General features: G+C 71.5%; 73 protein-coding genes, 1 tRNA gene, 1 rRNA gene and 1 pseudogene. 16 read left to right on the top strand and 60 right to left on the bottom strand.

Annotated elements, in window-relative coordinates:
- Together map and ppgK are read left to right on the top strand one after the other, a co-directional pair.
- Positions 1-818 (top strand): type I methionyl aminopeptidase (gene map, locus ACSGDB_RS00380; RefSeq protein WP_434991907.1); only part of this gene is annotated, 818 nt, incomplete at its 5' end.
- An 87-nt stretch (positions 819-905) separates the two neighbouring features.
- On the top strand, positions 906-1,718 hold the full coding sequence (gene ppgK, locus ACSGDB_RS00375) for a polyphosphate--glucose phosphotransferase (RefSeq protein WP_434991905.1): 813 nt from the start codon (positions 906-908) through the stop codon (positions 1,716-1,718).
- Positions 1,719-1,849: 131 nt separating this feature from the next.
- Here ppgK and nrdR read toward each other — a convergent pair whose 3' ends face one another.
- From nrdR to ACSGDB_RS00360, 3 genes are all read right to left on the bottom strand, one after another.
- On the bottom strand, positions 1,850-2,350 hold the full coding sequence (nrdR, locus tag ACSGDB_RS00370; RefSeq protein ID WP_434991903.1) for a transcriptional regulator NrdR: 501 nt from the start codon (positions 2,348-2,350) through the stop codon (positions 1,850-1,852).
- Positions 2,351-2,469: 119 nt separating this feature from the next.
- Complete coding sequence (hisD, locus tag ACSGDB_RS00365) at positions 2,470-3,834, bottom strand: histidinol dehydrogenase (RefSeq protein WP_434991902.1); 1,365 nt, start codon at positions 3,832-3,834, stop codon at positions 2,470-2,472.
- A gap of 72 nt (positions 3,835-3,906) precedes the next feature.
- A complete protein-coding gene (locus tag ACSGDB_RS00360; protein WP_434991901.1) occupies positions 3,907-4,434 on the bottom strand; it encodes a hypothetical protein in 528 nt (175 codons plus the stop codon).
- 85 nt (positions 4,435-4,519) lie between these two features.
- On the opposite strand from ACSGDB_RS00360, the gene ACSGDB_RS00355 reads away from it, so the two are divergent.
- The gene (locus ACSGDB_RS00355) at positions 4,520-5,047 is read left to right on the top strand and encodes a flavin reductase family protein (protein ID WP_434991900.1); all 528 of its coding nucleotides are present in this window, start codon (positions 4,520-4,522) and stop codon (positions 5,045-5,047) included.
- Positions 5,048-5,101: 54 nt separating this feature from the next.
- On the opposite strand, the gene dnaE is transcribed toward ACSGDB_RS00355, so the two are convergent.
- The 23 genes from dnaE to dinB all read right to left on the bottom strand — a co-directional run bounded on the left by dnaE (position 5,102) and on the right by dinB (position 32,223).
- Entirely contained in the window at positions 5,102-8,641 is a 3,540-nt protein-coding gene (dnaE, locus tag ACSGDB_RS00350; RefSeq protein WP_434991899.1) for a DNA polymerase III subunit alpha, read from the bottom strand.
- Positions 8,642-8,711: 70 nt separating this feature from the next.
- Positions 8,712-9,647 (bottom strand): RluA family pseudouridine synthase, encoded by a 936-nt coding sequence (locus ACSGDB_RS00345; RefSeq protein WP_434991898.1) that lies wholly within the window; start codon positions 9,645-9,647, stop codon positions 8,712-8,714.
- Positions 9,644-10,156, bottom strand: a complete 513-nt coding sequence (lspA, locus tag ACSGDB_RS00340) for a signal peptidase II (RefSeq protein WP_434991913.1) — start codon at positions 10,154-10,156, stop codon at positions 9,644-9,646. The genes ACSGDB_RS00345 and lspA overlap by 4 nt, the downstream gene beginning before the upstream one ends.
- 307 nt (positions 10,157-10,463) lie before the next feature.
- Entirely contained in the window at positions 10,464-11,108 is a 645-nt protein-coding gene (locus ACSGDB_RS00335) for a DivIVA domain-containing protein (protein WP_434991897.1), read from the bottom strand.
- Between the two features lie 146 nt (positions 11,109-11,254).
- Entirely contained in the window at positions 11,255-11,545 is a 291-nt protein-coding gene (locus ACSGDB_RS00330; RefSeq protein WP_434991896.1) for a YggT family protein, read from the bottom strand.
- Between the two features lie 57 nt (positions 11,546-11,602).
- Positions 11,603-12,124: a cell division protein SepF gene (locus ACSGDB_RS00325; protein WP_434991894.1), complete on the bottom strand. Its 522-nt coding sequence runs from the start codon at positions 12,122-12,124 to the stop codon at positions 11,603-11,605.
- A gap of 94 nt (positions 12,125-12,218) precedes the next feature.
- Positions 12,219-12,983, bottom strand: coding sequence for a YggS family pyridoxal phosphate-dependent enzyme (locus ACSGDB_RS00320; protein WP_434991911.1), 765 nt, complete (start codon positions 12,981-12,983; stop codon positions 12,219-12,221).
- Positions 12,980-13,729, bottom strand: coding sequence for a polyphenol oxidase family protein (locus ACSGDB_RS00315; protein ID WP_434991893.1), 750 nt, complete (start codon positions 13,727-13,729; stop codon positions 12,980-12,982). Before ACSGDB_RS00315 ends, ACSGDB_RS00320 begins: the two co-directional genes overlap by 4 nt.
- A 3-nt stretch (positions 13,730-13,732) precedes the next feature.
- Entirely contained in the window at positions 13,733-14,929 is a 1,197-nt protein-coding gene (ftsZ, locus tag ACSGDB_RS00310) for a cell division protein FtsZ (protein WP_434991892.1), read from the bottom strand.
- Between the two features lie 223 nt (positions 14,930-15,152).
- The gene (locus tag ACSGDB_RS00305) at positions 15,153-16,022 is read right to left on the bottom strand and encodes a cell division protein FtsQ/DivIB (RefSeq protein ID WP_434991891.1); all 870 of its coding nucleotides are present in this window, start codon (positions 16,020-16,022) and stop codon (positions 15,153-15,155) included.
- On the bottom strand, positions 16,019-17,524 hold the full coding sequence (murC, locus tag ACSGDB_RS00300) for a UDP-N-acetylmuramate--L-alanine ligase (RefSeq protein ID WP_434991890.1): 1,506 nt from the start codon (positions 17,522-17,524) through the stop codon (positions 16,019-16,021). Before murC ends, ACSGDB_RS00305 begins: the two co-directional genes overlap by 4 nt.
- Positions 17,521-18,642 (bottom strand): undecaprenyldiphospho-muramoylpentapeptide beta-N-acetylglucosaminyltransferase, encoded by a 1,122-nt coding sequence (gene murG, locus ACSGDB_RS00295; protein ID WP_434991889.1) that lies wholly within the window; start codon positions 18,640-18,642, stop codon positions 17,521-17,523. The genes murC and murG overlap by 4 nt, the downstream gene beginning before the upstream one ends.
- 25 nt (positions 18,643-18,667) lie before the next feature.
- Positions 18,668-20,053, bottom strand: a complete 1,386-nt coding sequence (gene ftsW / locus ACSGDB_RS00290) for a putative lipid II flippase FtsW (protein ID WP_434991888.1) — start codon at positions 20,051-20,053, stop codon at positions 18,668-18,670.
- Entirely contained in the window at positions 20,053-21,630 is a 1,578-nt protein-coding gene (gene murD / locus ACSGDB_RS00285; RefSeq protein ID WP_434991887.1) for a UDP-N-acetylmuramoyl-L-alanine--D-glutamate ligase, read from the bottom strand. Before murD ends, ftsW begins: the two co-directional genes overlap by 1 nt.
- Positions 21,627-22,727, bottom strand: a complete 1,101-nt coding sequence (gene mraY, locus ACSGDB_RS00280; RefSeq protein ID WP_434991885.1) for a phospho-N-acetylmuramoyl-pentapeptide-transferase — start codon at positions 22,725-22,727, stop codon at positions 21,627-21,629. Before mraY ends, murD begins: the two co-directional genes overlap by 4 nt.
- The gene (locus tag ACSGDB_RS00275; protein WP_434991884.1) at positions 22,724-24,265 is read right to left on the bottom strand and encodes a UDP-N-acetylmuramoyl-tripeptide--D-alanyl-D-alanine ligase; all 1,542 of its coding nucleotides are present in this window, start codon (positions 24,263-24,265) and stop codon (positions 22,724-22,726) included. The genes mraY and ACSGDB_RS00275 overlap by 4 nt, the downstream gene beginning before the upstream one ends.
- 6 nt (positions 24,266-24,271) lie before the next feature.
- Positions 24,272-25,870 (bottom strand): UDP-N-acetylmuramoyl-L-alanyl-D-glutamate--2,6-diaminopimelate ligase, encoded by a 1,599-nt coding sequence (locus ACSGDB_RS00270; protein ID WP_434991910.1) that lies wholly within the window; start codon positions 25,868-25,870, stop codon positions 24,272-24,274.
- A 57-nt stretch (positions 25,871-25,927) separates the two neighbouring features.
- On the bottom strand, positions 25,928-27,715 hold the full coding sequence (locus tag ACSGDB_RS00265; protein ID WP_434991882.1) for a peptidoglycan D,D-transpeptidase FtsI family protein: 1,788 nt from the start codon (positions 27,713-27,715) through the stop codon (positions 25,928-25,930).
- A gap of 53 nt (positions 27,716-27,768) precedes the next feature.
- Positions 27,769-28,353 carry a hypothetical protein gene (locus tag ACSGDB_RS00260; protein ID WP_434991881.1) on the bottom strand — a complete coding sequence of 195 codons (585 nt, stop codon included), beginning with the start codon at positions 28,351-28,353 and terminating at the stop codon, positions 27,769-27,771.
- The gene (gene rsmH / locus ACSGDB_RS00255; RefSeq protein WP_434991879.1) at positions 28,350-29,351 is read right to left on the bottom strand and encodes a 16S rRNA (cytosine(1402)-N(4))-methyltransferase RsmH; all 1,002 of its coding nucleotides are present in this window, start codon (positions 29,349-29,351) and stop codon (positions 28,350-28,352) included. The genes ACSGDB_RS00260 and rsmH overlap by 4 nt, the downstream gene beginning before the upstream one ends.
- A 208-nt stretch (positions 29,352-29,559) precedes the next feature.
- Positions 29,560-29,991, bottom strand: a complete 432-nt coding sequence (gene mraZ, locus ACSGDB_RS00250; RefSeq protein ID WP_434991878.1) for a division/cell wall cluster transcriptional repressor MraZ — start codon at positions 29,989-29,991, stop codon at positions 29,560-29,562.
- 259 nt (positions 29,992-30,250) lie between these two features.
- Positions 30,251-30,628: a DUF3040 domain-containing protein gene (locus tag ACSGDB_RS00245; protein WP_434991877.1), complete on the bottom strand. Its 378-nt coding sequence runs from the start codon at positions 30,626-30,628 to the stop codon at positions 30,251-30,253.
- Between the two features lie 230 nt (positions 30,629-30,858).
- The gene (gene dinB, locus ACSGDB_RS00240; protein WP_434991876.1) at positions 30,859-32,223 is read right to left on the bottom strand and encodes a DNA polymerase IV; all 1,365 of its coding nucleotides are present in this window, start codon (positions 32,221-32,223) and stop codon (positions 30,859-30,861) included.
- A gap of 139 nt (positions 32,224-32,362) precedes the next feature.
- Between dinB and ACSGDB_RS00235 the strand changes: the two genes are divergently transcribed.
- Complete coding sequence (locus ACSGDB_RS00235) at positions 32,363-33,496, top strand: polyprenyl synthetase family protein (protein WP_434991875.1); 1,134 nt, start codon at positions 32,363-32,365, stop codon at positions 33,494-33,496.
- 57 nt (positions 33,497-33,553) lie between these two features.
- On the opposite strand, the gene ACSGDB_RS00230 is transcribed toward ACSGDB_RS00235, so the two are convergent.
- Positions 33,554-33,907, bottom strand: coding sequence for an Rv2175c family DNA-binding protein (locus tag ACSGDB_RS00230; protein WP_434991874.1), 354 nt, complete (start codon positions 33,905-33,907; stop codon positions 33,554-33,556).
- Positions 33,908-34,570: 663 nt separating this feature from the next.
- Here ACSGDB_RS00230 and ACSGDB_RS00225 point away from each other — a divergent pair.
- Both ACSGDB_RS00225 and pknB read left to right on the top strand, forming a co-directional pair.
- Positions 34,571-35,804 (top strand): annotated as a pseudogene (locus ACSGDB_RS00225) (LysM peptidoglycan-binding domain-containing protein).
- A gap of 79 nt (positions 35,805-35,883) precedes the next feature.
- Positions 35,884-38,052: a Stk1 family PASTA domain-containing Ser/Thr kinase gene (gene pknB / locus ACSGDB_RS00220; protein ID WP_434991873.1), complete on the top strand. Its 2,169-nt coding sequence runs from the start codon at positions 35,884-35,886 to the stop codon at positions 38,050-38,052.
- A 79-nt stretch (positions 38,053-38,131) separates the two neighbouring features.
- Here pknB and ACSGDB_RS00215 read toward each other — a convergent pair whose 3' ends face one another.
- Positions 38,132-39,514 (bottom strand): class II 3-deoxy-7-phosphoheptulonate synthase, encoded by a 1,383-nt coding sequence (locus ACSGDB_RS00215; protein WP_434991872.1) that lies wholly within the window; start codon positions 39,512-39,514, stop codon positions 38,132-38,134.
- Between the two features lie 139 nt (positions 39,515-39,653).
- The gene (locus ACSGDB_RS00210) at positions 39,654-40,520 is read right to left on the bottom strand and encodes a lysophospholipid acyltransferase family protein (protein WP_434991870.1); all 867 of its coding nucleotides are present in this window, start codon (positions 40,518-40,520) and stop codon (positions 39,654-39,656) included.
- Between the two features lie 257 nt (positions 40,521-40,777).
- Here ACSGDB_RS00210 and ACSGDB_RS00205 point away from each other — a divergent pair, with 257 nt between their 5' ends.
- A complete protein-coding gene (locus tag ACSGDB_RS00205) occupies positions 40,778-41,311 on the top strand; it encodes a hypothetical protein (RefSeq protein WP_434991869.1) in 534 nt (177 codons plus the stop codon).
- A 22-nt stretch (positions 41,312-41,333) separates the two neighbouring features.
- On the opposite strand, the gene ACSGDB_RS00200 is transcribed toward ACSGDB_RS00205, so the two are convergent.
- Positions 41,334-42,338, bottom strand: a complete 1,005-nt coding sequence (locus ACSGDB_RS00200; protein ID WP_434991909.1) for an ROK family glucokinase — start codon at positions 42,336-42,338, stop codon at positions 41,334-41,336.
- Positions 42,339-42,549: 211 nt separating this feature from the next.
- Here ACSGDB_RS00200 and ACSGDB_RS00195 point away from each other — a divergent pair, with 211 nt between their 5' ends.
- The gene (locus ACSGDB_RS00195; protein WP_434991867.1) at positions 42,550-44,358 is read left to right on the top strand and encodes an AMP-dependent synthetase/ligase; all 1,809 of its coding nucleotides are present in this window, start codon (positions 42,550-42,552) and stop codon (positions 44,356-44,358) included.
- Between the two features lie 61 nt (positions 44,359-44,419).
- Here the strand turns inward: ACSGDB_RS00195 and ACSGDB_RS00190 are convergent, their stop codons facing one another.
- Complete coding sequence (locus ACSGDB_RS00190) at positions 44,420-45,823, bottom strand: mycothione reductase (RefSeq protein ID WP_434991865.1); 1,404 nt, start codon at positions 45,821-45,823, stop codon at positions 44,420-44,422.
- A gap of 42 nt (positions 45,824-45,865) precedes the next feature.
- A complete protein-coding gene (locus tag ACSGDB_RS00185; RefSeq protein ID WP_434991863.1) occupies positions 45,866-49,300 on the bottom strand; it encodes a pyruvate carboxylase in 3,435 nt (1,144 codons plus the stop codon).
- Between the two features lie 205 nt (positions 49,301-49,505).
- Here ACSGDB_RS00185 and ACSGDB_RS00180 point away from each other — a divergent pair, with 205 nt between their 5' ends.
- Entirely contained in the window at positions 49,506-50,330 is an 825-nt protein-coding gene (locus ACSGDB_RS00180; RefSeq protein ID WP_434991862.1) for a ParA family protein, read from the top strand.
- A gap of 55 nt (positions 50,331-50,385) precedes the next feature.
- On the opposite strand, the gene ACSGDB_RS00175 is transcribed toward ACSGDB_RS00180, so the two are convergent.
- From ACSGDB_RS00175 to gcvH, 5 genes are all read right to left on the bottom strand, one after another.
- Positions 50,386-50,973 (bottom strand): MerR family transcriptional regulator, encoded by a 588-nt coding sequence (locus tag ACSGDB_RS00175; RefSeq protein WP_434991860.1) that lies wholly within the window; start codon positions 50,971-50,973, stop codon positions 50,386-50,388.
- Between the two features lie 222 nt (positions 50,974-51,195).
- Positions 51,196-51,699 (bottom strand): bifunctional nuclease family protein, encoded by a 504-nt coding sequence (locus tag ACSGDB_RS00170; RefSeq protein ID WP_434991859.1) that lies wholly within the window; start codon positions 51,697-51,699, stop codon positions 51,196-51,198.
- Between the two features lie 10 nt (positions 51,700-51,709).
- On the bottom strand, positions 51,710-52,459 hold the full coding sequence (ftsR, locus tag ACSGDB_RS00165; RefSeq protein ID WP_434991858.1) for a transcriptional regulator FtsR: 750 nt from the start codon (positions 52,457-52,459) through the stop codon (positions 51,710-51,712).
- Positions 52,460-52,467: 8 nt separating this feature from the next.
- On the bottom strand, positions 52,468-52,959 hold the full coding sequence (locus ACSGDB_RS00160) for an FHA domain-containing protein (RefSeq protein WP_434991857.1): 492 nt from the start codon (positions 52,957-52,959) through the stop codon (positions 52,468-52,470).
- A 74-nt stretch (positions 52,960-53,033) separates the two neighbouring features.
- Entirely contained in the window at positions 53,034-53,420 is a 387-nt protein-coding gene (gene gcvH / locus ACSGDB_RS00155; RefSeq protein ID WP_434991855.1) for a glycine cleavage system protein GcvH, read from the bottom strand.
- Between the two features lie 197 nt (positions 53,421-53,617).
- Here gcvH and ACSGDB_RS00150 point away from each other — a divergent pair, with 197 nt between their 5' ends.
- Positions 53,618-54,148: a flavodoxin domain-containing protein gene (locus tag ACSGDB_RS00150; RefSeq protein ID WP_434991853.1), complete on the top strand. Its 531-nt coding sequence runs from the start codon at positions 53,618-53,620 to the stop codon at positions 54,146-54,148.
- A gap of 36 nt (positions 54,149-54,184) precedes the next feature.
- On the opposite strand, the gene ACSGDB_RS00145 is transcribed toward ACSGDB_RS00150, so the two are convergent.
- The 11 genes from ACSGDB_RS00145 to ACSGDB_RS00095 form a co-directional block, all read right to left on the bottom strand.
- Positions 54,185-55,456, bottom strand: coding sequence for a wax ester/triacylglycerol synthase domain-containing protein (locus ACSGDB_RS00145; RefSeq protein WP_434991851.1), 1,272 nt, complete (start codon positions 55,454-55,456; stop codon positions 54,185-54,187).
- Entirely contained in the window at positions 55,453-56,442 is a 990-nt protein-coding gene (locus tag ACSGDB_RS00140; protein WP_434991849.1) for a hypothetical protein, read from the bottom strand. Before ACSGDB_RS00140 ends, ACSGDB_RS00145 begins: the two co-directional genes overlap by 4 nt.
- Before the next feature lie 122 nt (positions 56,443-56,564).
- Positions 56,565-56,641, bottom strand: a tRNA-Pro gene (locus tag ACSGDB_RS00135).
- Positions 56,642-56,718: 77 nt separating this feature from the next.
- Entirely contained in the window at positions 56,719-58,275 is a 1,557-nt protein-coding gene (gene der, locus ACSGDB_RS00130) for a ribosome biogenesis GTPase Der (RefSeq protein ID WP_434991848.1), read from the bottom strand.
- 95 nt (positions 58,276-58,370) lie between these two features.
- Positions 58,371-59,060, bottom strand: coding sequence for a (d)CMP kinase (cmk, locus tag ACSGDB_RS00125; protein ID WP_434991908.1), 690 nt, complete (start codon positions 59,058-59,060; stop codon positions 58,371-58,373).
- Positions 59,061-59,122: 62 nt separating this feature from the next.
- Complete coding sequence (locus ACSGDB_RS00120; RefSeq protein ID WP_434991847.1) at positions 59,123-60,247, bottom strand: prephenate dehydrogenase; 1,125 nt, start codon at positions 60,245-60,247, stop codon at positions 59,123-59,125.
- Positions 60,248-60,250: 3 nt separating this feature from the next.
- Positions 60,251-61,537 carry a pseudouridine synthase gene (locus tag ACSGDB_RS00115; protein WP_434991845.1) on the bottom strand — a complete coding sequence of 429 codons (1,287 nt, stop codon included), beginning with the start codon at positions 61,535-61,537 and terminating at the stop codon, positions 60,251-60,253.
- Between the two features lie 27 nt (positions 61,538-61,564).
- Positions 61,565-62,200: an SMC-Scp complex subunit ScpB gene (scpB, locus tag ACSGDB_RS00110; protein WP_434991843.1), complete on the bottom strand. Its 636-nt coding sequence runs from the start codon at positions 62,198-62,200 to the stop codon at positions 61,565-61,567.
- Positions 62,197-63,045 (bottom strand): segregation and condensation protein A, encoded by an 849-nt coding sequence (locus ACSGDB_RS00105; protein WP_434991841.1) that lies wholly within the window; start codon positions 63,043-63,045, stop codon positions 62,197-62,199. Before ACSGDB_RS00105 ends, scpB begins: the two co-directional genes overlap by 4 nt.
- A gap of 45 nt (positions 63,046-63,090) precedes the next feature.
- Entirely contained in the window at positions 63,091-63,978 is an 888-nt protein-coding gene (locus ACSGDB_RS00100) for a ParA family protein (protein WP_434991840.1), read from the bottom strand.
- A gap of 296 nt (positions 63,979-64,274) precedes the next feature.
- On the bottom strand, positions 64,275-65,693 hold the full coding sequence (locus tag ACSGDB_RS00095; RefSeq protein WP_434991838.1) for a cation:dicarboxylate symporter family transporter: 1,419 nt from the start codon (positions 65,691-65,693) through the stop codon (positions 64,275-64,277).
- Between the two features lie 200 nt (positions 65,694-65,893).
- Here ACSGDB_RS00095 and ACSGDB_RS00090 point away from each other — a divergent pair, with 200 nt between their 5' ends.
- Together ACSGDB_RS00090 and ACSGDB_RS00085 are read left to right on the top strand one after the other, a co-directional pair.
- On the top strand, positions 65,894-67,543 hold the full coding sequence (locus ACSGDB_RS00090; RefSeq protein WP_434991837.1) for an ATP-binding protein: 1,650 nt from the start codon (positions 65,894-65,896) through the stop codon (positions 67,541-67,543).
- On the top strand, positions 67,540-68,262 hold the full coding sequence (locus ACSGDB_RS00085) for a response regulator (RefSeq protein WP_434991835.1): 723 nt from the start codon (positions 67,540-67,542) through the stop codon (positions 68,260-68,262). The genes ACSGDB_RS00090 and ACSGDB_RS00085 overlap by 4 nt, the downstream gene beginning before the upstream one ends.
- 4 nt (positions 68,263-68,266) lie before the next feature.
- Here the strand turns inward: ACSGDB_RS00085 and ACSGDB_RS00080 are convergent, their stop codons facing one another.
- A complete protein-coding gene (locus tag ACSGDB_RS00080; protein ID WP_434991833.1) occupies positions 68,267-70,222 on the bottom strand; it encodes an AMP-binding protein in 1,956 nt (651 codons plus the stop codon).
- A 203-nt stretch (positions 70,223-70,425) separates the two neighbouring features.
- On the opposite strand from ACSGDB_RS00080, the gene ACSGDB_RS00075 reads away from it, so the two are divergent.
- From ACSGDB_RS00075 to ACSGDB_RS00060, 4 genes are read left to right on the top strand one after another with little or no spacing between them, the layout of a single operon-like run.
- Positions 70,426-71,070, top strand: a complete 645-nt coding sequence (locus tag ACSGDB_RS00075) for a GntR family transcriptional regulator (RefSeq protein WP_434991832.1) — start codon at positions 70,426-70,428, stop codon at positions 71,068-71,070.
- Positions 71,071-71,099: 29 nt separating this feature from the next.
- A complete protein-coding gene (locus ACSGDB_RS00070; RefSeq protein WP_434991830.1) occupies positions 71,100-72,620 on the top strand; it encodes an MmgE/PrpD family protein in 1,521 nt (506 codons plus the stop codon).
- Positions 72,621-72,629: 9 nt separating this feature from the next.
- Positions 72,630-73,586 (top strand): methylisocitrate lyase, encoded by a 957-nt coding sequence (gene prpB / locus ACSGDB_RS00065; protein ID WP_434991828.1) that lies wholly within the window; start codon positions 72,630-72,632, stop codon positions 73,584-73,586.
- On the top strand, positions 73,583-74,725 hold the full coding sequence (locus ACSGDB_RS00060; protein ID WP_434991827.1) for a bifunctional 2-methylcitrate synthase/citrate synthase: 1,143 nt from the start codon (positions 73,583-73,585) through the stop codon (positions 74,723-74,725). Before prpB ends, ACSGDB_RS00060 begins: the two co-directional genes overlap by 4 nt.
- A gap of 25 nt (positions 74,726-74,750) precedes the next feature.
- Here ACSGDB_RS00060 and ACSGDB_RS00055 read toward each other — a convergent pair whose 3' ends face one another.
- The 11 genes from ACSGDB_RS00055 to rrf all read right to left on the bottom strand — a co-directional run.
- Positions 74,751-75,311 (bottom strand): 8-oxo-dGTP diphosphatase, encoded by a 561-nt coding sequence (locus ACSGDB_RS00055; RefSeq protein WP_434991825.1) that lies wholly within the window; start codon positions 75,309-75,311, stop codon positions 74,751-74,753.
- A complete protein-coding gene (gene xerD / locus ACSGDB_RS00050) occupies positions 75,304-76,266 on the bottom strand; it encodes a site-specific tyrosine recombinase XerD (RefSeq protein ID WP_434991823.1) in 963 nt (320 codons plus the stop codon). Before xerD ends, ACSGDB_RS00055 begins: the two co-directional genes overlap by 8 nt.
- 5 nt (positions 76,267-76,271) lie before the next feature.
- Positions 76,272-76,958 carry an NUDIX domain-containing protein gene (locus ACSGDB_RS00045; RefSeq protein ID WP_434991821.1) on the bottom strand — a complete coding sequence of 229 codons (687 nt, stop codon included), beginning with the start codon at positions 76,956-76,958 and terminating at the stop codon, positions 76,272-76,274.
- Position 76,959: 1 nt separating this feature from the next.
- Positions 76,960-78,660, bottom strand: coding sequence for a CTP synthase (locus tag ACSGDB_RS00040; RefSeq protein ID WP_434991820.1), 1,701 nt, complete (start codon positions 78,658-78,660; stop codon positions 76,960-76,962).
- A complete protein-coding gene (gene recN, locus ACSGDB_RS00035; protein ID WP_434991819.1) occupies positions 78,657-80,384 on the bottom strand; it encodes a DNA repair protein RecN in 1,728 nt (575 codons plus the stop codon). Before recN ends, ACSGDB_RS00040 begins: the two co-directional genes overlap by 4 nt.
- Positions 80,381-81,307, bottom strand: coding sequence for an NAD kinase (locus tag ACSGDB_RS00030; RefSeq protein WP_434991817.1), 927 nt, complete (start codon positions 81,305-81,307; stop codon positions 80,381-80,383). Before ACSGDB_RS00030 ends, recN begins: the two co-directional genes overlap by 4 nt.
- Positions 81,300-82,148, bottom strand: a complete 849-nt coding sequence (locus ACSGDB_RS00025) for a TlyA family RNA methyltransferase (RefSeq protein WP_434991816.1) — start codon at positions 82,146-82,148, stop codon at positions 81,300-81,302. The genes ACSGDB_RS00030 and ACSGDB_RS00025 overlap by 8 nt, the downstream gene beginning before the upstream one ends.
- The gene (locus tag ACSGDB_RS00020; RefSeq protein WP_434991815.1) at positions 82,135-82,350 is read right to left on the bottom strand and encodes a hypothetical protein; all 216 of its coding nucleotides are present in this window, start codon (positions 82,348-82,350) and stop codon (positions 82,135-82,137) included. Before ACSGDB_RS00020 ends, ACSGDB_RS00025 begins: the two co-directional genes overlap by 14 nt.
- A gap of 48 nt (positions 82,351-82,398) precedes the next feature.
- On the bottom strand, positions 82,399-83,385 hold the full coding sequence (locus ACSGDB_RS00015; protein WP_434991814.1) for an HAD-IIA family hydrolase: 987 nt from the start codon (positions 83,383-83,385) through the stop codon (positions 82,399-82,401).
- The gene (locus ACSGDB_RS00010; protein WP_434991813.1) at positions 83,378-84,679 is read right to left on the bottom strand and encodes a hypothetical protein; all 1,302 of its coding nucleotides are present in this window, start codon (positions 84,677-84,679) and stop codon (positions 83,378-83,380) included. The genes ACSGDB_RS00015 and ACSGDB_RS00010 overlap by 8 nt, the downstream gene beginning before the upstream one ends.
- A gap of 1,137 nt (positions 84,680-85,816) precedes the next feature.
- A 5S ribosomal RNA gene (gene rrf, locus ACSGDB_RS00005) occupies positions 85,817-85,918 on the bottom strand; the annotation flags it as partial.

Genomic DNA, 85,918 nt, shown 5'->3' with positions numbered 1-85,918 from the left:
AGCGCCCCGTGCCCCGGGAGATCCCCCGCCCGGAGTACGTGGGCCGCAAGGCGCCCGCCCCGTTCACGGGTTCGGAGGTGAAGACCCCGGAGACGATCGAGAAGATCCGCGTGGCCGGCAGGATCGCGGCGCAGGCCATCGTCGAGGTCGGCAACCACGCCAGACCCGGCGTGACCACCGACCACCTGGACAGGATCGGCCACGAGTTCCTGCTCGACCACGGCGCCTACCCCTCGACCCTCGGCTACCGGGGCTTCCCCAAATCGCTGTGCTCGTCGCTCAACGAGGTCATCTGTCACGGCATCCCGGACTCCACGGTGATCGAGGACGGCGACATCCTGAACATCGACATCACCGCCTACAAGGACGGCGTCCACGGCGACACGAACCACACCTTCTGCATCGGCGACGTCGACGAGGAATCCCGCCTGCTGGTCGAGCGCACCGAGGAGTCCCTCAACCGTGCCATCCGCGCCGTCGCCCCGGGCCGGGAGATCAACGTCATCGGCCGCACCATCGAGTCCTACGCGAAGCGCTTCGGTTATGGTGTTGTCCGTGACTTCACCGGGCACGGCGTGGGCGAGGCCTTCCACACCGGGCTGATCATCCCGCACTACGACGCCGCCCCGGCGTACAACCGCGTGATCGAGCCGGGCATGGTGTTCACGATCGAACCGATGCTCACGCTCGGGACCATCGACTGGACCATGTGGGCGGATGACTGGACCGTCGTGACGAAGGACCGGAAGAGGACGGCGCAGTTCGAGCACACCCTGCTCGTCACCGACCGCGGCGCCGAGGTCCTGACCCTCCCGTAGCACCGCCCCCGCAGCCCACCCGGTGCGCTGCACCACGACCATGTCCGGCCGACGCCGGACGACGCCCCCACCCGTCAAGAGAGAATCATGGCCAAGGACACCGACAAGAAGAAATCGAAGAAGCTCCCCGCCACGGTCATCGGCGTGGACATCGGCGGCACGGGCATCAAGGGCGGCATCGTCGACCTCGAGAAGGGCGTGATCGTCGGCGAACGGTTCCGGGTCCCGACCCCGAAGCCGTCGACGCCCCGGGCCGTCGCGGAAGTGGTCGCCCAGATCGTTACGGAGCTCTCCTCGCGGCCCGAAGGCCCCGGCCCGGACGTCCCGGTCGGTGTCACCTTCCCCGCCATCATCCAGCACGGCATCGCCCGGTCCGCGGCCAACGTGGACAAGAGCTGGGTCGACACCGACGTCGACGGCCTGTTCAGCGAGGTCCTCGGCCGGGAGGTGCACGTGATCAACGACGCCGACGCCGCCGGTCTCGCCGAGGTCCGCTACGGCGCCGGCAAGGGCAGGAGGGGCACGGTCCTCGTGATCACCCTCGGCACGGGCATCGGTTCGGCGTTCATCTTCGACGGCAAGCTCGTGCCGAACGCGGAGCTCGGCCACCTCGAGATCGACGGCCACGACGCGGAGACGAAGGCGTCCGCCGTCGCCCGCGAGCGGGACGGCATCGACTGGGACGAGTACGCCGTCCGCCTCCAGCGCTACTTCTCGCACGTCGAGTTCCTCTTCTCCCCCGAGCTGTTCATCGTGGGCGGGGGGATCTCGAAGCGGAGCAGCGAGTACCTGCCGTCGCTGGAGCTGCGCACCCCGATCATCCCGGCGCAGCTGAAGAACCACGCCGGGATCGTGGGCGGGGCGCTGCAGGCCGCCCTGCTCTCCGGCACGAAGGACTGACGCCGGGACGGCCCCCGACACGCAGAAGCCCGGTACGGATCCGATCCGTACCGGGCTTCTGCCATCCGGGGATGGAACCGGTGGTGGCGTCGGCTTCCCCTCCGCAGCCACCACCGGGGTCTGGTCGGACGCTAGTGCGCCGTCAGGGGCCGCTGCAGTCCGTCGGGGACGCGCCGGCCGTTGTCCTCGTTCTGCCGGCGCAGGGTCCCGATGGCCTCCTCGAAGTCCTCGAGGGACTCGAAGCCCTGGTACACGCTGGCGAACCGCAGGTAGGCGATCTGGTCGAGCTTCCGGAGCGGTCCGAGGATCGCGAGTCCCACCTCGTGCGCGTCGATCTCGGCGACGCCGCTGGCGCGGACGTTCTCCTCGACCTCCTGGGCGAGCAGGGCGAGATCGTCCTCGGTGACCGGGCGGCCCTGGCAGGCCTTGCGGACACCGTTGATGATCTTGGACCGGCTGAACGGTTCGCCGGCTCCGGACCGCTTGATCACGCTGAGGCTGGTCGTCTCCACGGTGCTGAAGCGGCGGCCGCACTCCGGGCACTGCCGACGGCGACGGATCGCGGAGCCGTCATCGGCGAGGCGGCTGTCGACGACGCGGGAATCGGCGTTGCGGCAGTACGGACAGTACATGGGTCCCCTCCCGCTCCGTGGGCCGTTCCAACAACGCGCCGGGACCAGTTTAGGACTACATGTAGTGAAACAACAACACTGTAATTACCAGATGTAGTGGCGGCGCGGTTGCAGGCGGGTCAGGACGCGCCGGCCCCGAAGCGGGCCGCGACGGCCTCCCCGTGCGCGGGGAGGTTCTCCGCCTCCGCCAGGGAGAGGATCGAGGATGCGACCTCGTGCAGCGCGTCGCGGTCGTAGTGCACGAGCTGGACGGCGCGCAGGAACGTGGTCACGTTGAGGCCGGAGGCGAACGTCGCCGTGCCGCTGGTGGGCAGGACGTGGTTGGAACCCGCGCAGTAGTCCCCGAGGCTGACCGGGCTGTAGGCGCCGACGAAGACGGCACCCGCGTTGCGGATGCGTCCCGCCACCGCCGCCGCGTCGGCGGTCTGGATCTCGAGGTGCTCCGCGGCGTAGGCGTCGCACACGGCGATCCCGTGCTCGACGTCGTCGACCAGGATCACGCCGGACTGCGGACCGGACAGGGCGGTCCGCACCCGGTCCGCGTGCCGTGTCCTCGCGGCGCGGGCACCGAGGGCGTCGACGACGGCGGCCGCGAGCTCCTCCGAGTCCGTCACGAGGACGGACGCCGCCTGCGGATCGTGTTCCGCCTGGCTCACGAGGTCCGCGGCGACGAGGTCGGGGTCGGCCGTCGCGTCCGCGAGGACGGCGATCTCGGTGGTGCCGGCCTCCGAGTCGATGCCCACCTGACCGCGGAGCAGGCGCTTGGCCGTGGCCACGAAGACGTTGCCGGGTCCCGTGACGACGTCGACGGGATCGATGTCCCGGCCGGCCCCGGTGTCGTCCCGGACCCCGAAGGCGAGGGCCGCGACGGCCTGGGCCCCGCCCATCGCGTACACCTCGGTGACGCCGAGCATGGCGGCGGCGGCGAGGATCACGGGGTGCGGCCAGCCGCCGAACTCCTTCTGCGGCGGCGAGGTGAGGGCGATCGACCGGACGCCGGCGGCCTGGGCGGGCACCACGTTCATGACCACGGAGGACGGGTAGACGGCGAGTCCGCCGGGCACATAGAGGCCCACGCGGTCCACGGGGATCCACTTGTGCGTCAGGTGCGCCCCGGGCGCCACCTGCACCTCGACGTCGTCCGGCACCTGCGCGTCGGCGAAGAGGCGCGCACGGCGGATGGCCTCCTCGAGTGCCGCCCGGACGCCGTCGTCCAGGTGCGCGAGGGCGTCCTCGATGACCGCGGCCGGCACCCGCGGGTGCTCCTGCTCGACGCCGTCGAAGCGCAGGGCGAGCTCGCGGAGCGTGTCGAGGCCCCGGTCACGGACGTCGTCGATGATGGCCTGCACGGCGGCCTCCGAGGACCGGGCGTCCGCGGCGGCGCGCGGCATCTCGTTCTTCAGGTCACCCGGTGTCAGGGTGCGGCCCCGCAGGTCGATGGTGCGGAAGCCGACGGTCGGGGAGGTGCTGGACGGGAGATTCACCCTGAGAGTCTATCGGGAGCGCCGACGGCGGGGTCACCGCGCCGGAGGAGGGTGCGGGCGGGGGCTCCGGTGTCAGGTCCGCCGGCGGGCGAGGCCGATGAGGGCGGTGGCGAAGACGATGACGGCGGCGGCGGCCGGCCAGATCGCCAGCGCGCCGTAGGAGTGCAGCAGGAAGTCGGATCCGGGCAGGCCGTCGCGCCCGTGTGGTCCGAGGAGGAGGGCGAGGCCCTCACCGACGCCGAGGGCGAGGAGTGACCCGAGGGCGGACCCTCCAATGGCGGCGAGGACGCGCGCCGTCGGGGCGGGCAGGGCGAGCCTGAGGGCCACCACGGTGCCGACGGCGATCCCGGCGGCAAGCCCGAGGCCGGCGAAGGTGAGATCGCGGAGCAGCCACTGGTCGGCGGAGGTCGGATCACCGAACAGGCGTCCCGTCGGGGCGAGCAGCCACCAGGCGGCGCCGAGCACGGCGCCGAGGAGGATCGTGGACCCGAGCCACCAGAAGACGCCCGCGGGCGGCACCGACCGCCGGTCCTCGGCCTCGGCGTAGACGGGAGGCGGATAGGTGGCCGATCCGGTGGCCGGTTGCTTGCTGGCGCGCATGACTTCTACATTAACAAACCCGTCCGCGTCCGGGACGCGCACCTAGGGTTGGGAGTCCAACGCCGTCGAACCCCGGAGGAACCACGTGAGCAACCCAGGCATCGCAGCGCACGCCACACCGCCCCCCGGCGGCCTCGCGGAGCCGTTCCGCGAGGTCTTCCGTCGCCACGCGGCCGGCGTCTGCATCCTCACCGCCATGTACGACGGCGTCCCCTACGGCTTCACGGCGACCTCCGTGGCGTCGCTGTCCGCCGACCCGCCGCGCTTCTCGTTCAACATGGCGCGGTCCTCGTCCTCCTGGCCGGCGGTCGCGAACACGAACTTCGTGGGCGTCCACATGCTCAGCACGGAGAACGAGGGCCTGGCGAACCGCTTCGCGCGGACGAAGGACCGGTTCACGGGCGACCACTGGGAGCCGGGACCGGAGGGCGTCCCGATCCTCCGGGACGTCGCCGGCTGGCTCGTGGGGCGCATCAGCATGCGCCTGTCCTTCGAGAACAACGCGGTGGTGGTCGCGGAGGTGGTCTCCGGGAGCATCGGCCCCGACGGCGCCCCCCTGCTCTACCACGGCGGCAGCTACGGGACGCCGACGGCCACCGACTACGTCATCTGACGTCCCGGTCCGGCGGAACGGGGCCCGACCCCGGACGGCGCGGGGCGCGCCCGGTCAGGCGTCGAGGCAGGCGGGCCCGAGTAGCACCTTGAGGTCGCCGAAGAGCCCCGGCGTCGGGTTGACGCGCAGGTCCACGCCCAGCTTCATGACCTCGACCTTGCGTGACCCGTTGAGCCGGATCAGCACCTCGCTGGTCCCGGGGTGCGTCCGCAGCACGTCGCCGAGCGCCGTGACGGCGGTCTCGGTCGCCTTGTGCTGCAGCATGGAGATCACCACCGGCCCCGAATGCCCCTCACTGAGGTCCGGCACGGTCAGTTCCTGCGCGTTGAGCATCACGGCGCCGTCGTCACGGCGTTGCAGGCGGCCGCGCACGACGACGATCAGGTCCTCCGCGAGGACCCCCGAGATCGGCCCGTACACCTGCCCGAAGAACATGACCTCCATGGACCCGGCCAGGTCCTCGACCTCCGCCCGGGCGTAGGCGTTGCCGCTGTTCTTGGCGATCCGGCGCTGGAGCGAGGTGATCATGCCCGCGATGGTGACGATCGCCCCGTCCGCGGGTCCCTCCTCGCTGATGATCGAGGGGATCGAGGAATCGGCGTGCTGGCTGAGGATGCCCTCCAGCCCCTGGAGGGGGTGGTCGGAGACGTACAGGCCGAGCATGTCCCGTTCGAAGGACAGCTTGTCCTTCTTGTCCCACTCGGGCAGGTCCGGCACCTCGACGGACAGGCCGCCCACGGCGCCCCCGGCGTCGTCGAACGCACTGAAGAGGTCGAACTGGTTCGCCGCCTCGTTGCGCTTGAGTACGATCACGGAGTCCACGGCCTCCTCGTGGATCATCGCGAGGGCCCGCCGGGGATGCCGGAGGGAGTCGAAGGCACCGGCCTTGATCAGCGATTCGATGGTGCGCTTGTTGCACACGACGGCGGGCACCTTCTGCAGGAAGTCGCTGAACGAGGTGAAGGCGCCCTTCTCCTCACGGGCCCCCACCATCGCACCGACGACGTTCGCGCCGACGTTGCGGATGGCGCCCATGCCGAAGCGGATGTCCTTGCCGACCGGGGTGAAGTTCACGCTCGACTCGTTGACGTCCGGCGGCAGGACCGTGATGCCCATGCGGCGGCACTCGTTGAGGTAGATCGCCAGCTTGTCCTTGTCGTCGCCGACGCTGGTGAGCAGGGCCGCCATGTACTCGGCGGGATAGTGGGCCTTGAGGTACGCCGTCCAGTAGGACACGAGACCGTACGCGGCGGTGTGCGCCTTGTTGAAGGCGTAGTCGGAGAACGATTCGAGGACGATCCACAGCTTGTCCATCGCGGCCTGCGAGTAGCCGTTGGCCTTCATGCCCGCGAAGAAGTCGGCCTGCTGCTTGTCCAGCTCGGACTTCTTCTTCTTGCCCATGGCGCGGCGGAGCATGTCCGCCTGGCCGAGCGTGAAGTTCGCCAGCTTCTGGGCGGCGCTCATCACCTGCTCCTGGTACACGATGAGGCCGTACGTGCCGCCGAGGATCTCCTCGAGCGGCCCTTCGAGCTCGGGGTGGATCGGCTCGATGTCCTGCAGGCCGTTCTTCCGCAGGGCGTAGTTCGTGTGCGAGTTCACGCCCATCGGGCCGGGCCGGTACAGCGCCAGGACGGCGGAGATGTCCTCGAAGTTGTCAGGGCGCATGAGCTTCAGCAGCGACCGCATGGGTCCGCCGTCGAGCTGGAACACGCCGAGGGTGTCGCCGCGGGCCAGGAGTTCGTAGGACTCCTTGTCGTCGAGCTCGAGGTCCTCGAGGACGAGGTCGGTGTCCTTGTTGGCCTTGATGTTCTCGACGGCGTCCGTGATGATCGTCAGGTTCCTCAGGCCGAGGAAGTCCATCTTGATCAGCCCGAGCCCCTCGCACGTGGGGTAGTCGAACTGCGTGATGATCTGGCCGTCCTGCTCCCGGCGCATGATCGGGATGATGTCGATCAGGGGATCGGAGGACATGATGACGCCGGCGGCGTGCACGCCCCACTGGCGCTTCAGCCCCTCGAGGCCCAGGGCCGTCTCGAACACCTTCTCGGAGTCGGCGTCGGTCTTCAGGAGTTCGCGCAGCTCCTCCGCCTCGGAGTAGCGCTTGGCGTTCTTGTTGTGCACGTCGGCGAGGGCGAGGCCCTTGCCCATCACGTCCGGCGGCATGGCCTTGGTGAGCCGCTCCCCCGTGGAGAACGGGTAGCCCATCACGCGGGAGGAGTCCTTGAGCGCCTGCTTGGCCTTGATGGTGCCGTAGGTGACGATCATGGCCACGCGCTCGTCGCCGTACTTCTCGGTCACGTACCGGATGACCTCGGCGCGGCGCCGGTCATCGAAGTCGACGTCGAAGTCGGGCATGGAGACGCGTTCGGGGTTGAGGAAGCGCTCGAAGATCAGGCCGTGCTTAAGGGGGTCGAGGTCGGTGATGCGCATCGCGTACGCCACCATCGACCCGGCGCCCGAGCCGCGGCCCGGCCCGACCCTGATCCCGTTGTTCTTCGCCCAGTTGATGAAGTCGGCGACGACGAGGAAGTAGCCGGGGAAGCCCATCTGCGTGATGACGCCGACCTCGAACTCCGCCTGCTTGCGGACGTCGTCCGGGATCCCGGCGGGGTACCGGTACTGCAGGCCGGTCTCGACCTCCTTGACGAACCAGGACTGCTCGTTCTCGCCCTCCGGCACGGGGAACCGGGGCATGTAGTTGGCCTTGGTGTTGAACTCGACGTCGCAGCGCTCGGCGATGAGCAGCGTGTTGTCGCAGGCCTCGGGATAGTCGCGGAAGATCGCACGCATCTCGGCGGGCGACTTCAGGTAGAACTCGTCGGCGTCGAACTTGAAGCGCTTGGGGTCCGCGAGCGTTGATCCGGACTGGACGCACAGCAGGGCCGAGTGGGCCTTGGAGTCCTCGGCGTGGGTGTAGTGCAGGTCGTTGGTGGCCACGAGCGGGAGGCCGAGCTCGTGCGCCAGCTTGATGAGGTCGGCCTTGACGTTCCGCTCGATGTCGAGCCCGTGGTCCATCAGCTCGCAGAAGTAGTTCTCCGCCCCGAAGATGTCGCGGAAGTCGGACGCCGCCTGCTTGGCCTCGTTGTACAGGCCGAGCCGGAGTTTCGTCTGGACCTCGCCGGACGGGCAGCCGGTCGTCCCGATCAGGCCCTTCCCGTAGGTCTGGAGGAGGTCCCGGTCCATGCGGGGCTTGTAGAGGTAGCCCTCGAGGGAGGCGAGGGAGGACATGCGGAAGAGGTTGTGCATGCCCTCGGTCGTCTCGGACCACAGGGTCATGTGGGTGTAGGCGCCCGCGCCGGAGACGTCGTCGCGTCCGCCGCCGCCCCACTGCACGCGGGTGCGGTCGTTCCGTGCGGTCCCCGGCGTGAGGTAGGCCTCGACGCCGATGATGGGCTTGATGCCCGCGCTCGTGGCCTTGCTCCAGAAGTCGAAGGCGCCGAACACGAACCCGTGGTCCGTCGTGGCGAGGGCCTTCATGCCGAGTTCCTCGGTGTGGCTGAAGAGGTCCGTCAGCCGGGCGGCGCCGTCGAGCATCGAGTACTCGGTGTGGTTGTGGAGATGGACGAACGAATCTGTCGATGCAGGAGTAGCCACCCCACGAGTCTAGTGCTCCCCCGCCCCGCGACGGACGCCGGGGCGTGTCGCCCGGGGTCCGCCCGGCGTGTCAGACCAGGCCGTCGGACAGGGCCGTCAGGGCGTAGGCCAGATCCACCGGGTACGGGCTGGTGGCGGTGACCGGCTCGCCCGTGCGCGGGTGGGCGAAGCCCAGGCGGTGGGCGTGGAGCCACTGCCGGGTCAGGCCGAGCTCGGCGGCCAGGCGCGGGTCCGCGCCGTAGGTGAGGTCACCCGCGCAGGGATGCCGGAGGGCGGAGAAATGGACGCGGATCTGGTGGGTCCGGCCGGTCTCGAGGTGCACCTCCACGAGGCTCGCCCGCCCGAAGGCCTCGAGCACCTCGTAGTGCGTCACGGAGTCCCGGCCGCCCTCCATGACCGCGAACCGCCATTCGTGGTGCGGGTGACGGCCGATCGGCGCGTCGATGGTGCCCTTGAGCGGCTCCGGCAGTCCCTGGACGACGGCGTGGTACACCTTGTCCACGGTGCGCTCCTTGAAGGCACGCTTCAGGGCCGTGTAGGCGGGTTCGGTCTTGGCGACCACCATTGCACCCGAGGTCCCGACATCGAGCCGGTGCACGATCCCGACGCGTTCCGGCGCTCCCGACGTCGAGATGCGGTACCCGGCCGCCGCGAGGGCGCCCACGACCGTCGGTCCCACCCAGCCCGGCGACGGGTGGGCGGCGACGCCCACGGGTTTGTCGACCACGACGAAGTCCTCGTCGTCGAGCAGGATCCCCATGCCGTCGACCGCCTCCGGGATGACACGGTGCCTGTCCTCGGGGTCCGGCAGGTCGACGTCGATGCTGTCGCCGGCGTGGACGCGGTCCGACTTGCCCAGCGGCGCACCTCCGCGCAGCACCCGCCCGTCCGCGCACCACTGGGCGACGGCGGAGCGGGAGGCGTCCAGCAGGCGCGCGAGCGCGGCGTCCGCCCGGTTGCCGGCCTCCGCTGCCGGTACGACCAGCTCCCGGCGGTCCCCCGTCATGACCGTCCCGATCCGTCGCCGGTTCCGTCGGGTGGGACTGCCGGCCCGTCGTCCGTGCGGCGACCGTCCAGTCCGATGCCCCGCAGGGTCAGGATGCAGATGAGCACCACGCCGCTGACCACCGCCGAATCGGCGATGTTGAAGATGGCGAAGTTCGGGAGGGCGATGAAGTCCACCACGTGGCCCTGGCCGAACGAGGGTTCCCGCAGGAGGCGGTCCGTCAGGTTGCCCAGGGCTCCCCCGAGGACGAGGCCGAGGGCCACGGACCACCCGAGGGAGGCCACCTTCCTCACCTGCAGGACGAGGGCCGTGGACACCACGACCATGATGATCGTGAAGACCCAGGTGTAGTCGGTCCCGATCGAGAACGCGGCCCCCGGGTTGCGGAAGAAGCGCCAGCTGAGCAGGGGCGGGAGGACCGGCGTGATCTGCCCCTCGGTCATCGTGGAGACGACCCACCACTTGGTGAGCTGGTCGGCCACGTAGGCGATCAGCGCACACGCGATCATCAGGAGCCCGTAGCGCGCCGGGACGCGGCGCCCTGCTCCAGTCCCGGCTCCCGTCCCGCCGCCCGGGCCGGTGTCCGCTGCCGCCGACGGGTCGCCGTCGGGATCGGGGGTGGTGTCGGCGGGCTGCTGCTCGTTCACGGTCCATCCAAGAGGTTCGGTGCTGCGTGGGTGTGTCACCAGGATCCCGGGGGGCCCGCACGGGCCCCGCGAACGGTCCTGACGCCGGAAGGGCCGGCTCCCGGGAGCGTGCCCCCGGCCACCGGCCCTTCCACTGCTGCCCCGACGCGGGTCGGGGCGGGCCGCCTCGCTAGGAGGCGGACTCGGTCGCGAGGGAGTCGCGGGCATCGAGGTCGCGGAGCTGACCCTCGATGTAGGCCTTGAGGCGTGCACGGTAGTCGCGCTCGAAACCGCGGAGCTGCTCGACCTTGCGCTCGAGCACCGTCTTCTGCTCCTCGAGGTCCCCGAGGGTCTTCCGGCTCTTCTCCTCGGCTTCGTCGACGAGGCCCGTGGCCTCGAGCTGTGCCTCGGCGATGATCTTGTCGCGCTGCTCCACGCCCGCGTTCACGTACTCGTCGTGCAGGCGCTGCGCCATGGCGAGGACGCCCGCAGCCGATTCGGCCGAGGTGACGGGGGCCGCGGAGGCCGGGGTGTCAGGGATCGCCGCGGGGCTGGCCTCGTCGTCGGCCTGGACCGCCGGGGCGGCCGCCGTCTCGTCGGTCGCGGGCTCGGTGTGCGTGCTCGCGGCGACGGGCGCGGGGATGGCCGTGGCCTGGGCGGCGTCCGAGGGGCCGTCCCCGAGCCGGCGGCGCAGTTCCTCGTTCTCGGAGTTCAGGCGGCGGAGCTCGACGACGATCTCGTCGAGGAAGTCGTCGACCTCGTCCTGGTCGTAGCCCTCGCGGAACTTCGTCGGCTGGAACCTCTTGTTGACAACGTCTTCTGGCGTCAGAGCCATGGGGTCACCTCATACTGATAGAAGCCGGCCCGCCGGCTGGCGGTTCTGGCTGCGGTACCGGATTGCGGACGTGGGCCGCGGGGCTCACGTCGGATTGAGCATCAGCGTATATCTTCCCCGGTGTCATTGCCGAACATGCACGGGCGCTAGCGCGCGAGACCCGCCGACACGGACATGAGGATCAGCACGACGACGAACAGCACCAGGAAGGCGAGATCGAGCTGGACCGAGCCCAGGCGGAGGGGCGGGATGAAGCGGCGCAGGGCCTTGATGGGGGGATCCGTCACCGAGTAGATGCCCGATGCCAGCACCAGCGCGGACTTCTGGGGGCGCCAGTCGCGGGCGAAACCCTGAACGGCGTCATAGATGATGCGCAGGATCAGGGCGAGCTGGAAGAGCATCAGTACCAGGTAGATCAGGGCGAATACCAGACTCACAGAGCAGTTTCAGTCCTTCGGGCCTCGGAGGGTCGTGCGCGACCGGGGGGCCGCAGCTCAGCTCTGGTTGAAGAAGCTGGTCTGTCCTTCGCTTGCCTTCAGGTCCTCGCCGAGAACTTCAATATACGACGGCGAGAGCAGGAACACCTTATTCGTGACCCTTTCGATGCTGCCGTGCAGACCGAAGACGAGGCCCGCCGAGAAGTCCACCAGGCGCTTGGCGTCGGCCTCACCCATGTCGGTGACGTTCATGATCACGGGGATGCCGTCGCGGAAGCTCTCGCCGATGAGCTTCGCGTCGTTGTAGGAGCGGGGGTGGATCGTGGTGATCTGGCGCAGGGCGGCGGCGTCCTCACGGGACGAGGGTGCGCGCTTGATGGGCGTGACCGGCGCCCGGTATTCCTCGGCCGGGGCCACGCGCACTGCGGCCGGTGCCGGCTCGAGGTGACGCTCGTCGCGATCGTAATCCACCGTGTAGTCCTCGTTCCTGCTCTGCGCGCTTTTCGCTTCGGGCTCGTAGTGCTCGTCACCGTCGGCGAGCCCAAGGTAGATCATCGTCTTGCGCAGTGCGCCGGCCATGGTGACTCCTGTTCTGAGAGTGGATCGGTGGGTCCGCGGCCGTTGCACGGGCCACCGACCCGGTGCCCGTCGTACCGCCGTTCCAGCGTCGACGCTACCCCACGGCGGGACGCGGACCGAGAACATCGGACCCGATCCTGAGGTGTGTCGCTCCGGCGGCGACGGCCTCCTCCAGGTCTCCGCTCATTCCCGCGGAGATGGCGGCGGCGGCGGGGTCGACGGCGCGCACTGCGGCGGAGACGTGCAGGAGCCGTTCGAACGCTTCGGCCGGGGAGGCGCCGAGCGGTGCCACGGCCATCACTCCCGCGAGCCTCAGGCCCTCCGTGGCGGCGCAGGCCTCGGCGAGGGCCGGCACGTCTGCGGGAAGCGCCCCTCCCCTGCCCGACCGCGCCTGCGCGGGGTCGGCCCCCGCATCGAGGGTGACCTGGAGGAAGCAGCGAAGGTCCTCCCGTGGGCCCAGCCCCGCCCCGGCCCGGCGCTCCTGCTCCACCCCGACGGCCTTGCCGAGGGCCGTGACGAGCGGGAGGCGGTCGACGGAGTGCACACTGTGGGCGTAGCGGACCACCGACCGCGCCTTGTTCGTCTGCAGTTGCCCGATGAAGTGCCAGTTCAGCCCGAGATCCTGGAGGTCGGCGGCCTTCGCGGCGGCCTCCTGGTCGCGGTTCTCGCCGACGTCGGTGACACCGAGCCCGGCGAGGGTCCGCACGTCGGAGGCGGGGAAGTACTTGGTGACGACGATCAGCTCCGGTTCGCCGCGTCCGGCCGTCCCCGCGGCGGAGGAGATGCGCGCCCGGACGGCCCGCAGGCGGCCCTCGAGCTCGCGGGCACGGGCGGGATCGGGCTGCCCGCCCGCCGTCACGTCCGCCACACGAGGCCCGCGATACGCCCCGCTCCCGGCTCCCGCCGGTGGGAGTACAGCGTCGGGTTCTCGACCGTGCAGCAGGGACCGGCGCCGTCCAGGGGCTCGACCCTGGCGCCGGCACGTGCGAGCTGCACCCGCACGGCAGCCGGCAGGTCGAGTGCCGGCGTACCGCCACGCGTGCGTGACGCGGCCTCGGGAAGCACCTGCGCCATGGCCCGCATCATGTCCTCGGGGACCTCGTAGCAGGATCCGCACACGGACGGGCCGATCCAGGCCGCGAGGTCCAGGGCACCATGGCTGCGGAGCGTCCGGACCGCGCGCTCGACGATCCCGTTGCCGACGCCGGCCCGCCCGGCATGCACCACGGCCGTGGCGCCCGTCCCGCCGTCCGCCACGGAGGCGTCCGCGAGGACGATCGGGACGCAGTCGGCGACGAGGACCGCGAGCGGCTCGCTGCCGTCCGGCGACACGGCGCCGTCGGCGTCGGGGGCGCCCTGCGTCGCCCGGTCGAGAACGGCCACACGGTCCGAGTGGGTCTGGTTCAGGAAGCGCAGGGCGCCGGCAGGCACGCCCATCGCGCTCTCGAGCCGGCGGCGGTTGCCGTGGACGGCGTCGGGCTCGTCGCCCACATGGAGGGCGAGGTTGCCCGCACCCACGGCCGTGAACGCCACCCTGAGGTCCGGGCCCACCTCCGCGTTCCAGTGGAACGCGGAGGTCGGCGCGGCTGCGTCGTCCGTGCCCACCGACTACTTGAGGAAGTCGGGCACGTCGAGGTCGTCGGAGCGACCGGCCGACAGGTCGGGCTCGACGATCGCCGGGAGGTCGACGTCGAAGCCGGAGTCCGCCGGGACGGCCTGCACGCTCTGGGCGCGCTGCTGCGACCAGGCGCCGAGGCCCGCGGTCGCCGCACCGGCCGTGCGCTGCTGGTCGCCGCCCACGCGGGGGGCGACGGCGGGCCGCGCCGCGGGGGCCGCCGCGACGGGCTGCGAGGTGGCGTCCACCTGGTCGAACCCGGCCGCGATGACCGTCACCCGGGCCTCGTCGCCGAGGGCGTCGTCGATGACGGCGCCGAAGATGATGTTCGCCTCGGGGTGCGCGACCTCCTGCACGAGGCGCGCGGCCTCGTTGATCTCGAAGAGGCCGAGGTCGGAGCCGCCCTGGATGGACAGCAGGACGCCGTGGGCGCCGTCGATGGAGGCCTCGAGCAGCGGCGACGCGATGGCGAGTTCGGCCGCCTTGACGGCACGGTCCTCGCCGCGTGCTGAACCGATGCCCATGAGCGCGGACCCCGCGCCCTGCATCACGGACTTCACGTCGGCGAAGTCGAGGTTGATCAGGCCCGGCGTGGTGATGAGGTCGGTGATGCCTTGGACACCGGAGAGCAGGACCTGGTCCGCGGAGCGGAACGCGTCGAGCATCGAGACGTTGCGGTCGCTGATGGACAGCAGGCGGTCGTTCGGGATCACGATGAGCGTGTCGACCTCCTCGCGGAGCGTGTCGATGCCGCTCTCCGCCTGGTTCGACCGGCGGCGTCCCTCGAAGGTGAACGGGCGCGTGACCACGCCGATCGTGAGGGCGCCGAGGGACCGGGCGATCCGGGCGACGACGGGCGCGCCGCCGGTGCCGGTTCCGCCACCCTCGCCGGCGGTGACGAAGACCATGTCCGCCCCCCGCAGGACTTCCTCGATCTCCTCGGAGTGGTCCTCGGCGGCGCGCCGGCCGACCTCGGGATCCGCTCCGGCACCGAGGCCGCGCGTGAGCTCGCGCCCGACGTCGAGCTTCACGTCGGCGTCGCTCATGAGCAGGGCCTGGGCGTCGGTGTTGATGGCAATGAACTCCACGCCACGGAGTCCGACCTCGATCATCCGGTTGACGGCGTTCACGCCGCCGCCGCCGATGCCGACGACCTTGATGACGGCCAAGTAATTCTGAGGTGCTGCCACGTCCTGTGTCCCTTGTTCGAATCTGTGTGCTGTACAGGGGTCCGCCGGTGCTCCGGCGTCGACCTTCACCCGAGACAACGTTAACGTTCAGGTTGAGGGTTAACGTTATGTCAAGTAACTTCTATGTCCGACGCTAGGTGCATACGCATCCGGTTGCAAAGACCGGGCGCCGCGTGTCGGCGTGTCGGCTCCCGATCCCCCGTGTCGCGGCGGCTCGGAGGCCTCACCGCGTCACCGGCCGGTCCGGGGTGCTGACGTCGAACACCTTGACGGGCGGGTCCGTCGCCGGGAGCGACAGCATGGCCTCGAGCACCCGTGCCTTCTCCGCACTGCGTTCGGCGCTGCCCCAGAAGATGCGCTGCGCACCCGTCAGGGAGAGCTGGATGGAATCGACGCTCGACGCCGACGCGCTGTTGAGGCGCGAGAGGATGCCGGCCGGCAGCTCGACCAGCACCGCGGTGATGGAGGAGAACACCTCCGAGTTGACCGCGTTGGCGCCGCCGTCGATCAGGGGCAGTTTGACGTCACCCCGCTCGGCGACGCTCGTGAGCTGCCTGCCCTCGGCATCGACGAGCGCGAAGCCGGTGCCGGTCTGCAGGACGGCCACGGGCACGCGCTCCTCCACCGTCACGACGAGCGTCGACGGCGGCTGCGCGGCGATCCGGACGTCCTCCACGGGTGCCTTGTCGGCGAGCAGGTCCGCGACCTGCTCGCGTGAGATCCGGGTGAGCGGGGTCCCGGCCAGCGGCTCGAGCGCCGACTCGACCTCCGCCGTCGTCACCAGCGTGTTGCCCTGCACGGAGACCGTGCGCAGGGCGAGGGCCGGCGAGAAGATCACGTACGCCACGAGGCCCCCCAGGACGAGCGTGACGGCGAGGACGGCGAGCAGCGTGTTCCTCAGCCGGTGCGAGCGCTGCGGGGCGGGGAAATCCAGGACGGTCCCGGAACCGCCGCCCTCCGGCCGTCCCCCGAGCGTGGCGGTGCTGCCGCGCGCCCGGGTGCTGCCCGTGCCGCCCGTCGTGCTCCCCGCGACCGGGGCACGGGTACCCCTCGCGCCGAGCGCCCGCGTCGCGGGGGGCTTCCTCGGCGTCATCCGGCGGTTCCCGGTGCCGTGCCCGTGGCCCGGTCCGTCAGCAGGCCGACGAGCCGGGTGCCGTACTGCGTGACGTCGCCGGCGCCGATGGTGAGGACGATGTCGCCGGGCCGGGCGCCGCCGATCACTGCTCGCAGGGCCTCGTCCGGGTCGGGGACGTACGCCGCGCCGGGACCGCGCATGAGGTCGGTGATCGTCCAGCCTCCGACGTCGTCGACCGGGTCCTCCCGCGCGGCGTAGACGGGCAGGACCACGGCGGTGTCGGCGAGGGACAGCGCGTCGGCGAACCCGGCGGCGAACTCGCGCGTCCGGGAGAAGAGGTGCGGCTGGAACAGGACGTGCACGCGGTGCTCCCCCGCCACGGTGCGTGCCGCGGTGAGGGCCGCCTGCACCTCCGTGGGGTGGTGCGCGTAGTCGTCGAAGACCCGCACCCCGTCGCCCTCGCCCCGCGCCTCGAACCGGCGTGCGGCGCCCGAGAAGAGGGACAGGCCCGTGGCGGCGACGGCCGGGTCCACCCCGAGTTCCAGTGCGACCGCGAACGCGGCCGCGGCGTTCAGGATGTTGTGGCGCCCCGGCACGCTCAGCTGCAGTTCCTGCTCGGCGTCCAGGCCGTCGACGGCGAAGGACAGGACGCTGTTCGTGGTGCTGCCCACCGCCCGCGTGTCGCTGATGCGGAGGTCGGCCGTGGCGGCGTACCCGTAGGTCCGCACGCGGCGGGACGGGGGGACGGCCGCGGCGAGTGCGGCGGCGCCCGGATCGTCGGCGCAGGCGACCAGCAGGCCGTCCTCGGGCAGCCGGTCGGCGAACTGCCGGAACGCGGCGTGCACGGCCTCGGCGGTGCCGTAGTGGTCCAGGTGGTCCGCTTCCGCGTTCGTCACCACGCTGATGCGGGGCGCATAGTTCAGGAAGGAGCCGTCGGACTCGTCGGCCTCGGCGACGAAGACGTCCCCGCCGGTCCACTCGGCGTTGACGCCGAGGGCGGCCACGTCCCCCCCGATCGCGAACGAGGGTTCGAGCCCCGCCTGCCGCAGCAGGACCGTGATCATGGCCGTCGTCGTCGTCTTGCCGTGGGTCCCGGCGACCGCGACGGCGGTGCGGCCGCTCATCGCCGCGGCGAGTGCCTCCGAGCGGTGCAGCACGGGCAGGCCACGGCGCCGGGCCTCGGCGAGTTCCGGATTGGTCTCGCGGATCGCGGAGGAGACGACGACGGTGCCGTGCGCGGGGACCGCGGCGGCGCCGTGGCCCACGTGGACGTCGGCGCCGAGCGCGGCGAGGGCCCGGAGGGTCCTGGACTCCGCCGCGTCGGAGCCGGAGACCCGCAGGCCGCGGCCGAGGAGGACGCGGGCGACGGCGGACATGCCGGCGCCCCCCACGCCGATGAAGTGGACCGGTTCCGCCAGGACCGCGCCGGCGGGCCCGCTGCTCCCGGTGATGCCGCTGCTGGGAATGCCCGTACCTTCCGTCGTGCCGTCGTCGGTCGTCCTGCCGTGGTCGGTGCTCATCGGTTCCCCTCCGCGACGGTCAGGACGAGCTCCGCCATCCGCCGGTCCGCGTCCCGCACGCCCTGCGCGTAGGACGCCTCCGACATCGCGGCGAGCCGCGGTGCGTCGGCGACCAGCGGCAGGACGTTCTGCAGGATCCACTCGGGGGTGAAGGCGGCGTCGTCGACGACGATCGCCCCGCCGCAGTCCACGAGCCCCGCCGCGTTGAGCCGCTGCTCGCCGTTGCCGTGGGCCAGCGGGACGAGGACGGCGGGCAGCCCCACCGCGCCGACCTCGCTGACGGTGGCTGCGCCCGCGCGGGCGACCAGGAGGTCGGCCGCGGCGTACACGCGCTCCATCCCGTCGACGAACTCGACCTGGTGGTACCCGGGCGTCGCCAGCAGCGTGCCGTCGTCGCCGCGGGCCTGCTTGCCCCGGCCGGTGATGTGCAGGACCTGGATGCCGGCAGCGGTCAGCCCGGGCGCCGCGGCGGCCACGGAGCGGTTCAGGCTCGCGGCGCCGGAGGAGCCCCCCGTGACGATGAGCGTGGGCCGGTCCGGGTCGAGCCCGAGGGAGGAACGGGCTTCCGCGCTGTCGTGCGCGCGGTCGAGGTCGGCGATGCTGCGGCGCATCGGCATGCCCACCAGCACGGCGTCGGTGAGGCCCGTGCCGTCGAACGCGACGGCCACGCGTGCCGCGATCCGGGCGCCCACCCGGTTCGCCATCCCGGGCCGGGCGTTGGCCTCGTGGATCACGACGGGGACGCGGCGGGTCCACGCGGCGAGGTACACCGGCGTCGAGACGTACCCGCCCACCCCGACGACGACGTCGGCCCCGGCGTCCGCCACGATCGCCCGCGCCTGGCGGACGGCCCGGAGGAGGCGCACCGGGAGCTTGAGGAGGTCCGTCGAGGGCCGCCGGGGCATCGGCACCCGGTCGATGGTGCGCAGCTCGAGACCCGCGGCCGGGACGAGGCGGGTCTCCATGCCCGCTTCGGTTCCCACCGCCGTGATACGCGCAGCCGGCACCCGGTCGGTGATGGCCCCCGCGATGGCGAGCAGCGGGCTGATGTGGCCGGCCGTGCCGCCGCCGGCGAGGACGACGGACACCGCGCGATCGTCGGTGGTGGGATGTGTCATGGGGGTAGGGAGCCTCTTCCGGAGGTCAGGACGCGGGCCGGTCCGGCGCCGCGACGGCGGATTGCGGGGTCTTCCGCGCGAAGGAGAGCAGGACGCCGACGGCGGCGAGCGTGAAGGTCAGCGCGGACCCGCCGTAGGAGATGAAGGGCAGCGGCACGCCGATGACGGGCAGCAGCCCGGTGACCATGCCGATGTTGACGAACGCCTGGCCGATGAGCCAGACGAGGATGGAGCCCATGAGGATCCGCACGAACGGATCGGTGTAGCGCATCGCGACGCGGATGGTCGCGACGGCGAGGATGCCGAAGAGCAGCACCACCACGAAGGTGCCGATCAGCCCGAACTCCTCGCCGATGATGGCGAAGATGAAGTCGTTGTGGGCCTCGGGGATCCAGTTCCACTTCTGCCGGCTCTGGCCGATCCCGACCCCGAACCAGCCGCCGGAGGCCATGGCGAACAGCCCGTTGTCGGACTGCATGCACAGGTCCGTGCCGTCGTCGCAGTTCAGCCGGAGCCAGGCGGCGATGCGCCCCCCGCGGTTCGAGCTGGTCGCGACCATCAGGAGGGACCCGGCGACGGCCGCGGCCCCCACCAGGGTGAACATCTTGAGGGGCGCGCCGGCGAAGAAGAGCGCCGCGGCGGCGATCATCATGAGCACGAGCCCGGTCCCGAGGTCCCCGCCGATCAGGACGAGGCCGATGGGCAGGCCGCCCAGCGGCAGCGCAGGGACCAGGGCGTGCTTCCAGTCACGGATCAGCGCTTTCTTGCGCTCGAGCACGACCGCGAACCACAGTGCCAGCGCCAGTTTCGCCGGTTCGGACGGCTGGAGCGTCTGCGAGCCGATGCGGATCCAGTTCTTGTTGCCGTTGATCTCGACGCCGATGACCAGCACGAGGACGAGGAGCACGATCGCGATGCCCAGGCTCGGCCAGGCGAGCGCCCGGTAGGCGCGGGGTCCGAGCCGGGAGAGCACCAGCATCAGGATCAGTCCGGCGCCGGCCCAGACGGCCTGCTTGAGGAAGAGGTCGAAGGTGTCCTTGCCCTCGGAGATGGCCTCGACGGAGGACGCCGAGAGCACCATCATGAGGCCGATGGCGGTGAGCGCGAGGGCTGCCCCGAGGATCAGGTAGTAGCTGGATCCCGACGGCGAGTGGTCCGAGCCCTCGAGGACCTTCCAGCCGCGCCGCAGGCGGGAGCGCAGGCCCCGGGCAGGCTCGTCGGTCGACGCCCCTGCCGATGGACTCGGTGTGACGGTGGTGGCACCGTTCCGCACCGTCCGCCCGCGCGTCGCGGAACGGCTCGACGGCGGCGAGGAGACCGTGCCGACGGCACCGGCCGTCCGGCCTGCTCCCGGCGTCCGGGCGGGACGGACGGAGGGCTTGCGCCCTCCTGAACGGGTTGGCGTGGCCATCACGACTCCTTCGCGGTTGTCCCCTGTCCGCCGCGGGCGTGGACGGCCGCCATGAAGGCCGCCCCCCGGTGCGCGTAGGAGGAGAACTGGTCCATCGACGCGGCGGCGGGCGCCATCAGCACCGTGTCGCCGTCCTGGGCGAGTCGCGCTGCTTCCGCGACCGCCCACTGCATCAGGGCGTCTCCGGTGACCGGGTCGGATGACCCGGCGTCGCGCCCCCGTCCAGTGTGCGCGGTCGGCGGGAGGGACACCGGAACATCGGGTGCGTGTCGGGCGAGCGCACCCTGGAGGGGTGAGGGGTCCTCGCCGAGCAGGACGACGGCGCGGAGCCGCCCGGCGTGGTCCCGTACGAGGTCCTCGTAGGAGACGCCCTTGGACAGTCCCCCGGCGATCCAGACCACGGAGGAGAAGGAGGCGAGCGACGCGGAGGCCGCATGGGGGTTGGTGGCCTTCGAATCGTTGATCCAGAGCACGCCGTCCTCGTTCGCGACCACCTGGATCCGGTGGTCGCCCGGTTGGAAGGCACGGATGCCGTCGCGCACCGCGGTTGCGGGGACGCCGGCGGCCCGGACGAGCGCGGCCGCGGCCAGGGCGTTGGCGACGAGATGACGGGGCACGACCTCGCCGAGTTCGCTGACGGAGGCCAGTTCCGCGGCCGAGTCCTTGCGCTGCTCGATGAAGGCGCGGTCGACGAGCAGGTCCTCGACGACGCCCATCATGCTGATCGACGGCATGCCGGTCGTGAACCCCACGGCCCGGCAGCCCTCCATCACCTCGGCGTCCTCGACCATGGTCTCCGTCTCGCGCTGCTCCACGTTGTAGATGCAGGCGATCTTCGTGCGCTCGTAGACCGACGCCTTGGCCGCGAGGTAGGCCTCGTAGCTGCCGTGCCAGTCGACGTGGTCCTCGGCGATGTTCAGGCACACGCTCGCCAGGGGTTCGATCGAATGCGCCCAGTGCAGCTGGAAGCTGGACAGTTCGACGGCGAGGACGTCGTAGCCCTGCGGGTCGCGGATGACGTCGAGGATGGGGGTCCCCACGTTGCCGGCGGCGATCGCGCGCTTGCCGGCCGCGATGAGCATGGATTCGGTCAGGCCGACCGTGGTCGTCTTCCCGTTGGTCCCGGTGATCGTGAGCCACTCGGCGGTGGGGCGGCCCTCGCGGATGCGGACGCGCCAGGCGAGCTCGACGTCGCCCCAGATGGGGATGCCGGCGGACGCCGCCTCGGCGAGCAGGGGCTGGGTGGGCGGCCACCCGGGTGAGGTCACCACGAGGTCGGGCTGCTCGCCGTCGACGAGGGGCAGGGTGGTGGCGTGGCCTGCTCCGAGCAGGACGTCGCGGGCGCCGACGATCCGGAGGGTGTCGGCCTTCGCCTCGTTGGCGGGCGTCCGGCCCGCATCGACGACGACGACCACGGCGCCGAGCTCGATGAGGGTGTCGGCCGCGGAGAAGCCGGAGGCCCCGAGGCCGGCGACGACGACGCGCAGCCCTGCCCAGTCGGCGTCCCACGAGGTGAGGTGCGCCAGGCGTGGGGTCTCCCACGTGGTGGGGGTCGTGCCCCCCGGGGATCCGCTCATCCGACGACCCATTCCGCGTAGAAGATGCCGAGTCCCGCCGCGACGAAGAGGCCCGCCAGGATCCAGAACCGGACCACCACGGTGACCTCCTGCCAGCCCTTGAGCTCGAAGTGGTGCTGGAGGGGCGCCATCTTGAAGACGCGCTTGCCGCCCGAGAGTTTGAAGTAGCCGACCTGGATGATGACGGACAGCGTGATGAGGACGAACAGGCCGGCGAGGATCACCAGGAGCAGTTCGGTGCGGGAGAGGATCGCGAAGCCGGCGATGGCGCCGCCGATCGCGAGGGATCCGGTGTCGCCCATGAAGATCTTCGCGGGTGAGGTGTTCCACCACAGGAAGCCGACGAGCGCTCCGCACATCGCCGCAGCGATCAGGGCGAGGTCCAGGGGGTCGCGGACCTCGTAGCAGACGCTGCCCGCACCCGCCGATCCGCAGCTCTGGTTGCTCTGCCAGATGCCGATGAGCATGTAGGCGCCGAAGACGAGGATCGAGGCGCCCGCGGCGAGCCCGTCCAGGCCGTCCGCGAGGTTCACGCCGTTGCTGGCTCCGGTGATGATGAGCAGGGACCAGATGACGAAGAGGATCGCGCCGACGACCGAGCCCGCGAACGCGAGGTCGATCGGGGTGTCGCGGATGAACGAGATCGCGGTGGAGGCCGGTGTCCGCCCCTGCTCGTTGGGGAACATCAGGGCCATGATGCCGAAGGCGACGCCGACGCCGGTCTGGCCGACGATCTTCGCCGGGGCCGACAGGCCGAGGCTGCGCTGCTTGGAGATCTTGATGTAGTCGTCGGCGAAGCCCACGAGTCCCATGCCTGCGGCGAGGAAGAGCAGCAGGAGCCCCGACGCGGTCGGCCCGGAGGCCGGGGCGCCGATCGCCATCATGAGGAGGTGCGTGAGGAAGTAGGCCAGCAGCACGGACCCGACGATGACGGCGCCGCCCATGGTCGGCGTCCCGCGCTTCGTGTGGTGCGCGGTCGGTCCGTCGTCGCGGATGAACTGGCCGTAACTCTTCTTCACGAGGAGCCTGATGAACAGGGGCGTTCCGACGAAGGCGAAGACCAGGGCCATGGCCGAGCCGATGAGGATTGCGATCACGACGGGGAGGCCTTTCCGGAAGCGTCAGGGGCGCTGGCCGCGTCGGGCTCGGCTGCTGGGGGGACGGGACGGGAGTGCGGGCCGGGGTTCCGGCTGGAGTCCGCGCCGGGCTGCTGCGCGATCCTGTCCCCGAGGAACCGGAGGCCGGCCCCGTTCGAGGACTTGAACAGGACGATGTCCCCCGGCTCGAGTTCCGCGGCCAGCAGCCGCTCCGCCGCCTCGACGTCGTCGACGTGCACGGCTTCGCTGCCCCAGGATCCCTCGAGGACGGCTCCGTTGAAGAGCGCCCGGGTATTCGGGCCCACGCAGACGAGCTTCGAGATGTTGAGCCGGACCACCACGCGCCCAAGGAGGTCGTGCTCCTCGATGGTGCTCTCCCCCAGTTCGAGCATCTCGCCCAGCACGGCCCACGTCCGGCGTCGGCCGCGGCCGAGTTCGGCGAGGGTCCGCAGGGCGGCGCGCATCGACTCCGGGTTGGCGTTGTAGGCGTCGTTGATGACGGTCACGCCGTCGGCGCGCTCGGTGCGCTCCATGCGCCAGCGGCTCGCGGCGGCCAGGCTGCGCAGGCCCTCCGCGATCCGCGCAGGCGGGCACCCGACCTCGAAGGCCACGGTCGCCGCGGCCAGCAGGTTCGTCGTGTGGTGCAGCCCGAGGAGCGGGGACACGATCTCGTGCTCGCCGCCGTCCGGGAAGGTGAGGGTGAACGAGGGGTTGCCGCCGGGCGTCGTCGTGCTGTTCCTCGCCCGCACCACGCTGCCCCCGGCCGCGAAGTCGTCCGAGGAGGTGAAGAAGGCGGTGCGTGCCCCGGTCCGGGACCGCATGGCGAGGACACGCTCGTCGTCGGCGTTGATGACGGCGGTGCCCGTCGCGGCGAGGGCCTCGAAGAGCTCCCCCTTGGCCCGGGCTATGTTCTCCACGCCGCCGAATTCGCCGGCGTGGGCGGAACCGACGCCCAGGACCACACCGACGTCGGGCTGGACCAGCGAGGCGAGGTAGGCGATGTGCCCGGGCTTGGTGGCGCCCATCTCGATCACGAGGTAGCGCGTCTCCCAGGTCGCCTGGAAGACCGTCAGCGGCACGCCGACCTCGCCGTTGTAGGATCCGCGCGGCGCGACCGTGGGGCCCGCCTCGGCGAGGATGCCCGCGAGGAGGTCCTTGGTGGTGGTCTTCCCGGCGGAGCCGGTGATGCCGATGACCGTCACGTCGCCGGCGGCGCGCAGGCGGCGGACCGTCTCCGCGGCGAGCTCGCCCATCGCGAGGACGGCATCGGGGACGACGACGGAGGGGTAGGGCACGTCGTCCGGTCCTGCCACCTCCCGCTCGGCCAGCGCGAGGACGGCGCCGCGCGCGAAGGCCGATCCGATGTGCAGGTGCCCGTCGGATGCCTCGCCGGGCTTGGCCACGAAGAGCGACCCGGGGAGGCTCTCGCGGGAGTCGGTGGCTGCGGAGGTGACGGTGACGGCGGGGCCCGCGGGATCCATCCCGACCAGTCGTCCGCCCGTGAGTGCCGCGATCTCGGCTGCGCTGAATTCAATCATGTCGGTTCAGGACTCTATCCCGGGGCGGGAAAGGACAGAGAATCCATGCCTTGTCAACGCGAACCGCAGTTCCTCCCGATCGTCGAGCGACAGGTTGACGCCCTTGACCTCCTGCCACACCTCGTGGCCGCGGCCCGCGACGATGATGGTGTCGGACGGACGGGCCAGTGCCACGGCCCGCTCGATCGCATCGGCCCGGGGGAAGACCTCCAGCACCTCGCACGCGAGCCCCTCCGCACGGACCGCCGCTTCGGCTCCCGCCCGGACGGCCTGCCGGATGGCCGCGTCGTCCTCGTCGTGCGGGTCGTCGTCGGTGACGACGAGGATGTCGGACAGGCGCGCTCCGACGGCCCCCATGACGGGTCGCTTGGATTCGTCGCGCTGCCCGGTGGCGCCGAACACGGAGATGACCCGGCCGCCGGGGCGACGGACGGAGGCGAGGGTCCGTTCGAGCGCGTCCGGGTTGTGCGCGAAGTCGACGATCGCCGCAGGCTCCTCGCCGACGAGCTGCATGCGTCCGGGCACCTCGGTGGTGAACGGGTCGTGGCCGTCCAGGGCGCGCTGGACGGTCTCGACGGCGACACCCGAGGCGAGGACCATGACCGTGGCCAGGGCGGCGTTGGAGACGTTGAACGTCCCGGGGAGGCCGGTGCGGACCAGCAGCCGCTCCCCCGTGCGGCCCTCGAGGGTGAAGGCGTGGCCGAGGCCGCTGGGCCGGACGTCGGTGACCGTCCAGTCGGCCGTCGGCTCGCCGTCGCGGTGCTCGGTGCGGAGCGAGAGGACGGGCACGCCTGCCGTCCGGGCGAGGTGGGTCCCCCAGTCGTCGTCGACCAGGACGACGGCGCGCCGGCACCGTTCCGGCGTGAAGAGCGTCGCCTTCACGGCGAAGTAGTCCTCCATGGTCCCGTGCAGGTCGAGGTGGTCCTGGGTGAGGTTGGTGAACCCGGCGACGTCGAACCGGACGCCGTCGACCCGCCCGAACTCGAGGGCGTGCGAGGAGACCTCCATGGAGGCCGCGTCGAGTCCCCGTTCCCGCATCAGGGCGAGCAGCGAGTGGACCTGCGGCGACTCGGGCGTGGTGAGCTCGCTCGGGATGGCGTCCTCGCCGGCGCGGATCTCGATCGTGCCGATGAGCCCCGTGGTGCGGCCCAGCGCACCGAGGAGCGCGTTGAGGAAGTACGTGGACGTCGTCTTGCCGTTGGTCCCCGTGATGCCGAACAGGGTCGGCGCATCGCCGGGGGCGTCCGGCTGGCTGTCGAAGATCACGCGCGCGAGCGGTCCGACGGCCCGGCGGGGGTCGGGGACGACGACGACGGGCGGCGCGTCGACGCCGTCCGCCGCCGCGGCACGGGCGACGATCGCGGCGCCTGCCGCGTCCGTCAGGACCGCCACCGCCCCGGCACGCACGGCCTGCCCGGCGAAGTCCGCGCCGTGGCGCGTGGCCCCGGGGACGGCCGCGTAGACGTCCCCGGGGAGCACCGAGCGCGAATCGAGGGTGAGCCCGGTGACCACGGGCAGGTCAGGTGATCCTGCCGTCCCGGCCAGGGGCCCGATCGCGCCCAGGGCCGCGGACAGCGCGACCGGGTGCGGGGCGCGCGGCCGCATCAGGGAGGCGCCGCCTCCCCGCGAGTTGTTCGATTGCACGGTGCTCCGGCCTCCGGGTCAGTACTTGACCGGGTAGATGTCCGGCTTCTTCGTGGACGCCGGCACGTTGTTGGAATTGAGGGCCTGCTGCATCACCTTCTGGAACGACAGCCCCGGGATGAGATAGTACAGGTCGCCCTGCGGCCGCTGGAGCGTCACGACGACCACGTACTCGGGGTCCTCGATCGGCGCGATCCCGGCGTAGGACAGGGTGTACCCATCGTAGCCGCCAGACGCGCCCGGGGCCTCGGCGGTGCCCGTCTTCGCTCCTACACGGTACTGCTCCAGCTCGCCGGATTTGCCCGATCCCTCCTCGGTCACGGTCTCGAGCATCTTCCGCATCTTCGCCGCGGTCTCCGGGGACACCACCTTCGTGCCGTCCGCCTCGGGCACCACGTGCTCGGTGCCGTCCGGGTCGATGTAGGCGTCGATCAGCCGCGGCTGCAGCCGTACGCCGTCGTTGGCGATGGTCTGGAACACCATGGCGGTGTGCAGGGCGGTCTGGGTGAGGCCCTGGCCGAACAGGACGGTGTACTGCTGGCGGTCGTCCCACTTCTCGGGGGTGGTCAGCAGGCCCTGGTTCTCCTCGTTGAGGCCCGTCCCGAGCGGCTCGCCGATGCCGAACTTCTTCAGCCAGTCGTACCGCTCCTGCCGGGTGAGCTGCTCGCCCACCTGGACGGTCCCGGTGTTCATCGACTTCGCCAGGATGCCCGCCGCGGTGCGCTTCTCGGTCTCGTGCTCGAAGGCGTCCTTGAACGTCTGCCCGTCGATCGTGTAGCGGTTCTCGAGGGTGAACCTCGAGGTCGGCTCGATGAGCCCCTGCTCGATCGCGCCGGCCATCGTGATGACCTTGGTGGTGGAGCCCGGCTCGAAGGAGGCACTGACGGAGTTCGGGCTGCGCTGCTCCGCCGGCGTCGCGGTCGGGTCGTTGGGATCGGGCGTCGTGGATTCGGCCATGGCGCGGATCGCCCCGGTGTCCGTCTCGACGACGACGATGTTGCCCCACTCGGCGTCGTACTCCTCGACCTGCGAGGCGATGGTCTGCTGCGCGAACCACTGCAGGTCCTGATCGATGGTGAGCCGGACGTCCCGGCCGTCCATCGCGGGAACGTCCTCGTTCGTCGCGTAGGGGATGCGGATGCCGTCCCCGCCGATCTCGAAGGTCCTGCTGCCCGCGGTGCCCTCGAGCTCGTCGTTGAGCGAGTACTCGAGCCCTTCCTGCGGAGCGCCGTTCTCGGACACGAAGCCGATCACCGATCCGGCGACGGGCCCCGCCGGATAGGTCCGCACGCTCGTCTTGTCGGCGTAGACGCCCGGGATCTTGACGGCGAGGGCCCGGTTCTTGACCTCCGGTGTCAGGGATTTGAGGATGTAGTTGAAGCTCTTGTCACCGAGGACGGACCCCCGCAGCGTCTCCGCGTCCACGCCGATGACGGCGGACAGCTCCGAGAGCGCCTGGTCCATGGGGATCACCTCCCACTCCTCCAGGTCCTCGCTGTAGCGGCGGAACTCCTCGAGGGCGCTCAGGCGCTGGTCGACCACCAGGTCGAAGCGCTCGACGCTGCGGGCGAAGTACTTGCCGTTCATGTCCACGATCGAACCCCGGACGGGCTGCACGGCGGTGGTCGTGAGGCGCTTGGACAGGCCCGCCTGCGCCATGCCGTTCAGATCGAGGGCCTGCAGCTGGAAGAGGCGCACGCCGAGGACCATCAGGAGCACGAGGACGAACGCGAGCCCCACGCGGAGCCGCCTGGAGCCCAGGGCCAGACGCATACTGTCGGGGCTGCCGGGGCGTGCAGGGGTCACAGGAAATCCTTGTCGATCAGTACGTCTGGTGCGAGGTGCCGGAGCCGTTCGTGCTACTGCCCGGAGTCGAGCTGCTCGGGACCGGGGATCGTCCCCGACGCGGAGTCCTCGCCGGCCCCGGACGCGGCCGGACCCGTGCCGAGGTTCGGCGCGGCGATGAGGACCTCGGGCTCGGGGCCCTTCGTCGCCGGTTCCGGCGTGCCGGTCACCTTCATCGAATCTAGCTCAATGGTCCCGAAGGTCGGGGAGGACACCATGCCGAGTTTCGTCGCGGCTGCCGCGAGGTTCTGGGGCGCCTCCTTGGACTCGATGGCCAGCACGAGTGCCTCGTTCTCCTGGTGGAGGGCCGTCTGCTGGTTCCGGAGCTGCACCAGTTCGTACTGGGTACCGGAGACGGAGATGTTGAGCATGAGCACCGCAGCGAGCGCGGCGGCGAGCAGGACCAGGCTGAAGACGGCGAAGGGCACCTTGCGCCGGGCAGGACGCGCCGGGACGACGGACAGCGGCGTCCGGGCCCTCGTGGTGCCGGGGCCTTCGGTGACCGGTGCGGTCAGCCGGCCCGGGGCCAGCGCGAGGGCGCTGTTCCCGGAGAAGGCTGCAGCGCCGTGTCGCTTCTCCACGGTCAGTGCCTGGCTCATGTGGTCTTCCTGTCGATGGGTCCGGCTTTGATTCGTTCTACGGCCCGCAGCTTGGCGGATGCCGCACGCGGGTTCTCCTCGATCTCCGCCGCGGTGGGCGCTTCGGTGCCGCGCGTCAGCGATCGGAGGTAGGGCTTGTGTTCCTCGAGTTCCACCGGGAACCCGACGGGAGCGGAGGACTTCGTTCCGGCTGCGAAGGCGCTCTTCACGATGCGGTCCTCGAGGGAGTGGTAGGACATGGCGACGACGCGGCCGCCGACCAGGGTGGAGGCGATCGCCGCCGGGACCGCCCGTTCGAGGACCGTCAGTTCCTCGTTCACCTCGATCCGCAGCGCCTGGAACGTCCGCTTGGCCGGGTGGCCGCCGGTGCGGGCCGCCGCGGCGGGGACGACGCCGCGGATGACGTCCACGAGCTGGGAGGTGGTCCGGAACGGGCCGGCCTCCCTCGCGCGCACGATCGCCGAGGCGATCCGCCCGGCGAACTTCTCCTCGCCCCAGGTGCGGATGATGCGCAGGAGCTCGTCCTCACGGTAGGTGTTGACCACCTCGGCGGCCGTGATGCCCCGGCTCGTGTCCATGCGCATGTCGAGGGGCGCGTCGTAGGAGTAGGCGAACCCCCTGTCGCGCTCGTCGAGCTGGAGGGAGGAGACGCCGAGGTCGAAGAGGACGCCGTCCACGCCGTCGATGCCGAGGTCCTCGAGCACCTCGGGCAGTTCGTCGTACACGGCGTGCACCAGGTCCGTGCGGGACGCGTAGGGGGCGAGCCGTTCGCCGGCCAGGCCGAGCGCCTCGGTGTCGCGGTCGATGCCGACGAGGTGCACGGAGGGGAAGCGCTCGAGCATCGTCTCGGAGTGGCCCCCCATACCGAGGGTGGCGTCGACGACCACGGCGCGCCGGCCGGCGGCTTCCGCTGCGGCGACGGAGGGGGCGATGAGCGAGACGCAGCGGTCGCGGAGGACGGGGACGTGGCGCTCCCCCGTCGGCCGGTCACCCGTCATGCGTCCTCCCCCTCGTGCAGTTCGTCTTCGTCTCGGTGTCACTGCAGGCAGGGAGGAGGTCGGCCTTCTTGGATCAGACCCCCATCCGGCCGGAGGGTCGCCGCCTGGCTTCGGGGAAGTGAAGCCAGGAGACATACCGGATCCGGCGGCTGGAGATCTCATCCAAGGGACGTTCCCACCTGCGCCGTCGTGCTGGTCCTGCTGTTGTTCAGATGATGCCCGGGAAGGCATCCTCGTCGGTCTCGGAGAACGCCGTCTCCTTCTCCGTGAGGTAGGAGTCCCAGGCGTCCGACGCCCAGATCTCCGCACGGCTGCCCGCTCCGATGACCGCGAGGTCACGGTCGAGCCCCGCGTAGGCCCGCAGCGCGGGCGGGATGGTGATCCTGCCCTGCTTGTCGGGCACCTCGTCCGAGGCCCCCGACAGGAAGATGCGGTTGTAGTCCCTCGCCTGGCGTGACGAGAGCGGAGCCGTCCGCATCTGTTCGTGAACCCTTTCGAACTCACCCATGCTGAAGACGTAGATGCATCGCTCCTGGCCCCTCGTGAGGACCAGGCCCTCGCTCAGCTCCTCACGGAACTTCGCTGGAAGGATGAGCCTGCCTTTCTCGTCGAGGCGGGGATTGTGGGTTCCGAGGAACATCCCTGACCGCCTGTTCTGAGTCCGCCAAGCCCGGCGTGGTGCCGTTCTGCTCTTATGTTCCCCACTTTACTCCACAACTCTCCCCGATCAACGTATTGAGGGCGCGCCGCGCCCCTTTCGGTGGGCGCGTGTCGCCGACCGCGCGGCGGCACGCCGCGGAATGGCGCCGCCGACGCCTGCGGGGAGCGAAGTGGAGTGCTTAAACGACGAAGGACCCGCCGGGGCGGGTCCTTCGTCGATGGAGCTTCGGTCGCGGCCTCTAGGTCTGGTCGCGCTTCCGTTCGTCCCACTTGTCCTCGAGGCTGGACATGAAGCTGCTCTTGCCCCCGGTCGGCGCCTTGGAGGGCTTGCCGAGGGGCCGACCGGCGTCGACCTGCTTCGATTTCGAGGTGGCGAAGTAGACGCCGGCTCCCATGATCAGGAAGCCGAGGACACCGACGAGGATGATCTGCCAGACGATCCCCGCCAGAAGCACGAGGATGCCCGCGATCGTGATGAGGGAACCGATGACGAGGCGTCGGGTCGACATCGACTTGCGACTGTCCGAGGCCATCGAGTGCGCGAACTTGGGATCGTCGGCGTGCAACTGCTGTTCAAGCTGATCAAGCAACCTCTGCTCGTGTTCCGAGAGTGCCATGACCGCCTCCTTGATATGGGTACCAACGTTCCTCCACCCAACCAACGCTCCTGACGCCGACCCGGTTCCCGAAGGAGGGGCCCGGGACCGCAGGTTCCGGCTGGTGGATTTGTGTCACGACCGGCAGTTGGACTACCGAGTTAAAGACTAGTGTGCTAGCGCGTGGGAGCAAAGTCACGATGCGGTACTGGGAGCCACCTCTTCCGGATGATAGGGGCCCCTGGATGCGCTCAACGGCGCGGATCCCGCTCGTTCCGCCGCTGATCCCGTGGCGGCGCTCCCGGGGACCCGTCCTGCGGTGGCCGGCGACCTCCCCGGACCGTCCGCGGAGCGCCCGGTCCGTTCTCGATCGCGTCCGCGGGCCCGTCCTCCGGGCTGCTCCGCGACGCCGGCGGACGCGCCCTGGAGAGGAGCCCGGCGGGCAGAACGCCCGCCTCCCCGAACTTCCGGTTCACGTCGTCGAGGGCGCGTTCGGCGAGCCTCCAGTTGTCGTCCTGCCGGTCGATCGTCAGCTGCGTGGAGCCGTCGCCGCCGGTCTCGAGCGATTCGGCCCGGAGTCCGATGAGCCGTACCGCCATGGGCCTGTCCCCCAGCCCGGCGAGCAGCGCCGTCGCCGCGCGGTAGAGGGCGTTCGCGTTGTCCACCGGCTCGTCGAGCTTCCTCGATCGCGTGAGCGTCGAGAAATCCTCGTAGCGGACCTTGAGCGCGACCGATCCGGCGCGATGGCCGGAGGCCCTCAGCCTCGTCGCCGTGCGGTGGGCGAGCCGCAGCAGCTCCCGGCGGAGGACGTCGGAGTCCTCGACGTCCGAGGAGAACGTCTCCTCCGCGCCGATGCTCTTCTCCGGTCGCGAGACCACGACGCGCCTCGGGTCGCGGCCCCAGGCGAGGGAGTGCACGTGTTCGCCGGAAGCGCCCAGCAATCGTCGGAGGGTGGCCACGGGGGTGTGCGCGACGTCCTCCACGGTCCGGATGCCGATGCGGGCCAGGATCTCCTGGGTCTTTGCGCCCACGCCCCAGAGGGCGGAGACGGGGAGCGTGTGGAGGTAGGCGACCGTCCGGTCCCCCGGGATGAGCAGGAGCCCGTCCGGCTTGGCCCTGGTGGACGCGATCTTCGCGACGAACTTCGTCGTCGCCGCCCCGACGCTCGCGGTGATGCCCAGCGTCGCGTGGATCTCGGCGCGGATCTGCTCGCCGATCTCCCGCGGGCCGCCCAGCCGGCGGAGGGCGCCGGCGACGTCGAGGAAGGCCTCGTCCACGCTCAGCTGCTCGACGTCCGGCGTGACCGACCGGAAGATCGCCATGATCTGCCCGGAGACCTCCGAGTACCGCCGGTGGTGCGGCGGGAGGATGACCGCGGCGGGGCACTGCCGCATGGCGACGGCCATCGGCATCGCGGACCGCACACCGAACCGGCGGGCCTCGTAGGAGGCGGACAGGACCACGGACCGTCCGGACGGGGAGCCCACGACCACGGGCACCCCGCGGAGGTGCGGATGGTCGAGCAGCTCCACGGAGACGTAGAAGGCATCCATGTCGATGTGCAGGATGTGGCACTCCGCATACTCGACAGGCCCCTGCCCCGCGTCCTTTGGCACGCTCTCATGGTACGCACCGGCACCGACACCGCGCGGGCCGCGCGTCGCGCTCCCCGCCCGGCCCGCCACGCCCGGGAGGACCCGCCGGGGCGCCCGTTAGAGTGGAGGCACCACCGAAAGACGACTGCACGGGAGATTCATGCTGTCCGCACCTGCCACCCCCGACCAGGGCGGCCCAGCTCCCGCCACGATCCTCAGGGAGCAGGAACAGTTCAGGTCCTCCCTCACGCGGACCATCGAGGACTTCCTCGCCGAGCAGCGCACCGTCCTCGCCTCCATCTCCGGCGAGGCGCTCCCGCTCATCTCGAGCATCGCCACCCTGACGAGCGGAGGCAAGCGGATGCGGGCGCTGCTGTGCTACTGGGGCTGGCGGGCGGCGGGCGGGTCGCCGCTGGCGTCCGAACCCGTGACGGCGGGCACGGCCCTCGAATTCTTCCAGGCCGCCGCCCTCATCCACGACGACATCATCGACCGGTCCGACACCCGGCGCGGGCGCCCGAGCGTCCATCGCCAGTTCACGGCCCGGCATGCCGATGCGGGGTGGCATCTCGACCCGGAGCGGTTCGGGGTCTCCTCCGCCATCCTCGCGGGCGACCTCTGCCTCGCCTTCAGCGAGGAGCTCTTCACCGCTTCCTGCTCCGCAACCCCGGCGGATGCCGGTTCCACGGCGCGGACGATCTTCAACCGCATGCGCACCGAGGTGATGGCGGGCCAGTACCTGGACCTGCTGGAAGAAGCCGTCGGGCCGGACCAGACCCCGGCGGTGGCCGAGGAGCGCGCCCTCAACATCCTCCGCTTCAAGTCCGCGAAGTACTCGATGGAGCGGCCCCTCATGCTCGGCGGAGCACTGGCCGGCGCGGACGACGCGCTGCTCGCCGGCTACTCGGCATTCTCACTCCCGCTGGGCGAGGCGTTCCAGCTGCGCGACGACGTCCTGGGCGTCTTCGGCGACCCGTCGGTGACGGGCAAGCCCGCCGGGGACGACCTGCGGGAGGGCAAGCGGACCTTCCTGATCGCGCGAGCCCTCAAAGCCAGCTCCGGGACCGGTCGGGCCCGCATCAACGCGATGCTCGGCGACACGTCCCTCGACGCCGATGGCGTGGATGCCCTGCGCGCGCTGATCGTGGACAGCGGGGCGCTGGCACACACCGAGCAGCTCATCGGGCAGAAGTCCGAGGAGGCCTTCTCGGCGCTCGGGGACCTCGAGGTGGACCCCGTCTCGCTGCACGCCCTTCGACTGCTCGCCGAGGCTGCGGTGACACGGACCGCCTGAGCGTTCCGCGCTCCGAGGCGCACCTGCTCCGGGCAGTCCGGGGCTAAAGGGCCGTTCCTACCAGGCGGCAGCCTGTGCGCGACGGCGGATCTCCGTCTTCCGGCCCTCGCGCAGGGCGTCGATGGGCCGCCCCGGCAGGGAATCGTCCTCGGTGTACAGCCACCGGATGATGTCCTCGTCGCCGTAGCCGCTGTCGGACAGGACCACCACGGTGCCCTTGAGGCTCTCGAGGACGCCCCCGTCGACCAGGAAGTCCGCCGGCACGCTGCGGATCCTGCGCTCTCCGATCCGCACGCTCACGAGCGACCGCTCGCTGACGAGCGAGTGCACGCGCGTGATGGGCAGCCCCAGCGCGTCGGCGACCTCGGGGAGATTGAGCCAGGCCGGAACGAGTTGTTCGAGTTCAGTCACCGTCCAAGGGTGCCACGCTCCGGCACCCAACTCCACTCGGCGGCCCTCCTGCAAGGACTCCTCAGGAAGTCCCGAAAGGGACACGCCGATCTTGACGATTCCCTGCATTTTCAGGCCCTTGTGCTACCTGACCCATCGTGTAGATTCACTTGAGTCACATGGATCACACTGATAACAGCTGAAACATCAGCATCACCAGCACGTGCATGCTTCCGGACAGGAAGAGTTTCCCGGGGGCATGCGTCCGCGCGGTCACATCCGCCAACAGACGAGGAACGAAACATGACTGCCCAGCGATCGAACGCACCGCTGAACGGCGCGCGCAGGAAGGCCGGCGGCGAGAGCCGGCGCGGCCTGAACGTCGCCGTGACCACCGCCGCCCTGCCCGCGGTGATCTTCTCCTCCGTGGCCCTCGCCCAGCCGGCGACGGCGGCTCCCGCCGCGCAGGTGCCGGTCACCCGGCCCCTCGGAGCGACACCGGCAGCCCTCCCCTCCCGGGCCGTCGTGCCCGCAGCCCTCGTCGCCGTGCAGGTCCCGGCCCAGAAGACGGTCGTCGTCGCGCAGACGGTCCCGACCACCTACACCGTGAAGCCCGGCGACACCATCGGCGCGATCGCGAAGCGGTACGGACTGTCGACCGCCACCGTCCTGACACGCAACGGCATGACCGCGCGCACCATCATCTACCCCGGACAGAAGATCACACTGACCGGAGGCTCCACCCGCGCCGCGAAGCCCGCCACCGCACCGGCAGCCCCCGCAGCAGGGTCGACCTACGTCGTCCGGCCCGGCGACACCCTGGGCGCCATCGCCTCCCGCAACGGCGTGAGCCTGCAGAGCGTGCTCACGGCCAACCGGCTCTCGATGAACTCGATCATCTACCCCGGCCAGAAGCTGACCCTCGGCGGCAAGGCGCCCGTCGCCGCTCCCGCTCCCGCGCCGAAGGCGCCCGCACCGGCTCCGGCACCCTCGGGCGGTACCTACGTGGTGAAGTCCGGCGACACACTCGGCGCCATCGCCTCCCGCAACGGCATCGGCCTCGACGCGCTGCTGAGCGCGAACCGCCTCTCCAGGTCCTCGATCATCTACCCCGGACAGAAGCTCAAGCTCACCGGCTCGGTCACACCGCAGGCGACGCCTCCGAAGGCGCCCGCCCCGGCGCCAGTGCCCGGCGGACTCGTCCCCTCGACGTTCGCCGGCCTTCACGGTGTAGGACCCGGCCCCCACCGCCGGGTCCTACACCGTGAAGGCCGGCGACACGCTCGGCGCCATCGCCTCCCGCAACGGGGTGGGCCTCTCCGCGCTGCTCACCGCCAACCGCATGAGCACGAGCACCGTGATCTACCCGGGACAGAAGCTCACCATCCCGGCCCGGGGCGCGGCGCCCGCACCCGCGCCAGTGCCCGGCGGACTCGTCCCCTCGACGTTCCTCGGCTTCAAGTACCCGGACAGCGTGGTCGCGGACGCGAATGCGAACAAGGCCCTCCTCAACGCGCTCCCCGCGCCGTCGCCGGCCGAGATGAAGAAGATCGTCGCCGACACCGCGCGTTCCATGGGCGTCGACCCGAGCCTCGCCCTGGCCTTCGCCTTCCAGGAGTCGAGCTTCAACCAGCGTGCGGTCTCCCCGGCGAACGCCATCGGCACCATGCAGGTCATCCCGTCGTCCGGCGAATGGGCGAGCAACCTCGTGGGACGCAAGCTCAACCTGCTGGACCCGTACGACAACGCCACCGCCGGCGTCGCGATCATCCGCTCGCTCGTGCGCACCAGCCCGTCCCTGGACATCGCGATCGCCTCCTACTACCAGGGCCAGTACTCGGTGCAGACCCGCGGCATGTTCGCGGACACCAAGCAGTACGTCGCATCGATCAAGGCACACCAGAAGAACTTCCGGTAGGTCTCCCCGCGGGGTGGAGGAAGGGGGTGGGACCGCGTGGTCCCACCCCCTTCCCAGTGCCCCCGTCTACTATCTAAGGGTGCACCAGCAGCGGAAGGACCCCCTCGAGGGGGCAACTGTCGACGGGCGCTACCTCGTCCACTCGCGGCTGGCCCGCGGCGGCATGTCCACCGTCTACCTCGCCACGGACCGGCGGCTGGACCGGCGCGTGGCGCTCAAGGTCCTGTACCCGCACCTGGCCGACGAGCCCGGCTTCGTCGATCGCTTCGAGCAGGAGGCGAAGTCCGCGGCGAGGCTGGCCCACCCGCACGTCGTGGGTGTCCTCGACCAGGGCGTGGACGACGTCGACGGGCAGGACGTCGCCTACCTCGTCATGGAGTACGTCCAGGGCAGGACCCTGCGCGAGGTCCTGCGCGACCACGGCCGGCTCACGCCCCGCCATGCGCTCGACCTGCTGGACGCGGTGGTCGAGGGCCTGGCAGCAGCCCACGACGCCGGGCTGATCCATCGTGACGTGAAGCCGGAGAACGTGCTCCTCTCCGACACGGGCCAGGTGAAGATCGCGGACTTCGGCCTCGCCCGCGCCGTCTCGGCGAGCACGGGCACCGCGACCCTCGTGGGTACCGTCGCCTATCTCTCCCCCGAGCTCGTCCTCGGCCGGCCCGCGGAGGCACAGAGCGACATCTACTCGACGGGCGTCATGCTCTTCGAACTGCTCACCGGTCAGCAGCCCTTCACGGGCGGGACGCCCATCCAGGTGGCCGTCCAGCACGCGCAGGCGGACGTCCCCCCGCCCTCGGCCCTCCTCCCCGGCCTGGCCGCGGACATCGACGAGCTGGTGCAGTGGTGCACCTCCCGGGATCCCGAGGACCGCCCGGTGGACGGGGCTGCGCTGCTCGGGGAACTCCGGCACATCCGCCGGACGCTCACCGACGACGAACTGGACTTCGCGCCCGCCGGCGCACCCGCCGTCGTCCCGGAGCAGGACCAGCTCACCGTCGCGGCTGTCCCGCGGCTCACGGACGACGACGCGCGAACCGAGGCGCTGGCCCGACCTCCGGGGCCGGCCGGTACGCGCACCGAGGGTCTCCACGGCAGGACGGAGGTCCTGCCGGGCGCGGCGCACGACGACCACCGCACCAGCGTCATCAGCAGGGACCGCAACGCCACCCGGGTGATCGGGGCGATCCCCGCCGTCCCGCCGGCATCGGCCGCCCGCGCGCCGTCCGGGCCCCCGGGCAGTGCCGGCAGCACGGCCGCCGCGCCGGGCAATCCGGGCGGTGCGCCCCGCCGTCCGTCGAAGCGTCAGCAGGCACGCGACGCGCAGCGCCCGCAGAAGACCCTGCGCGGGACGACGGGGCGTCGTTCCGTCCGCGTGCTCGTGGCGCTGCTGGTCCTCCTGGCCGGGCTGGTCGCGGGGCTGGGCTGGGTCTTCGGGGCGGGGCCTGCCGGCGTGGTCACCCTGCCCGACGTGGCGAACGTCCCGCTCGGGGAGGCGCGTGCCGCCCTCGAGGACCAGGGGCTCGTCTCCGTGTCGACGGAGGAGGCCTTCGACGAGGACGTCCTCGCGGGGCTGGTGATCGGTACGGACCCCGCCGCGAACACCGAGGTCCGCCGCTTCGAGCGCGTGGACCTCCTCGTCTCGCGGGGGCCCGAGCTGTTCGCCGTCCCCGACGTCGGCGGCCGGTCACAGGACGAGGCGGCCGCGGAACTCGACGCCGCAGGACTCTCCGTGGGCGCGCTGCAGGAGGAGTACAGCGAGAGCGTCCCGGCCGGCGCGGTCCTGCGGCAGGACCCGGAGCAGGGCGCCGAGCGCCGGCGCGGGTCGGCGGTGGATCTCGTGGTGTCCCTCGGCCCCGCACCGATCGCCGTCCCCGACGTCGTCGGGCTCCCGGAGCAGGACGCCGTGGACGCGCTCGAGGAGGCCGGCCTCGTGCCGGTCGTGGGCGGCACCCGCGAGTACAGCCTCACGGTGCCGTCCGGAGCCGTCGTGGGCCAGAGCCCCTCCGGCACCAGCGTGCAGCGCGGCACGGATGTCGCACTGACGCTCTCCCGCGGGCCGCGCCTGGTGCAGGTGCCTAACGTCTTCTCCCTGACCGAACAGCGAGCCGTCGAGGTCCTCGAGGCTGCGGGCTTCACGGTGCAGGTCGACTACACCTTCGGCAGCGCGGTCCTCGGACTCGTCGCGGGGCAGAGCCCGTCGGGCGAGCAGCCCGAGGGGACCGTCATCCGCATCACGGTCACCTGAGACCCGGACACGGACCCGGACGCGCCGAAGGCGGCCACCGGAGTGGCCGCCTTCGGGGATCTGCCCGGTCGTGCGGGGATCAGCTCTTCGAGAGCGCCCCCGCCACGAGGAAGGCCATCTCGAGCGACTGCATGTGATTCAGGCGCGGATCGCACACCGACTCGTAGCGCTCCAGGAAGGCGTCCTGGTCGATCGGGTCCGCCCCGCCCAGGCACTCGGCGACGTCGTCGCCGGTCATCTCGACGTGCAGGCCGCCGGGGAAGGTGCCCAGGGAGTTGTGCACCTCGAAGAACCCGCGCACCTCGTCGATGACGTCGTCGAAGTTGCGGGTCTTGTAGCCGTTGGGCGAGGTCACCGTGTTGCCGTGCATCGGGTCCGTCACCCAGAGGACCTGCGCACCGGAGCCCGTGACCCGTTCCACGAGCTTCGGCAGCTTCTCACGGATGTTGCCGGCGCCCATGCGGGTGATGAACGTGAGCCGGCCCGGTTCCCGGTTCGGGTCGAGCTTGTCGATGAGCGCGAGGGCGTCGTCGCCCGACGTCGACGGTCCGAGCTTGACGCCGATCGGGTTGCGCACCCGGGACAGGAAGTCCACGTGCGCGCCGTCGATGTCGCGCGTGCGCTCCCCGATCCACAGGAAGTGCGCGGAGGTGTCGTACGGCAGCGAGGTGCGGGAGTCGATCCGCGTCAGCGCCCGCTCGTAGTCGAGGAGCAGGGCTTCGTGGCTGGCGAAGAACTCGACCCGCTTGAGGGCCTCGAAGTCCGTTCCGCAGGCGTCCATGAACCGGACGGCGCGGTCGATCTCACGGGCGAGCGATTCGTAGCGGGAGTGCGCCGGGTTGGCCATGAAGCCCTTGTTCCAGTGGTGGACCAGCCGGAGGTCGGCGAACCCGCCCTGCGTGAAGGCCCGGATCAGGTTCAGGGTCGAGGCCGAGGTGTGGTACGCCTTCACCATCCGGGAGGCGTCGTGCCCGCGGCTCTCCGGGGTGAAGTCGTAGCCGTTGACCATGTCCCCCCGGTAGGCGGGGAGGGTGACGCCGTCGCGCGTCTCGTCGTTGGAGGACCGCGGCTTGGCGAACTGGCCGGCCATGCGGCCCATCTTGATGACGGGGAGGGAGGCGCCGTAGGTCAGGACGACGGCCATCTGGAGGATCGTGCGGACACGGGCGCTGATCTTGTCGGCCGTCGCGCCGTCGAACGTCTCCGCGCAATCGCCGCCCTGGAGGAGGAACGCCTTGCCCTGGGCCGCTGCGGCCAGCCGCTCGCGGAGCACGTCCACCTCGCCGGCGAAGACGAGGGGCGGGAGGCTCGAGAGTTCCCTGACCGATGCCGAATAGACTCCAGGGTCCTGCCACGAGGGCTGCTGCGCTGCGGTCATCGAACGCCAGGCATCGAGGCCGGCGGTGGTGGACGAGGCGGGGTCCGCGGTGCGCGGGAGGACGGGAGCTAGTGATTCAGTCACACCCGAATTCTACTGGCTGGGCGGACGCCGCCCGATTCGGCCCGTCATGGCCGCCCGGGGCGGTGTCACACAGCGACTCCCCGGCGGGCGGCGCGTCCCGCGGCGGGCCTCCGCCCGGTGGAGCGGTGAAGGTCCGGAGCTAGGCCGGCCCGGCAGCGGCGCCCGGGGTGCCCGGACCGTCGTCGGTCGCGGGCCGCTTCTCGGACGGTGCACCGCCGATCTCGGTGACGGCGCCCGGCGCCGGGCTGCCGGCGTCGTTGGAGATCCGGACGGCGGCCCTCCGCGTGTCGGCGCCGGGCCGGGGCGTCTTCCGGCCGGCGGCCTTCTCCGCGGCGAGGCGCTCCTTGACCGTGCTGGCGTACGCGTCGACGTACTCCTGGCCGGACAGGCGCATCAGCTCGTACATGATCTCGTCGGTGACGGACCGCTGCACGAAGCGGTCGTCCTCGAGTCCCTCGTACCGGCTGAAATCGAGCGGCTCGCCGATGATGACGCCGACGCGGCGGATGTTGGGGATGCGTCGTCCGATGGGCTGCACCTTGTCGGTACCGATCATCGCCACGGGGATCACCGGTACGCCGGTGGCCAGGACCAGCTTCGCGACGCCGGTCTTGCCGCGGTAGAGGCGCCCGTCGGGGCTGCGGGTCCCCTCGGGGTAGATGCCGAGGACGCCGCCGTCGTTCAGGATGTCCATCCCGGCGCTCAGCGAGGAGGAGGACGCCGCGCCGCCCGAACGGTCCATGGGCAGCTGGTTGGACAGGCGGAAGAACAGCGCTGTCAGCCGGCCCTTCACCCCTTTCCCCGTGAAGTACTCGGATTTCGCGAGGAACACGACGGTCCGGGGAACGACGATCGGCAGGAAGATCGAGTCGGAGAACGAGAGGTGGTTGCTGACGAGCACGGCCGGTCCGGTGGCCGGGACGTTGTCGAGCCCCTTGACCCACGGCCGGAACAGCAGATTGAGGATCGGACCGACGATGATCCGTTTCATCACCCAATAGAACACGCTGCCAGCCTCCCTGGATGGACGGTGCGGCACTCGGCAATGCCGCCCGCTTTTTCCTCTGGAAGCCTACTCTAAGGGTGTCGGCGCGGCGGACGGCGCCACCACGGCCACCGTCCCGCGGAATGCCGACGCGCCGCGCGGTTGACGTAGCGCCGCGCGGTGTCCACGATTGTACGAGCACGCCCACTGATGTCCGAAGATGCCGGGCGGAGATCCTCCGAACCCTGGCCGCAGCACGCGACGGCAGGTAGCAAAGTATGGGCCCCCGAGGTCAGGAACCGAACGAATCCACCGACGACGCCGTCTGGCAGGACCTCGTCGCACGGCTGGAAGGGACATCCACCGATCCCGACCGCCCCGAGCCGCCATCCGCCGGTGCGTCCGGGGACGGCGCGCCCGATGCCGCCCGCAGCTCCCACGACGAACCGGGTGACGCCCAGGGGAATTCCACCGGCACCACCAGCCGCGACCGCGCGGACGCCATCTTCCGTAACCAGCCCCTGTGGTCCTCGGGCCCCCGCGACTACGTCGCGCCGGACGATCCGGACGAGGACGAGGGCTTCACGCCGGAGGATCCGCCGCCGTTCGGATCCGGCGACCCGCTGACGGTTCTCGCCTGGATCGGTGCAGCCGGCGGTCCGATCCTCCTGTTCCTCATCGCGATGTTCTGGCGGACGGCACCGATGACCGCCACGCTGGGCCTGCTCGCGGCGTTCCTCGCGGGCGCCGGCTACCTGGTGACGAAGCTGCCCAAGCACCGCGACATCGGGGACGACGGCGCCGAGGTCTGACGCACGCCGGTGCCGCTGCGTGTCAGGTGCCGCTGCGTGAGAGCTGGCGGGAGAGGTCCGCGGCTCCGATGAGTCCCGCGGCCGGTCCGAGGGCCGCCCGCTCGATCCGCGCCACGGGCCGGAACCCCCGACCAGTCAGGTTGCGTCCGAAGGCGCGCCGCGCGGGTTCCAGCAGGAGATCCCCCGCCGCGCTCAGCCCGCCGCCGATCACGAAGGTGCCCGGGTCCAGTGCCGCTGCCAGGTTGGCCAGCCCGAGTCCCAGCCACTGGCCGACGTCGTCGACGAGTTCCCGCGACGTCGGGTCTCCCGCCATGGCGAGCCGGGTGACGAGGGCCCCGGTGATCGGGCCGCCGTCGGCCGCAGCGGCGTCGATGACGGCCTGGGCGACGGGCGACTGCGCGGCGGCCAGCTCACGCGCCTCCCGTCCCAGCGCGTTGCCCGAGGCGTACTGTTCCCAGCACCCCCGATTGCCGCATTCGCAGCGCTGGCCCTGCGGGACGATGATCTGGTGGCCGAACTCGCCCGCAACGCCGTACCGGCCGCGCTCCACGCGCCCGCCCATGATCATGGCGCCGCCGATGCCGGTCCCGAGGGTCACGCACACGAGCCGCGCCTCTCCGCGCCCCGCTCCGAACCGCCATTCGGCCCAGGCGGCGGCGTCGGCGTCGTTGACCACCGTCACGCGTCGGCGGAGCAGCTGTTCGAGGTTGCGGCGGACGGGTTCGTTGCGCCAGGCCAGGTGGGGGCTGAACAGCACGGTGCTGTTCGACAGGTCCATCCAGCCCGCGGCCCCGATGCCGACCGAGCGGACGCGGTACTCCCTCGACAGTTCCCGGACGAGGTCGGTGACGACCGCCTCCACGGCGCGGGGGTCCTGGCCGGGCGTCGGTCTGCGCGCCTCGGCGAGGATCCGGCCGTGGACGTCCACGACTCCGGCGGCGATCTTGGTGCCGCCGATGTCGACGCCGACCGACAGCCCGCGGCGCGCCGGGTTGGGGAGCGCGGTGCGCGCAGGACGGGCGGCCATCGGGGCGCGCCCCCTCCACGGGACGCCCGTGCCGGGGCGCAGCCGCCGGGTCCGGGGGGCTCCCGGCTCGGGCATGATCGGCATGCGGTCCTCCTGTCGGGGCCGGGCGCGCGCACCCGTTACAGATTCGTACAGTACCGGAGGGCGTTTCGGACGGGTAACGCTATAAAGTGAAACCACCTCACCGTGGGGTGATATCAAAGGAGCTATCGTGCGCGACATCAGCGTCCCCGTCCTCGTCGACGTCCCCCGCCGGACGAACACCACGGACCTCGTGATCCGGCAGGCGAGCAAGCCGTCCGATCCCGCCCTCTTCGCCGTCAAGGGCCCTTCCGGCGAGTGGGAGGACATCGCGGCCACCGAGTTCCGCCGCCAGGTCGAGGACATCGCGAAGGGCCTGATCGCCTCCGGCGTGCAGGCCGGGGACCGCGTCGCCATCATGGCCCGCACGCGCTACGAGTGGTCGCTGGCCGACTTCGCGATCTGGTTCGCCGGCGCGGTGTCCGTCCCTGTATACGAGACCTCCTCCCCCGCGCAGGTCGCCTGGATCCTCAGCGACTCCGGGGCGGTCGGGGCGTTCGTCGAGTCGGCACGCCATGAGGGCGTGGTCCGGGACGCCGTCGCGCTGGACGGCATCGATTCCCTCCAGCACGTCTGGCAGTTCGACGGCGGGGGCCTGGACTCGCTGCGGACGGCCGGGGTGGGCACGGACGAGCAGACGCTCTCGGAGCGCCGGGCGCACGCCGGGCTCGACGACATCGCGACGATCATCTACACCTCGGGCACCACCGGCAAGCCCAAGGGCTGCGAACTGACGCACGGGAACTTCGTCGAGCTGTCGGAGAACGCCGCCGCGGCCCTCCCGGAGGTGGCGCGCGAGGGGGGCCAGACCATCATGTTCCTGCCCCTCGCCCACGTCTTCGCCCGCTTCATCTCGGTCCTGTGCGTCGCGGCCGGGGCCACGGTGGCGCACACCCCCGACGTCAAGAACCTGCTCCCCGACCTGCAGAGCTACCGGCCCACGTTCATCCTGGCCGTGCCGCGCGTCTTCGAGAAGGTCTACAACAACTCGATGCTCAAGGCCGAGGACGGCGGCAAGGGCAAGATCTTCCACGCAGGAGCCGATGTGGCGATCGCATGGTCGAAGGCCGAGCAGGCAGGGAAGATCCCCCTGACCCTCAAGGTCAAGCACGCCGTCTTCGACCGCCTGCTCTACGGCAAGATCCGCGCGGCCATGGGCGGCCGGGTGGAGCACGCGGTGTCCGGCGGGGCACCCCTCGGGGACCGCCTCGGCCACTTCTTCCACGGCATCGGCCTCATGGTGCTCGAGGGCTACGGCCTCACCGAGACCACGGCGCCCATCACCGTGAACACGCCGAAGCGCATCAAGATCGGGACCGTCGGCGCACCCCTCCCGGGCAACGCCGTGAAGATCGCGGACGACGGCGAGATCCTCGCCAGGGGCGTGTGCGTCATGAAGGGCTACTACAACCGCCCGGACCTGACCGACGAGGCCTTCCTCGACGGGTGGTTCCGCACCGGGGACATCGGCGAGCTCGACGACGACGGTTTCCTGCGGATCACGGGCCGGAAGAAGGAGATCATCGTGACGGCCAGCGGGAAGAACGTGATCCCCGCGCTGCTCGAGGACACCATCCGCGCCAACGCCCTGGTGTCGCAGTGCGTCGTCCTCGGCGACGGCCGGCCCTTCATCTCCGCCCTGGTCACGATCGACGAGGAGGCCCTCCCGGGCTGGCTGGACCGGCACCAGATGCCGGCCGGGACCACGACGGTGGAGGCCGCCGAGCACCCGACGGTCCTCGCGGAGATCCAGGCCCTCGTGGATCAGGCCAACTCCACCGTCTCGCGGGCGGAGGCGATCAAGGAGTTCCGGATCGTGACGACCGACTTCACCGAGACCACCGGCCACCTCACGCCGTCCCTCAAGATCAAGCGGGCCCAGGTCCTCAAGGACTACTCGGACGTCGTGGAGTCCATCTACAACCGCGCGTCCGTCTGACCCGGACCGGGCGTCCCCGCCGACCCCGTCGGCGGGGACGCCCGGTCCGGTCGATCGTGGCTCAGTCGATCGTCAGGTGCAGCAGGGCGTTCTCGACCACTTCGGTGAGCGCCGGGTGGATCCAGTACTGGCCGCGCGCCATCGTGTGCGCGTCCAGTCCGAAGGACATGGCCTGGACGAGGGGCTGGATGATCATCGAGGCCTCGTGGCCGAGGATGTGCGCGCCGAGGATCCGGCCGGTGTGCTGCTCGGCGATGATCTTCGCGAAGCCGAGGACGTCCTCCATCGCCCACCCGTAGGCCGTCGACCCGTAGTGCTGGACGGCCGTCACGACGGCCGCCCCCTTGTTCTCGGCGTAGGCGAGGGCCTCGTCCTCCGTCATGCCGACGGACGCCGCCTGCGGGTGGGAGAACACGGCGGCCGGCACGAACCGGTGGTCGCTCGCCCGCAGCGCGTCGGGATGGAGCAGGTTGTGCGCGACCGTCTTCGCCTCGTGGTTGGCGACGTGCTTGAGCTGGTAGGGGCTGCTCAGGTCGCCGAGCGACCAGAGTCCCTCCACCGGCGCCCCGTCGCGCAGGACGCGCTGGAACTCGTCCACGGCGAGGCGCCCGTCCTCGTGCACGTCGAGCCCCGCCTCGGACGCCCCCAGGCGGTCGGTGTTCGGGGTGCGGCCGATGGCCACGAGCACGGCGTCGACCTCGAGTTCGACGACCCCGTCCGCGCCGCTGAGCCGGGCGGTGACGCTGCCGTCGTCGTTGGCGCTGATGCCTGTGACGTCGGTGCCCAGCCGGAGGTCCCACTGCTGCGCGGCCTGCTCGGTGAAGGACGCGCTGACGGTCGCGTCGAGGTGGCGGAGCATGCCGGCGGAGCGGACCGCGAGCGTCACCCGGGTGCCGAACGCCCCGAACACGTGCGCGAACTCCGCGGCGATGTAGCCTCCGCCGATGACGAGCAGGCGCTGCGGCCGCTCCTCGAGGCGCATCACGGTGTCCGAGGTGTGCACCTGGGGCAGGGTGATGCCGGGGATGTCCGGGAGCACGGCGCGGGAGCCGGCGGCCAGGACCAGCTGGTCGGCGGTGATGACGTCACCGCCCGGGGTCTCGAAGGACTTCTCCCCCGTCAGCCGCACGTACTCCTCGACGAGGGTGACGTTCGGGAGCTCGTCGGCCCGGTACGTCCTCCCGCTCCGGGAGATGGTGTCGATCCGGGTGAAGATGCGGTCCCGGATGTCCTGCCAGCGGACGCCGTCGAGGGTGAGGTCCACGCCGAGCCGGGAGGACTCCCCCGGCGCGGAGGCCAGTCCCGCGGGGTAGACGAACATCTTCGTGGGGATGCAGCCGACGTTGAGGCACGTGCCGCCGAAGGTCCCGCCGTCGACGAGCACCACCTTGCGGTCGTCCCATTCCGGCGAGATGAGCGTGTTGCCCGAGCCGGAGCCGATGATCGCGAGGTCGTAGTGGGTCACCCCCGCAGTCTAGCCGCGCCTGCGCGCCGGCCGGGGCCCGGGTCAGGACGCGGAGACCACGAGCAGCAGATCACCGCCCTGCGCGGGTGCGACGCCGGTGAAGGCCACGCGCTGGACCGTGCCGGCCACGGGGGTCGTGATGCTCGCCTCCATCTTCATGGCTTCGATGGTCGCCACCGTGTCCCCCGCGGCGACGGTGTCCCCCTCGGCGCGGGTGACCGTCACCGACCCGGCGAACGGGGCGGCGATCTGGCCCGGTGTTCCCGGGTCCGCCTTCTCGGCGGCGGCGACGTCGCTGTCGACGCTCCTGTCCCGCACGCTGACCGGCCGCATCTGGCCGTTGAGCGTGCACATGACGGTCCGCATGCCCTTCTCGTCCGGCTCCGAGACCGCCTCGAGGGTGGCGATGAGCCGGACGCCCTTCTCGAGCTCGATGACGTGCTCCGTGTTGGGCTGCAGCCCGTAGAGGTAGTCGGCGGTGCCCAGGAGGGACACGTCCCCGTAGGTGTCGCGCGTGGCCCGGAAGTCCTTCGCCGGCCCGGCGAACAGCAGCGTGTTCAGGGCGGTCCGGCGCTCGGAGGAGGAGCCGGCCAGCGCTGCCTCGTCCTCGGTGGACAGCTCGACGTCGCGCGGCTTGAACTCGCGGCCCTGCAGCGCCCTGGTGCGGAACGGTTCGGGCCAGCCGCCGGGCGGGTTGCCGAGCTCCCCGTTGAGGAACCCGATGACGGAGTCCGGGATGTCGAAGGCCTGCGGGTTCTCCTCGAACTCGGCCGGATCGGCGTCCCTGCCCACCAGGGCCAGGGCGAGATCGCCCACCACCTTGGAGGACGGTGTGACCTTCACGAGCCGCCCGAGGATGCGGTCCGCCGCGGTGTACATGTCCTCGATGGCCTCGAACCTCTCGCCCAGCCCGAGCGCGATGGCCTGCTGCTTCAGGTTGGACAGCTGCCCGCCGGGGATCTCGTGGCGGTAGACGCGGCCGGTGGGCCCGGGCAGCCCGGACTCGAACGGCGCGTACATGCGGCGCACGGCCTCCCAGTAGGGTTCCAGGGAACAGACCGCGTCGAGGTCGAGGCCGGTGTCCCGCGGCGTGTGCGCCAGGGCCGCGACGAGCGCGGAGGCGGAGGGCTGGCTGGTCGTCCCGGCCAGGGCGGCGCTGGCGACGTCCACGGCGTCGACCCCGGCGTCCACGGCCGCGAGGAGCGTGGCGAGCTGGCCGCCGGCGGTGTCGTGGGTATGCAGGTGGACGGGCACCTCGAAGCGCTCCCGCAGGGCGGTCACGAGCCGGGCGGCGGCGGCCGGGCGGAGCAGTCCGGCCATGTCCTTGATGGCCAGGATGTGGGCGCCGGCGTCGACCATCCGCTGCGCCAGGTCGAGGTAGTACTCGAGGGTGTAGAGCGTCTCCGCCGGGTCGAGCATGTCGGCGGTGTAGCAGAGGGCCACTTCGGCGAGGGCGGTCCCGGTCTCCCGGACGGCGCGGATGGCGGGCTCCATCTGCGTGACGTCGTTCAGGGCGTCGAAGATGCGGAAGATGTCGATGCCGGAGGCGGCGGCCTCCTGCACGAAGGCCGTCGTGACCGCTTCGGGGTACGGCGTGTAGCCCACGGTGTTCCGCCCGCGCAGCAGCATCTGCAGGCAGATGTTCGGGACCTCCCGGCGCAGCGCGTCCAGGCGCTCCCACGGATCCTCGCCGAGGAAGCGGAGCGCGACGTCGTAGGTGGCCCCGCCCCAGGCCTCCACGGACAGCAGCCCGGGCGTCAGCCGGGACACGCTCGCGCCGGCGGCGACGAGGTCGCGGGTGCGGACCCGGGTGGCGAGCAGGGACTGGTGGGCGTCGCGGAACGTGGTGTCCGTGACCGCGACGGCGGTCTGCTCCCGCAGCGCCTTCGCGAATCCCTCGGGACCGAGCTCGAGCAGCCGCTGCCGGCTGCCGGCGGGCGGGGCGTCGGACGTCGTCCCGCCGTCGGCGGCACGCCGGTCCTCGGGAAGGTGCGGCAGCTTCTCCCGCGGGTCGAGGTGTGCGGGACGGGCGCCGTTGGGCTGGTTGACGGTGACGTCGGCGAGCCAGGTGAGGAGCTTCGTGCCGCGGTCGGCGGGCACGCGCGCCGTCAGGAGCTCGGGGCGTTCGTCGATGAAGGACGTCGCCACGTTGCCCGCGATGAAGTCGGGGTCGTCGAGCACGGCCTGCAGGAAGGAGATGTTCGTCGAGACGCCGCGGACGCGGAACTCCGCCAGCGCCCGCCGCGCGCGGGTGACGGCCGAGGGGTAGTCCCGGCCCCGGCAGGTGAGCTTGACGAGCATCGAGTCGAAGTGCGGGCTGATCTCGGCGCCCGCGTAGACGGTCCCGCCGTCGAGCCTCACCCCGGCGCCGCCGGCCGACCGGTAGGCGGAGATCCTGCCGACGTCGGGGCGGAACCCGTTCGCGGGATCCTCGGTGGTGATGCGGCTCTGCAGGGCCGCACCGCGCAGGGTCACGGTGTCCTGGCTGAGGCCGAGATCGGCGAGGCTCTCGCCGGCGGCGATCCGCAGCTGGGACTGGACGAGGTCGACGTCGGTCACCTCCTCGGTGACGGTGTGCTCGACCTGGATGCGGGGGTTCATCTCGATGAAGACGTGCTGGCCGGCACGCTCACCGACCGTGTCCACGAGGAACTCGACCGTCCCGGCGTTCACGTAGCCCAGCGCGGTCGCGAACTTCACGGCGTCGCGATGCAGCGCCTGCCGGATCGAGTCGTCGAGGTTGGGGGCCGGTGCGATCTCGATGACCTTCTGGTGCCGCCGCTGCAGGGAGCAGTCGCGTTCGAAGAGGTGCATCACGTTGCCTGATGCATCCGCGAGGATCTGCACCTCGATGTGGCGCGGCCGGAGGACCGCCTGCTCCAGGAACATCGTGGGATCGCCGAAAGCGGATTCGGCCTCGCGCATCGCGGCCTCCAGCGCTTCCGGCAGCGCCTCCCGTGTGTCCACCCGCCGCATCCCGCGCCCGCCGCCGCCGGCCACCGCCTTCGCGAAGACGGGGAAGCCGATCTCGTCCGCCGCCGCGATCAGCTCCGCGACGTCCGCGCTCGGGCGGGACGATGCGAGGACCGGGATGCCGGCGGCCCGCGCCGCGTCGAGGGCCTTGACCTTGTTCCCGGCGAGTTCCAGCACGTCGGCGGGCGGCCCCACGAACGTGATCCCGGCCTCCGCCGCGGCCCGGGCGAGGCCGGGGTTCTCGGACAGGAAGCCGTACCCGGGGTAGATGGCGTCGCAGCCGGACTCCCGGGCCACGCGGATGATCTCGTCGACGTCCAGGTAGGCCCGGACCGGGTGGCCCTCCTCGCCGATGAGGTACGCCTCGTCGGCCTTCTGCCGGTGGATGGAGTTCCTGTCCTCGTGGGGGAACACCGCGACGGTCTTCGCTCCCACCTCGTGTCCGGCGCGGAAGGCGCGGATGGCGATCTCGCCACGGTTGGCTACCAGAATCTTCGAGAACATCGCACTCCTGCATCCTTGCCGGTCGGGTTCTTCAGGCTGGATCGATCCTACCCGTGGGGCCGCACCGGTCCATGCCGGTGCCGCCATGTGGACGGGCGCCCCGGGGCCCGCCGTCCAGGCGCCGGGCCGCGCCACTCTATGATGGACGGGATCACAAGGACATCGGGCTGCCCGCGCGGCCCGGGGACGGGTATGGGTTCCGCACGTGCAGGTAGTCAGCATCAGCAGCCTCAAAGGCGGCGTCGGCAAGACGTCGATGACCCTGGGGCTGGCTTCGGCCGCATTGGCGGCAGGCATCCCGACGCTCGTCGTCGATCTCGATCCGCACGCCGATGCGACCACCGGACTCGGCGTCAGGCCCTCCGGCCAGAGCGATATCGGGCACCTGCTGAAGAACGCGCGACGCGCGGACCTCGGCGCGAACACCGTCCCCAGCGGCTGGGTGGCGACCGCCGCGCAGCAGCCGGGCGCCCGGCGGCCCACGCTCGACGTCGCGATGGGCTCCGCCTACTCGGGGATCTACGATCGCCCCGATCTGGGCCGACGCGACCAGCAGCGCCTGACCTCCCTCCTGTCCCGCGTCGAGGGCTACAGCCTCGTGCTGATCGACTGCCCGCCGTCGCTCAACGGACTCACCCGCATGGCCTGGACCGCGAGCAACAAGGTACTCCTCGTGGCGGAGCCCGGACTCTTCTCCGTGGCGGGGACGGAGCGCACCATGCGCGCCCTCGAATTGTTCCGCCGGGAATACGCCCCGGACCTGCAGACCGCGGGCATCCTCGCGAACCGGGTCCGCGAGACCTCCCACGAGCACGCGTTCCGCCTCGGCGAGATGCGGCGGATGTTCGGCGACCTGGTCCTGAGCCCCACCATCCCGGAGCAGGCCAACTGGCAGCAGATTCAGGGCGCCGCGCACTCCGTGCACCACTGGCCCGGGGATTCTGCGCAGCGTGCGGCGTCCTCCTTCGACGAGCTGCTGCTCAATGTCGTGGACCCGGCCAGGATGCGCAGCCGGACCGCACGACGGTAGGCGCCGGCCGTCCTGGCCGACCGGCGGTGCTCACGCGGCGGGACGGCGCCGGCGGTCAGCTGATCTTGCGGGTGGCGCGGCGCTTGCTGAGCTCGTCGCCCGGGAACTCCTGGTCCGCCGCGTGCTCGCTGGGCAGGGCGGCGAGACTTCCCTCGACCTCGCGCCACACACGGCCGACGGCGATGCCGAAGACTCCCTGCCCGCCCTGGACGAGGTCGATCACCTCGTCGGCGGAGGTGCATTCGTAGACGCTCGCCCCGTCGCTCATGAGGGTGATCTGGGCGAGGTCCTCGACTCCGCGTTCGCGGAGGTGCTCGACGGCGGTGCGGATCTGCTGGAGGGACACCCCGGTGTCCAGCAGGCGCTTGACCACCTTGAGGACGAGGATGTCGCGGAAACCGTACAGGCGCTGGGTGCCGGAGCCGGAGGCCCCCCGGACGGCCGGTTCGACGAGTCCGGTCCGAGCCCAGTAGTCCAGCTGGCGGTAGGTGATGCCCGCAGCCTTGCAGGCGGTGGGGCCGCGGTAGCCGGCGTCCTCGTCGAGGACAGGGAGGTCTTCGGTGAACAGCAGGCCCTGGGCGCTCTCCGGGATTCCGGTGCCTGACGGGCTGGCTGCCTTGCCGGCGTCACCCTTCGGACTCACGTGCTGCCTCCTCGTCGGGTTCCCCTGGACGTCTGCTGATCAGCCGGAACCGCAGGAGGTGCACTCACGTGCACCCCGGGTCCGCCACGCGCGCAGTGGGAACTGTATTCTTCGACGTTAGATCGCGCGACGGGCAAGGTCAAAGACGAGAGCCCTCAAGAATTGCCGTGTCGTCGGCGGCCCGCGGAAAGTCGCGGGAGCGGCCGGCCGACGTCGGGAATCTCACCGTTCGAAGTCCTCGGGCTCCACGTCGGCGAGGAACTCCCGGAACTGGAGGACCTCCTTCTCGGCGGTCGCCTCGGTCTCGCCGTCGCCGGCTTCCTCGGCCTCCGCCTCCGCGATCTCGACGCCGGCCAGGGCCAGCACCTCGTCGGCGCAGAAGATGGGGCACGGGACGCGCAGCGCGACGGCGATGGCGTCCGACGCGCGCGAGCCCACCGTCACCCCGTCGGCGAAGACGAGTTCCGCGTGGTAGACCGTGTCCTCCACCGAGATGATGCGCACCTCGGTGATCCGCTTCCCCGCCGCGGCGACGACGTCGACCAGCAGGTCGTGCGTCATGGGCCGGGGCGGGACGATGCCCTGCTGGACGAAGGCGATCGCGCTGGCCTCGGGGGCCCCGATCCAGATGGGCAGGTGCCGCTCCCCCGCGATCTCGCGCAGAAGGACCAGGGGCTGGTTGGACGGCAGCTCGATCCGCACGCCGACGACTTCTACTTCGATCACGGGGTCCCGCCTAACTGTCCATCCGGGCTATGTGGCTGTACACCAGGGCGCTGTGGAGGCCGAGGCAGAGTTCGCTGATCTCCCGCGCGGTCTCCGCGGCACGGGCCTTCGAGGCGACGTCCCTGCGCGAGGCCACCGGGGCGACGACGCTCTCGACGAGCCCCAGCTCCCGGTCCGCCGCCGCACGGAAGGGCCGCAGGTGGCGGGGTTCGATGCCGTGGCCCTCGAGCTGCACGCAGGCGCGCGTGATCTTCAGGGCGTGCTCGTCGAAACGGTTCTCGACGGCGGTGATCAGGCCGAAGCTCACGAGGTCGTCGACGAGCCTGCGCGGCGCTCCCGCCTCCGCGGCCAGGGTCTCCGCGGTGAGCCGTCGGGCATGTCCCTGCAGTTCGCGGGAGAGCTGGTCGGAGACCACCCGGGGGGCGAGGGTCATCCCGCCGGGCAGCGACTCCGGACGCTCCCCGCGGTCGATCGCGTCGACGTAGTCCTTGATCACCTTCAGGGGCAGGTACTGGTCCCGCTGGAGCGCGAGGACGAAGCGGAGCCGCTCGACGTCGTGCGAGGCGTACTTCCGGTACCCTGCCCGCGTCCGCTGCGGCGCGATCAGGCCCTTCTCCTCGAGGAACCGGATCTTCGACGCCGTGACCTGGGGGAATTCCTCGGCCAGCTCGCGCAGGACCTCGCCGATGTTCAGGACACCGGCGCCGGAGGGACCGGGAACGACGCCGGACGGATGCCGGGCGGGTTGGGAGGCAGGCATGAAGCGGACTACGCCTGCGCTGCGGTGTGCCGGTCGTCCTGGCCGGGGTTGGTGCGCGCCGCGTAGAAGGTCAGGCGGAACTTGCCGATCTGCACCTCGTTGCCGTTGCGCAGGACCACGCTGTCCACGCGGTCGTTGTTGACGTACGTGCCGTTGAGGCTGCGCGTGTCGACGACCATGAACCCGTTCTCGGTGCGGCGGAACTCGGCGTGCTGACGTGACACCGTCACGTCGTCGAGGAAGATGTCCGCGTTCGGGTGGCGGCCGGCCTTTGTGACGTCCTCGTCCAGCAGGAACCGTGCACCGGCGTTGGGGCCGGAGTGGGCGATCAGCAGTGCCGAGCCGGCGGGAAGTGCCCCGACGGATGCGTGCTCCTCGCGCGTCAGGTGCCGTTCCAGGGCGGTCTCCTCGACCTGCGGGGGCAGGCCGATGGTCGTTGTCTCAGGAGATGTCATGTTCGGCTCTTCTCCGTTTCCGGCTGGGTTCACGTCGGGCACCATGGTCTTTCCTCCACCTACTGCGCGATGGACCGGCGTGACGCCGACCATACTGTCCCTGCCTTTGCGAGGTGGATCTAGCCTACCTGCTGCGAGTAGTCGGCTGAACTCAGCAGATCCTGGACGACCGCCGGGTCCGCGACCCTGATCTCGAGCAGCCAGCCCTCGCCGTAGGGATCGGAATTGACCAGGGAGGGATCGTCGTCGAGCGCCTCGTTGCGTGCCACGACCTCGCCGGACACGGGGGCGTAGATGTCGCTGACGCTCTTGGTGGACTCCACCTCGCCGATGACGTCCGAGCCGGTGACCCCGGTGCCGGCTTCGGGCATCTGGACGTAGACGACGTCCCCGAGGGCGTCCTGCGCGAAATCGGTGATGCCCACACGGACCGTGCCGTCGACGGCGGGCTCACTGACCCACTCGTGCTCCGCGGTGTAGTAGAGGCCGTCTGGAATGCTGCTCATGGTTGCCTTTCGGTCGCGGAGTGGATCGGCGGCGGCGCGAGGCGCTGCCCGGTACAAGTACTGGTCGAGTATAGGCACAGAGGGCTGTGCGGTCCCGCGCCGACCGCGGACCGTGCGCGGCGCCGGGACGTTCGGCCCTTCTGTGCCGGCGGCCGCCGGTGAAGACTCTTCTGCGCGGACCGACGGAAGGTACGGGTATGAAGACACTGGTCGTGTACGAATCGATGTTCGGCAACACCCGGAGGATCGCCGAGGCCATCGCCGACGCCCTCCGGCCGTCCGGCGAGGTCACGGTGACGACCGCGAGCGACGCCCCGGTGCAGCTGTCCGGCTACGGCCTCGTCGTCGTCGGTGCGCCGACCCACGGCCACACGCTCCCGCAGGCATCGTCGCGTCAGGAGGCCGCCTCCTGGGCCGAGGACCGCGAACGGGACCTGACGCTCGAGGAGGACGCCCTGGAGTCCGGGATCCGGGAGTGGCTGGAGCGGATGACCCTGACGGCGTCGGAGCCCCGCTTCGCCGCCTTCTCGACGCGGGCGGACATGCCGCGCATCTTCGCCGGCGATGCCACGGCGGCAATCCGGCGGAAGCTCCACCGCCGCGATCTTCCCGTCGACGCGCACGAGGACTTCCTCGTCGATCGCGGGAGCCACCTCCTGCACGGAGAACAGCAGCGCGCCCGCGACTGGGCCCTGACGCTCGTCCCCGTGCCCTCCCGTCAGGAGTGAGCGGGACCTCCCGTCGGGAGTGAGCGGGACCTCCCGTCAGGAGTGGGCCGCGAGCTCCTCCCCCATGGCCCGCGCGAACTCCGCCCCGGGCACGCGTGCCGCATCGAAGTGGACGCCGCAGCGCAGGCGGCCGCCGTACGAGACCGCGGCGACTCCGAGGCGGACGTTGGCCGCGAGCACGGCGACGGGCCAGATCGCGGTCACCGGCGCGCCGGCGAGCCGGAGGGCCCGCGTCGGGCCGGGGACATCGGTGACGAAGCCGGCCACCAGGTGCTGGCGGCGGCCGATACGGTCCAGGATCCGCGCGCCGAGGGGCCCGCGCAGGAACTCGAGGGTGCCCTGCTGCCGTGCCTGCACCTTGTCGGCGCGGGTCCCGACGGCGAGAAGGCGCAGGCGCTCCACGGGATCGGGTTCACCGAGCGGCAGCCGCGCGAGCATGATCCCCACGTGGTTGCCCGACGCTCCTCCGCGGCGCAGCGCCACCGGGACCGACACGGGCAGGACGGCCGGGATGTCCTCACCGGCGGCAGCGAGGGCCGCCCGGTAGCCCGACGCCACCGCAGAGAGCAGGGCGTCGTTCACCGTGGCCCCGACGGACCGCGCGCGGGCCGCGACGGCAGCGAGGTCGGCGTCGAGGAAACGGACCCCGTGCTGCGCGCTGCGTTCGCCCAGGAACACCGTCTCCCCGACCTCCCGGCCGGTAAGGGTCTTGCGGATGCGGCGCAAGGCGACGACGCCCCGACCGAGGGCACCGGGCAGGTCCCGCTGCCGGCCGGGCGACGCGGGACCTGCACCGGGCGGCGCCGCCCCGGGTGAGGAGTCCCCGCCCGGGTCGAAGAGCTGCTGCACGATGGACACCGCCTCCAGTCCGTCGGCCAGCACGTGGTGGAGGCGCAGCACCATCCCCACCCCGTCCGCGCTCGCCCCCGGGACGAGCAGCAGCTCCCACAGCGGGCGATCCCGTGGGAGGGAGTGGCTCATCAGCTGCCCGCACAGGCGCTCGAGCCCGCCCGGTCCCGCCACGGCGTCGACCACACGCACATGGTGGCGGAGATCCGGCGACGCCTCGGCCCACCGGTGCCGGCGGCCCTCCCCCGTCGTGAGCAGGCGCAGCTGCGGTATCGAGGTGATCCGCTCGCGGAGGGCGGTACGCACCTCCTCCAGGTCGGGGACGCCGTCGTCCCCGACGAATCCGCCCGCCGCGAGCACGCCGGCGACGAGGAACACGTTCACCTGCCCGGCGTGGTCGAGCACGAGATTGGCCTCGTCGACGGGGGCCAGGCGCCGACCCGCCGTGATCGTCGTCACCGCGGGAGTCCGGCCGCCTCGGCCCGACCGGCCCGCAGGTGGCGGAGGTGGATGACGAGCGGCACCATCCCGATCACGGCGAGGCCCGCGAAGAAGGGCACCGCCGCCCGGGAGGCGAAGGGCGTGTCCGGGTCCGCCGCCGCCCCGAACCACTGGTCGGTGGCCACACCGACGCCCTCGAGCACCAGCAGGACGAGCAGGGCCCCGACCACGAGCCGGCCGAGCGGGCGATCCGTCCACAGCCACCACGAGGACACCAGCAGGAGCGGGAGCCAGACGGCGAGGTCCTGGACGAAGACCGGGTTGGTGGTCATGCCCGACCCGTCCAGGAAGGCGTGCGGGGCATCGCTGAGGCTCGCGCCCACGACGATCCGCAACCACGCCAGCGCGTTGAGGGCGGCGACGACGGCAGCGTACGCGGCGATGGCCCGCGCCGGCAGGCGCTCGTCGAAGCGGGCGTTGAACTCCTCCAGGTCGATCCGGCGCATCAGCGCGGCCGCGGACCAGAGTGCGAGGGAGAACATCGCCACGTAGGCGAGGAACAGGCTGTTGAAGGGGGTGCCGAACAGGAACAGCACGGCCTGGTAGATGATGTAGGCCACCGTACCCAGCCACACCACGAGCGCCCGGCCGGAGTGCCCGGACGCGGAGGTCAGGGAGGCGATGGACATCGAGGCGAACAGCAGCGGGACGGCGAGGACCATCAGCACGAGCGCTGTTCCCCGCAGGTTCCCCTGCGTCACGGCCGGCCCCGACAGCACCCCGGGGAGGAAGAAGGACGTGGCGGCGGCGAGCAGCGTGACCGCACCGAGTGCGACGGACAGACCGCAGGCGGCCCCGGGGCGCACCACCGGTACGGGGCGCGCTGCGTCCGGCTGCAGGAGACCAGGGCCCCGTCGCCGGCCGGGGAGATCGGCGGAGGTGCTGGCCGGAATGCCGTCCCCTGCGGTCCCCCCGGCGACGGCGGACGGTTGGTCGCTCTTCATGGGTCGATCCTCGTCCGCGGCGCGAGGCCGGCCTAGGGCCGAGAGTCCCCGAGGAAGCCCTGAAAACACGGAACGCCCTCCCGAAGGAAGGCGTTCCGTGGCCGATGCCCGAGGACATCGCATGGTCGGGATGACAGGATTTGAACCTGCGACCCCTTGACCCCCAGTCAAGTGCGCTACCAAGCTGCGCCACATCCCGAACGGCCTGTCCAGCAGGCCAAACCACTCGGATAACACTACAGCATCGCGGCGCGGAACCGCACACCGGGAGGGGCGTTAGCGCTTGCGGCTGCGCTTCTCGCGCACGCGCATGCTGACCTCGATGGGCGTGCCCTCGAAACCGAACGTCTCCCGCAGGCGGCGGGTGATGAAGCGGCGGTATCCGGGGTCCAGGAAACCCGTGGTGAAGAGCACGAACTTCGGCGGCCGGCTCGAGGCCTGGGTGCCGAAGAGGATGCGGGGCTGCTTCCCGCCGCGCACGGGGTGCGGGTGGGCGGCGACGAGCTCCCCGAGGAACGCGTTGAGGCGTCCCGTCGGGATCCGGCGGTCCCAGGACTCGAGCGCGACGTCGAGGGCGGGCACGAGGCGGTCCTTGTGCCAGCCGGTGAGCGCGGAGATGTTCACGCGGGGGGCCCAGTCCACGTGGGCGAGGTCCTGGTCGATTTCGCGCTCGAGGTAGCGGCGGCGTTCGTCGTCGAGCAGGTCCCACTTGTTGAAGGCCAGTACGATCGCGCGTCCGGACTCGATGGCCAGGTTGAGGATGCGGACGTCCTGTTCGCTGAGCACCTCGTCGACGGCGAGGAGCACGACGGCGACCTCTGCCTTCTCGAGGGCGGACTGGGTCCGCAGGGAGGCGTAGAAGTCCGCGCCCTGCTGCATGTGGACGCGACGACGGATGCCCGCGGTGTCCACGAAGCGCCAGGTGCGTCCGCCGAGCTCGATCATCTCGTCCACGGGGTCGCGCGTGGTCCCGGCGAGCGGGTCGACGACGACGCGGTCGGAGCCCGCGAGCTTGTTCAGCAGCGAGGACTTGCCCACGTTGGGCCGGCCGATCAGCGCGATGCGGCGGGGCCCGCCCGAACGTTCGATGCCTCCGTGCTCGGAGAACTCGGGGAGGATCGTGTTGATGTGGTCGAGCATGTCGGCGGTGCCGCGGCCGTGCAGCGCGGACACCGGCCAGGGCTGACCGAAGCCGAGCCCCCACAGCACCGAGGCGTCGGCCTCGTTCTGGATGTCGTCCACCTTGTTGGCCACGAGGATGACGGGCCTGTTCTTGCGGCGCAGCATGCGCACCACGGCCTCGTCGGTCGCGGTGGCGCCGACGGTGGCGTCGACGACGAACAGCACGGCGTCCGCCATGTCGACGGCGATCTCCGCCTGGTCGGCGACGCGCGCGGCGATCCCCTTGGCGTCCTGCTCCCAGCCGCCCGTGTCGACGAGGGTGAAGTTCCGTCCGGACCACTGGGCGGGGTAGGAGACGCGGTCGCGGGTCACGCCGGGCGTGTCCTCGACGACGGCCTCGCGGCGGCCGAGGATGCGGTTGACGAGGGTCGACTTGCCGACGTTCGGGCGGCCGACGATGGCGAGCACCGGGTTCATCCGGCCATCGGCCTCGTCGTCGAAGGCCTCGTCCTGGCGGGCCAGGAGCGCGGCGTCCTCGTCGTCGAGCTCGTAGTCCTCGAGGCCCGCACGGAGGGACGCGGCGCGCTGCTCGGCCTCGGCGTCGTCGAGGGTGTCGAGCAGTGCGCCGACCTGGTCCTCGCCGCTCGGCTCGTAGTCCTCGTCGGCTCCGGGGCCCTGCTCCGTCGCGTCCGGCGAAAGGTTCTCGCTCATCTGGTATGTCCTTCGGTTGGTGTTCACCGTCTCCCGACGGCAATCCTGGTGGGCTCGCGCCCGGAATCCTGTGGTGGTGTCCCGGGGCGGGACGGTCAGTGCGCCACCGTGCGTACGATGCCGAGGACCGCGGTCACGGTCTGCTCGAAGTCGAGCTCGGAGGAGTCGAGCGTGACGACGCCGTCCGCCGCCTGGTGGAACTCGACGACGGTCGAGTCCCGGGCGTCCCGCTCGGTGACCTGGCGCTTGAGCTGGGCGTCGGTCTGCGTACCGCCGAGCTGGTCCCCGCGCCGGCGCAGGCGTGCCTCCTCGCTCGCCGTGAGGAGGATGCGCACCTCGGCGTCGGGGGCGACGACGGTGGTGATGTCCCGCCCCTCGGCGACGATGCGGTGGCCGGCGCCGGCGATCAGTGCGCGCTGGCGCCGGATCAGCTCGGCCCTGGCGCCCAGGGTGGTGGCGACGGCGCTCACCGCGGACGAGACCTCGGGCTCGCGGATGGCGGCCGTGACGTCGTCGCCGCCGACGGTCACCGATTCGCGGTCCGGGCTGGTGCTGATGAACAGCTCGATGTCCCGTGCCGCGGCCTCGACCGCGGCGCTGTCCTGGAGGTCGATCCCCTGCGCGACGCAGTGGAGTGTGACCGCGCGGTACATGGCCCCCGTGTCGAGGTACGCGGCACGGAGCCGCCGGGCCACCTCCCGGCTGACGCTGGACTTGCCGGAACCGGAGGGCCCGTCGATCGCGACCACGAGGGACTTCCCGAGCCGGAAGCCCGAGTACGGGATGGACGGCGAGGACTCGCCCCTCGCCTCGGGACCCGGGATCTGGGAAACTGCTGAAACCTGCGTCACTGCACTACCTTCCAGCCCCGCTGCGTCAGGGACTCCGTCAGTTCTTGTCGTTTGCCCGGGAGAACCGACAGCTCGGCGCGGCCGACCTCCCGCCCGGGAGAGTGTTCGAGGCGGAAGTCCTCGACGTTGATGCCGGTGTCACCGATCTCCGTCAGGAGTTTCGCGATTTGCCCGGGCACGTCGTCGACGAGCACCGTCAGGCGCGCGAAGGAGTTCGGCGGCGTCCCGTGCTTGCCGGGCACCCGCGCCTGGCCGGCGTTCCCCTCGGACATCAGCTGGGCCATGTCGAGCCGGGACCCGCCGCCCGTCGGATCCTCGAGGGTACCGATCAGGCGGTTCAGGTCCTCACGGACGCCGTACAGGATCTCCACGAGACGCCCGGCGTTGGCGGAGAGGATCTGCACCCACAGGCGCGGATCGCTCGCGGCGATCCGCGTCACGTCCCGCAGCCCGTTGCCCGCGAGCGAGAGCGCCTGCGCCGGCGAGTCCTGCAGCCTGCTCGCCACGAGGGAGGACACCACCTGCGGCAGGTGCGAGATGAGCGCCACGGCCTGGTCGTGCTCCTCGGCGGACATCCGCGCGGGCACCGCCCCGAGATCGACGGCGAGCCGTTCGGCGCACAGGACGGCCTCGGCGGAGCTGTCGTCGCCGCAGAGCACCCAGGGAGCGCCCAGGAAGAGTTCCGCGCGGGCCGCGACGGGCCCGGAGGTCTCCCGGCCGGCCATGGGATGCGTCCCGACGTACCGCGGCAGGTGCTCCGCAGCGCCCGGGGTCGCTTCGAGTTCGCGGAGGATCGCCTCCTTCACGCTGCAGATGTCCAGCACGACGGCGTCCGGGTAGTCCCGGAGCGCGGCCGCCACCACCCGCGCGGTGACGTCGGGAGGAGTCGCGACGACGACGAGTTCCGGTGCCGGCTGCTCCCCCGCGACCTGCACCTCCGCGAGGATCCGGCCCGCGCCGATGTCGCGCGCCACCGCCTCGGTGGAGGGCGAGCTGTCGGACAGGACGACGTCGAGCCCGCGGGCGCGCAGGCCCAGCCCGATACTGGCACCCAGCAGCCCGGCCCCGACGACGAGGACCGGTCCGGTCAGGTGCGTGCCCTGCTCCGTGCGCGTGGTCATGGGCTAGAGGCCCACCGATGCCAGCAGGTGCCCGACCTCCTGGCGTCCGAGCACGCGGATGCTGCCCTGGCGCTGGTCCCCCACCCGGATGGGTCCGAGCTGGGTGCGGACGAGGCGCTCCACGGGGTGCCCGACGGCGTCGAAGAGCCGGCGGACCACCCGGTTGCGGCCCGAGTGCAGCACGACCTCGACGAGGATGTGGCCGGGTGTCGAGTCGACGAGCTTGAAGGAGTCGACCTTCGCGACGCCGTCCTCGAGTTCGATGCCCTCCTTCATCTGCGCGCCGATCCCCTGGCCCATCGGGCCGCGGACCTGCACGAGGTAGGTCTTCGGGACCTCGTAGGAGGGGTGGGTGAGGCGGTTGGTGAGCTCGCCGTCGTTCGTGAGCAGGAGCAGGCCCTCCGTCTCGGCGTCCAGCCGGCCCACGTGGAACAGCCGCTCGTTCTTGTTCTTGTTCTTCAGGAAGTCGCTGATGCACGGGCGGCCCTCGGGGTCCTCCATGGTGGAGACGACGCCGCGGGGCTTGTTGAAGACGTAGTACTTGAGGTTCTCGTCGAGCTGCAGGCGGATACCGTCCACGTGGATGGCCACCTGGGCGGGGTCCACGCGGACGCCGAGCTCGGTGACGACGGTGCCGTCCACCTCCACGCGGCCGTCGAGGATCATCTCCTCGCAGACGCGGCGTGAGGCGACGCCGGCGAGGGCCATGACCTTCTGCAGGCGGACACCCTCCGGGTTGTGCACGTCGACCTCGTCGGCGGGACGGCTGGCACGCTTCGGCTTCGCGGGCCGGACCGGGCCGAGGTTCTGCCCGAACCGCTCGCGGCCGAAGGGCCTGGGCCCGGCCGGCTTCTGCCGGCCCGCGCCCTTCTGCTCCCCGCGTCCGCCGGTCGCGGCCCCCGGACGGCCGGGCTTGCCGCCGGCGCGGCCTCCGGTCTTCGCACCGAAACGGGTCGACGGCGTGCCGGCGGAGGGCCGACCGGCGGCCGAGAGGGCGCGGCCGTCGGCGGAGTCGCGACGCTCACCCGTGCCGGGGGTGCGGCCCTCGGCGGAGCGGCCGTTCTCCCGCGAGGGGCGCGGGTCGTTCCGGGAGGGGCGGGCCTCGCCCGGACGGCCCCCACGATCGGAGCGCTCGGAGAAGGGACGGCCCTCGCCGGAGCGGCCGCCGCCCTGCGCCGAGCCGGTCCGGGGGGCGGACTTCCTGGCACGGGCAGCGTCGGATGGGCGCCCGGCCGACCCGCCGCGGCGCGGCGTATTGCGTCCGGAACCGGATCCTGGCTGCTGTGTCATGGTGAAAGTCCTTCTCGTCGGTCGTGCTCAGTACGTCGTTTCGTCATACTCCCCCAGGCTCTCGAGGCCCGGCAGATGGGGAGCGATCCGGGGCAGTTCGTCGACGCTGCCCAGCCCCAATCTTTCCAGAAAGAGGGACGTGGTCCCGTAAAGGACGGCACCGGTCTCCGGATCGGTCTCGAGTTCGGCGGCCAGTCCGCGCTGCAGCAGCGTGCGGACCACGGAGTCGACATTGACGCCCCGGATCGCGGATACCCGGGCCCGGGACACGGGCTGGCGGTACGCGATGACTGCCAGGGTCTCGAGCGCCGCCTGTGACAGGCGGGCCGATTGGCCGTCGAGCACGAAGTCCGCGACGACGGAGGCGAAATGCTGCCGCGAGAAGATGCGCCACCCGCCGGCGATGTTCCTGAGTTCGAAACCGCGCGGCACGGGCTGGTCGGCGCCCTGGGAGCCTGACCCAGTATAGCCGTCATACTCCCGCTGCAGGTCCACGAGCACCGCGCGCACCTCTCCGGCCGGCCGGTCGAGCGCTGCGGCGATCTGCTCCTCGGTGACCGGATGGTCCGTGACCATGAGGATCGCCTCCACCGCGCCCCGCAGGCCGCCGGGCAGCTCCTCGACGGGGACGCCCTGCCCGTCGGGTGGCACCTCCCCGGTCATGCCACGCCCCGCTCGTCGTCGCCCGTGTCCGCGCCGGCCGCACCCTGCCCGTCCCCGGCACGCCACCGCACCACGAGTTCGGACAGGGGTGCGGTCTGCTCGAAGGAGATGGCCCCGTCACGGAACAGCTCCAGCAGGGCGAGGAACCGGACCACGAGCACCAGCCGCGATGCGGCGCCCTCCGTGAGCTGCCGGAAGGACAGCGCGCCCCGGCCCTGCAGGAGCTCCTGCAGGAGCAGGGTCTCCTCGCGCACGCTCACGGCCGCCGCATGCAGGTGCCCGAGGCCCACCTCGGCGGGCGGTTCCTCACGCGGCTCGAGCACCCGGGCGGCGATGGCCGCGAACTCCTCGGGAGAGTGCCGCCAGACGAGGTCGGGGAGGAGCCGGGTGAACTGCGGCTCGAGGGGCACCTCGCGCGGGTGGCGCGTGTCCTCCTCCTCCAGCCGGGCCGCGAGATGCCGGGCCATCTCCTTGAAGGCCCGGTACTGCAGGAGCCGGGCGAACAGCAGGTCGCGGGCCTCCAGGAGTGCGACGTCGTCCGCGTCCTCGACCGCACCGGCCGGCAGGAGGCGAGCGGCCTTCAGGTCCAGGAGGGTTGCCGCGACCACGAGGAACTCGCTCGCCTCGTCGAGCCTGAAGTCGCCGTCGGCCGCCTGCATGCGGCGGATGTGGGCGATGAATTCGTCCGTGACCTGGGCCAGGGCGATCTCGGTGATGTCGAGCTCGCGTCGGGAGATGAGGTTCAGCAGCAGGTCGAAGGGTCCGCTGAAGTTGGTCAGCTGCACCGCGAAGACCGGACGGGCCGCGGCCTCCGCGGGTGTCCCGGCCACCGGGGCGGCCGCCACGGGCACCACCCTAGCGGGACCGGGAGGATCCGGAGGGCGCCTGCACTACGGTGCTCCGCCCCTGCTGATGAGCTCCTTGGCGAGACGGCGGTAGGCGTCCGCGCCGGAGTGGTTGGCCGCGTAGGAGGTGATGGGTTCGGCCGCCACCGTCGCATCGGCGAACTTGATGGTGCGCTTGATGACGGTCTCGAAGACCTTGTCGCCGAAGGCCTCGACGAGGCGCGCGATGACCTCGCGGCTGTGGAGCGTCCGGGCGTCGTACATGGTCGCGAGCACGCCGTCGATCTGCAGCCGCGGGTTCAGGCGGTCCTGCACCTTCTCGATGGTCTCGACCAGCAGGGCCACCGCGCGCAGCGCGAAGAACTCGCAGATCAGCGGGATGATGACGCCGTGCGCCGCGGTGAGCGCGTTCACGGTGAGCAGCCCCAGCGACGGCTGGCAGTCGATGAGGATGACGTCGTAGTCGTCCGAGACCTTGCGCAGCGCGCGGTCGAGGACCTGCTCGCGGGCCACCTCGTTGACCAGCTGCACCTCGGCGGCGGAGAGGTCGATGTTGGCGGGCAGCAGGTCGATGTTCTCGATCGCGGTGTGCTGGATGGCGTCCTGGATGGAGACCTTGCGGTCCATGAGGACGTTGTAGACGGTGACGTCGAGCTCGTGCGGGTTCGTGCCGAGGCCGGCGGAGAGGGCACCCTGCGGATCGAAGTCGACCAGCAGGACCTTGCGGCCCGCCTCGGCGAGCGCGGCGCCGAGGTTGATGGTGGACGTCGTCTTGCCGACCCCGCCCTTCTGGTTCACCATCGCGATGACCCTCGCCGGGCCGTGCGCATCCAGGACCGTCGGCTCCGGGAAATCCGTCACGGGGCGGCCGGTGGGGCCCAGTTCCAGGTCCGCCGGGCTGGGCAGGGTCGTTGAACCCTGGTCGCTACTCACGTATGTCTCCACGCTTCCATCAATGTCGGTGCAGGCCGGCCCGGCATCGCACAGGGCCGCGTTTCTCTAGGTCAACGGTACAACGCCGAGGGCGGCCGTCGTGAAGATCGGCGTCGAAGGGGGACGAGCCTTCATCCTCCACCTGAGGTCGAAGGCTGGTCCCGCGGACGGGGTCCCCGCCCGCGGGACGCCGACGGCGACGGCCGGGGTGCCCGGTCCGTCGCCGTCGGTCCTTCTCGTGCGGTTCCGCCTGCGATCCGTCGCCTCGCCCGGCGGGGTGCCCCGCCGGGCGACGGTCAGCGTGCGGCGGGCGCTGCCACCGCGGCGTCGGTCTCGAGGGCCGAGCTCCGCTCGACCGAGTCGACGGGGGCGTCGTCGTTGTCGAAGCGGTGGTCGGTGCTCATGGTCGCCTCGTCGAAGGGTTCGCGACCCTCGAGGACCTCGTCCACCCGGGCACGGTCGATCTCCCGGGTCCAGGTGCCGATGAGGACGGTCGCGACGGCGTTGCCGGTGAAGTTGCTGAGCGCGCGCGCCTCGGACATGAAGCGGTCGATGCCCACGATCAGGCCCACGCCGTCGACCAGGTCGGGGCGGTGGGACTGCAGCCCGCCGGCGAGGGTGGCCAGGCCGGCGCCGGTGACGCCCGCCGCACCCTTGGAGGCGATGATCATGAAGACAAGCAGCGAGATCTGCTCGCCGAGGGCCAGCGGCTTGCCGAGCGCCTCGGCGACGAACAGGGAGGCCATCGTCAGGTAGATGGCGGTGCCGTCGAGGTTGAAGGAGTACCCGGTGGGCACGGTGACGCCGACGACGGGCTTCGAGACGCCGAGGTGCTCCATCTTCGCGATCAGGCGGGGCAGGGCCGCCTCGGAGGACGAGGTGCTGAAGATCAGCAGGTACTCGCGGCCGAGGTACTTCATGAGCTTGAAGATGCTGACGCCGGTGACGAGCTTCAGCAGGCCGCCCAGGATGATCACGATGAACAGGACGCAGGTGACGTAGAAGGCGACCATGAGGGTGGCCATGCTGATGATGGCCTGCACGCCGGTCTCGCCCACGACGGCGGCAATGGCGCCGAAGGCACCGATCGGCGCGAGCCACATGATCATGACGAGGATGCGGAAGACGAGCGCCTGGATGTGCCCGATGCCCCGGAGGATCGGGCGGCCGGCTGCCCCCATCTTCTGCAGCGCGAAGCCGACGAGGAGCGCGACGAACAGCGTCTGGAGGATGCTCGGGCCGGTCAGGGCGGAGAGCAGGGTGGTCGGGATGATGCTGAGCAGGAACCCGACCGTCCCGCCCTCGCCGCCCTCGGCGGACTCCGGCACCGTGTACGTCGAGGACGAGATGTCCAGGCCCTCACCCGGCTGGATGAGGTTGCCGACGACGAGGCCGATCGCGAGCGCGAAGGTCGACATGAGCATGAAGTAGCCGAGCGCCAGTCCGCCCACCTTGCCGACGGTCGCGGCCTTCGCGATCGAGCCGACCCCGAGCACGATGGTGCAGAAGATGATCGGGGCGATCATCATCTTGATCAGGTTGATGAATCCGGTGCCGAGGGGCTTGAGGGCCTTGGCGAACTCGGGGGCGACGAGGCCGAGGACGGCTCCGAGGATCACCGCCGCGATGACCGCGATGTACAGGAAGTGGGTCCTGTCGACCCGCTTCCGGGGTTGTGCCGGTCCGCTCTCGGACCGCGCCGTCGTCATGGCCATGCTGTTCTCCCTTGGTGTCGGCCGCCCGGCGGGCACCGGCGGGAAGGTCGTTCTTCGTCCGCGGGGGTCTGGCCAGGAAGCGTAGTGTTGAGTCGTTCCTCCCCATCGTGCCGGTGCGAGTGACCCGGATCACGATTGCGTTCATACTGGTCATGGTCGTGCGGGGCTGGGGACCAATCTCGGAAGGAGCGGGGAACCGCGTGAGTCGATGGAGCCTCGCCCGCCAGTTCTTCGTCGCGCAGCTCGCGTTCATCGTGGTCCTCTCCGCGTCCCTGTCGGTGGTCCTCTACCTCGACGCCGCCCGCGGCGTGGACGACGCCGCGGCCGAGCGGATGGTCGCGGTCTCCACGTCGATCGCCCTCGAGCCCGCCGTCCTGGCGGCCGTCCAGGGCCCGGATCCCTCGGCGACGCTGCAGCCCTATGCGGTCGAGGTGATGGACCGCCTGGGGGTGGACTTCATCACGATCATGGCGACCGACCGCACGCGCTTCACGCACCGCAACCCGGAGGAGATCGGCGGGCCCTATCTCGGGTCCGTGGACGAGGCCCTGGCCGGGAGGACGCACTCGGAGACGTATGCCGGGACCCTCGGCCCGTCCATCCGCGCCATCGTCCCCGTCGTGGACGACGCCGGGACCGTGCGGGCGATGGTCGCCTCGGGCATCACCGTGGACCGGGCCGGCATCGCGCGGAATGCGCAGCTCCCGCTCGTCGCCGTCGTCGCCCTGGGCGCGCTGGCCCTGGGAGGCCTCGCGTCGTTCCTGCTCAGCCGTCGCCTCCGGGACGCGACGCTGGGCATGGGGCCGGCCGAGCTCTCGCGCACGTTCGTGTTCTACGACTCGGTGCTCCACTCGGTGCGGGAGGGGCTGCTCCTGACCGACGCGGCCGGGCACCTCGTGCTCTACAACGACCAGGCGGCCCGGCTCCTCGGGCTCGACGGATCGCAGGACCCCGTGGCGGCGTCGCGCCTGGCGGTGCCGCCGTCGCTGCGCCGGCTGCTCGCCTCGGGCCGGCGCGCCGTGGACGAGGTGCACCTCACGGACTCCCGCGTGCTCGTGGTCAACCAGGAGCCCGCGGTCCCGCCTGCTCCCCCGGGCCGGACCGCCCCGGCCCAGGGCGCCCTGGGCACCGTGACGACCCTGCGCGACCACACCGAGATCGAGGCGCTGACGGGCCAGATCGAGACCATGCGGACCCTCACCGACGCGCTGCGCTCGCAGACGCACGAGCACGCCAACCGCCTGCACACCATCGTCTCGCTGATGGAACTCGGCAGGGCCGACGAGGCCGTGGACTTCGCGACCCGGGACCTGCAGCAGTCGCAGCGGTTCACGGACGAGGTGGTGGACGCCGTGGACGCGCCGTTCATCGCGGCACTCCTGGTCGGCAAGGCGGCCCAGGCCCACGAGCGCGGGATCGAGCTCACCTCGGACATCGCCTCCGACGCGCAGGCGGGCTCCCTCGATCCCGTGGACCTCGTGACGGTGATCGGGAACCTCCTCGACAACGCGTTCGACGAGGCCGCCCGCTCCGGGGAGCCCCGCGTCGGTCTCACCGTGCGGCGCGTGGACGATGGCGCCCCGACCCTCGAGATCGTGGTGGAGGACAACGGCAACGGGCTGCCCGACTCCGAGAAGGGGAGGATCTTCGACTTCGGCTACAGCACGAAGGAGCCGCGCGGGGCGGCGGACGGGACGCCCGCGGGACGCGGCATCGGCCTCACCCTCGTCCGCCAGGCGGTCCGGCGCTTCGCCGGGTCGATCGACGTGACGGACACGGACGACGGCGGTGCACGGTTCACGGTCCGGCTGCCCCTCGCGCACCGGACCGCCGGGCGGGTGGGCGGATGAGCGTCATCCGCGTCCTCGTCGTGGAGGACGACAGGATCGCTGCGGACGCCCACGCCGAGTACGTCCGCAGGCTCGAGGGGTTCGAGCTCGCGGGCATCGCGCGGAGCGGCGCGGAGCTCGCGGCCTTCCTCCGGCTGGGGGGTGAGGAACCGGGGCGCGGCGCGTCCGCCGTCGACCTCATCCTGCTCGACATGAACCTGCCGGACGCGCACGGGCTGGACATCATCCGCCGCCTCCGCGGTCTCGGGCTCCCGGTGGACATCATCGCGATCACCGCAGTACGGGACCTGCAGGTGGTGCGCTCGGCGATCTCCTCCGGGATCGTGCAGTACCTCATCAAGCCGTTCACCTTCCCGGCGTTCCGGGAGAAGCTCGACGCCTACCGGGACTTCCGCCGCAACCTCGTGGAGCAGGCCTCGGCCACCACGCAGGAGGAGGTGGACCAGGCCTTCGCGTCGCTCCGGCCGGCCACCGTGGCGGCCCTCCCGAAGGGCCTGTCGGCGGAGACCCTGCGCGCCGTCTCGGGGGTCCTGAAGCAGTTGCACGAGCCCACCTCCGCCGTCGAGGTCTCCGAGGCCCTGTCCATGTCCCGGGTCACGGCACGGCGGTACCTCGAGTACCTCGCCGACCGGAAGTCGGTCCTGCGGACGCCGCGCTACGGCACCCGGGGCCGCCCCGAGTTCGAGTACACGTGGGCGCGGACCCCGCCGGGGCGGTAGCGCGTCAGCCGGCGACCGAGGGGCGCAGCAGGGGCTCCAGCGCCTCGAGGACGGAGGGGTCCTCGATGGTGGAGGGGACGGCGTACGCGGTGCCGGCGGCCATCTGCCGCATCGTCTTCCGCAGGATCTTGCCCGAACGCGTCTTCGGCAGCGCCTCGACGACGACGGCGGACCGGAAGTCGGCCACGGGGCCGATCGTCCGGCGGACCATCGCGACGAGGTCGGCCTCGAGCATCCCCGGGTCGATGGAGACACCGGCCTTGAGGACCACGTAGCCGCTCGCGCGCTGGCCCTTCACCGGGTCCTGCAGCCCGAGCACCGCGCATTCCGCCACGGCGGGGTGCTGCGCGATCACCTGCTCGATGGCGCCGGTGGAGAGCCGGTGGCCGGCGACGTTGATGACGTCGTCGGTGCGGCCCATGACGAACAGGTAGCCGTCCTCGTCCAGGTAGCCGGAGTCCCCGCTGGTGTAGAAACCCTCGAAGTCGCCGAGGTACGCGTCCCGGTAGCGGTCGTCGCTGCCCCACAGGGTCGTCAGCGTGCCGGGCGGAAGCGGCAGGCGGAGGGCGATGCTCCCCTCGGTGCCGGCCGGCACCGGGGACCCGCCGGGGTCGAGGATCACGACGTCGTACCCGGGCGAGGGCAGCGACGGCGAGCCGGGCTTCAGCGGCACGCCGCCCAGTCCGCGCGGGTTCGCGCAGATGGGCCACCCGGTCTCCGTCTGCCACCAGTTGTCGACCACCGGGACGCCGAGGACCTCCCCGATCCACTCGGAGGTCCCCGTGTCCAGCCGCTCACCTGCCGAGAAGAGCGTCTCCAGCGAGGAGAGGTCGTGCGAGCGGACGGCCGCGCCCGTCGGGTCCGCCCGCCGGATGGACCGCAGGGCGGTGGGCGCGGTGAACAGGGCCTTCACGCGGTGCTCCGCGACGAGCCGGCCGAAGGCCCCGGCGTCGGGGGTCCCCACGGGCTTCCCCTCGTAGAGGACCGTCGTGGCGCCGGCCAGGAGCGGCCCGTAGACGATGTAGGAGTGGCCCACCACCCAGCCGACGTCGGACGCCGTCAGCATGGTGTCGCCCGGTCCCACACCGAAGATCGCCCGCATGGACCAGGTGAGCGCGACGGCATGGCCGCCGTTGTCGCGCACCACGCCCTTCGGGGATCCCGTGGTGCCGGAGGTGTAGAGGATGTAGAGCGGGTCGGTCGCGGCGACCTCCACCGGCGGGACGGGGTCCGCGGCGGCGGCGGCCTCGTCCCAGTCCAGCCACCGCGTCCCCGGCTCCCGGTACCCCGCGACGCCGTGGCTGAACCCGTCCCGTTGCTTGACGACGACGGGCGTCCCGGCGCTGTCGGCGAGCGCCAACGCCTCCTGGACCGCGGGAAGATACTCGACGCGCCGTGCGGGTTCGATGCCGCCGTCCGCGGTCACGACCGCGGACGGCCGCGCGTCCCTGATGCGCGCGGCGAGTTCGGCGGCGGCGAAGCCGCCGAAGACCACGGAGTGGACGGCGCCGATCCGCGCGCACGCGAGCATGGCCACGGCGGCCTCGGGGATCATGGGCAGGTAGACGAGCACACGGTCGCCCTTCCGGACGCCCAGTCGGGTGAGGACACCGGCGAAGACGGCCACCTCGTCGCGGAGCTCGGCGTACGTGAGCGTGCGGCGGGTGCCGAGCATCGCGGAGTCGTACACGAGAGCCGCCTGGTCGCCCCGCCCCGCCTCGACGTGGCGGTCCAGCGCGTTGTGACTGGTGTTCAGGCTCGCCCCGGGGAACCAGCGGTACAGGGGTGCGTCCGAGCCGTCCACGGCGGCCGAGGGCGGACGGATCCAGTCGACCGCGTCCGCGGCCTCCAGCCAGAACCGCTCCGGGTCCGCGAGGCTCTGCGCGTGCAGCCGTCGGTAGTCCTGCCCGGGGACCGCCCCGGGTCCGGCATCGTGTGCGGCATCGTGTTCAGCAGCCATGGTCGCCCCTCGTCGCGCGTGGTTGGTGAGGACCAGTATTCACCATGCCCTGCTGTATACACAGAGGGCGGCCGGGTCCGGTCGGGAACCGTCCGTTCTTGTTCCCCGGCGCCGTTCTGTATACATTGGACCCGATGTGTGCCGTGATGGCGGACACCATCGGGACCACTGGGATCCCCGGGACGCCACGGGAGGAGACGCGCATGCGGGCCAGCGATCGGGCCTACGCCCTCCTGCGCTCGGACATCGTCGAATGGCGGCTGGCCCCGGGCGACGTGCTCGCCGAGGTGGAGCAGTCGGCGCGCCTCGGCGTCTCCCGGACCCCCCTGCGCGAGGCGCTCTCCCGGCTCGTCGCCGAAGGCCTCGCCAGCCCGCACACCGGCCGCGGCGTCGTCGTCTCCGCGATCTCCCTGGCGGCCGTCGCCGATCTCTTCGACGTCCGCCTGCCCCTCGAGTGCGCTGCCGTCCGGCTCGCCGCCGTGCGCGGTGACCGCGCCGTGTTCGCGGCGCTCGCCGGGGAATTCGCCCGCGCCGGGAGCCTCATCGGGGACGACGACGGCGGCCGGGACGCGTACTACGCCCTCGTCGCACGCCTGGACCAGCGGATCGACGACGCCGCAGGGAACCCCTACCTGCTGCAGGCCCAGAAACCGATCCGCACCCATCTGGCCCGGATCCGGCGGCTGGCCCGGGACCATCCGCACCGCCTCCTGGCCTCGGCCCGCGAACACGAGCAGATCGCCCTCGCCCTGAGCACCGGCAACCCTGATCTCGCGGAGGCCTCGATGCGCGTGCACCTCCACACCAGCCTCCAGCACCTGCTCGCCCCGACCCCGCACCAGTCCTGAACCAGCCCCGCAGCACCGAGAGGAACACCATGGTCGAACTCCACCCCGTCCGCGTCCACCGCAGTGAGGAGAACCTCCCCCGGGAGGGCCAGCTCGCCTGGAAGATCGCCGAGGTCGCCACCGATCCCGTCGAGGTCACGCCCGAGGTCACCGACATGGTGATCAACCGGATCATCGACAACGCGTCCGTGGCCATCGCGTCCCTGAACCGTGCACCGGTCGTCGCGGCCCGCGCGCAGGCGCTGAGCCACCCGGTCTCCGTGCACGGCGCGGGCGCCGCCGTCTTCGGCGTCGACTCCCCCGTCTCCGCCGAATGGGCCGCATGGGCCAACGGCGTCGCCGTGCGCGAACTCGACTACCACGACACGTTCCTCGCCGCGGACTACTCGCACCCGGGCGACAACATCCCGCCCGTCCTCGCCGCGGCGCAGCACACGGGCGCCTCGGGCCGGGACCTCGTCCGGGCGATCGCCACAGGCTACGAGATCCAGGTGGACCTCGTGAAGGCCATCTGCCTCCACGAGCACAAGATCGACCACGTGGCGCACCTCGGCCCGTCCGCCGCGGCAGGCATCGGCACGCTGCTCGGGCTCGACGCCGGCGTCATCTTCCACGCCGTCGGACAGGCCCTGCACACGACGACGGCGACCCGCCAGTCCCGCAAGGGCGAGATCTCCACGTGGAAGGCCCACGCCCCGGCCTTCGCCGGGAAGATGGCCGTCGAGGCCGTCGACCGCGCCATGCGCGGCCAGACCTCCCCCACCCCCATCTACGAGGGCGAGGACGGCGTGATCGCGTGGCTGCTGGACGGGCCGACGGCCGCCTACGAGGTGCCCCTGCCCGCTCCCGGCGAGCCGAAGCGTGCCATCCTCGACACCTACACCAAGGAGCACTCGGCCGAGTACCAGGCCCAGGCGTGGATCGACCTCGCCCGCCGCCTCCACGGCGCGCACCCCGAGGCCACGGACCCGGAGAACGTGGCGTCCGTCGTCATCCACACCTCCCACCACACCCACTACGTGATCGGCTCCGGCGCCAACGATCCGCAGAAGTACGATCCCTCCGCCTCCCGGGAGACGCTCGACCACTCGATCCCGTACATCTTCACCGTCGCCCTGCAGGACGGCCGCTGGCACCATGAGGACTCCTACGCCCCCGAGCGCGCCGCGCGGCCGGACACCGTGGCGCTGTGGCACAAGGTCACCACGCTCGAGGACCCCGAGTGGACGCGCCGCTACCACTCCCTGGACATCGCGGAGAAGGCCTTCGGCGGGCGCGTGGAGATCACGCTCACGGACGGGACGGTGCTCACCGACGAGATCGCCGTGGCGGACGCCCATCCCCTCGGCGCCCGCCCGTTCGCCCGGGCCGACTACATCGCGAAGCTGCGCATGCTCGCCGCGGGCATCGTCGAGGACGCCGAGCTGGACCGGTTCCTCGCCGCCGTCGAGCAGTTGCCGGACCTGCCGGCCGGCTCACTGGGGCAGCTGAACATCCTCGCCCGCCCCGGCGTCATCGATGCGGCGTCCGCGCCGCAGGGACTCCTCTAGGCGGCCGCCGTGCTGTACTCGAGCGTTTCCCCCGAACAGAAGCGCCGGGCGCTCCGGGACGGGCTCGCCTCCGGGCGCGTCCAGCAGTTCCCGGGCGCCTTCAACCCGCTCTCGGCCCGCCTCATCGCCGACAAGGGCTTCGACGGCGTCTACATCTCCGGGGCGGTGATCGCCGCCGACCTCGGCCTGCCCGACATCGGCCTCACCACCCTGACGGAGGTCGCGCACCGCGCCGGGCAGATCGCGCGCATGACCGACCTGCCCTGCATCGTCGACGCCGACACGGGCTTCGGCGAGCCGATGAACGTGGCCCGCAGCGTGCAGGAACTCGAGAACGCGGGCCTCGCCGGCTGCCACATCGAGGACCAGTTCAACCCCAAGCGCTGCGGCCACCTGGACGGGAAGAACGTCGTCGACCTCGACACCGCCGTGAAGCGCATCCGGGCCGCCGCCGACGCCCGTCGGGACCCGGACTTCCTCATCATGGCGCGCACCGACATCCGCGGCACGGACACGCTGGAGGCCGCCTGCGAGCGGTCGAGGGCCCTCGTCGAGGCGGGGGCCGACGCCATCTTCCCGGAAGCCCTGCGGAGCCTCGAGGAGTTCCGTGCCGTCCGCGCCGCGGTGGACGTGCCGATCCTGGCCAACATGACCGAGTTCGGCAAGAGCGAGCTCTTCACCGTCGAGCAGCTGCAGGAGGTCGGCGTCACCATGGTGATCTATCCCGTCACGCTGCTGCGCAGTGCGATGGGCGCCGCCGAGCGTACGCTGGACTCGATCCGGACGCAGGGCACCCAGGAGCCGGCCGTCCAGCACATGCAGACGCGGAGCCGGCTCTACGAGCTGGTGGACTACGAGGGCTACAACCGCTTCGACTCCTCCGTGTTCGACTTCGAGATTCCCGGGGGCCGCCCGTCGGGCGGGTCCGGCTCCGCACGACCGACTGCACAGGAGGACCACGCGTGACAGAACCACAGATCCACAAGGGGCTCGCGGGAGTCGTGGTGGACACCACCGCTATCTCGAAGGTCAACCCGGACACCAATTCGCTCCTGTACCGGGGCTACCCCGTGCAGGAACTCGCCGGGCACCGCGACGTCGAGGACGTCGCCTACCTGCTGTGGAACGGTGAACTGCCCGGTCCGGAGGAGCGGACGCGGTTCGACGCCTTCGAGCGCGCGCACCGGGCCCTCCCGGAGCAGGTGGTCGCGGCCATCGACCTGCTGCCGCTCACGGCCCACCCGATGGACGTGGCCCGGACGGCCGTCTCCGTGCTGGGCGCCTGCCACCCGCTGGCGAACGACAGCTCGGTCGCGGCGAACATGGAGAAGGCCGCCACGCTGTTCGCGGTGTTCCCCGCCGTCGTCGCCTACGACCAGCGCCGCCGCCGCGGGCAGGCCCGCGTGGAGCCCCGCGACGACCTCGGCTACTCCGCCAACTTCCTGTGGATGACCTTCGGCGAGGAGGCCCCCGCCGAGGTGGTCCACGCGTTCGACGTGTCGATGGTCCTGTACGCGGAGCACTCCTTCAACGCGTCGACATTCACCGCGCGGGTCATCACCTCCACCCTCTCCGACCTGCACTCCGCCGTGACCGGCGCGATCGGCGCCCTCAAGGGTGCCCTGCACGGCGGGGCGAACGAGGCCGTCATGCACACCTTCGAGGAGATCGGCATCCGGGAGGACGAGTCGGCCGAGGAGGCGGCCGCCCGTGCGAAGGCGTGGATGGAGGAGGCGCTGGCCGCGAAGAAGAAGGTCATGGGCTTCGGGCACCGCGTCTACAAGAACGGCGACTCCCGCGTCCCCACCATGAAGTCCGCGCTCGACGCCATGATCGCGTACTACGGCCGCAGCGAGATCCTGGGGCTGTACTCGGGCCTCGAGACGGCCATGGACGAGGCCAAGGGGATCAAGCCGAACCTGGACTACCCGGCCGGGCCCACCTACCACCTCATGGGCTTCGACACGGAGATGTTCACCCCGCTGTTCATCGCTGCGCGCATCACCGGCTGGACGGCGCACATCATGGAGCAGTCGTCCGCCAACTCGCTCATTCGTCCGCTGAGCCTCTACAACGGGCCGGACGAACGGCACGTCGGGGGCTGATGCCGGCGCGCGGACGCCGTCGTGGTCAGTCCACGACGGCGTCGGCGATGCCCTCGCTGTCGGACGCCATCACGATCGTGGCGCGGACCGGCCGCCCCGCGAGGAGCTGCGGGATCCAGTGCGGCGCGTCCTGCCACATGTCCTGCCAGGGGATGGCGTCGACGGCATACCACCGCGGGTCGATCTCCTCGCACGCGACGGGCGCGGCGTTCCCGGCCTCGGCCGTGAACAGGGACGCCGCCATGTTCCAGGCCGGCTGGGCGGGGAACCGCCACGTGATCGTGCCGGCCGCGCGCACCGCCGACGGCACGAGGATGATGCCGCTCTCCTCCGCGACCTCGCGCACCGCCGCCTCCCGGGCGGTTTCCGCGCCGTCGATCTTCCCGCCGAGGGCCACGACCCTGCCGGTACCGAACCCGGTGCGCTTGAGGCCGAGCAGCACCTGCCGGCCGTCGCCGTCCGGGACTCTGCCGTCCCGGAAGAGGAAGCACAGGACCACCCGCCGGTAGTCGACGCCGTCGATGCCCACCCACCCGCCGGCGGGCGCAGGGTCGGCGGCCCAGCCCGGCGCCCCCGGCTCAGGCACGGGCCCGCGGATGGGCGGCGGCATACACTTCCCGCAGCGTGTCGGCCGTGACGAGCGTGTAGACCTGCGTGGTGGTGACCGACGCATGGCCGAGGAGTTCCTGGACCACGCGGACGTCCGCCCCGCCCTCCAGCAGGTGCGTGGCGAAGGAGTGGCGGAGGGTGTGCGGAGAGACCTCGCGGGTGACGCCGGCGCGCTCGGCCGCGGTCTTCAGGATGGTCCAGGCGCTCTGGCGGCTGAGGCGCCCGCCCCGCATGTTGAGGAACAGGGCGGGGCTGCCCGTGCCCTTCGCGGCCAGCCCGGGGCGTCCCTGGACGAGGTACGCGTCGACGGCCCGTGCGGCGTAGGAGCCAACGGGCACGAGGCGCTCCTTCGACCCCTTGCCGGTGAGCCGGACGACGGCGGGCCCGTCGGTGGCGTCGTCGACGGAGACGTCGTCGACGTCCAGGCCGACCGCCTCGCTGATCCGGGCCCCGGTCGAGTACAGGAATTCGAGCAGGGCGCGGTCCCGGCGGCCCGACGGCGACGCGGTGTCGACGGCCTCGAGGATCCGCACCACCTCGGGGACGGGGATGGCCTTCGGCAGGCGTCGCCCGGCCAGGGGCGGGTGCACGTCGCGGGCCGGGTCCCCCTCCGTGATGCCCTCCAGGGCCCAGAACCGGTGCAGTCCGCGTACCGCGACGACGGTCCGTGCCGCGGACCGCGGGCTCAGGGGCGACTGCCCGTCCTCCCCCGAGACGACGGCCTGGGCGAAGGCGGAGACGTCATGGCGCGTGATGCGGGCGGCGTCCTGCGCGCCCCGGGACGCGAGGAACGCCCCGTACCGCCGGAGGTCGCGGCGGTACGCCGCGAGGGTGTTGGCCGACAGGCCCCGTTCCACGGACATGTACTGCAGGTAGTCGCGGACCAGGCCGGCCAGCGGTCCGTCGTCGCCCGCGGGTGCCGTTCCCGGCATGGCCGTCAGTCCCCGAGCACCGCACCGCGAGGCCAGGCGGAGCGCTGGCTGGGGTGCTCGGGCCAGGGGGTCGACGCCGGGCGCAGGCCCGCGAAGCCGTCCTCGCGCGCCACCCGGGCCGCGAGGATCGCGGCGGCCGCCGACGGGCTGTGGATGCGTCCCGCGAGGACCGCCTCCACGGCGGCGTCGAGGTCCACCCACTTCAGCTCGATCTCGGCTTCCTCGTGCGTGCGCGTGTGCCGCTCGTCCTCGGGGACGTCCCCGATGTCGCGCGCCAGGTAGACGCGCAGGGCCTCCGAGGAGGAACCCGGTGAGAGGAACAGGTCGACGAGGACGTCCCATCGGTCCGCCGTGAGGTCGGCTTCCTCCGCGAGTTCGCGGGCAGCGGCGTCGACGAAGTCCTCCCCCTCCTCGTCGAGCAGCCCCGCCGGGATCTCCCACAGCGCCATGCGGACGGGGTGCCGGTACTGGCGCAGCAGGAGGACCTGGCCGTCGTCGTTCAGGACGAGCACGGCGACGGCGCCCGGATGCCGGATGAAGTCCCGCGTGATGGCCTCGCCGTCGACGGTCAGCGTGAACTGCTCGCTGACGACGTCCCAGACCCGCCCCTCGTAGACCGTGGTGGTCCCGAGGAGCCGGCGTGGGCTCTGCTCGTCGCCGAACCCGGCGTCGCTGTTCCCCCGTGTCCGCACGTCAGACCTTCGCGCCGCGGCGTTCGAGGGCCGCCTTGACCAGGCCGGCGAACAGCGGGTGGGGCCGTGTGGGGCGCGATCCCAGTTCGGGGTGGGCCTGCGTCGCGACGTAGTACGGGTGCACGTCCTTCGGCAGTTCGGCGAACTCGACCAGCTTGCCGTCCGTCGTCGTGCCGGAGAACACCAGGCCCGCGTCCGCGATCTGGTCGCGGTACTCGTTGTTCACCTCGTAGCGGTGGCGGTGCCGCTCGAAGACCGTCGTCCTGCCGTACGTCCCGGCGACCACGGAGCCCTCCTGGAGCTTGGCCTCCCAGCGGCCCAGCCGCATGGTGCCGCCCATGTCGCCCTCGCCGCTGACGATGTGGCGCTGCTCGGCCATGGTCGCGATGACCGGGTACTTCGTGTCCGGCTCGAACTCGCTCGACGACGCGCCGTCGAGGCCGACGACGTTCCGGGCGTATTCGATGACCATGCACTGCAGTCCGAGGCAGAGGCCCAGGGTGGGGATCTTGTTCTCCCGGGCGTAGGTCAGGGCGCCGAGCTTGCCCTCCAGCCCGCGGATGCCAAAGCCTCCGGGGATGCAGATGGCGTCGACGCCGTCGAGGGCCTGCGCGGCGCCCTCCGGGGTCTGGCACTCGTCGGAGGGGACCCACTTGATGGTGACCTTCGCCTTGTTCGCGAAGCCGCCGGCGCGCAGGGCCTCCGTGACGGACAGGTAGGCGTCGGGCAGGTCGATGTACTTGCCGACGAGCGCCACCTCGACGTGGTGCTTCGGGTTGTGGACGACGTCGAGGAGCTTGTTCCACCGCGTCCAGTTGACGTCCTTGAACTTCAGGTCGAGCGCCTGCACGATGTACGCGTCGAGGCCCTGGGCGTGGAGCGTCTTGGGGATGTCGTAGATGCTCGGGGCGTCGGCCGCGTTGACGACCGCGTCGATGTCGACGTCGCACATGCGGCCGATCTTCTCGCGCATCGCCGCCGGCACCTCCCGGTCCGAGCGGATCACGATGGCGTCGGGCTGGATACCGATGGAGCGCAGCATCGCCACCGAGTGCTGGGTGGGCTTGGTCTTGAGTTCCTGGGAGGGCCCGATGTACGGGACCAGGGAGACGTGGAGGAAGAAGACGTTGTTGCGGCCGATGTCCTGGCGGACCTGGCGGGCCGATTCGAGGAAGGGCTGCGACTCGATGTCGCCGACCGTCCCGCCGATCTCGGTGATGATGACGTCCGGGGTCTTCCTGCCGGGCGCGTGCTCGGCGGGGAGGCGCATGCGGCGCTTGATCTCGTCGGTGATGTGCGGGATGACCTGCACGGTGTCGCCGAGGTACTCGCCGCGGCGTTCCTTCGCGATGACCGTCGAGTACACCTGGCCGGTCGTGACGTTCGCCGACCCGTCGAGGTTCTCGTCGAGGAACCGCTCGTAGTGCCCGATGTCGAGGTCGGTCTCTGCGCCGTCGTCCGTCACGAACACCTCGCCGTGCTGGAACGGGTTCATCGTGCCGGGGTCGACGTTGAGGTAGGGATCAAGCTTCTGCATCGTCACGGAGAGGCCGCGGGCCCTCAGGAGGTGACCCAGGCTGGAGGCCGTCAGTCCCTTGCCGAGTGAGGAGGCCACACCGCCGGTCACGAAGATGTGCTTGGTCGTTGCGGATTTAAGGAACCGGGAGTTTAGTTGCTGCGCCACGGAATTCGAGACTATCACCGAGCGGCGGTCCGGGCAGCATCAGCGAGCAGTTCCTCGGCGTGTGCCCGTGCCGACGCCGAGTCCTCCTGACCTGCGAGCATCCTCGCGAGCTCGCGGACGCGTTCGTCGTCGGAGAGCACCTCCACGTCGCTGGCCGTCACTCCCCCGCCCTCCCCGTCCCGCGAGACGTTCTTGGTGACGCGGATGTGCCGGGCGGCGAAGGCGGCGACCTGCGGGAGGTGGGTCACCACGATGACCTGCACGTGCCCGGCCAGCATGGCCAGCCGGCGGCCGATCTCGACGGCGGCCTTGCCGCCGACGCCCGCGTCCACTTCGTCGAACACGAAGGTGGGCACGGGGTCGACGGCGGCGAGGACCACCTCGATGGCGAGCATGACGCGGGACAGCTCTCCGCCGGAGGCGCCCTTCCCCAGGGCGCGCGGAGCGGAGCCGGGATGCGGCTGCAGGTTGAAGGCGATGTCGTCCGCGCCGTGGACGGTCAGCGCCTCGCCGGGCGTGACCTCGATGAGCAGTTCGGCGTCCGGCATGGCCAGCGCCGTGAGTTCGTCGCTCACCTTGCGCGCGAGGCTCTCGGCCGCCGCGCGTCGCAGGGAGGACAGGTCGTCCGCGAGCCCGTGCACCTGCCGGTCGAGGTCGGCGATGACGTCGTCGAGCTCCTCCACGCGGGAGGAATCGCCGCTGAGCTCGAGCAGCCGTTTGACGGCGTCCTCCTGCCAGGCCAGCACCTCGTCGATGGTGGGGGCGTACTTCCGGACGAGGACGGAGAGGGCGGCACGCCGCGACTCCACCTCCTCGAGCCGGCCGGCACCCTCGCTGTCCAGCGCCGTCCCGTACCCGGCCAGCTCCGCCGAGATGTCGGCCAGGAGGTAGCCCACTTCGGCGAGCCGCTCGGCCAGCCTGCCGAGGTCGGCGTCGTGCTCGGCGACGGCCTCGAGCTGGCGCTTCGCCTCGTCCACCAGGGAGACGGCGTCCGCGGCCGCCCCGATGTCCTCGGACACGAGGGCCTGGTGGGCCACCAGGGCCGCGGTGCGGAGCTCCTCCACATTGCCGAGCCGCATCGACTCGGCCTTCAGGGCGACGTCCTCCCCCGGCTGCGGGTCGAGCTCGCCGATCTCCGTCAACGCCGCCTCGAGGCCCTCGGCCTCCCGCAGCCGTTCCCGGGCCTCGCTCCTCAGCCGGTCGCGCTCGGCCAGGGCGTCACGCCACTGGCGGAACGCCTCGCCGTAGGCGTGGAGGGCCTCCTCGACGGGCTTCCCACCGAATTTGTCGAGCGCCTGCCGCTGCGCGGCGGCACCCTTCAGCCGCAGCTGGTCCGACTGCCCGTGCACGACGACGAGTTCGTCGCCCAGCTCGGCGAGGACCCCGACGGGCGCGGCGCGGCCGCCCACATACGCACGGCTGCGGCCCTCGCTCGTCACGGTACGGGCGAGGATCAGTTCCGCGGCGCCGTCGTACTCCTCCAGGGCGGCGCCCGCCTCGGCGGCCCGCAGGATGGCAGGGCTCGCGGGATCGAGGCGCAGGACGGCCTCGGCGGACGCGGAGCCGGCGCCGAGCCGGACGGCGCCGGCGTCGGACCGGGCGCCACGGAGCAGCCCGAGGGCCGTGATGACCATCGTCTTGCCCGCGCCGGTCTCACCCGTGACGACGGTCAGGCCGGGCCCGAGGCGGAGGGTGGCGTCGGTGATGACGCCCAGGTCGCGGATCCGCATCTCCTCGATCATCGTGTTGGTCCGTCCTGGTGCTGCACGGGGCCCCGCCACCCCTGGGTGGGCAGTTCGAACTTGCGGACGAGGCGCTCGGAGAACGGCGTCTGCCGGGTGCGGGCGAGGCGCACCGGGTTGTCGGAACGCCGCACCTCGACGCGCGCGCCGGGTGGCAGGTCGAGGCTCCGGCGTCCATCGCACCACAGCACGCCCGAGGCGTCGGTGCGGGTCAGCAGTTCGACGGCGAGGACGGACGTGGGCGCGACGACGAGGGGCTTCGCGAACAGGGCGTGGGCGCTGATGGGCACCATGAGCAGTGCCTCGACCTCCGGCCAGACGATGGGGCCGCCGGCGGAGAACCCGTACGCGGTCGACCCGGTGGGCGTGGCGAGGACCACGCCGTCGCAGCCGAACGAACTCACCGGGCGGCCGTCGACCTCCATGACCACCTCGATCATGCGTTCGCGGTTCGCCTTCTCGATGGCGGCCTCGTTCAGCGCCCAGCTGCGCCCGAGGAGGGTGTCGCCCTGCCAGACGAGGACCTCGATGGTGGTCCTCTCCTCGACGGTGTAGCTGCGGTCGGCGACCCAGCGCACCGTCTCGGCGAGATCGGCCCGCTCGCTCTCCGCGAGGAAGCCCACATGCCCGAGGTTGACGCCGAGCAGCGGGATGTCGGCCTCCCGCACGAGCTCGGCCGCGCGCAGGATGGTGCCGTCGCCGCCGAGGACCATGACGAGTTCGACGTCGCCGAAGTCGACGCCGTCGCCCAGCTCCTCGGCGGGCGCCGCGAGGGCCCCGTACTCGTCCTGGAGATCGGCGAGTTCCTCCTGCCGCATGACGGGCTGGAGCCCGAGGGCGTGGAGGCGGGTGCATGCCTCCTGCGCCGCAGCCATCGCGTTCCTGCGGCCGGTGTGCGCGAGCACCAGGATTCGTCTACTCATCAAGCTCCGTCTGATTGGTCGGTCGGGGCGGCGGGAAGAGTGCTGCCCGTGCGAGTGCCTGTTCCGTCAACCGGTCGAGCTCCCCCTCGATCCTAGGCACCATCGTCCGGGTCGGCATCTTTATCCACACGAAGTACTCCAGATTGCCATCCTGCCCGGGCAGTCCGCTCTGTTCCACTCCGGCGATCTCCAGCCCGCCCTCGAGGGCACTGCGCAGCACGCCCGCCACCGCGCGACGACGGGCCTCCGGCGACGTGACGACGCCGAGACGGTTCAGACCGCTGCGACCCACCTCGAACTGGGGCTTCACCATCAGCAGCAGGTCACCGCCCGGGAGCGTGGCGCCCGCCAGGGACGGCAGGACCAGCCGGAGGGAGATGAAGGACAGGTCCGCAACGGTCAGCTCGACCGGTCCCCCGATGTCCGCGGGGTCGAGGTGGCGGATGTTCATGCCCTCGAACACGTGCACCCGCGGGTCGTCGCGCAGCTGCTGCACGAGCTGCCCGTGGCCGACGTCGACCGCCGCGACCTCGCGCGCGCCGCGCCGGAGCAGGACGTCGGTGAACCCGCCGGTGGACGCCCCGGCGTCGAGGCAGCGCCGACCGGCCGGGTCGACGCCGGGGAAGGCGCGCAGGGCGCCGTCGAGCTTGGTGCCGGCGCGGCTCACGTAGTCCTCGCCCTGTCCCTCGACGGAGAGCGCGACCCCGGCCGGGACGGGGGTCGAGGGCTTCCGTGCCACAACACCGTCCCGGAGCACCCGGCCCGCACCGATCAGCTGGGCCGCGTGCGAGCGGGACCGCGCGAGCCCCCGGGCCACGAGTTCCTGGTCAAGCCGTGCCATGGGCTCCCGCCCGGCGGAGCGCACGGTCCGGATCCAGTTCGCCGCTGAGGCGGTCGTGGACGTCCAGGTACACGCCGGCGTGGTCCGCGACGGGGAGGTCGCCGAGCCCCTCGAGGAGGCCGAGGATCTGCTCGACGGTCGTGTCGGCCGTCCCTGACGACGGCGTCCCGTCCCCCGGAGCGGCGGCCTGCGCCTCGTTCATCCGATCCCTCCCTGGTGCACTGCTCGTCCGGTTCGTCCTGCTCCCACCCTAGTCAGCGGTCTCGAAGCGCACGGCAGGCACGGCCGCCGTCGCCTCCGGGTGGGCGGCCCACCAGGCGGCGCAGGCGGCGCGCCAGCTGTCGACGTCGTCCTCGCGTCCGGTGATGGTGACCGTCGCGTCCGAGACCCGGGCCGTCGACCCGCCGCACGTGGCCGCGCCATCGGCGCGGGTGATCGCGGGGTAGGCCTCGTACAGGGCGGCCAGGGATTCGAGGAGATAGTCCGGTCGCTCGTCGGTGCGTGCGGCCAGCGCGGTCCTGACGGAGTCCACGCCCGTGAGGACCAGCGCCGTGGCCATGCCGGCCCGGTTGCCGCCCAGGATGTCCGTGTCGAGGCGGTCCCCCACCACGAGGGCGCGCTCGGCGCCCGAATGGTGCGCGGCCGTCCGGAAGAGGGCCGCCTCCGGTTTGCCGGCCACCACGGGCGACCGGCCGGTCGCGGCGGCCACCGCAGCGACGAGGGTCCCGTTCCCGGGTGCGAGCCCGCGCGCCTGCGGGATGGAGAGGTCCGTGTTGGTCGCCACCCACACGGCGCCGGCGGCGACGGCGTACGCCGCCTCCGCGAGGTCCTTCCACCCGAGGGCGGGCGAGAATCCCTGGATCACGGCGTCCGGCTCGTCCTCCGCCGATCCCACGACGACGAGCCCCTGCTGCCGCACGCACTCCGCGAGGGGCTCGCTGCCGACCACGAGCACCGGCGAGCCGGGGGGCACGAGGCCGGCCAGCAGTTCGGCGCCGGCCAGCGCGGACCCGAAGACCTGCTCGGCACGGGCCGGCGCTCCCAGCTCCCGGAGGTGGGCGGCCACCTGCTCGGAGGAGCGCGACGCATTGTTCGTCACGTAGGCGAGGCTCTTGCCCTCCTCGGCGAGCCGGTCCAGGGCGGCGGTGGCCCCCGGGATGGCGTGCGGTCCGGCGTACACGACGCCGTCGAGATCGGCGAGCACGCCGTCGTGGGCGTCGATCAGGCGGTCAGTCATCGACGGCATCCTGGGACGGCGCCGGCTCGGACGCCGCGGAGAACTCGACGGAGGCCGACGGGGCACTCACGGCGCCGGCGGCCCTGGCGGCCTCGGCCTCCTTCGTGCCCTTGGTGCCCTTCGCGCCCTCGGCGGTCGACGGCTCGAGATCCGCAGCCCCCGCATCATCCATGCTGAACAGCATCTCGGCCTGCAGCGGCTGCGCAGAGGCCGCGGACTCGCCGGCCGGAATGGCATCGACGGGTACCGGTCCTGCGCCTGCAGCCTCGCCCTCTGCTCCGCCGTCGTCCTCCACGGACGGCTCGTCCCTCGCGGTCCCTGCGTTCCCCACGGACGAGACCTCCTCGTCCGTCGGCACTGCGGCCGCGTCGTCCGTCAGGGCGACGACCGTCTGCACGCCGCCGGTCGGCGAAGCATCTGCAGGTTCCTCGGTCTGCGCCGGAGCATCGTCAGGCTCTCGCTGCCCCTCGTGGAGGTCCTCGGCCGCAGCGCCGTCCAACGCGCCCAGGGGAAGCTGGTCGTCGTCGGCACGATCCTCGACTGCCGGCCCGTCGCTTCCCGGTCCTTCGGCATCCGTACCCGCGGGCGCGGCGGCCGGTGCACCGAGGACTTCGACCACCTTCGGCACGACGACGGGAGCGGGCTCGTCGTCCTCGCCGAGGTCGATGATGTCGGGCTCGAGCTCGTCGTCCAGGCCGAGGGCCTTCTCCGCGACCCGTGCCTGGCGCCGCCACTTCTCGGACTCACCGGTCCGGCCGGCCGCGTCGAGTGCCGCCGCGTAGGCGCGGAACAGGCGGGGGGTGAAGGAGAACGCCCGGTGCAGGTCGAGCTGGGGGATCTCCAGCGCGGCGACGGCTGCGTCGGGCTGACCCAGGTCGGTGCGCGCACCGGACACCACCATGGCGAGTTCCGCCTTGCCCGCGGCGTCCAGCGACTCGGCCTCCTCGCTGCGGGCCAGGTCCAGTGCCCTGTCGGGACGCCCCAGGCCGCGCTCACAGTCGGCCATCACAGGGAGGTGGACGTTGGATCCGCTGATCCTGCGGAATGTCCGGAACTCACGCAGTGCTTCCCCGTAGTGCCCCGCGCCGTATGCCGTCAGTCCGACGGCTTCCCGGACGGCGGCCAGACGGCCGCCGCGGCGGCTGGCCGCGAGGGCATGCTGGAAGGCCAGCTCGGGGTCGATGTCGAGGAGCCTACCCGCCATCACGAGGTGCTTGGCGACCCACAGGGCGCTTCGCTCCTCGAGGTTGCGGATCTGGGCCCGCGTCACACGGTCGAGTTCGTCGCCCTTCACGTCCTCGTCGATCTCGGGAGAACGCTCCCGATCCGGTCGGTTCGCACTGCGAAGATCCCGCGCGTTGTGGGGGCGCGACGCCGCGGACTCGTCCGGTCCGTAGCCCTGCGAGCGGTCGCCGTCCCGGCGCCCGGTACCGGCGCCCCGCTCCTGGCGATCCGACGGCCGGCGGTGGGAATTCCCCCGCTCGGGCGAACGCCGCTGGCCGGCGGACTGTCCCTCCCCGGACGAGGATCGCGACTGCCAGGGACGCTCCCGTCCTTCGTCCGACCGCTTCGTCGGCGCCTGGCCGCGCCCGGACGGGCGGCTCTGCCGGTCCGAAGCGGACCCCGACGACGACCCACCGCGGGACGCCGATCCACGCAACCGGTCACCCCGTCCATCCTCCGGCCCTCCTGCGGAATGATCCGTCGAACGGGGCGCGGACCGGTCGGGTCCCTGGCCCTTGCGTTCATTCCACGGACCACGGGCACCGCCACCCTGGCCCGCCCTCTCGTCGCGCTGGCCCGCCCTCTCGCCGCGCGGGCGATCCGCGGGATCGCGCCGCTCGTTCTGACCGTCGCGTTGCGGCCGTCCGCTCCTGCTTCCCGTGCCGCGCGTATCCGACTGCCCCTTCCACGCCGGCCGGTCGCCGGATGATCGTCCTGCGCTGCCGCCCGACAACGGCCGCCCGGTCCGTGGGGAGCCATCGCCCGGGGCCCGGTCCACGCTCCCGGAGCTACCCTCTTCCCCTGCCCGGGGAGTCGACGGACGAGCAGCCTGGCCGCCCGACTTCGAGCCCCAGGAGTGACGGCGCTGGGGCTGACCGGACCCTTCCCGACTGCCGTCCGGCGTCTGATCCGACCGGCGGGGGTCTCCGTCTCGTCCGGCGGTGTGCTCCTGCTCAGCCATGGCAGCGCGGTCCTCTCATCGGGTTCCGGCATCTCTGCCGGCGGGTCTCTATTGTGCTGTGGGTACTTCTGGTCACGGGGTACTACTCATCTATGGAACCACGAAGCGGCCGGCGCCACTCCATCGTGATGCCGGGATCCGCCCGTTGTGATACACGCCTCGGTGGGCCGGCGTCCCGGTCCCTGCACGGGTGGTGGTTAACGGGAAAGACCCCACCGTGGGGTGGGGTCTTTCCGTTGAATGGTTGTCCGGCGGTGTCCTACTCTCCCACACTCTCTCGGGTGCAGTACCATCGGCGCTGTGGGTCTTAGCTTCCGGGTTCGGAATGGGACCGGGCGTTTCCCCCAC

Origin of the sequence: Arthrobacter sp. Ld5 (assembly GCF_051172775.1) — a bacterium.
Lineage (GTDB): Bacteria > Actinomycetota > Actinomycetes > Actinomycetales > Micrococcaceae > Arthrobacter_D.
The sequence above is the reverse complement of the archived record's forward strand: the minus strand, read 5'-3'. Positions and strand labels throughout refer to the sequence as shown.

Bases quoted from the DNA above. Each gene is read 5' to 3' on its own strand.
- ppgK (WP_434991905.1), top strand. From the start codon at position 906: ATGGCCAAGGACACCGACAAGAAGAAATCGAAGAAGCTCCCCGCCACG.
- nrdR (WP_434991903.1), bottom strand. From the start codon at position 2,350: ATGTACTGTCCGTACTGCCGCAACGCCGATTCCCGCGTCGTCGACAGC.
- ACSGDB_RS00360 (WP_434991901.1), bottom strand. From the start codon at position 4,434: ATGCGCGCCAGCAAGCAACCGGCCACCGGATCGGCCACCTATCCGCCT.
- ACSGDB_RS00345 (WP_434991898.1), bottom strand. From the start codon at position 9,647: ATGACGGGGGACCGCCGGGAGCTGGTCGTACCGGCAGCGGAGGCCGGC.
- lspA (WP_434991913.1), bottom strand. From the start codon at position 10,156: ATGATCGCGTGTGCGCTGATCGCCTACGTGGCCGACCAGCTCACCAAG.
- ACSGDB_RS00335 (WP_434991897.1), bottom strand. From the start codon at position 11,108: ATGGCTCTGACGCCAGAAGACGTTGTCAACAAGAGGTTCCAGCCGACG.
- ACSGDB_RS00325 (WP_434991894.1), bottom strand. From the start codon at position 12,124: ATGGCCGGCGCACTGCGCAAGACGATGATCTACCTTGGGCTCGCCGAC.
- ACSGDB_RS00305 (WP_434991891.1), bottom strand. From the start codon at position 16,022: ATGACGCCGAGGAAGCCCCCCGCGACGCGGGCGCTCGGCGCGAGGGGT.
- murC (WP_434991890.1), bottom strand. From the start codon at position 17,524: ATGAGCACCGACCACGGCAGGACGACCGACGACGGCACGACGGAAGGT.
- murG (WP_434991889.1), bottom strand. From the start codon at position 18,642: ATGACACATCCCACCACCGACGATCGCGCGGTGTCCGTCGTCCTCGCC.
- ftsW (WP_434991888.1), bottom strand. From the start codon at position 20,053: ATGGCCACGCCAACCCGTTCAGGAGGGCGCAAGCCCTCCGTCCGTCCC.
- murD (WP_434991887.1), bottom strand. From the start codon at position 21,630: ATGAGCGGATCCCCGGGGGGCACGACCCCCACCACGTGGGAGACCCCA.
- ACSGDB_RS00275 (WP_434991884.1), bottom strand. From the start codon at position 24,265: ATGATTGAATTCAGCGCAGCCGAGATCGCGGCACTCACGGGCGGACGA.
- ACSGDB_RS00270 (WP_434991910.1), bottom strand. From the start codon at position 25,870: ATGCGGCCGCGCGCCCCGCACCCGGTCGCGCTGTCCGCGGCCCTGGGC.
- ACSGDB_RS00260 (WP_434991881.1), bottom strand. From the start codon at position 28,353: ATGAGCCAGGCACTGACCGTGGAGAAGCGACACGGCGCTGCAGCCTTC.
- rsmH (WP_434991879.1), bottom strand. From the start codon at position 29,351: ATGACGGGTGACCGGCCGACGGGGGAGCGCCACGTCCCCGTCCTCCGC.
- mraZ (WP_434991878.1), bottom strand. From the start codon at position 29,991: ATGTTCCTCGGAACCCACAATCCCCGCCTCGACGAGAAAGGCAGGCTC.
- ACSGDB_RS00245 (WP_434991877.1), bottom strand. From the start codon at position 30,628: ATGGCACTCTCGGAACACGAGCAGAGGTTGCTTGATCAGCTTGAACAG.
- ACSGDB_RS00235 (WP_434991875.1), top strand. From the start codon at position 32,363: ATGCTGTCCGCACCTGCCACCCCCGACCAGGGCGGCCCAGCTCCCGCC.
- ACSGDB_RS00205 (WP_434991869.1), top strand. From the start codon at position 40,778: ATGGGCCCCCGAGGTCAGGAACCGAACGAATCCACCGACGACGCCGTC.
- ACSGDB_RS00200 (WP_434991909.1), bottom strand. From the start codon at position 42,338: ATGGCCGCCCGTCCTGCGCGCACCGCGCTCCCCAACCCGGCGCGCCGC.
- ACSGDB_RS00185 (WP_434991863.1), bottom strand. From the start codon at position 49,300: ATGTTCTCGAAGATTCTGGTAGCCAACCGTGGCGAGATCGCCATCCGC.
- ftsR (WP_434991858.1), bottom strand. From the start codon at position 52,459: ATGCCTGCCTCCCAACCCGCCCGGCATCCGTCCGGCGTCGTTCCCGGT.
- ACSGDB_RS00160 (WP_434991857.1), bottom strand. From the start codon at position 52,959: ATGGTGCCCGACGTGAACCCAGCCGGAAACGGAGAAGAGCCGAACATG.
- gcvH (WP_434991855.1), bottom strand. From the start codon at position 53,420: ATGAGCAGCATTCCAGACGGCCTCTACTACACCGCGGAGCACGAGTGG.
- ACSGDB_RS00150 (WP_434991853.1), top strand. From the start codon at position 53,618: ATGAAGACACTGGTCGTGTACGAATCGATGTTCGGCAACACCCGGAGG.
- ACSGDB_RS00140 (WP_434991849.1), bottom strand. From the start codon at position 56,442: ATGAAGAGCGACCAACCGTCCGCCGTCGCCGGGGGGACCGCAGGGGAC.
- der (WP_434991848.1), bottom strand. From the start codon at position 58,275: ATGAGCGAGAACCTTTCGCCGGACGCGACGGAGCAGGGCCCCGGAGCC.
- ACSGDB_RS00120 (WP_434991847.1), bottom strand. From the start codon at position 60,247: ATGACCACGCGCACGGAGCAGGGCACGCACCTGACCGGACCGGTCCTC.
- ACSGDB_RS00115 (WP_434991845.1), bottom strand. From the start codon at position 61,537: ATGACACAGCAGCCAGGATCCGGTTCCGGACGCAATACGCCGCGCCGC.
- scpB (WP_434991843.1), bottom strand. From the start codon at position 62,200: ATGACCGGGGAGGTGCCACCCGACGGGCAGGGCGTCCCCGTCGAGGAG.
- ACSGDB_RS00095 (WP_434991838.1), bottom strand. From the start codon at position 65,693: ATGGCCATGACGACGGCGCGGTCCGAGAGCGGACCGGCACAACCCCGG.
- ACSGDB_RS00085 (WP_434991835.1), top strand. From the start codon at position 67,540: ATGAGCGTCATCCGCGTCCTCGTCGTGGAGGACGACAGGATCGCTGCG.
- ACSGDB_RS00080 (WP_434991833.1), bottom strand. From the start codon at position 70,222: ATGGCTGCTGAACACGATGCCGCACACGATGCCGGACCCGGGGCGGTC.
- ACSGDB_RS00075 (WP_434991832.1), top strand. From the start codon at position 70,426: ATGCGGGCCAGCGATCGGGCCTACGCCCTCCTGCGCTCGGACATCGTC.
- ACSGDB_RS00070 (WP_434991830.1), top strand. From the start codon at position 71,100: ATGGTCGAACTCCACCCCGTCCGCGTCCACCGCAGTGAGGAGAACCTC.
- xerD (WP_434991823.1), bottom strand. From the start codon at position 76,266: ATGCCGGGAACGGCACCCGCGGGCGACGACGGACCGCTGGCCGGCCTG.
- recN (WP_434991819.1), bottom strand. From the start codon at position 80,384: ATGATCGAGGAGATGCGGATCCGCGACCTGGGCGTCATCACCGACGCC.
- ACSGDB_RS00030 (WP_434991817.1), bottom strand. From the start codon at position 81,307: ATGAGTAGACGAATCCTGGTGCTCGCGCACACCGGCCGCAGGAACGCG.
- ACSGDB_RS00025 (WP_434991816.1), bottom strand. From the start codon at position 82,148: ATGGCACGGCTTGACCAGGAACTCGTGGCCCGGGGGCTCGCGCGGTCC.
- ACSGDB_RS00020 (WP_434991815.1), bottom strand. From the start codon at position 82,350: ATGAACGAGGCGCAGGCCGCCGCTCCGGGGGACGGGACGCCGTCGTCA.
- ACSGDB_RS00015 (WP_434991814.1), bottom strand. From the start codon at position 83,385: ATGACTGACCGCCTGATCGACGCCCACGACGGCGTGCTCGCCGATCTC.